General features: G+C 38.5%; 127 protein-coding genes, 1 other RNA gene and 2 riboswitches (1 of these 130 running past the window's edge). Of the genes, 85 read left to right on the top strand and 43 right to left on the bottom strand.

The annotated features are described in order from the left end of the window. The 4 genes from AC2YJL_RS21495 to ssrA all read left to right on the top strand — a co-directional run. Positions 1–449 carry the 3' portion of an alpha/beta hydrolase gene (locus tag AC2YJL_RS21495; protein WP_013059696.1) on the top strand. It extends 292 nt beyond the left edge of the window, so 449 of the gene's 741 nt are visible here — the last part of the coding sequence; the start codon falls outside the window, past its left edge; its stop codon occupies positions 447–449. Positions 450–487: 38 nt separating this feature from the next. Continuing rightward, positions 488–2,830 (top strand): ribonuclease R, encoded by a 2,343-nt coding sequence (rnr, locus tag AC2YJL_RS21490; RefSeq protein ID WP_013059695.1) that lies wholly within the window; start codon positions 488–490, stop codon positions 2,828–2,830. A gap of 151 nt (positions 2,831–2,981) precedes the next feature. Continuing rightward, positions 2,982–3,449, top strand: a complete 468-nt coding sequence (gene smpB / locus AC2YJL_RS21485) for an SsrA-binding protein SmpB (RefSeq protein ID WP_013059694.1) — start codon at positions 2,982–2,984, stop codon at positions 3,447–3,449. Positions 3,450–3,586: 137 nt separating this feature from the next. Continuing rightward, positions 3,587–3,948: a transfer-messenger RNA gene (ssrA, locus tag AC2YJL_RS21480) on the top strand. Positions 3,949–4,078: 130 nt separating this feature from the next. Here the strand turns inward: ssrA and modB are convergent. From modB to fdhF, 4 genes are all read right to left on the bottom strand, one after another. Further along, positions 4,079–4,735, bottom strand: a complete 657-nt coding sequence (gene modB, locus AC2YJL_RS21475) for a molybdate ABC transporter permease subunit (RefSeq protein ID WP_195695731.1) — start codon at positions 4,733–4,735, stop codon at positions 4,079–4,081. Positions 4,736–4,742: 7 nt separating this feature from the next. Beyond that, positions 4,743–5,540 (bottom strand): molybdate ABC transporter substrate-binding protein, encoded by a 798-nt coding sequence (gene modA / locus AC2YJL_RS21470; RefSeq protein ID WP_230933780.1) that lies wholly within the window; start codon positions 5,538–5,540, stop codon positions 4,743–4,745. A gap of 124 nt (positions 5,541–5,664) precedes the next feature. Then, positions 5,665–6,144: a helical membrane plugin domain-containing protein gene (locus tag AC2YJL_RS21465; protein WP_369361648.1), complete on the bottom strand. Its 480-nt coding sequence runs from the start codon at positions 6,142–6,144 to the stop codon at positions 5,665–5,667. Between the two features lie 11 nt (positions 6,145–6,155). Next, positions 6,156–9,095, bottom strand: a complete 2,940-nt coding sequence (gene fdhF / locus AC2YJL_RS21460; protein ID WP_230933778.1) for a formate dehydrogenase subunit alpha — start codon at positions 9,093–9,095, stop codon at positions 6,156–6,158. A 364-nt stretch (positions 9,096–9,459) separates the two neighbouring features. Here fdhF and AC2YJL_RS21455 point away from each other — a divergent pair, with 364 nt between their 5' ends. The 3 genes from AC2YJL_RS21455 to moaA all read left to right on the top strand — a co-directional run bounded on the left by AC2YJL_RS21455 (position 9,460) and on the right by moaA (position 11,680). Then, positions 9,460–9,804: a Na-translocating system protein MpsC family protein gene (locus tag AC2YJL_RS21455; protein ID WP_013085380.1), complete on the top strand. Its 345-nt coding sequence runs from the start codon at positions 9,460–9,462 to the stop codon at positions 9,802–9,804. 66 nt (positions 9,805–9,870) lie between these two features. Then, complete coding sequence (gene fdhD / locus AC2YJL_RS21450) at positions 9,871–10,617, top strand: formate dehydrogenase accessory sulfurtransferase FdhD (RefSeq protein ID WP_372586393.1); 747 nt, start codon at positions 9,871–9,873, stop codon at positions 10,615–10,617. 46 nt (positions 10,618–10,663) lie between these two features. Then, positions 10,664–11,680, top strand: a complete 1,017-nt coding sequence (moaA, locus tag AC2YJL_RS21445) for a GTP 3',8-cyclase MoaA (RefSeq protein WP_230933777.1) — start codon at positions 10,664–10,666, stop codon at positions 11,678–11,680. A 12-nt stretch (positions 11,681–11,692) separates the two neighbouring features. On the opposite strand, the gene mobA is transcribed toward moaA, so the two are convergent. Beyond that, a complete protein-coding gene (mobA, locus tag AC2YJL_RS21440) occupies positions 11,693–12,262 on the bottom strand; it encodes a molybdenum cofactor guanylyltransferase (RefSeq protein ID WP_230933776.1) in 570 nt (189 codons plus the stop codon). A gap of 161 nt (positions 12,263–12,423) precedes the next feature. Here mobA and AC2YJL_RS21435 point away from each other — a divergent pair, with 161 nt between their 5' ends. From AC2YJL_RS21435 to moaD, 5 genes are read left to right on the top strand one after another with little or no spacing between them, the layout of a single operon-like run. Further along, the gene (locus tag AC2YJL_RS21435; protein ID WP_195695736.1) at positions 12,424–13,440 is read left to right on the top strand and encodes a molybdopterin-synthase adenylyltransferase MoeB; all 1,017 of its coding nucleotides are present in this window, start codon (positions 12,424–12,426) and stop codon (positions 13,438–13,440) included. A 17-nt stretch (positions 13,441–13,457) separates the two neighbouring features. Next, positions 13,458–14,723 (top strand): molybdopterin molybdotransferase MoeA, encoded by a 1,266-nt coding sequence (locus AC2YJL_RS21430; protein ID WP_369361647.1) that lies wholly within the window; start codon positions 13,458–13,460, stop codon positions 14,721–14,723. Further along, positions 14,711–15,238, top strand: a complete 528-nt coding sequence (gene mobB, locus AC2YJL_RS21425) for a molybdopterin-guanine dinucleotide biosynthesis protein B (RefSeq protein ID WP_025752618.1) — start codon at positions 14,711–14,713, stop codon at positions 15,236–15,238. The genes AC2YJL_RS21430 and mobB overlap by 13 nt, the downstream gene beginning before the upstream one ends. Continuing rightward, a complete protein-coding gene (locus tag AC2YJL_RS21420) occupies positions 15,235–15,699 on the top strand; it encodes a molybdenum cofactor biosynthesis protein MoaE (protein WP_025752620.1) in 465 nt (154 codons plus the stop codon). The genes mobB and AC2YJL_RS21420 overlap by 4 nt, the downstream gene beginning before the upstream one ends. A gap of 2 nt (positions 15,700–15,701) precedes the next feature. Next, positions 15,702–15,935 (top strand): molybdopterin converting factor subunit 1, encoded by a 234-nt coding sequence (moaD, locus tag AC2YJL_RS21415; RefSeq protein WP_369361646.1) that lies wholly within the window; start codon positions 15,702–15,704, stop codon positions 15,933–15,935. A 33-nt stretch (positions 15,936–15,968) separates the two neighbouring features. Here moaD and AC2YJL_RS21410 read toward each other — a convergent pair whose 3' ends face one another. The 4 genes from AC2YJL_RS21410 to AC2YJL_RS21395 form a co-directional block, all read right to left on the bottom strand. After that, entirely contained in the window at positions 15,969–16,610 is a 642-nt protein-coding gene (locus AC2YJL_RS21410) for a nitroreductase family protein (RefSeq protein ID WP_251568966.1), read from the bottom strand. Positions 16,611–16,637: 27 nt separating this feature from the next. Beyond that, a complete protein-coding gene (locus tag AC2YJL_RS21405) occupies positions 16,638–17,075 on the bottom strand; it encodes a MarR family winged helix-turn-helix transcriptional regulator (RefSeq protein ID WP_013085370.1) in 438 nt (145 codons plus the stop codon). A 68-nt stretch (positions 17,076–17,143) separates the two neighbouring features. Continuing rightward, the gene (locus AC2YJL_RS21400) at positions 17,144–17,377 is read right to left on the bottom strand and encodes a hypothetical protein (RefSeq protein ID WP_195695740.1); all 234 of its coding nucleotides are present in this window, start codon (positions 17,375–17,377) and stop codon (positions 17,144–17,146) included. 100 nt (positions 17,378–17,477) lie between these two features. Continuing rightward, on the bottom strand, positions 17,478–18,128 hold the full coding sequence (locus AC2YJL_RS21395) for an undecaprenyl-diphosphatase (protein ID WP_230933772.1): 651 nt from the start codon (positions 18,126–18,128) through the stop codon (positions 17,478–17,480). A 162-nt stretch (positions 18,129–18,290) separates the two neighbouring features. Between AC2YJL_RS21395 and AC2YJL_RS21390 the strand changes: the two genes are divergently transcribed. The 6 genes from AC2YJL_RS21390 to AC2YJL_RS21365 all read left to right on the top strand — a co-directional run bounded on the left by AC2YJL_RS21390 (position 18,291) and on the right by AC2YJL_RS21365 (position 24,050). Beyond that, on the top strand, positions 18,291–19,418 hold the full coding sequence (locus AC2YJL_RS21390; RefSeq protein ID WP_230933771.1) for an MGDG synthase family glycosyltransferase: 1,128 nt from the start codon (positions 18,291–18,293) through the stop codon (positions 19,416–19,418). A gap of 158 nt (positions 19,419–19,576) precedes the next feature. Then, positions 19,577–20,302 (top strand): response regulator transcription factor, encoded by a 726-nt coding sequence (locus AC2YJL_RS21385; protein WP_369361645.1) that lies wholly within the window; start codon positions 19,577–19,579, stop codon positions 20,300–20,302. After that, positions 20,280–21,635, top strand: a complete 1,356-nt coding sequence (locus AC2YJL_RS21380; protein WP_369361644.1) for a sensor histidine kinase — start codon at positions 20,280–20,282, stop codon at positions 21,633–21,635. Before AC2YJL_RS21385 ends, AC2YJL_RS21380 begins: the two co-directional genes overlap by 23 nt. A gap of 169 nt (positions 21,636–21,804) precedes the next feature. Then, entirely contained in the window at positions 21,805–22,431 is a 627-nt protein-coding gene (locus AC2YJL_RS21375; protein ID WP_230933769.1) for an FMN-dependent NADH-azoreductase, read from the top strand. A 157-nt stretch (positions 22,432–22,588) separates the two neighbouring features. After that, positions 22,589–23,482 (top strand): LysR substrate-binding domain-containing protein, encoded by an 894-nt coding sequence (locus AC2YJL_RS21370; RefSeq protein WP_195695743.1) that lies wholly within the window; start codon positions 22,589–22,591, stop codon positions 23,480–23,482. 136 nt (positions 23,483–23,618) lie between these two features. Next, complete coding sequence (locus tag AC2YJL_RS21365) at positions 23,619–24,050, top strand: carboxymuconolactone decarboxylase family protein (protein ID WP_050688944.1); 432 nt, start codon at positions 23,619–23,621, stop codon at positions 24,048–24,050. A 37-nt stretch (positions 24,051–24,087) separates the two neighbouring features. On the opposite strand, the gene AC2YJL_RS21360 is transcribed toward AC2YJL_RS21365, so the two are convergent. Both AC2YJL_RS21360 and AC2YJL_RS21355 read right to left on the bottom strand, forming a co-directional pair. Then, positions 24,088–25,290: an MFS transporter gene (locus AC2YJL_RS21360; protein WP_230933768.1), complete on the bottom strand. Its 1,203-nt coding sequence runs from the start codon at positions 25,288–25,290 to the stop codon at positions 24,088–24,090. A gap of 129 nt (positions 25,291–25,419) precedes the next feature. Next, a complete protein-coding gene (locus AC2YJL_RS21355) occupies positions 25,420–26,214 on the bottom strand; it encodes an SDR family oxidoreductase (RefSeq protein ID WP_153253929.1) in 795 nt (264 codons plus the stop codon). A 170-nt stretch (positions 26,215–26,384) separates the two neighbouring features. Here AC2YJL_RS21355 and AC2YJL_RS21350 point away from each other — a divergent pair, with 170 nt between their 5' ends. Further along, entirely contained in the window at positions 26,385–26,969 is a 585-nt protein-coding gene (locus tag AC2YJL_RS21350; RefSeq protein WP_050688947.1) for a DUF502 domain-containing protein, read from the top strand. A gap of 24 nt (positions 26,970–26,993) precedes the next feature. On the opposite strand, the gene AC2YJL_RS21345 is transcribed toward AC2YJL_RS21350, so the two are convergent. Beyond that, positions 26,994–27,866: a TetR/AcrR family transcriptional regulator gene (locus tag AC2YJL_RS21345; protein WP_050688948.1), complete on the bottom strand. Its 873-nt coding sequence runs from the start codon at positions 27,864–27,866 to the stop codon at positions 26,994–26,996. Between the two features lie 268 nt (positions 27,867–28,134). On the opposite strand from AC2YJL_RS21345, the gene AC2YJL_RS21340 reads away from it, so the two are divergent. Together AC2YJL_RS21340 and AC2YJL_RS21335 are read left to right on the top strand one after the other, a co-directional pair. Next, complete coding sequence (locus AC2YJL_RS21340; RefSeq protein ID WP_230933767.1) at positions 28,135–31,245, top strand: efflux RND transporter permease subunit; 3,111 nt, start codon at positions 28,135–28,137, stop codon at positions 31,243–31,245. A 36-nt stretch (positions 31,246–31,281) separates the two neighbouring features. Continuing rightward, positions 31,282–31,419 (top strand): hypothetical protein, encoded by a 138-nt coding sequence (locus AC2YJL_RS21335; RefSeq protein ID WP_014457868.1) that lies wholly within the window; start codon positions 31,282–31,284, stop codon positions 31,417–31,419. Between the two features lie 33 nt (positions 31,420–31,452). Here the strand turns inward: AC2YJL_RS21335 and AC2YJL_RS21330 are convergent, their stop codons facing one another. Both AC2YJL_RS21330 and AC2YJL_RS21325 read right to left on the bottom strand, forming a co-directional pair. Beyond that, positions 31,453–31,626, bottom strand: a complete 174-nt coding sequence (locus AC2YJL_RS21330) for a YozQ family protein (protein WP_081085242.1) — start codon at positions 31,624–31,626, stop codon at positions 31,453–31,455. Between the two features lie 111 nt (positions 31,627–31,737). Further along, the gene (locus tag AC2YJL_RS21325) at positions 31,738–32,727 is read right to left on the bottom strand and encodes an ABC transporter substrate-binding protein (RefSeq protein WP_230933765.1); all 990 of its coding nucleotides are present in this window, start codon (positions 32,725–32,727) and stop codon (positions 31,738–31,740) included. Between the two features lie 179 nt (positions 32,728–32,906). Here AC2YJL_RS21325 and AC2YJL_RS21320 point away from each other — a divergent pair, with 179 nt between their 5' ends. The 6 genes from AC2YJL_RS21320 to AC2YJL_RS21295 all read left to right on the top strand — a co-directional run bounded on the left by AC2YJL_RS21320 (position 32,907) and on the right by AC2YJL_RS21295 (position 37,912). Then, complete coding sequence (locus AC2YJL_RS21320; RefSeq protein WP_028409617.1) at positions 32,907–33,911, top strand: FecCD family ABC transporter permease; 1,005 nt, start codon at positions 32,907–32,909, stop codon at positions 33,909–33,911. Then, positions 33,908–34,957: a FecCD family ABC transporter permease gene (locus AC2YJL_RS21315; protein ID WP_050688951.1), complete on the top strand. Its 1,050-nt coding sequence runs from the start codon at positions 33,908–33,910 to the stop codon at positions 34,955–34,957. Before AC2YJL_RS21320 ends, AC2YJL_RS21315 begins: the two co-directional genes overlap by 4 nt. Before the next feature lie 26 nt (positions 34,958–34,983). Further along, entirely contained in the window at positions 34,984–35,811 is an 828-nt protein-coding gene (locus AC2YJL_RS21310; RefSeq protein WP_013059664.1) for an ABC transporter ATP-binding protein, read from the top strand. A gap of 103 nt (positions 35,812–35,914) precedes the next feature. Continuing rightward, a complete protein-coding gene (locus AC2YJL_RS21305) occupies positions 35,915–36,571 on the top strand; it encodes an IucA/IucC family C-terminal-domain containing protein (RefSeq protein WP_230933846.1) in 657 nt (218 codons plus the stop codon). Beyond that, positions 36,564–36,821: a YusU family protein gene (locus tag AC2YJL_RS21300; RefSeq protein WP_028409614.1), complete on the top strand. Its 258-nt coding sequence runs from the start codon at positions 36,564–36,566 to the stop codon at positions 36,819–36,821. The genes AC2YJL_RS21305 and AC2YJL_RS21300 overlap by 8 nt, the downstream gene beginning before the upstream one ends. Positions 36,822–36,994: 173 nt before the next feature. Beyond that, complete coding sequence (locus AC2YJL_RS21295) at positions 36,995–37,912, top strand: proline dehydrogenase family protein (protein ID WP_230933764.1); 918 nt, start codon at positions 36,995–36,997, stop codon at positions 37,910–37,912. A 79-nt stretch (positions 37,913–37,991) separates the two neighbouring features. On the opposite strand, the gene AC2YJL_RS21290 is transcribed toward AC2YJL_RS21295, so the two are convergent. Continuing rightward, on the bottom strand, positions 37,992–38,141 hold the full coding sequence (locus AC2YJL_RS21290; protein ID WP_230933763.1) for a YuzL family protein: 150 nt from the start codon (positions 38,139–38,141) through the stop codon (positions 37,992–37,994). Positions 38,142–38,325: 184 nt separating this feature from the next. Between AC2YJL_RS21290 and AC2YJL_RS21285 the strand changes: the two genes are divergently transcribed. The 22 genes from AC2YJL_RS21285 (at position 38,326) to AC2YJL_RS21180 (ending at position 58,864) form a co-directional block, all read left to right on the top strand. Beyond that, a complete protein-coding gene (locus tag AC2YJL_RS21285) occupies positions 38,326–40,707 on the top strand; it encodes a 3-hydroxyacyl-CoA dehydrogenase/enoyl-CoA hydratase family protein (RefSeq protein ID WP_176524082.1) in 2,382 nt (793 codons plus the stop codon). 12 nt (positions 40,708–40,719) lie between these two features. After that, positions 40,720–41,898, top strand: a complete 1,179-nt coding sequence (locus AC2YJL_RS21280; protein ID WP_028409611.1) for an acetyl-CoA C-acetyltransferase — start codon at positions 40,720–40,722, stop codon at positions 41,896–41,898. A gap of 23 nt (positions 41,899–41,921) precedes the next feature. Further along, positions 41,922–43,706 (top strand): acyl-CoA dehydrogenase family protein, encoded by a 1,785-nt coding sequence (locus AC2YJL_RS21275; protein ID WP_060745815.1) that lies wholly within the window; start codon positions 41,922–41,924, stop codon positions 43,704–43,706. 116 nt (positions 43,707–43,822) lie between these two features. Then, a complete protein-coding gene (locus tag AC2YJL_RS21270; RefSeq protein ID WP_013059656.1) occupies positions 43,823–44,179 on the top strand; it encodes an arsenate reductase family protein in 357 nt (118 codons plus the stop codon). Positions 44,180–44,314: 135 nt separating this feature from the next. Beyond that, a complete protein-coding gene (gene gcvH, locus AC2YJL_RS21265; RefSeq protein WP_013059655.1) occupies positions 44,315–44,698 on the top strand; it encodes a glycine cleavage system protein GcvH in 384 nt (127 codons plus the stop codon). A 79-nt stretch (positions 44,699–44,777) separates the two neighbouring features. Beyond that, entirely contained in the window at positions 44,778–45,023 is a 246-nt protein-coding gene (locus AC2YJL_RS21260; protein WP_013059654.1) for a YusG family protein, read from the top strand. Between the two features lie 181 nt (positions 45,024–45,204). Beyond that, positions 45,205–45,555, top strand: a complete 351-nt coding sequence (locus AC2YJL_RS21255) for a toprim domain-containing protein (protein ID WP_013059653.1) — start codon at positions 45,205–45,207, stop codon at positions 45,553–45,555. A gap of 14 nt (positions 45,556–45,569) precedes the next feature. Continuing rightward, the gene (locus AC2YJL_RS21250; protein ID WP_013059652.1) at positions 45,570–45,869 is read left to right on the top strand and encodes a thioredoxin family protein; all 300 of its coding nucleotides are present in this window, start codon (positions 45,570–45,572) and stop codon (positions 45,867–45,869) included. A gap of 180 nt (positions 45,870–46,049) precedes the next feature. After that, a riboswitch (SAM riboswitch) is annotated at positions 46,050–46,157 on the top strand. Between the two features lie 131 nt (positions 46,158–46,288). Further along, entirely contained in the window at positions 46,289–47,314 is a 1,026-nt protein-coding gene (locus AC2YJL_RS21245) for a methionine ABC transporter ATP-binding protein (protein WP_013059651.1), read from the top strand. After that, on the top strand, positions 47,307–47,975 hold the full coding sequence (locus AC2YJL_RS21240) for a methionine ABC transporter permease (RefSeq protein ID WP_013085342.1): 669 nt from the start codon (positions 47,307–47,309) through the stop codon (positions 47,973–47,975). Before AC2YJL_RS21245 ends, AC2YJL_RS21240 begins: the two co-directional genes overlap by 8 nt. Positions 47,976–47,992: 17 nt before the next feature. Next, positions 47,993–48,829: a MetQ/NlpA family ABC transporter substrate-binding protein gene (locus AC2YJL_RS21235; protein WP_014457885.1), complete on the top strand. Its 837-nt coding sequence runs from the start codon at positions 47,993–47,995 to the stop codon at positions 48,827–48,829. Positions 48,830–48,951: 122 nt separating this feature from the next. Further along, entirely contained in the window at positions 48,952–49,317 is a 366-nt protein-coding gene (locus AC2YJL_RS21230; RefSeq protein ID WP_013059648.1) for a carboxymuconolactone decarboxylase family protein, read from the top strand. 238 nt (positions 49,318–49,555) lie between these two features. Continuing rightward, the gene (sufC, locus tag AC2YJL_RS21225; RefSeq protein ID WP_013059647.1) at positions 49,556–50,341 is read left to right on the top strand and encodes a Fe-S cluster assembly ATPase SufC; all 786 of its coding nucleotides are present in this window, start codon (positions 49,556–49,558) and stop codon (positions 50,339–50,341) included. 17 nt (positions 50,342–50,358) lie between these two features. Further along, on the top strand, positions 50,359–51,666 hold the full coding sequence (sufD, locus tag AC2YJL_RS21220) for a Fe-S cluster assembly protein SufD (protein ID WP_153253913.1): 1,308 nt from the start codon (positions 50,359–50,361) through the stop codon (positions 51,664–51,666). Then, positions 51,666–52,886: a cysteine desulfurase gene (locus tag AC2YJL_RS21215; protein ID WP_013059645.1), complete on the top strand. Its 1,221-nt coding sequence runs from the start codon at positions 51,666–51,668 to the stop codon at positions 52,884–52,886. Before sufD ends, AC2YJL_RS21215 begins: the two co-directional genes overlap by 1 nt. Beyond that, the gene (gene sufU, locus AC2YJL_RS21210; RefSeq protein WP_013085338.1) at positions 52,876–53,310 is read left to right on the top strand and encodes a Fe-S cluster assembly sulfur transfer protein SufU; all 435 of its coding nucleotides are present in this window, start codon (positions 52,876–52,878) and stop codon (positions 53,308–53,310) included. The genes AC2YJL_RS21215 and sufU overlap by 11 nt, the downstream gene beginning before the upstream one ends. 45 nt (positions 53,311–53,355) lie before the next feature. Next, complete coding sequence (gene sufB, locus AC2YJL_RS21205; protein WP_013059643.1) at positions 53,356–54,753, top strand: Fe-S cluster assembly protein SufB; 1,398 nt, start codon at positions 53,356–53,358, stop codon at positions 54,751–54,753. 101 nt (positions 54,754–54,854) lie between these two features. Further along, the gene (locus AC2YJL_RS21200; protein WP_014457889.1) at positions 54,855–55,709 is read left to right on the top strand and encodes a DUF72 domain-containing protein; all 855 of its coding nucleotides are present in this window, start codon (positions 54,855–54,857) and stop codon (positions 55,707–55,709) included. A 131-nt stretch (positions 55,710–55,840) separates the two neighbouring features. Further along, complete coding sequence (locus AC2YJL_RS21195) at positions 55,841–56,143, top strand: YunC family protein (RefSeq protein ID WP_013059641.1); 303 nt, start codon at positions 55,841–55,843, stop codon at positions 56,141–56,143. A gap of 89 nt (positions 56,144–56,232) precedes the next feature. Continuing rightward, positions 56,233–56,985, top strand: coding sequence for a sporulation protein YunB (gene yunB / locus AC2YJL_RS21190; protein ID WP_013059640.1), 753 nt, complete (start codon positions 56,233–56,235; stop codon positions 56,983–56,985). A 248-nt stretch (positions 56,986–57,233) separates the two neighbouring features. After that, complete coding sequence (locus AC2YJL_RS21185; protein ID WP_251568971.1) at positions 57,234–58,748, top strand: sodium-dependent transporter; 1,515 nt, start codon at positions 57,234–57,236, stop codon at positions 58,746–58,748. Further along, the gene (locus AC2YJL_RS21180) at positions 58,748–58,864 is read left to right on the top strand and encodes a methionine/alanine import family NSS transporter small subunit (protein WP_107918137.1); all 117 of its coding nucleotides are present in this window, start codon (positions 58,748–58,750) and stop codon (positions 58,862–58,864) included. Before AC2YJL_RS21185 ends, AC2YJL_RS21180 begins: the two co-directional genes overlap by 1 nt. A gap of 30 nt (positions 58,865–58,894) precedes the next feature. On the opposite strand, the gene AC2YJL_RS21175 is transcribed toward AC2YJL_RS21180, so the two are convergent. Next, a complete protein-coding gene (locus tag AC2YJL_RS21175; RefSeq protein ID WP_285852940.1) occupies positions 58,895–59,896 on the bottom strand; it encodes a M23 family metallopeptidase in 1,002 nt (333 codons plus the stop codon). A 316-nt stretch (positions 59,897–60,212) separates the two neighbouring features. Between AC2YJL_RS21175 and lipA the strand changes: the two genes are divergently transcribed. Continuing rightward, positions 60,213–61,112 carry a lipoyl synthase gene (gene lipA / locus AC2YJL_RS21170; RefSeq protein ID WP_050688959.1) on the top strand — a complete coding sequence of 300 codons (900 nt, stop codon included), beginning with the start codon at positions 60,213–60,215 and terminating at the stop codon, positions 61,110–61,112. Between the two features lie 38 nt (positions 61,113–61,150). Here the strand turns inward: lipA and AC2YJL_RS21165 are convergent, their stop codons facing one another. Beyond that, positions 61,151–61,792, bottom strand: coding sequence for a YhcN/YlaJ family sporulation lipoprotein (locus tag AC2YJL_RS21165; RefSeq protein WP_013059636.1), 642 nt, complete (start codon positions 61,790–61,792; stop codon positions 61,151–61,153). Between the two features lie 196 nt (positions 61,793–61,988). Between AC2YJL_RS21165 and AC2YJL_RS21160 the strand changes: the two genes are divergently transcribed. Next, a complete protein-coding gene (locus AC2YJL_RS21160; protein ID WP_028409603.1) occupies positions 61,989–62,264 on the top strand; it encodes a YutD family protein in 276 nt (91 codons plus the stop codon). Positions 62,265–62,313: 49 nt separating this feature from the next. Here AC2YJL_RS21160 and AC2YJL_RS21155 read toward each other — a convergent pair whose 3' ends face one another. Next, on the bottom strand, positions 62,314–62,580 hold the full coding sequence (locus AC2YJL_RS21155; protein WP_013059634.1) for a DUF3055 domain-containing protein: 267 nt from the start codon (positions 62,578–62,580) through the stop codon (positions 62,314–62,316). Between the two features lie 162 nt (positions 62,581–62,742). Here AC2YJL_RS21155 and AC2YJL_RS21150 point away from each other — a divergent pair, with 162 nt between their 5' ends. Beyond that, on the top strand, positions 62,743–63,180 hold the full coding sequence (locus AC2YJL_RS21150) for a DUF86 domain-containing protein (RefSeq protein WP_230933760.1): 438 nt from the start codon (positions 62,743–62,745) through the stop codon (positions 63,178–63,180). A gap of 74 nt (positions 63,181–63,254) precedes the next feature. After that, positions 63,255–64,025: a TIGR01457 family HAD-type hydrolase gene (locus AC2YJL_RS21145; RefSeq protein ID WP_013059632.1), complete on the top strand. Its 771-nt coding sequence runs from the start codon at positions 63,255–63,257 to the stop codon at positions 64,023–64,025. 37 nt (positions 64,026–64,062) lie between these two features. On the opposite strand, the gene AC2YJL_RS21140 is transcribed toward AC2YJL_RS21145, so the two are convergent. Next, positions 64,063–64,563: a phosphatidylglycerophosphatase A family protein gene (locus tag AC2YJL_RS21140; protein ID WP_013059631.1), complete on the bottom strand. Its 501-nt coding sequence runs from the start codon at positions 64,561–64,563 to the stop codon at positions 64,063–64,065. A gap of 176 nt (positions 64,564–64,739) precedes the next feature. Here AC2YJL_RS21140 and yutH point away from each other — a divergent pair, with 176 nt between their 5' ends. The 5 genes from yutH (at position 64,740) to thrB (ending at position 70,360) form a co-directional block, all read left to right on the top strand. Continuing rightward, complete coding sequence (yutH, locus tag AC2YJL_RS21135) at positions 64,740–65,741, top strand: spore coat putative kinase YutH (RefSeq protein ID WP_230933759.1); 1,002 nt, start codon at positions 64,740–64,742, stop codon at positions 65,739–65,741. A 117-nt stretch (positions 65,742–65,858) separates the two neighbouring features. Beyond that, positions 65,859–66,848, top strand: a complete 990-nt coding sequence (locus AC2YJL_RS21130; protein WP_230933758.1) for a 2-hydroxyacid dehydrogenase — start codon at positions 65,859–65,861, stop codon at positions 66,846–66,848. Between the two features lie 241 nt (positions 66,849–67,089). Continuing rightward, positions 67,090–68,391: a homoserine dehydrogenase gene (locus AC2YJL_RS21125; RefSeq protein ID WP_013059628.1), complete on the top strand. Its 1,302-nt coding sequence runs from the start codon at positions 67,090–67,092 to the stop codon at positions 68,389–68,391. Beyond that, positions 68,391–69,452, top strand: coding sequence for a threonine synthase (thrC, locus tag AC2YJL_RS21120; protein WP_025752680.1), 1,062 nt, complete (start codon positions 68,391–68,393; stop codon positions 69,450–69,452). Before AC2YJL_RS21125 ends, thrC begins: the two co-directional genes overlap by 1 nt. Continuing rightward, the gene (gene thrB / locus AC2YJL_RS21115) at positions 69,446–70,360 is read left to right on the top strand and encodes a homoserine kinase (protein WP_230933757.1); all 915 of its coding nucleotides are present in this window, start codon (positions 69,446–69,448) and stop codon (positions 70,358–70,360) included. Before thrC ends, thrB begins: the two co-directional genes overlap by 7 nt. 89 nt (positions 70,361–70,449) lie before the next feature. On the opposite strand, the gene AC2YJL_RS21110 is transcribed toward thrB, so the two are convergent. Continuing rightward, on the bottom strand, positions 70,450–70,680 hold the full coding sequence (locus tag AC2YJL_RS21110) for a NifU family protein (protein ID WP_013059625.1): 231 nt from the start codon (positions 70,678–70,680) through the stop codon (positions 70,450–70,452). A gap of 193 nt (positions 70,681–70,873) precedes the next feature. Between AC2YJL_RS21110 and AC2YJL_RS21105 the strand changes: the two genes are divergently transcribed. After that, positions 70,874–71,200, top strand: coding sequence for a YuzD family protein (locus AC2YJL_RS21105; protein ID WP_013059624.1), 327 nt, complete (start codon positions 70,874–70,876; stop codon positions 71,198–71,200). 43 nt (positions 71,201–71,243) lie between these two features. On the opposite strand, the gene AC2YJL_RS21100 is transcribed toward AC2YJL_RS21105, so the two are convergent. Beyond that, positions 71,244–72,308, bottom strand: coding sequence for an NAD(P)/FAD-dependent oxidoreductase (locus tag AC2YJL_RS21100; protein ID WP_028409598.1), 1,065 nt, complete (start codon positions 72,306–72,308; stop codon positions 71,244–71,246). A 381-nt stretch (positions 72,309–72,689) separates the two neighbouring features. Here AC2YJL_RS21100 and AC2YJL_RS21095 point away from each other — a divergent pair, with 381 nt between their 5' ends. The 4 genes from AC2YJL_RS21095 to AC2YJL_RS21080 all read left to right on the top strand — a co-directional run bounded on the left by AC2YJL_RS21095 (position 72,690) and on the right by AC2YJL_RS21080 (position 75,195). Continuing rightward, positions 72,690–72,929 carry a YuzB family protein gene (locus tag AC2YJL_RS21095; protein WP_013059622.1) on the top strand — a complete coding sequence of 80 codons (240 nt, stop codon included), beginning with the start codon at positions 72,690–72,692 and terminating at the stop codon, positions 72,927–72,929. Between the two features lie 302 nt (positions 72,930–73,231). Then, on the top strand, positions 73,232–74,086 hold the full coding sequence (gene dapF / locus AC2YJL_RS21090) for a diaminopimelate epimerase (protein WP_251568973.1): 855 nt from the start codon (positions 73,232–73,234) through the stop codon (positions 74,084–74,086). Between the two features lie 75 nt (positions 74,087–74,161). Continuing rightward, positions 74,162–74,527, top strand: coding sequence for a HesB/IscA family protein (locus AC2YJL_RS21085; RefSeq protein WP_216143400.1), 366 nt, complete (start codon positions 74,162–74,164; stop codon positions 74,525–74,527). A 149-nt stretch (positions 74,528–74,676) separates the two neighbouring features. Then, positions 74,677–75,195, top strand: a complete 519-nt coding sequence (locus tag AC2YJL_RS21080) for a hypothetical protein (protein WP_216143401.1) — start codon at positions 74,677–74,679, stop codon at positions 75,193–75,195. Positions 75,196–75,222: 27 nt separating this feature from the next. Here the strand turns inward: AC2YJL_RS21080 and AC2YJL_RS21075 are convergent, their stop codons facing one another. After that, on the bottom strand, positions 75,223–76,215 hold the full coding sequence (locus AC2YJL_RS21075; protein ID WP_013059618.1) for an NAD(P)/FAD-dependent oxidoreductase: 993 nt from the start codon (positions 76,213–76,215) through the stop codon (positions 75,223–75,225). A 493-nt stretch (positions 76,216–76,708) separates the two neighbouring features. Between AC2YJL_RS21075 and AC2YJL_RS21070 the strand changes: the two genes are divergently transcribed. From AC2YJL_RS21070 to AC2YJL_RS21060, 3 genes are all read left to right on the top strand, one after another. Then, positions 76,709–77,923 carry an NAD(P)/FAD-dependent oxidoreductase gene (locus tag AC2YJL_RS21070; protein ID WP_033580456.1) on the top strand — a complete coding sequence of 405 codons (1,215 nt, stop codon included), beginning with the start codon at positions 76,709–76,711 and terminating at the stop codon, positions 77,921–77,923. Positions 77,924–78,046: 123 nt separating this feature from the next. Beyond that, a complete protein-coding gene (locus tag AC2YJL_RS21065; protein WP_230933755.1) occupies positions 78,047–78,370 on the top strand; it encodes a YuiB family protein in 324 nt (107 codons plus the stop codon). An 81-nt stretch (positions 78,371–78,451) separates the two neighbouring features. Then, positions 78,452–79,099 carry a 3D domain-containing protein gene (locus AC2YJL_RS21060; RefSeq protein WP_013085320.1) on the top strand — a complete coding sequence of 216 codons (648 nt, stop codon included), beginning with the start codon at positions 78,452–78,454 and terminating at the stop codon, positions 79,097–79,099. A 42-nt stretch (positions 79,100–79,141) separates the two neighbouring features. On the opposite strand, the gene AC2YJL_RS21055 is transcribed toward AC2YJL_RS21060, so the two are convergent. Then, complete coding sequence (locus AC2YJL_RS21055; protein WP_013085319.1) at positions 79,142–79,618, bottom strand: divergent PAP2 family protein; 477 nt, start codon at positions 79,616–79,618, stop codon at positions 79,142–79,144. A 244-nt stretch (positions 79,619–79,862) separates the two neighbouring features. Between AC2YJL_RS21055 and AC2YJL_RS21050 the strand changes: the two genes are divergently transcribed. Both AC2YJL_RS21050 and AC2YJL_RS21045 read left to right on the top strand, forming a co-directional pair. Next, positions 79,863–81,356 (top strand): leucyl aminopeptidase, encoded by a 1,494-nt coding sequence (locus AC2YJL_RS21050; protein ID WP_230933754.1) that lies wholly within the window; start codon positions 79,863–79,865, stop codon positions 81,354–81,356. A 266-nt stretch (positions 81,357–81,622) separates the two neighbouring features. Further along, positions 81,623–82,942 carry a Na+/H+ antiporter family protein gene (locus AC2YJL_RS21045; RefSeq protein ID WP_251568974.1) on the top strand — a complete coding sequence of 440 codons (1,320 nt, stop codon included), beginning with the start codon at positions 81,623–81,625 and terminating at the stop codon, positions 82,940–82,942. Positions 82,943–82,998: 56 nt separating this feature from the next. On the opposite strand, the gene AC2YJL_RS21040 is transcribed toward AC2YJL_RS21045, so the two are convergent. From AC2YJL_RS21040 to AC2YJL_RS21030, 3 genes are all read right to left on the bottom strand, one after another. Then, positions 82,999–83,190 (bottom strand): hypothetical protein, encoded by a 192-nt coding sequence (locus tag AC2YJL_RS21040; protein ID WP_013059611.1) that lies wholly within the window; start codon positions 83,188–83,190, stop codon positions 82,999–83,001. A gap of 116 nt (positions 83,191–83,306) precedes the next feature. Continuing rightward, positions 83,307–83,843 (bottom strand): HD domain-containing protein, encoded by a 537-nt coding sequence (locus tag AC2YJL_RS21035; protein WP_028409590.1) that lies wholly within the window; start codon positions 83,841–83,843, stop codon positions 83,307–83,309. Between the two features lie 176 nt (positions 83,844–84,019). Continuing rightward, the gene (locus tag AC2YJL_RS21030; protein WP_028412615.1) at positions 84,020–84,388 is read right to left on the bottom strand and encodes a YuzC family spore coat inner layer protein; all 369 of its coding nucleotides are present in this window, start codon (positions 84,386–84,388) and stop codon (positions 84,020–84,022) included. A 106-nt stretch (positions 84,389–84,494) separates the two neighbouring features. On the opposite strand from AC2YJL_RS21030, the gene AC2YJL_RS21025 reads away from it, so the two are divergent. Further along, complete coding sequence (locus AC2YJL_RS21025; protein WP_013059608.1) at positions 84,495–84,878, top strand: hotdog fold thioesterase; 384 nt, start codon at positions 84,495–84,497, stop codon at positions 84,876–84,878. A 344-nt stretch (positions 84,879–85,222) separates the two neighbouring features. Continuing rightward, positions 85,223–85,837, top strand: coding sequence for a 3'-5' exonuclease KapD (gene kapD / locus AC2YJL_RS21020; RefSeq protein ID WP_013059607.1), 615 nt, complete (start codon positions 85,223–85,225; stop codon positions 85,835–85,837). Between the two features lie 36 nt (positions 85,838–85,873). Here the strand turns inward: kapD and kapB are convergent, their stop codons facing one another. Beyond that, entirely contained in the window at positions 85,874–86,254 is a 381-nt protein-coding gene (kapB, locus tag AC2YJL_RS21015; RefSeq protein ID WP_251568975.1) for a kinase-associated lipoprotein KapB, read from the bottom strand. An 85-nt stretch (positions 86,255–86,339) separates the two neighbouring features. On the opposite strand from kapB, the gene AC2YJL_RS21010 reads away from it, so the two are divergent. Together AC2YJL_RS21010 and AC2YJL_RS21005 are read left to right on the top strand one after the other, a co-directional pair. After that, the gene (locus tag AC2YJL_RS21010) at positions 86,340–86,537 is read left to right on the top strand and encodes a hypothetical protein (protein WP_230933842.1); all 198 of its coding nucleotides are present in this window, start codon (positions 86,340–86,342) and stop codon (positions 86,535–86,537) included. A 103-nt stretch (positions 86,538–86,640) separates the two neighbouring features. Then, a complete protein-coding gene (locus AC2YJL_RS21005) occupies positions 86,641–87,165 on the top strand; it encodes a superoxide dismutase family protein (RefSeq protein WP_013059604.1) in 525 nt (174 codons plus the stop codon). Positions 87,166–87,200: 35 nt separating this feature from the next. Here AC2YJL_RS21005 and AC2YJL_RS21000 read toward each other — a convergent pair whose 3' ends face one another. Together AC2YJL_RS21000 and AC2YJL_RS20995 are read right to left on the bottom strand one after the other, a co-directional pair. Beyond that, positions 87,201–88,373 (bottom strand): MalY/PatB family protein, encoded by a 1,173-nt coding sequence (locus AC2YJL_RS21000; protein ID WP_230933751.1) that lies wholly within the window; start codon positions 88,371–88,373, stop codon positions 87,201–87,203. A gap of 167 nt (positions 88,374–88,540) precedes the next feature. Beyond that, the gene (locus AC2YJL_RS20995) at positions 88,541–89,389 is read right to left on the bottom strand and encodes an alpha/beta fold hydrolase (protein ID WP_028412611.1); all 849 of its coding nucleotides are present in this window, start codon (positions 89,387–89,389) and stop codon (positions 88,541–88,543) included. A gap of 158 nt (positions 89,390–89,547) precedes the next feature. Here AC2YJL_RS20995 and AC2YJL_RS20990 point away from each other — a divergent pair, with 158 nt between their 5' ends. From AC2YJL_RS20990 to yugI, 3 genes are all read left to right on the top strand, one after another. Beyond that, positions 89,548–90,048, top strand: coding sequence for an Lrp/AsnC family transcriptional regulator (locus tag AC2YJL_RS20990; RefSeq protein ID WP_013059601.1), 501 nt, complete (start codon positions 89,548–89,550; stop codon positions 90,046–90,048). Further along, complete coding sequence (locus tag AC2YJL_RS20985) at positions 90,048–91,208, top strand: aminotransferase (RefSeq protein ID WP_013059600.1); 1,161 nt, start codon at positions 90,048–90,050, stop codon at positions 91,206–91,208. The genes AC2YJL_RS20990 and AC2YJL_RS20985 overlap by 1 nt, the downstream gene beginning before the upstream one ends. Positions 91,209–91,415: 207 nt before the next feature. Next, positions 91,416–91,817, top strand: a complete 402-nt coding sequence (gene yugI / locus AC2YJL_RS20980; protein WP_013059599.1) for a S1 domain-containing post-transcriptional regulator GSP13 — start codon at positions 91,416–91,418, stop codon at positions 91,815–91,817. A 37-nt stretch (positions 91,818–91,854) separates the two neighbouring features. Here the strand turns inward: yugI and AC2YJL_RS20975 are convergent, their stop codons facing one another. Further along, positions 91,855–92,085, bottom strand: coding sequence for a DUF378 domain-containing protein (locus AC2YJL_RS20975; protein WP_013059598.1), 231 nt, complete (start codon positions 92,083–92,085; stop codon positions 91,855–91,857). Between the two features lie 220 nt (positions 92,086–92,305). Here AC2YJL_RS20975 and AC2YJL_RS20970 point away from each other — a divergent pair, with 220 nt between their 5' ends. Continuing rightward, entirely contained in the window at positions 92,306–93,469 is a 1,164-nt protein-coding gene (locus AC2YJL_RS20970) for an iron-containing alcohol dehydrogenase (RefSeq protein WP_013085305.1), read from the top strand. A gap of 44 nt (positions 93,470–93,513) precedes the next feature. Here AC2YJL_RS20970 and mnhG read toward each other — a convergent pair whose 3' ends face one another. From mnhG to AC2YJL_RS20935, 7 genes are read right to left on the bottom strand one after another with little or no spacing between them, the layout of a single operon-like run. Beyond that, positions 93,514–93,876 (bottom strand): monovalent cation/H(+) antiporter subunit G, encoded by a 363-nt coding sequence (mnhG, locus tag AC2YJL_RS20965; RefSeq protein WP_013085304.1) that lies wholly within the window; start codon positions 93,874–93,876, stop codon positions 93,514–93,516. Beyond that, a complete protein-coding gene (locus tag AC2YJL_RS20960) occupies positions 93,860–94,144 on the bottom strand; it encodes a Na(+)/H(+) antiporter subunit F1 (protein WP_013059595.1) in 285 nt (94 codons plus the stop codon). The genes mnhG and AC2YJL_RS20960 overlap by 17 nt, the downstream gene beginning before the upstream one ends. Next, positions 94,145–94,621, bottom strand: a complete 477-nt coding sequence (locus AC2YJL_RS20955; RefSeq protein ID WP_251568976.1) for a Na+/H+ antiporter subunit E — start codon at positions 94,619–94,621, stop codon at positions 94,145–94,147. It lies immediately after the preceding gene. A 6-nt stretch (positions 94,622–94,627) separates the two neighbouring features. Beyond that, entirely contained in the window at positions 94,628–96,112 is a 1,485-nt protein-coding gene (locus AC2YJL_RS20950) for a Na+/H+ antiporter subunit D (RefSeq protein WP_230933747.1), read from the bottom strand. Beyond that, a complete protein-coding gene (locus tag AC2YJL_RS20945) occupies positions 96,102–96,443 on the bottom strand; it encodes a Na(+)/H(+) antiporter subunit C (RefSeq protein ID WP_013059592.1) in 342 nt (113 codons plus the stop codon). The genes AC2YJL_RS20950 and AC2YJL_RS20945 overlap by 11 nt, the downstream gene beginning before the upstream one ends. Beyond that, the gene (locus tag AC2YJL_RS20940; protein WP_013085301.1) at positions 96,443–96,865 is read right to left on the bottom strand and encodes a Na(+)/H(+) antiporter subunit B; all 423 of its coding nucleotides are present in this window, start codon (positions 96,863–96,865) and stop codon (positions 96,443–96,445) included. The genes AC2YJL_RS20945 and AC2YJL_RS20940 overlap by 1 nt, the downstream gene beginning before the upstream one ends. Further along, positions 96,862–99,267 (bottom strand): Na+/H+ antiporter subunit A, encoded by a 2,406-nt coding sequence (locus AC2YJL_RS20935; protein ID WP_098967070.1) that lies wholly within the window; start codon positions 99,265–99,267, stop codon positions 96,862–96,864. Before AC2YJL_RS20935 ends, AC2YJL_RS20940 begins: the two co-directional genes overlap by 4 nt. A gap of 709 nt (positions 99,268–99,976) precedes the next feature. Here AC2YJL_RS20935 and AC2YJL_RS20930 point away from each other — a divergent pair. Both AC2YJL_RS20930 and AC2YJL_RS20925 read left to right on the top strand, forming a co-directional pair. Further along, complete coding sequence (locus AC2YJL_RS20930) at positions 99,977–101,326, top strand: glucose-6-phosphate isomerase (RefSeq protein WP_230933746.1); 1,350 nt, start codon at positions 99,977–99,979, stop codon at positions 101,324–101,326. 100 nt (positions 101,327–101,426) lie between these two features. After that, positions 101,427–101,831, top strand: coding sequence for a YugN-like family protein (locus AC2YJL_RS20925; protein ID WP_016765797.1), 405 nt, complete (start codon positions 101,427–101,429; stop codon positions 101,829–101,831). 9 nt (positions 101,832–101,840) lie between these two features. Here AC2YJL_RS20925 and AC2YJL_RS20920 read toward each other — a convergent pair whose 3' ends face one another. The 3 genes from AC2YJL_RS20920 to cdaS all read right to left on the bottom strand — a co-directional run bounded on the left by AC2YJL_RS20920 (position 101,841) and on the right by cdaS (position 103,804). Then, positions 101,841–102,629, bottom strand: a complete 789-nt coding sequence (locus tag AC2YJL_RS20920) for a potassium channel family protein (protein WP_028409582.1) — start codon at positions 102,627–102,629, stop codon at positions 101,841–101,843. Positions 102,630–102,696: 67 nt separating this feature from the next. After that, positions 102,697–103,080, bottom strand: coding sequence for a VOC family protein (locus AC2YJL_RS20915; protein WP_013085297.1), 384 nt, complete (start codon positions 103,078–103,080; stop codon positions 102,697–102,699). 97 nt (positions 103,081–103,177) lie between these two features. Continuing rightward, positions 103,178–103,804, bottom strand: coding sequence for a sporulation-specific diadenylate cyclase CdaS (gene cdaS / locus AC2YJL_RS20910; RefSeq protein ID WP_050688980.1), 627 nt, complete (start codon positions 103,802–103,804; stop codon positions 103,178–103,180). 312 nt (positions 103,805–104,116) lie between these two features. Continuing rightward, positions 104,117–104,219, top strand: a riboswitch (SAM riboswitch). Positions 104,220–104,473: 254 nt separating this feature from the next. On the opposite strand from cdaS, the gene AC2YJL_RS20905 reads away from it, so the two are divergent. The 7 genes from AC2YJL_RS20905 (at position 104,474) to AC2YJL_RS20875 (ending at position 110,343) form a co-directional block, all read left to right on the top strand. Beyond that, on the top strand, positions 104,474–105,187 hold the full coding sequence (locus AC2YJL_RS20905; RefSeq protein WP_050688981.1) for a phosphoadenylyl-sulfate reductase: 714 nt from the start codon (positions 104,474–104,476) through the stop codon (positions 105,185–105,187). A gap of 19 nt (positions 105,188–105,206) precedes the next feature. Continuing rightward, positions 105,207–106,286, top strand: a complete 1,080-nt coding sequence (cysP, locus tag AC2YJL_RS20900; protein WP_028409579.1) for a sulfate permease — start codon at positions 105,207–105,209, stop codon at positions 106,284–106,286. 52 nt (positions 106,287–106,338) lie between these two features. Then, on the top strand, positions 106,339–107,490 hold the full coding sequence (gene sat, locus AC2YJL_RS20895; RefSeq protein WP_025752727.1) for a sulfate adenylyltransferase: 1,152 nt from the start codon (positions 106,339–106,341) through the stop codon (positions 107,488–107,490). Positions 107,491–107,502: 12 nt separating this feature from the next. Beyond that, complete coding sequence (gene cysC, locus AC2YJL_RS20890; RefSeq protein ID WP_014457932.1) at positions 107,503–108,102, top strand: adenylyl-sulfate kinase; 600 nt, start codon at positions 107,503–107,505, stop codon at positions 108,100–108,102. 91 nt (positions 108,103–108,193) lie between these two features. After that, on the top strand, positions 108,194–108,973 hold the full coding sequence (cobA, locus tag AC2YJL_RS20885) for a uroporphyrinogen-III C-methyltransferase (RefSeq protein WP_013059580.1): 780 nt from the start codon (positions 108,194–108,196) through the stop codon (positions 108,971–108,973). A gap of 13 nt (positions 108,974–108,986) precedes the next feature. Next, positions 108,987–109,754 (top strand): sirohydrochlorin chelatase, encoded by a 768-nt coding sequence (locus tag AC2YJL_RS20880; RefSeq protein ID WP_230933745.1) that lies wholly within the window; start codon positions 108,987–108,989, stop codon positions 109,752–109,754. Beyond that, positions 109,735–110,343 carry an NAD(P)-binding protein gene (locus AC2YJL_RS20875; protein WP_028409576.1) on the top strand — a complete coding sequence of 203 codons (609 nt, stop codon included), beginning with the start codon at positions 109,735–109,737 and terminating at the stop codon, positions 110,341–110,343. Before AC2YJL_RS20880 ends, AC2YJL_RS20875 begins: the two co-directional genes overlap by 20 nt. A gap of 26 nt (positions 110,344–110,369) precedes the next feature. Here the strand turns inward: AC2YJL_RS20875 and AC2YJL_RS20870 are convergent, their stop codons facing one another. The 3 genes from AC2YJL_RS20870 to AC2YJL_RS20860 all read right to left on the bottom strand — a co-directional run bounded on the left by AC2YJL_RS20870 (position 110,370) and on the right by AC2YJL_RS20860 (position 113,193). Continuing rightward, complete coding sequence (locus AC2YJL_RS20870; protein WP_013059577.1) at positions 110,370–111,047, bottom strand: MgtC/SapB family protein; 678 nt, start codon at positions 111,045–111,047, stop codon at positions 110,370–110,372. 119 nt (positions 111,048–111,166) lie between these two features. Next, positions 111,167–112,753: an AMP-binding protein gene (locus AC2YJL_RS20865; protein ID WP_230933744.1), complete on the bottom strand. Its 1,587-nt coding sequence runs from the start codon at positions 112,751–112,753 to the stop codon at positions 111,167–111,169. 245 nt (positions 112,754–112,998) lie between these two features. Beyond that, on the bottom strand, positions 112,999–113,193 hold the full coding sequence (locus tag AC2YJL_RS20860; protein ID WP_028412596.1) for a hypothetical protein: 195 nt from the start codon (positions 113,191–113,193) through the stop codon (positions 112,999–113,001). Positions 113,194–113,516 lie beyond the last annotated feature (323 nt).

Below are 113,516 nucleotides of genomic sequence, written 5' to 3'. Positions count from 1 at the left end.
TTTCACTGAAATTAGGTTACACTGTACCTATAAAGGGTATTGTGCCTATGTGCGCCCCTATGTATATAAAGAGTGAAGAAGTCATGTATGAAGGTGTTTTAGCGTATGCACGCGAATATAAAAAGCGTGAAGGTAAATCGTCTGAACAGATTGAACAAGAAATGGAAGAGTTCAAGCAAACACCAATGAACACATTAAAGTCTTTACAGGAATTAATCGCTGAAGTGCGAAATTCAGTTGATATGATTTATGCACCGACATTTGTTGTACAAGGTCGTCATGATCATATGATTAATACAGACAGCGCCAATATTATTTATAATAGCGTCGAGTCTCCTACAAAAGATATAAAATGGTACGAAGAATCTGGTCATACCATTACCTTTGATAAAGAGCGTGATCAGCTTCACGAGGATGTATATGCATTTTTGGAATCACTTGATTGGTGATAGAGATAATACGAATAAAGAAAAAGGAGGGACATGATGTGAAAGAAGAAAATCAGCCCTATATAAATGAAATATTGGATTTTATGAAAAGGGATAATTACAAACCTTTGACTGTCCAAGAGCTTGCAAAAGAATTTAATACTGAGGATGCAGAGTCATTCAAAGAGTTTGTGAAGGCACTTGTTATTATGGAAGAGAAGGGTTTAATTATCCGAGCAAGAAACGATCGCTACGGGCTGCCGGAACAAATGAATTTTGTCAAAGGGAAAGTAAGCGGACATGCAAAAGGGTTTGCGTTCGTAGTTCCTGAAGAAAAAGATGCGGGTGATGTATTTATTCCCCCTACTGAAACAAACAATGCTATGCACGGAGATATTGTGCTTGCAAGAGTGTCATCAGAATCATCAGGTGCTCGTCGTGAAGGAACCATTGTAAAAATCTTAGAACGAGGTACCCAGCAAATTGTAGGTACGTATACGCAAAGCAAAAATTTTGGCTTTGTGATTGCGGATGACAAAAAAATTGCAGGTGATATCTTTATTCCCAAAGCAGCAAGAAACGGTGCAGTTGAAGGCCATAAAGTAGTAGTAGAACTGACAACCTATCCGGAAGGCCGCATGAACGCAGAAGGAAAAGTGGTTCAAATTCTTGGACATAAAAACGATCCGGGTATTGATATCATTTCTGTTATCCATAAGCACGGTCTTCCTCAAGAATTTCCTGCTGATGCTTTAACACAAGCAATTGATACACCTGAAACGATTGACGAAAAAGATATCGGCAACCGCCGCGATCTTCGTGATCAAGTTATTGTAACCATTGACGGAGCAGATGCAAAAGATTTGGATGACGCCGTAACGGTTACAGAGCTTGAAAATGGAAACTACAAATTAGGCGTCCATATTGCAGATGTAAGTCACTACGTTAAAGAAGGTTCTCCGATTGATGTAGAAGCAGCAGAGCGCGGAACAAGCGTCTATTTAGTAGACCGAGTTATTCCGATGATTCCTCACCGTTTATCTAATGGAATTTGCTCATTAAATCCAAAAGTTAACCGTTTTACGCTTTCTTGTGAGATGGAAATCGATCCACAGGGTGAAGTAGTAAAACATGAGATTTTTGAAAGTGTCATCAAAACGACAGAACGAATGACGTATTCAGACGTTAACAAAATCTTAGTGGATAAAGACGAAGAAGTGTTAGAACGCTACGAGCCAATCGTTCCGATGTTTGAGCGTATGGAAAAGCTGGCAGCTATTCTTCGTAAAAAAAGAATGGATCGCGGTGCCATTGATTTTGATTTCAAAGAAGCAAAAGTATTAGTAGACGATGATGGCCATCCCCACGATGTTATTTTGCGTGAACGTTCGGTTGCTGAAAAGCTAATCGAAGAATTTATGCTAGCGGCGAATGAAACAGTAGCAGAACATTTTCACTGGATGAACGTACCGTTCATTTATCGTATTCATGAAGATCCAGATGCAGAGAAGCTTACTCGTTTCTTAGAGTTCATTACAAACTTTGGTTACACGGTGAAAGGAACAGGAAACGATATTCATCCGCGTGCGCTACAGGATATTTTAGAAGAAGTAAAAGGTACGCCTGAAGAGATGGTTATTTCAACTGTTATGCTTCGTTCGATGAAACAAGCGAAATATGAAGCAGAAAGTTTAGGCCACTTTGGTTTATCAGCTGAGTTCTATACGCATTTTACGTCTCCAATCCGTCGTTATCCGGATTTAATCGTTCATCGTCTCATTCGCACGTATTTAATTGAAGGAAAAACAGATCAGCAAACGCAAGAAAAATGGCGCGAGCTTCTGCCTGATGTTGCTGAGCATTCTTCTAATATGGAACGTCGTTCAGTTGACGCTGAGCGAGAAACGGACGATATGAAAAAAGCTGAGTTTATGGCTGATAAAGTTGGGGAAGTATTTAATGGTATTATTAGCTCTGTTACTAACTTCGGAATGTTCGTGGAGCTAGAAAATACGATTGAAGGTTTAGTTCACGTCAGTGACTTAACAGATGACTATTATCGTTACGACGAGCGTCACTATGCGATGATTGGAGAGAAAACGGGTAATGTCTTCCGAATTGGAGACGAAATTGAAGTGAAAGTTGCCGATGTGAATAAAGACGAGCGTTCAGTTGATTTTATTATTGTAGGAATGAAAGAAAGTCGCAAACGCTTATCTAAAGACCGTCCTAAAGTGATTAAAGCAAAACAAAAGTCACGCAAAGATGATAAAGGAAAAGGTCGCGAGGGCAGCCGAAGCAAAAATGAAGAGTGGTCTACTCAAAAGCCAAAGAAGAAAAAGAAAAAGAGATTCTTCGAGGGTGCCCCAAACGTTAAGCGCAAAAAGAAAAAGCGCAAATAATCGAAATCGACAGCAGTGAAGCAGAAGGGTATTCCTTCTGCTTCAAAACAGCTCCATTAAACGTTTTAGTTGTTGTTTAGATTTCCATACAGTAAAATGATACATAATATCATACATATACGTAAGTACGGCTGAAGGGAAGGAACGTTTTATGCCAAAAGGTGAAGGGAAATTAATTGCACAAAACAAAAAAGCCCGCCACGACTTTTTTATTGAAGAAACATATGAGACGGGTATTGTTCTACAAGGAACGGAAATAAAATCAATTCGTAATGGGCGTGTAAATTTAAAGGACTCTTTTGCTCGTGTGCAAAACGGAGAAGTATTTCTACACAATATGCACGTTAGTCCTTACGAACAAGGAAATCGATACAATCATGAGCCGTTGCGTACACGAAAGTTATTGCTGCATAAGCGTGAAATCAGCAAGCTAATTGGCTATTCAAAAGAAACGGGTTATTCATTAGTTCCTTTAAAAGTGTATTTAAAAAATGGATACGCAAAGGTTTTACTAGGGCTTGGTAAGGGTAAAAAGAAATATGACAAGCGTGAAGACTTGAAGCGAAAAGAAGCGAAGCGCGATATCGAACGAGCATTTCGTGATCGTCAAAAGATGTAACATTACAAAATCTTACAATTGCAAAATGCTCATTTTGTGATATAATAAGTATTGTTATCAGTTAGATTTCATTTTGCACACTGAAGTCGCTATCTGATGTAAGATTTTTTCTTACACATTCCGACTCCCTTTTATATGGGGACGTTACGGATTCGACAGGGGTAGTTCGAGCTTAGGTTGCGAGTCGAGGAGATGGCCTCGTTAAAACATCAACGCCAATAATAACTGGCAAATCTAACAATAACTTCGCTTTAGCTGCATAATAGTAGCTTAGCGGTTCCTCCCTCCATCGCCCATGTGGTAGGGTAAGGGACTCACTTTAAGTGGGCTACGCCGGAGTTCGCCGTCTGAGGACGAAGGAAGAGAATAATCAGACTAGCGACTGGGACGCCTGTTGGTAGGCAGAACAGCTCGCGAATGATTAATATGCCAACTACACTCGTAGACGCTTAAGTGGCGATATTTCTGGACGTGGGTTCGACTCCCACCGTCTCCACCAATACATATTGTATGGTGGTTTACCTTACTTATAACAGGAGTTAATCAAATGTATGTTCTGCATTTGATTAGCTCCTTTTTAATTTATGATGTATGTAAAAAGGATGTCTCTTACACAAAGAGACATCCTTTTACTTTTGTTTAAGCTGAACAAAAAGCAGCATAAGAAAGGAAAGAAAGACGATTGAAATAACCCATAGCCAAGCGAGATTCATGTTTCCAGAGTCAATCGCTACGTAGATAGCGGTAGGAACAGTTTGTGTTTCACCTGGAATATTACCAGCAAACATCAAAGTGGCTCCAAACTCTCCGAGTGCTCTTGCCAGACTTAGCACTCCTCCTGTTACGATGGCTTTAGAAGCTAAAGGGATGGAAATAAAGAAAAAGACTGTCCATTCGCTTGCACCATCTACTCGAGCTGCGTCTTCAATTTCGTAATCTACGCCTTGAAAGCCTGTTTTGGCAGATTGATACATAAGCGGAAACGCAACGACAACGGATGCAATAACAGCCGCCCACCATGTGAAAATAACAGGTTGTTGAAAGACCCATTCAATTGCCCGGCCGAGCAGGCTCTGTTTCCCGAATATGACAATCAATAAAAATCCAACAACGGACGGAGGGAGCACCAACGGGAGCATTAACGCCGTTTCAATCATCACTTTTCCCTTAAAGTGTTTCCTGGATAACAGTTTTCCTATAACAGTGCCTAAAATAATAACGACAAATCCTGCTACTAATGCAATTTTAAGCGATAGCTGAAGAGGAGATAAAAATTCTTGAATCATAGCGGCCTCAATTTGCAGTGAAACCGTATTTCTTTAAAGTGTCAAGAGCCGTCTTACTTTGTAAAAATTGATAAAAAGCTTTTGCTTCTTGTGGATGTTTCGAATCCTTAATAACGCCTAAAGGATATACAATTGGTTTGTGAGTGCTATTCTCTGCAGTAGCGACAATCTTCACCTTTTTTGAAATCAAGGCATCGGTTTTATAAACCACCCCAGCTTCAACGTTTCCTGTCTCCACATAGGAAAGTACCTGGCGTACGTCTTTCGCATAGACGGTTTTTGGCTCAATGTTTTTCCAGAGGTTCATGTGCTCAAAAGTCTCTTTCGCATACTGTCCGGCAGGAACGGATTCTGGTATTCCAAGTGCAATTTTTTGAACAGTCGGCTTTGATAGATCTTCAAAATTTGTGATAGCAGACGTATTATTCTTTGGCACGATAAGCACAAGGTCATTGCCAACCAAGTCAGTACCATTTTTCTTGGAGATAGCTCCTGCTTTTACTAGTGCATCAAACTTGTCTTCCGCGGCTGAAAAAAATAAATCAACAGGTGCGCCGTTTGTAATTTGCTGCTGCAGCGACCCTGAAGCTCCAAAATTAAATTTTAAGTCTATATTTGGATGCTTTTTTTCATATTGCTTTTGAATATCAGTGAGCGCATCTTTTAAGCTGGCCGCAGCGGATATCGTTAAGCTGATGTTTTTGTGCTGAGCTGCGGATTGATCTGTATTTGTTTCGTTCGAACAAGCAGCAGTAAACATAATTAAAAATAATAGTGCGAATAAAGGTTTAAAGTATTGTTGCATCGTGTCACCTCAATTAGTTGTAGTAAAGCAATTTAGTATAACTATATCACGTTCATTTAAAATTTGACTTCCTAAAAAGAAAACAGCGACTTGAAAGGGGAAAACTTTCAAGTCGCTGCTTCATTTATTCTTCCAACGCTTTGCCCATTCCTTTTAAAAAGTGAAGCCCAAATCCAATTGCACGATTGACATCTGGATCGTTTAGCGCTTTTATAAGAGCTAATGCACTTATTTTTTTTCCTGTTTTTACATATTCATTCGCTTCGTTCATACCAGCCGTTGCGCTATTTACAAGTTTAGCGGTTACCTCTGGATCTGCCTTCATCAAACCGCTGCTTGCACCCATAAGAGTATTAATTAAATTGGTTACCGGTTCTCTGGAAATTTGATCAAGCGCAATTTTTGAGATTTTTTCTTTTGCTTGAATCATTGAATCAGCAGCTTCAAGAACACCCATGTCGTTAAGTTCGCCAACAATACCGAGAATACGGTTCAACGCTTCTTCATTATCTGCCAGCAGAGAAGTTAAATCTTCTAATTTTTGTTGTTTTTCTTCTTCCTCGCTTAGAAGAGGTTTCTTAATTTCTGTAATAGGTTGTGCCATCTTTTCTCCTCCTATTTACTTGTTAAATGGACGTAGCCAGGACGGTTCCATTTACGCTGAACCTCGACCCCATTTTGAGGATGACGTTTTTTATTACGCGGATTTGTAGACGGTAAAGGCGTTTCGCCACCTTTACTTAATACTTCCATCCGTACTTTTGTTTGTTTGTAAGCCGGCGTATTTGTTCGTTGGTCGACTGCAGGTCCCGTCAAGAAGTTAATAGCCGAATCTTTATGAACAGAGTGCATTGGAAGATACAGTTCATTTGCTTTTACTCGCTCTGTAATTAATGCCTGTACTTTTACTGCTCCAAACGGTGAGATTAATCTGACAAGCGAACCTTCTTTAATTTCACGCTCCTTGGCAAGCTGAGGTGAAATTTCTACAAATACTTCTGGTACTTTTGATTGGATGCCGCTCGATTTATTAGTCATATTCCCTTCGTGAAAATGTTCTAACATTCTTCCATTATTAATGTGTAGATCATATTCTTCTGGGAATTCGGCAGGAAGTACCCAATGTGATAAAGCAAAGCGCGCTTTTTTATCTGGGAAATTAAATCCATCGACGTAAAGTAACGGCGTGCTTTTTCCCTCTAAGCTCCCCCATAAGAAGCTATTCCAGCCTTCAAGGTTTTCGTAGCTGGCTTGGCTGAATAGGGGTGATAGACTAGCCATTTCTGCAAAGATATCACCAGGATGTGTATACGTCCAGTTCGCGCCTAAGCGGTTGGCAATCTCTTGAACAATCCACCAATCAGGCTTTGAGTCACCGAGCGTTGGTAATGCTTGATACAATCTTTGGACACGTCGCTCCGTATTGGTAAACGTTCCGTCTTTTTCAAGAGAAGGAACAGCAGGGAGTACAACATCAGCATATTGAGCCGTTCTCGAAAGGAAAATGTCTTGGACGACAAAAAAATCTAAATTTGATAATATTTCGTGTACGTGGTTAGCATTTGAATCAACAAGAGCCATATCTTCTCCGACAAGGTACATGGCCTTCATTTTTCCTTCATCAATTGAATGCAGCATTTGAATATTATCAAGCCCTGGCTTGTCTTTAATTTTTACACCGTATGCTTTTTCAAATTTCGCTCGGGCGACTGAGTCTGTGACGTGCTGATAGCCTGGAAGCCAAGCAGGAAGAGTCCCCATATCACATGCTCCTTGGACGTTATTGTGGCCTCGGAGCGGATAAGCACCTGCTCCAGGGCGTCGATAGTTTCCAGTAGCAAGCAACAGGTTTGAGATAGCTGCTGATGTATCAGAGCCTCCCGTATTTTGCGTTACGCCCATGCCCCACAGCACACAGGTTCCATCGGCGTCTCGAATCATTTCAGCTATTTGAATGAGCGTTGCTGCTGGAATACCCGTGATTTGTTCAGCATATTCAAGCGTGTACTTTTCAAGCAAAGAGTTAAAGTCTTCAAAATAGTTGACGTTTTCTTGGATGAATTTTTCATTGTGCCATCCTTGGTCAATCATGTATTTTGTTACAGCCATTAGCCATACTTGGTCCGTACCTTGCTTTGGACTGATAAAAATGTCAGAGCGTTCAGCCATTTCGTTTTTGCGCAAATCCGCGACGATTAGTTTTTGGTCATGAAGTTTGTGCGCGCGTTTGATACGAGTTGCTAATACAGGGTGACCTTCAGCAGGGTTAGCTCCAACGATGATAACCAGTCCAGCTTTTGCGATGTCTTTTATCGTGCCGGCATCGCCTCCCATTCCCACTGTTCGGAATAATCCATCAGTTGCAGGAGACTGACAGTAGCGAGAGCAGTTGTCTACGTCATTTGTTTCAAACATTTGGCGAGCCAGCTTTTGAATAACATAGTTTTCTTCGTTTGTAATCTTGGAAGAAGAGATAAAACCAACTGATCCATGTCCATACTGCTGATTGATAGAGCTTAACCTGCTTGCTACTAAGTCGAGGGCTTCTTCCCATGACGACTCTACAAATGCGCCATTTTTTCGGATTAAAGGCTTAGTAATACGTTTTTCAGAGTTTACAAAATCCCAGCCGAATTTTCCTTTCACACAGGTTGAAATAGCATTTGCGGGAGCATCAGAGCTAGGCTGAACTTTAAGGATTTCACGACCTTTTGTCCAAACTTCAAATGAACATCCCACTCCACAAAATGTACAGACAGTTTTTGTTTTTTTTGTGCGTGTTTCGCGCATAGCTGCTTCTACTTCTGAAACAGCAAAAATTCCGCTGTATCCAGGTTCTACTTCTTTAACTAAATCAATCATTGGATTTAAAACGTCTTTTGGAAGTCCAGTCATAAATCCAGCTTCTCCAAGCATGGATTTTTCCATTAATGCATTACAAGGGCATACTGTTACACATTGACCGCAGCTCACACAAGAAGATTCATTGATTGCTACACCGTCATCCCAGAGAACGCGGGGGCGTTTCGCTTCCCAGTCGATAGAGAGTGTTTCATTAACTTGAAGATTTTGACAAACCTCTACGCATTGTCCACAAGCAATGCATTGATTAGGGTCATAACGGTAGAAGGGATGAGACATATCGACTTCATTCTCTGAGGCCTTTGGCGTATAGGGGTATTTTTGATGTTCAATCTCCATCATTTCGGCTGTGTTATGTAATTTACAGTTTCCATTGTTATTATCGCAAACGGTGCAGTATAGCAAATGATTCTCTAATAAACGATCCATTGCTTCCGTCTGTGCCGCTTTTGCGGGTGCTGATTGTAATTCAATCTTCATGCCGTTTTCAGCTTTGGTAGAACAAGAACGAACTAACTCGCCATTCATTTCAACAATACATGTGTCACAAGTTTGAATAGGATCCACTTCAGGCACATAGCAAATCTGAGGGTGCTCAATACTTTGCTGATTAATAATTTCGAGTATAGTAGAGCCTGAAGCTGCCTTGTATTCGTTGCCATTTATATGAACAGTGATGGTTTCACGACTCATTTGTTTTCCTCCTTTATATAAAAACAAAAAACCACCATGAATACACACGCCTAATCAAATAAGGGAAGTGCAATCATGGTGGAATAGTTTACTAGCAGGTCTTACTAATATGCCAATCCGGCCCATTTATATCGTTAAGAAAAAGTGATAGAGTAATAACAATTCATTATTATTATTCCATCTCGGTTATTTATAATTATATCGCTACGTTTTTAAATGCACAACTTTTTTAAATACCCAACTCTCTTCAAAAGTTTTGCTGCAAAGATTTTAGGCTTTTATTTTTTGAAGTGTTGATTTATGATAAAAAAACTGTAGGAATAAAATGCACAATTTAATTTTAATCGGTGGGAGAGCGTTGATTATGTCAAAAACTATTCATGAATTTAATGATATTATTCGGAAGCTTCGAAAAGATTTATTTGGAAAAGGACCGGAAAGAATACATACGGTTTTTGTTGAAAATATGGCTGTCTCAACACTGTATGGAAATTTAACTCCGACAGAAACATTTATTGCAAGCACTGCTGAAGGATGTGACATGGTTCATCTAGCTCGAACAAAAATGATCCAAGATGTATATGCATCGAATCCGCCGGAAGGGCTAGAAGAATTGGTAGGAGCAAAGTTGGTTAATTTATTTTCAGATATGAAAATAAAAGAAAATATAGCGGTTTCCGTATTCGTTTTTGATAAAAACATTATTTGAAAAAGGAGACATCACATGAACTCGACCGTTAAGAAGCGTACAGTTCTTAGATTTAAAAATGGTCAAATGGAAAGCGTAGAAGATAAAATCGTAACGGAGTTTCCTGTGACTGTGAAAATTAATGAGGAAGAGTTTGTCACGATGGTATGTAGCCCACAATACATTGAAGATATGGTCATTGGCTATTTAGCATCTGAAGGGGTTATTCGAGCATATAAAGACATTAAAAACATATGGGTTCAAGAAAAAGAAGGGTATGTTCATGTTACAATAGATAAATTAAACCCGTATTTTCAAAACCTTCAAAATAAACGATATATCACGTCTTGCTGCGGGGCGAGCAGACAAGGGTTTGTCTTTATAAATGATGCGCTGACTGCTAAAAAAATGAATGATATATCGGTAGAACTTTCAATTAAGGATTGTTTTCAATTGATGAATAAGCTGCAGCAATCTGCTGCTACGTTTCAAGAAACGGGTGGCGTTCATAACGCTGCTATTTGTGATAAAAATGGCTTTATGCTTAGCAGAATGGATATTGGCAGGCATAATGCTCTAGATAAACTATACGGGTATTGCTTAAAACACCATATTTCAATTAGAGATAAAGTAGTCGTTTTCAGCGGCCGTATTTCGTCAGAAATTTTGTTGAAAGTAGCGAAGATCGGGTGTGAAGTGGTTCTTTCAAAATCTGCTCCGACTGAACTTGCTTTAAATCTAGCAGAAGAATTGGGAATTACAACGGTAGGGTTTATTCGAAATGATTCGTTGAATATTTATACATGCCCGGAAAGAATTTTAAAAGAGAGTTAATCTGCTGTGGAGAAGCTGACAGCTAGAGAGAGGAGAGATGAGGCAGATGTCATACGCTATAGTTGATACTTTAAAGCGTCCTTTACGAGACTTGCGTTTGTCAGTAACAGATCGCTGTAACTTTCGCTGTCGATATTGTATGCCTGAAGAAATTTTTGGGGCAGACTATCCATTTTTACCTGCCGAAAACATTCTTTCGTTTGATGAATTAGAGAGACTCACTAGATTATTCGCATCGCTAGGAGTAAAAAAAGTGCGTATAACGGGAGGAGAGCCGCTGCTAAGAAAAGGCTTGCCAGATCTAATCAATCGTCTGAAGCAAATTGAGGGTATAGATGATATTGCGATAACAACAAACGGCTCACTGTTAAAGAAGCATGCAGAAGCCTTATCAAAAGCGGGATTATCAAGAGTGACCGTTAGCTTAGACTCACTTGATGAAGTGAGATTTCAAGAGCTGAATGGAAACCGAGGAAGCGTAAAACGAGTATTAGAAGGAATAGAAGCAGCAGCTCTTGTGGGGATTTCAGTCAAAATAAACATGGTTGTTCAAAAAGGTAAGAATGAGCAAGATATTCTTCCGATGGCCCAATATTTTAAAGACAAAAAACATACGCTGCGTTTTATTGAATATATGGATGTTGGAAATGCAAACGGATGGAAAATGGATGAGGTTATAACAAAGAAACAAATTCTGGATATAATTGGACAAGAAATGCCTCTTGAAGAAATTCCACCTCATTATACGGGGGAAGTAGCCACCAGGTATCGATACGTCGGGACAGAAGAGGAAATTGGTATCATTTCATCTGTCACAGATTCATTCTGTTCCACTTGTTCACGCGCAAGAGTATCGGCTGAAGGAAAGCTCTATACCTGTTTGTTCGCGTCAAAAGGATATGACCTCCGCAAACTGATACGATCAGAAGCATCTGATCATACTGTTTGTGACACGATTTCTGATATCTGGAATCATCGGAAAGATCGTTACTCAGCCGAACGAGCTAACGGAAGACAGGTCCAAGGCGCTGAAAAAGTGGAAATGTCCCATATTGGTGGATAATTCAAAAAAGCTTTATACGTGCCAATCACTGCGATGATTCACATTTATAAAAGTGGGATCTTCTGCTGAAAAAGGCACGCGAAGGACGTTTGTCTGATTCAATAATTGCGTAAGCCTTCTTTCACCTTGTGTAACGAGTTGTTCAATAAGAGGAAGCGTTCTACGGTGATAGATTGCTAGAAGCGGGTGAATGTGATCAGGCTGAACAGGAAGAACAATGTCAGGTGAGTCCGTTTGAGTCAGTGTGATCATGTGATGAACAAACTCAGCATTAATAAAAGGAATATCGCAAGAAAGAATAAAGAACCATTCAGCGCAGCAATCGATGGCAGTTAAAGCGTGATGAATTGCATATAAAGGTCCTTGATACGGGCATTTTTCAACTGCAAATGCCACATCCTTTCTTTGAAAATAAGGGAGTAAATCTTGGTTGGTAGACACCAGTATAGGTGTGACGTGATTGTCTTTTAATGCATCTATACTATATTCGTAAAATGATTTCTTGTTATAGGTTTCAAACATTTTTGGTTGACCGTAGCGAGAAGATTTTCCTCCTGCTAATACAATGCCGGCAATGGACATTTATTAAATACCTCCATCAAAATATATTTGTATATTTATGCAAAAAAGCCTCCGTGAAGCAGCGTAGCTTTATGTGTATAATAGCATGTTTTTAAAGAAATATCTTTGACGAAGGAATAGACAGTGAAGTCAGAGATTGAATGAGAAAGGGAGAGAAAAGAGTGACAGAACGTTATTCACGTCAGCAGCTTTTCCAGCCCGTTGGAAACAAAGGGCAGCAGCAAATTAGAAATAAGCATGTTTTAGTTGTAGGTGCAGGGGCTCTAGGCAGCGCTAGCGCCGAAGCCCTCGTGCGTGCTGGAATTGGAAAATTGACTCTTGTAGATCGTGATTATGTGGAATGGAGTAATCTACAGCGTCAGCAGCTTTATACAGAACAAGATGCGCAAAACAAACTACCTAAAGCTGTAGCAGCAAAAAATCGTTTGCGTCAAATAAACACGGAAGTAAAGATTGAAGCGCTGGTGATGGATGCTCAGCCTGCTAATTTAGAAAATATCGTCCAAACAGCTGATGTGATTATCGATGCGACAGACAACTTCGACATCCGTTTTATTTTAAATGATTTGTCACATAAGCATGAAGTTCCTTGGATATACGGCTCATGTGTAGGGAGTTATGGCGCCACTTATACCGTTATCCCCAATGTAACCCCTTGTCTGCACTGCATATTAAAAAAAGTGCCTGTCGGAGGAGCAACCTGTGAGACAGCAGGAATTATCAGTCCCGCTGTTCAAATCGTGGCAGCCTATCAAATAACCGAAGCATTAAAAATTTTAGTCGAAGATGTTGAAGCTTTGCGCCACACATTTCTAACCTTTGACGTCTGGAATAATCAGCATGCTGAATTTAAGACGGGCAAAATGAAAAGTGATAAATGTTCTTCTTGCGGATCGACTCGAACATATCCGTACCTAGCGTATGAAAATCAGCTTAAAACAGAAGTTCTGTGCGGCAGAGAGACGGTTCAAATCAGACCTTCGCAGCGTCATTTGTACAACTTCGATGAATTGGAAAACCGGTTAAAAAAACAGGGGAAAGTGGACCGCAATCCATACCTTCTCTCATGTCAGCTTCCAGAGCAGCGCTTTGTAATTTTTCAAGATGGCCGTGTATTTATTCATGGAACGAATGATATTCAATTTGCGAAAAGCTTATATTATCGTTTACTAGGATGAGTAAAGGAGTGAAAAGAATGAGAGAAAAGCGAACTCCTATCCCTGTCGGAGAATGCGTTGGACGAGTGATGCAGTATGCAAAAAACAGAAAGCAAGAAATCATTGCGCTTGAAGAAGCTCACGGCAGATTTTTAGCTGAAGATTTAATAGCAGATCATGATATTCCTGCTTTTGATCGTTCACCATATGATGGTTTTGCCGTTCGGTCGCAAGATACGAAAGAAGCATCATCACTTCATCCAGTAGAACTGGCTGTTCGAGGAGAAATAGGAGCGGGTTCTGTTTTTGAACATACAGTCAGGGCGATGCAGGCTGTGCGTATTATGACAGGAGCTCCTATTCCCAAAGGCTGCGATGCGGTTGCGATGCTTGAAGTAACAAAAGAATATACGAAAGACAATCAGCCGATCGTTCAAATCAAGCGTTCGTTTAACGGAGGAGATAACGTTTCTTTTCAAGGAGAAGAAACAACAAAAGGCACTGTGTTAGCTTCAAAAGGAACGTATATCACTCCGGGAGTAGCTGCTCTTTTAGCCACATTTGGCTATGATAACGTAGCTGTCTTCAAAAAGCCTGTAGTTGGATTACTTGCAACTGGAAGTGAACTAGTGGAAGTGAGTGATCCTGTTGAACGAGGCAAAATTCGTAATAGCAATGCTCATATGCTTCGTGCGCAAATTGAAAAAGCTGGAGGCGAAGTGAACTATTTTGGTATCATGCCCGATGATTTAAGTGAGTGCTACAATGCGGTAAAATCTGCACTATCAGAAGTGGACATGCTGATTACGACGGGCGGCGTTTCAGTAGGAGACTATGATTATCTACCAGATGTTTATAAGCAATTACAAGCCGAAGTTCTCTTTAATAAAATTGCGATGAGGCCAGGCAGTGTAACAACGGTTGCTCGTATGGGAGAAAAGCTTTTATTTGGCTTATCGGGAAATCCTACAGCGTGCTATGTCGGTTTTGAACTTCTGGCTCGTCCGGTAATCAGTACATATGCGGGTAAAAGCGCCCCTCATCTTCGGAAAGAAAAAGCTTTGTTAGGAAAGGACTTCTTAAAGCCAAATCCTTTTATGCGATTTGTATCTGGCAGGCTTTCATACAGGGGAGGACAGCTGATTGCTTCTCCATTAAGCTTTACAAAATCTAGTGCTGTTTCTTCTTTAGCTCATGCGGATACATTAATTATATTTCCTGGAGGGACGAGAGGATACAAAGAAGGAATGCTGGTTGACGTCTTATTGCTAGATGACGTGCGGGGAAGTGAATGGCCTTGGTAGCTTGTTGTACCGTTTTACAAGTAGTTGGATTTCAAAACAGCGGAAAAACTACTTTAGTGGAAAAGCTCATTAAAAGAGCGAAACAATTCAATCTATGTGTAGGTTCTATTAAGCACCATGGACACGGCGGACCTCCAGATAGCAGCAGTGAGCTAAAAGACAGTCATCGCCACCAGCAAGCAGGTGCCGATGTGGCAGGTGTAGAGGGAGGTGGAATCCTTCAGCTTACGGCAGATAGTAAAGACTGGAGCCTAAAAAAGCTGATTGATTTTTATCAATTTTTCTCGCCAGATGTCATTTTTATTGAAGGATATAAAAAAGAATCCTATCCAAAAGCAGTCTTGATTCGAAGTGAAGAAGATCTTGTTCTGCTTTCCTCTCTAACCAATATTATATGTGTGATTAGTCACGTTCCGCTAAAAAAAGAAGTGCAGCGAGCATATCCAATGTTTCATTTACAAGAAGACGAACTTTATCTTAATTTTTTATTGAAAGAAGTGGGGGAAAGAAGATGAACCAGCACTTATTTGAAGTAGTAAATCAGCCAATTGCTGTAGATGAAATAATTAAAAAAGTTTCTAGAAGAGACGCGGGAGCTATTACGACATTTATTGGAACGGTAAGAGAATTTACAAAAGGCAAGAAGACGCTCTCTCTTGAATATCAAGCCTATGTGCCAATGGCAGTGAAAATGCTTAGCCAAATTGGTGACGAAATTCAGGAAAAGTGGCCCGATGCGTTGACAGCTATTACTCACCGAATCGGGAAGCTTGATATAACAGAAGTCGCAGTAGTTATTGCGGTTTCTTCTCCGCATCGCAAAACAGCTTATGAAGCAAACGAGTATGCTATTGAACGTATTAAGCAAATTGTGCCAATTTGGAAAAAAGAATTTTGGGAAGACGGAACAAAATGGATTGGAGATCAGTTAGAAACGAAAGAATATCCTGAAGGAAAGCCATTGAAGGAGATGTGAAAATGATTAACGTCTTATTTTTTGCTGCTATACGTGAAGAGGCTGGAGTGGAACAAGTAACAGTTGATAAGCAAGATATAACAGTGAAGGAATTAAAGAAATATGTACAAAAAACGTATAAACTTTCCTCTCTGGAGCAAACGATGACAGCAGTCAACGAAGAGTTTGTAACAGATGAAGAAGCCATTGGAACGGGAGATACCGTCGCATTTATTCCACCCGTTAGTGGAGGATAAAAAAAGGTGCTGAATACACAGCACCTTTTTTTATTATCTAAATTGAGCTACTTTTTCGATTGGTAAACGTACAGACGGGTAACCGCTATTTGCTGCTTTGCCGATTGAAAGTAACATAACCGGTGCATAGCGCTCTTTGTCTAAACCGAATGCATCGGCAATTTGATCTTTTTCATAACCGCCAATAGCGTTTGTATCATAACCATGAGCACGTGCAGCAAGCATTAACTGCATGGATACTAAACCGCCGTCAATTAATACTGTTTCTTTATTTAATTCTTCAGAAGCAGCTGCGTAGTGCGCTTTGATTTTAGGGATTTGCATGTCTCTAATTTCTTGTGGCATATAGCCTAGTTCAACAGCTTTATCGTAAATTTCATCTAAATTTTCTTCACTTTTTAAATCGCCGAATATCGCAATAACAGCTGCTGATGTTTCTACTTGTGACTGATTAAATTTAGCAAGCGGAGCTAATGTTGCTTTTCCTTCAGGGCTATCAATTACTAGAAAGCGCCAAGGCTGTGCATTAACAGAAGATGGAGCTAGCGTCGCTTCTGTTAAAATTTCTTTCATTTCTTCGCGGCTGATTTTGACAGATGGATCGTAATAACGAATAGATCTGCGCCCTGTAATAATATCTTGGAAATCATTGTTTAGTGTTTTTGTTTGTGTCATGATGAACTCTCCTTTATGTTAAAAATGTTATGACCGTTCAATGGCCGAAATGTTTACTTTTAAACGCTCGAGCATTTTGGAAAGCAGCAGCTGTTCTTCTTCGCTGAAATCTTTAAATGCTTCATCAATAAAGCGAGCTTTTTCGTTTCGAAATGCACCGATTTTTTCATGTCCGCTTTTCGTAAGCTTTACAAATGTTACGCGGTTGTCATCAGGGTTTTTACGGCGTGATACAACATCTCTTTCTTCGAGCTGCTTTAAATGCCTTGTAATTGCAGCATTGTCAATGTTTACTTGCTGTTGAAGCGCCTTTTGACTCATTTCACCTGTTTCATAAAGCTGATGTAAAATATCAAGACGTGATTGGCTAACACCGGTACAATGCTCAAACTTTTGATTAATTTGTTTATTAACTTCTTGCAGAGCATACAGAACATTTGCTTTTTCAGAACATGAATGTGACAAGAAAGTCGCTCCCTTTTTCTATAATATTTATTGATGAATTAATATTTGATACATCAATGTTTGATACATCAACTAATATAAAATAAATAAAAGTGAAAGTCAAGAAAGTGAACGTTGTTTTTTAAAAATAATAAAGAAAGAGGCTGAGACGTAACGAAATGAATCCCATCCAAAGGCGAACAATCTGGATATATAATCTGGACTGCTTGCTCGGCCGCTGAGCCTCCTCGTTGCTTGCGCTCCTGCGGGGTCTCACCTGTTCCACTGTTCCCGCAGGAGTCTTCGCCTTGCCCTCCAATCAACTGCTGGAAGGAACGAAACAGATAAAATCTACGTTCACCATAACAAAAAAAACGAACCACTAATCAAACAGTTTGATTAGTGGTTCGTTTTTCATTTCAGCTAAACTATTTTTCTCTCAGCCTCTTTAAGCTGAATGATTTTTTTGCTAATTTGTTCATGCGTATAGGGAGATAGAAACGGAATACGCTTGATAATCAAATCGTGAATCCAGAATAATCGCTGAATAAGAGGAGCTGTTTTAGCTGAAACGTATATAATAAAGCATCCGATAGCTCCCGCAATCACCATGCCTCCAAGTACATCTGCTGGATAGTGAACGCCTACGTAAATACGTGAAAGGCCCGAAATGACAGCCCATATAAAAATGATGCTTCTCCATTTGTTTTTTCGTAACCACATGATCCAAGCAGCAGAAAAGACTAAAATCGAATGATCACTCACAAAAGATGAATTAGCCGGGTGCGGAATCAGCTTATGAACGTGATGAGTCACAAACGGACGCGGGTGGTAATACACCAGGTGAATGACCTCATTGATACATAGAGAAAGTACAATTGTAAACAACATGTATAAAGCCGTATAACGGTGATAAATTGTTCTTTCTGTTTTTCCGCTAAACCAAAGCAAAAGCAAACAAGCCATTATAAAATAAGGAACGCTATTCGTGATGATAATCATGACAGAATCCATTGCGCTGGATTCACCAGCAAACGAGTTAATCCATTGAAATACTTCGTAATTGAGGTTCATTTGTTTTCTCCTTATGCAGTACTTTTCACTCTTAGTTTAGATTGACACTCTAAAAAAACGATGAATTTCACATTAAAAATCAATTAAAATTCGAAATTTAAGGGCATTTAATGATATAAAAAGGAGAGGAAGAAACTGCTTTTAGAATAGGAGATGAAACAGTTGAAAAAGGTTTTATTTTTACCTCTTCTAAAAATGCCTTCTGGCCATCATCAAGTGGCAGAGGCGTTAATGGATATATTGGAAAGAAGAACAACAAATATTTGTTATAAAAAAATAGATTTATTAAGCTATACAAACGAACTATTAGAAAAAGTGGTCACAGGCACATATTTGAAATGGATTCGTTATGCTCCAGAAACGTACAATATGGCATACAAACATCTCTTTTATGAACCGCCTGTTCATTCATTCAAATGGTATCATCACGTATTCGCAAAAAAAATGGAGCACTTAGTTAAAGAAGAAAATCCGGATTTAATTATATGCACACATGGGTTTCCTTCTTATTTGCTCAGTCAATTAAAAGCAAAAGGCAAGTGTGATGTTCCTATTATAAATGTCTACACGGATTTCTTTATTAATAATTTATGGGGAAAAGAAGAGATTGACTTTCACTTTCTTCCTAGTGAAGAAGTAAGAAGAGGGCTTCGTGCTCAAAGTGAAATTCCACTTCAAAATATGATGGTCACAGGGATACCGGTACATGAAGAAATAACAAAAACACGAACTGTTAAGCATCATGGTAACCAAAATATTTTAATTGCCGGAGGCAGCAGCGGCTTAGGCAATATTATGGATTTCTACAATGATTTAAAAGATGCGCGCCATTTTCATTACTTTGTCTTATGCGGAAAAAATCAAAAGTTATATGAAGAAATCAAGGGATGGGAATTACAGCACGTTACACCAATTCCGTACATTTCATCACGCACAGAAATGAATGAACTGTATGAACAAGTAGATGCTATCGTAACAAAGCCAGGTGGTATCACGGTCAGTGAAGCTCTTCGCAAAAATTTACCGATTTTTGTTCATTCTGCTTTACCGGGTCAAGAAGAGGTGAATTTACGCTATTTGACAGAGCAAAACTTAGTTCAAGAACTAAAGACGGATCAATCGTTAGAAAGTCAACTGCAGGAAGTGCTGCAGGATGCTGATAAAATGAACACATTATATAACGCCATTGCTGCTTATCATAAAGAAATCGAAGCACAAACGCCTGAAGAACTTTTAGCAGTAGTCAATTGGATTTTAGGTGAAAAGCAAACGATTGGTCTTCATGCGTAAAACATTCATGTTTACAAACAATAAGGATAAGCTAAAAGACAAGTATGTTGAAAAAGTAGGGTTTAGATAAAAAAACAAACATCTTTTGAAAAAGGTGTTGTTTTTTTATCTAAAGAAGCTATTCTTTCACTTAAGACATGTGGTGAGAGGTGTATAACATGAAAGAGAAAATTTTAATTGTGGAAGATGAAGCGCAAATTGCGAAAGTGTTAAAGATTGAATTGGAATTTGAAGATTATGAAGTAGATGTTGAGTACGACGGGAAAGCTGGGTTAGAGACGGCAACATCCGCTCAATATGACCTCATTTTGCTAGACGTGATGCTTCCAAGTCTGAGCGGTATTGAGGTGTTAAGAAGACTTCGGAAAGCGGAAGTATTTACGCCAGTTATTTTATTAACTGCCAGAAATACGACGCTGGATAAGGTAATGGGCTTAGATCAAGGGGCTAATGATTATGTTACAAAACCGTTTGAAATTGAAGAGCTGTTAGCACGGGTTCGCTCTTGTATTCGCTATCGTTCGCTCGTAGAAGCATTAGGAACGAAAGAAGCTGAAGCGGAGCTCTTAACGATCAGTGATTTGACTATTAATCTTGAAACAAGGGAAGTCCTTAGAAACAACGAATCCATTACGCTGACACCGAAAGAGTATGATTTAGTTGTATATTTGCTTACGAATAAAAATAAAATTGTCACGAGAGAAGGAATTCTCACAAACGTTTGGGGCTATGAATATGAAGGAGAAACGAACGTAATTGATGTGTATATTCGCCACTTAAGAAAAAAAGTAGATGAAGGTTTTTCTACTTCTCTCATTCATACGGTGCGAGGCGTAGGATATATGATGAAAGAGGAGAAACATGAAGATCACGACGAAGATTAATTTACTGACAACAGCATGGCTAGTGGTTATTTTATTAATCATGAACATTGTTGTTTTTTTCTCCTTTACTAAATCTACGGTGAATATGGAACAGGACATTTTATTCGAAAAAGCACGCGAGATTATTCAAAAAGGTCAGCAAGATCATTCCGTGGAGCTCTCGCCGGAGTTACTAAAATTTTATTTAACCAACCATTCATTTATCCGAACAGTTTCAGAAAATTCTACGGTCATTAACCAAGTATCAAATGATCCTCATCTGGTGAAAATTAAGCCCCAATTTTCAAAGAAAAAAAAGGTGAAACTTCGCAAAATCAGAGAAAAGCAGGTATTGGTTATTCGCATGCCTGTCAAAGTCAATAATCAAGTCGTTGAAACGCTTGAGATTGGTGAGCTCCTGACTGGTTTTGAAACCCGTAAAGACATTTTGCTATCAATTTTGATTTTTTGTTCGCTTGTGTCCATTTTATTGTCTCTTTTAGGAGGAAGATGGTTATCACGCGTCATTATGCATCCTATTAAAAATATGGTCACAACGATGAAAGAGATCGAAGAGAGCGGTGTTCCTAAAAAGGTCCTCATTCAAACGGAAACGAGAGATGAACTGCAGGGAATGACCGTTACCTTTAATCATATGATTGACCGCTTGCGAGAAAATATTGAAAAGCAAAATCAGTTTGTTTCCGATGCTTCTCATGAATTAAAAACCCCTCTAACCGTTATTCGCAGTTATTCTAATTTATTAAGAAGAAGAGGGATTAAAAATGAAGAAATTACGCTGGATGCGATCGACACCATCTATGCGGAAGCAACCAAAATGCAAAAAATGATTGAAACGCTGCTTGATCTGGCAAGTGTGGAAAAAGAACAAACGCTTGATATGAAGCAAACAGATCTTGTTCTTATTTTTGAACAAATCGTTAAGCAGCTGCAGCAAGTATACAAAAGAGAATTAGTTCTTCATTATGATCAAACGCCCATTATGATTGAAGTGGATGAACTAAAAATGAAGCAAGTGTTGATTATTTTGCTTGATAATGCAATTAAATACAGTACGGATAAAATCGAAGTGACCGTTGAAAAAAAGCAGGAAGATGTCATTATCAAAGTAAAAGACTATGGAATTGGCATTCCAAAAGAAGATCTTGCCCATATTTTTGAACGTTTCTACCGAGTGGATAAAGCCAGAAGCAGAGCTACGGGAGGAACGGGGCTTGGACTATCGATTGCACAAACTATTGTCCGCCAGCATAAAGGCGAGATTTTTATTAAAAGTGAAGAAGAACAAGGAACGGAAGTTGTGATTCACCTTCCCGTTTCATCTGTGAAATGAGGAGATTAGAAAAAATTAGTTTAGTAGAAGGAAGGTCCGAACGATAAATCGTTTGGATCGTTTCATTTTTCTCAGACTAAAGTATGAAGGTATTTCATTATAAAGTCGTTCGAAACGCACGAAAAAAGCGAATAAAATAAGAGTATCAACAATCAGTGGAGGTTTTAGTATGAGTTATACTCTTTTTATAAAAGCAAATGACAGATCGGCAAGTGAAGCGGTTAGCGTGAAATTATATGATGCATTTTTAGAAAGCTATCAACAATCGCACCAAGGTGAAGAAATAATAGAGCTAAATTTGTTTCAAGAAGAACTTCCTTATTTAGGTGCCGACATGATAAACGGTCAGTTTAAATTAGCAAGAGGGCTAGAAGTGACGGCAGCGGAAAACAAAGCAGCAGAAACTGCTAATTACTACTTAGAACAATTTGTGAGAGCAGATAAAATTGTTATTGCCTTTCCGCTTTGGAATTTTACTGTGCCGGCCGTGCTTCATATGTACTTTGATTATTTAAATCAAGCAGGCAAAACGTTTAAGTATACGCCAGAAGGTCCGGTGGGATTACTAGGCGATAAAAAAGTGATGTTATTAAATGCACGAGGCGGAGTATATTCAGAAGGTCCAGCAGCTGAGGTCGAAATGGCCGTTAAATATGTCAGCAGCGTACTTCAATTTTTTGGAATCACGGACGTGAACTCTGTTATTATTGAAGGACATAATCAGTTTCCAGATCGTGCGCAAGAAATTATTGAAAGTGGCTTAGAGCAAGCAGCACAAGCAGCTAAAACATTTTAAATAATAGTAGTAAAAGAAGACGGGACAGAAGTATTTTAGGTGAAGGTATATCCGAACGATGAATCGTTCGGATTTTTTGCTGTATATCTTAAAAAATAATAGGTAAAATGAATAAATAATATAAAAGATATTTGCTTTATCTATAGGAGGAGCAGAGATGGATATTCGTCAGCTTAATTATTTTTTAGAAGTCGCTAAATTAAGGAGCTTTACTAAAGCATCTCAAAGTCTCCATATTTCACAGCCGACCTTGAGCAAAATGGTGAAAAACTTAGAAGAAGAATTGGAAGTAGAATTAATTGATCGGTCCGCACGACAGATTGATTTAACGGATGCCGGGGAAGTGGTGTATGCGCAAGGACAAAAAGTCATGGCATCCATTGATGAGCTATCGACTTATTTATATGATGTGATGAATCTGAAAAAAGGAGTGATTAAAATTGGAATTCCTCCATTGATTGGAGTTCTGTTCTTTCCAAAGATTATCAAAGGGTTTCAGCAGCTCTATCCAGATATTACGATTAAACTTATTGAATACGGAGCAAATCGTGTTCAAAAAGCAGTAGAAAAAGGAGAGTTAGACTTAGGTGTAGCCGTGCTTCCAGTAAATGAACATCTTTTTGATATTAATCCTTTTATCTCTGAAAAAATGCTTTTATATGTTCACCATTCCCATCCTTTAGCCTCTAAGACTCATGTGGAAATTAATGAATTAGCCCAAGAGAAATTTATTTTATTTAATGAAGACTTTACGCTTCACGACCGACTTATTCAGGCATGTCAAAAAGCGGGATTTGAACCTAACGTAGCTTATGAGAGCTCTCAATGGGATTTTATTGGTGAAATGATTGCAGAAAACTTAGGCGTATCTATCTTTCCACAGTCCATTGCGGCAAAAGTAGATTCCTCTATTGTAAAAGCCGTTCCTATTACTAACCCTTCAATTTCATGGGATTTAGGGTTGATTTTAAAAAAAGATAAATATATTTCATATGCCTCTAAGCAATTTCTTCACTATATGAATAAACAGCATTCTGCTTTATATAGATAAAATGCATATGTTGTATTGAATATATGTATTTTACGAAAGAGAGAATGTGCGTTAAAGTAGATAGTGTAGAAAACATACAAGAAAGCAAACATTGATTCCGCGCGGTGTCAGTAAAAAATACGGAGGTTGATTTTACATGGCACAAGATAGTTATCAAAAAGGTTTAGATAAATTAATGGAATATACATTAACGAGTAATGATGATATTTCAACTCATTTAAAAATTACAGAAGACTTAAAAGACCTAGCTCCTGACGTTGGGAAATATATTATTGAATTTGCCTATGGAGACATTTATTCACGACCCGGTTTAACGAATAAGCAGAGAGCGTTAGTTACCATTTCATCATTGGTCACTCAGGGTACAGAGCCTCAGCTTGAGCTGCATTTAAATACAGGTTTAACAGCTGGACTAGAGCCGAATGAAATTGTGGAGAGCATCATTCAATTAATCCCATACACAGGTTTCCCTCGCGTGTTAAATGCTTTAAATGTAGCTAAGAAAGTGTTCGCTCAGCGTGACGTGGAAGTAGAAACAGGTGAAAAAGAGCTGGTAGAAAATAAATAATAAGCAAAACAAAGACGCTCTAAAAGAGCGTCTTTGTTTATGCGAGCTGCTTTTGTTTGGTTTCTTTTCCTAGAAAAACAACCGAACCAACACCGATTAAAATAGCTCCACAAAAGATTGAGAACGTAACGGTTAAAGATGTACCTTGCGTTGACATATATCCAACTAACAGCGGTCCTAAAATTCCTCCAATTCGCCCAAAAGAAGCAGCCATTCCAGCTCCTGTGCCTCGGATAGATGTCGGATATTGCTCAGGTGTATACGCGTATAAAGCACCCCAAGCGCCTAAGTTGAAGAAAGACAACAGCATACCTGCTGTTAGCAGCAGCCAAAGTGACTCGGCATTTCCAAAGATATATGCGCTGGCAGCCGTACCTAACAAATAGGTGACCAATACGAATTTTCGGCCCATGCGTTCAATAAACCAAGCAGCCGTATAATAGCCGGGCAGTTGAGCTAATGTCATAATCAATACGTATTCAAAGCTTTTGATTAAGCTAAATCCTTTAATGACCATGACGCTAGGTAGCCACAAAAACATGCCGTAATATGAAAATACAACGCAAAACCACAGAACCCACAGCATAATGGTAGATTGACGATAAGGCTTAGACCACACGCTTCTTACATTGTCCGCAATCGACGGTTTCTTTTCTTTTGTCGTTTCCACAAAATGAGGAGAATCTGGCAGTTTGATGCGCAAATAAATGGCATAAAACGCTGGGATAGCCGTCAGGATAAGCGCTAGCTGCCACCCGTAGGCTGGGATTACAAAGTAAGAAATAAGCGCTGCCAGTAGCCAGCCGAACGCCCAAAAACTTTCTAATAAGACGACCACTTTACCGCGTTTTTCCGGTGCCACAGTCTCAGAAACAAGTGTAGAAGCAACAGGCAGCTCTCCTCCTAAACCCATTCCAATTAAAAATCGAAATACTAAAAAAGCAGCAAGGGTAGTAGTAAGAGCCGAAAGGCCACTTGCTACTGAAAAAAGAACAAGAGTTACAATAAAAACGGTTTTTCGTCCAATTCGATCAGCCAATAACCCAAACACTAAAGCTCCAACGGCCATTCCAATCGAGTTAACGCTGCCTATCCAGCTCATTTCAGTAGGGGAAAGTCCCCATTCAGCGTGAAGAGCTGCAATGATAAAAGACAAAATGCCAACATCCATTGCATCGAAGAGCCATCCGAGCCCTGCGATGCCAAGAAGCTGACGTTCTGATAATTGTTTTGTTTTCATGTCTTCCTCCTAGAAGCAAAGAATTTTGCTTTAAGTTTACACTTGTCTTGACATAATGTCACGTCTATTTTAAAGAAAAAATGCAAACGGAAAAGCTCTATACCTAATGGTATAGAGCTAATTTTATTCTCACATTTTATCGTAAAGCATTTTTCCAGGCCATGTATACGCCATATGACCGCCGTCTACAGTAATGCAATCACCTGTTACATAGGAGCTGTCATCAGATGCTAAAAATAATACAGCACCGGCTACTTCTTCCGGTTTGCCTAGACGGCCCATCGGATCGACCCATTCATATGCTTTTCTAAATTTTTTTCCTTCTTCAGCGCCTGATAAATCATCAAGAAGCGGTGTTTCGATTGTGCCCGGAGCAATTGAGTTAACGCGAATACCTTCACGAGCGTAGTCAATTGCCATGGTTCTTGTTAGGTTGGTAATAGCACCTTTCGCTGCGTTATAGCCAGAACGGTCTAAGTCTGCTGCTAGTCCGGATACGGATGAATTATTAATAATCGATCCGCCATTTTCTAACATCAGGGGAATAACGTATTTGCTTACAAGAAATGTTCCGCGCAAATCTACAGACATTAAGCGATCCCAAAGTTCTACTGGATATTCGTGAAGCTTGCCGCCTTCTGTGTCTGTACCGGCATTATTAAAAAGAATGTCCACTTTTCCAAATTTCTTTTCAATTTCCGCTGTGAACTCTTTTACTTTTTCTTCTTCAGCTACGTCGATATAGTAGGCATGGGCTTCACCGCCAGCATCTTTAATTTCTTGAGCTACTTTTTTCACACCGTCCAAATTAATATCAGCACAAATAACAACCGCGCCTTCTTTCGCAAAGCGTTCAGCAGTTGCTTTTCCTATGCCGGAGCTTGATCCTGTAATCACTGCGATTTTTGATTCTAAACGTCCCAATTGTATCCCTCCGCAAAAATAAATATATAAGTATGTATGTTCATGTACCCATCTATTATTTTGATAAAACGTCGTTAGTTTATACGTGTGCGAATAGAAATAAAGAGACGCAGCAAAACAAATCCATTGTATAATGAACAGCAGTATGTCAGAAAAAATGAGGTGTTTGTATGAAAGCAATCATAAAAAGTTTTATTAATGGACTCTTAACGATTGTCCCTATTATCCTTGTTATTTATATTTTAGTAAGAGTGTTTAATTTTTTAGACAGCATTTTAGGAAACGTATTGAAGCCCTATATGAAGCAGGATTATATACCGGGGATTGGCATCTTAGCGACGCTTGTTTTAATTACGTTCTTAGGATGGTTATCCACTCGTTTTTTTGCAGGGAAAATTATTAACTTAATTGATCGGTTGTTAGAAAGAATACCGCTTGTTAAAACGCTATATACCGTTATTAAAGATACGTTTCAATCTTTTCTTGGAGAGAAAAAGTCATTTTCAAAAGTCGCTTTAGTGACGATGCCCGGCACGTCAATGAAAGTCATAGGGTTTGTGACCTCTGAAGAAGTAGAAGAGGTGATTCATTCATTAAAAGACCACGTAGCCGTTTATGTTCCACAGACTTTTCAAGTAGCCGGTTTTACTTTTTTGATTCCAAAAGAAGAAATTGAATGGTTAGATATTAAGCCGGAAGAAGCCATGAAGTTCGTGTTATCTGGGGGAGTATCTAGTTCAAAAGCAGAAAAATAACAGAAGGCTTGTTGAAGCCTTCTGTTATTTTTGTTGAAGTAAGGCTGTTAAAAGATTAAGCGGTTCTTCCAACGGTTTAAGTTCCGTTAAATTTCCAACCATGCCTTTTACAATAGCAGCGGTAGGCTTATCTTTTTTTAGCTCCGTTTGTAAAATGTGAAAGCTGTCTGCGTGCTCATCAGAAATATGATCGCTGTTGTCTAGCAGATGTTTAATTTCCTCAAGAGCTTGTTTTACCTGCTCATTTTTACTGAGAAAAGTCGTTCGTTCCTTTCCGTATATATCTTCACCAAAAGAAGCAGGAATAAGGGGACGAGGTTTTCTAGCTAATAAATCTTCTACTAATACATCAACTCGGTCCATTATGTACTGCGCTACTTCTTTAAATGTAAGCTCGAATTGATTGAAGATAATAATTTCTAAAAAGGAATGATGAATACCTTCAATCATTTTCGTTAAATCCGAGATATAAGGAGTTACGTCTTCTCCGTATACGCTAACGAGGCTTTTGCGATGGAAGTAAAACGTTTCTCGCTGCATTTTATGAACAAAGGTCTCCACTTCTTTGTTAAAGGGAATAGATTTTTCACGGATTTGCATGATAATAAAATCTCTGTGCTCCGTAATAAATTCATAGAAATAGATGAGCTGATTCATATAGCGGCTGCGGGCATCGTTTACTTCCTCGTCGAGAGCATAAACAGAGCTAAAGAGCTTTTCATAGTAAAAGTTTAGAATTGATAATAAAAGTGCATCCTTAGATTTGAAGTGCAGGTAAAACGCACCTTTTGAAATGTTGCATTCATCTACAATTTCTTGCACAGAGGTAGCATTAAATCCTTTTTTTGCAAAAAGCTTAATCGAAGCTTCAATTATTCTTTTTTCTTTTTCCTTCATGTCTTCTACCTCCTTTATTGAACAATTTGGCCATTCATTTCGTTAGATAATAGTATCATACACTAAAAAAGATAAAGGTATATATCAAAGTTGAGAACGAGAGTCAGTTCCTTTAAAAAACGATTATTATAAATATGTCTTTATTATGAACAAGTCAGGAGAGAACCTGCTTAGGGTTGACACTGACTAGTTAGTCATTTATATTTTAAGTTGTTGTGACCGATCAGTCAATTTTATTAGTATACATATATTTGAAGGAGGATATGCATTGGGGAAGTTTATTAAATTTTCATTGAAAAATAAATTTGCAGTATGGCTGTTAACGCTCTTTGTCATTATTGCAGGGCTGTATTCAGGGTTTAATATGAAGCTAGAGACCATTCCTGATATTTCAACGCCTGTTGTAACAGTCAGTGCAACTTATCCGGGAGCCACTCCGGAACAAGTGGCAGATAAGGTGAGTAAGCCGATTGAACAAAAGCTCCAGGGACTGAGCGGCGTTGACACAGTTAGCTCATCTTCTTATGAAAATATGGCTACCATTCAAGTTGAATATAGTTTTAGTAAAGATATGGAAAAGGCAGAAGACGAAGTTAGGCGAGCTCTTTCAAACGTAGATCTGCCAGATGATGTCGAGGAACCAAATGTTTCAAGACAAAGCATTAGTGATTTTCCGATTATTTCATTAAGTGTTTCAGATGATAAAAAATCATTAGAAGACTTAACGAAGTATGTAAAAAATACCGTTGTTCCACAAGTTGAAAAAGTGCAGGGGATTTCTTCGGTCAGTGTGTCAGGAGAACAAGTTGAAGAAGCAGAACTTGTATTCAAACAAGACAAGCTCAAGCAGCTGGGACTTGATGAAGATACGGTGAAAAAGCTTATCCAAGCATCCGATGCAAAAGTGCCGGCTGGCACGTATACGATGGATGGATCTCAAAAATCTGTTGTGGTAGACGGAAAGATGACAACAGAAAAAGATTTAGAAAACTTAGAGATTCCAGCTGTGCCTAGTCAAGGAGCTGCTCAAGGTCAGCAACAAGGAATGAGCCAGCAGCAGACACAAGGCACCGTGCAGCAGGCGCCATCCGCAGCTTCTATTCCAACTGTGAAATTAAAAGAAATTGCGGATATTAAAGTGACGGGGAAAGCAGAATCTATTTCTCGCACGAACGGAAAACCTTCCATTGCTGTACAAGTTGTCAAAGCGAAGGATGCGAACACAGTAAATGTTGTAAATGATATTAAAGAAAAAATGAATAGCCTAGAAAAGAAAAACAAAGACCTTCACGTTGACAATATTTTTGATCAAGGTAAACCGATTGAAGATTCTGTTCATACGATGCTAAATAAAGCTATTATCGGTGCGGTCTTTGCGGTTATTATTATTCTTTTATTTTTACGTGATATTCGTTCAACGATTATTGCCGTTATTTCGATTCCGCTTTCGTTATTGATCGCCATTTTAGCGCTCAAATCAATGGATATCTCTTTAAATATTATGACGCTTGGAGCGATGACTGTAGCCATCGGAAGGGTTGTAGATGATTCCATTGTCGTTATTGAAAATATTTACCGCCGCATGGCTTATCAGGAAGAAAAGCTTAAAGGAAAAGATTTAATTGTCGCGGCGACGAAAGAAATGTTTGTTCCAATTTTCTCTTCTACAATCGTAACCGTGGCCGTATTCTTACCGTTAGGTCTAGTAGAAGGACCGGTAGGAGAGCTATTCTTACCGTTTGCATTAACCGTTGTTTTTGCACTGTTAGCATCACTGCTAGTAGCGGTAACACTCGTGCCAATGCTTGCTCATTCGTTATTTAAAACAAATGTAAAAGTAAAAGAAGAAAAACCAAGCAAACTAGCGCACGGATATAAGCGAATTTTGAACTGGACGCTAAACCATAAGCTTATTTCCTTTGGGTTAGCCGTACTACTGTTAGTAGGAAGTTTATTCTTAGTTCCTTCTATTGGCGTGAGCTTCTTATCATCTGATCAAGAAAAAACGCTGACGCTTACGTATACACCGAAAGCCGGACAGTCTCAAAGCGACGTAGAAAAAGCAGCAAATCGCGCAGAAGCGTACTTGATGAAGCGAGATGGTGTCAAAACGGTTCAGTATTCGTTCGGCGAAGGTAACTCTTTTAATCCGGGAAGCAAAAATAACGTTTTAACATTTGTGCAATATGACGAGGATACACAAAACTTTGATAAAGAGCAGGATAAAGTATTAAAAGCTCTTAATAAACAAGCGAATCAAGGTGAATGGGGCTCAATGAATACGGCGTCTAGCGGCAGCAATAATTCATTAAACGTCCTTATTTACGGAGATAGCTTAGATGAAATCAAACCTTATGCTGATAAAGTTGAGCATGTTTTAGAAAAGCATAAAGAACTGAAAAATGTCGATTCTACGCTTTCAGATACGTTTGATGAATATACGCTAGTACCGAATCAAAAGAAAGCCGCTGAACTCGGCTTGTCAGCCAGTCAAATTGGCATGCAAATTTCGAACCTTGGACAGCGTGAAGTATTAACAACTATCCAAAAAGACGGAAATGAAATTAACGTATACCTTCCAAAAGAAAAAGAGGATTTCTCTACTTTTGCTGAACTTTCAAGCACAAAAGTGACCTCTCAAACTGGACAGGAAGTTACATTAAATGAAGTTGTCGACATTAAAAAAGGTAAAACATCGAATACGGTAACTCGCCGTGATAATAAAATTTATGCAGAGGTAAGTGCCGATATTAAGAGTGACGATGTAGGCGGTGTTTCTTCTAACGTCCAAAAAGAAGTGAAGAAAATTGACTTGCCAAGTGATATGGATATTAACTTTGGCGGAGCATCAGAGCAAATCAATGACTCATTTAGTCAATTAGGAATTGCTATGCTCGCAGCCATCGGTATCGTGTACTTCGTACTAGTACTGACATTTGGTGGAGGGCTAGCACCATTTGCTATCTTATTCTCACTTCCATTTACACTCATTGGTGCACTAGTGGCGCTTTTAATCTCTGGAGAAACGATCAGCATTTCTTCGATGATTGGAGCTCTTATGCTGATTGGAATTGTGGTAACAAATGCAATTGTGCTGATTGACCGCGTGATTCATAAAGAGCAAGAGGGTCTGTCGACGCGTGAAGCGTTACTAGAAGCTGGAATGACACGTCTTCGCCCGATCTTAATGACAGCTATTGCAACAATTGGTGCACTGCTTCCATTGGCTTTTGGATTTGAAGGTGGAGGCCTTATTTCAAAAGGGCTAGGGGTTACGGTAATCGGAGGACTAACAAGTTCTACGCTGCTTACGCTCATTATCGTTCCAATTGTCTATGAGTTTTTTATGAAGTTTAAGCGCAAAAAAGTAAAAGAGTAGAAGCAAAACAAATTTCCGCTTTTGAGGTGAATAGCGATGAAGTCAATTGATAAACTAATGAAACAGCTGATTCAACAAGGAATTAAAGCAAAGAAAGTAACGATTGATAAATCAAAGCGCCAGCAGTGGATGTCCATGTCATTGCCTAAAACAGCATGGCAGCATTCAAAGTAAAAAAGAGCTGACTTAGAGTCAGCTCTTTTTTTATTAACGATCTGTATCTTCAAATGATCCTTCTTGATAGGCGTCGCTTACTTGCTCATGTGTTTCTGCTAGGCCTTGTGAGAGTGCATCTTGTCGGTTATAATCTTCTGTTTCGAACTGGCGGTCAGCCATTTCATTTGTATTAGGCTGCTTTTTAGGCTGTTTTTTTGAATTCATTTTCACCACTCCTATTTAATAAAGTGAGACCACGGTTAGTGTGCGATGAAAGGAAATACATTATACATGCAAAAAGAGCTTCGATTCGTCGAAGCTCTTTCTTTCATATTATTACTGTTGTTTTTTATTTAAGAAGATTTTTTCAATATCATCAAGTACGATATTAGCTGCTAATACACCGCCTGCTGTATTCCAAGTAGCATCATCTACTTTATGAACATGGTCTTCTTGAGCTACTTTTAACTTTTTGAAAAGCGGATCGTTTATCCATTCTTTTTCAAGCTTCGTTGCTTCGCCATCTCCCGTTTCATAAGAGAAGTAGAATAGCTGGTCGCCGTCCATTGCCGGAATGCGTTCTTTTGTTGCATTCATTTCAGCAAAATCATTTTTGTCTTGAGACTCAGGTCGAGCGAATCCAAGCTGGTCTAAAATAACGCCTGAGAATGAATCTTTATGATAAATACGAACGTCTCCAGCTGTAAAGCGTACAACTGAGATTTTTTGTTTTAACTGATCTCCAAGGCGTTTTTTTAAATCTGCTACGCGATTGTCATAGTCAGCTAATACTTCTTTACCTTTTTCTTCTTTATTTACAGCTTTTGCATATAGCTTAAAGTTTGATTTCCAGTCTCCGCGCAGTTCTTCAGAAAATACAGTGGGAGCAATTTGACTAAGCTGGTCGTATACTTTTTCTTGGCGCATTTTATTTCCGATAATCAAGTCAGGCTTTAAAGCAGCGATTGCTTCTAAGCTTGGCTCACTTTCTGTACCCACACTTTTAACACCTTTCATCTGACCTTTAATATGGTCGTACCACGGATTTCCTAACCATGATTGAACAGCACCAACAGGCTTTACACCCATTGCAAGAAGAGCCTCAGTACCTTCGTTTGTTAAAACGACAACTCGTTTAGGCGTTCCTTTAATCTCTGTTTTATCCATTGCGTGTTTTACTGTATAAGTTTCGCCAGAACCCTCAGTTTTTTCTTTTTTATCATCGTCAGCGCTGTTTGAATTACCGCAGGCTGCCAGCACAAGCAGTGTCATAATGGTAAGAATGGATAACAAATATGACAACTTGCCTTTAGAATATGTATTCACATCTTTTCCCCCTTATAAGTGATAATGATTTTCATTAACAATTAAGATAATATTCTAACTTTTAAGCGGTGTCAATTAAAAATTGAAAATGATTCTCAAAATCATTGACACTTTTTTCAATGTTTCCTAAACTAAAGGTTAGATATATATAGGAATCATCTTAGAGGAGAGCAATGAAAATGATGCTACGCAGTGTTCAAATGAAAGTAATGGGGCTCATCATTGGAATCATGCTGCTTTTAATCTGTATTGGATTAAGTATCGTACTCGGATACACAGATACAAGTATCAAGACAGCATTTGAAGCTTTTCAAGCGTTTAACGGTTCGAATGAGCACATAGTTATTCAAAATATTCGATTGCCGCGCGCTATAATCGGTGCTGTGGTAGGTATTTGTTTAGGAATTGCAGGAGCAATGATGCAGGCGTTAACGAAAAACCCACTTGCTTCACCGGATATTATTGGTGTGAACGCTGGGGCCAGCTTTTTTATTGTTGTTGCAGTGATGATTTTTTCGGTCAATTCACTTCAAGCTTTTACGTGGATTGCATTTGTAGGAGCGGCATTAACCGTAGTGGTTGTCTATTTTCTTGGATCCCTCGGAAAAGAAGGATTAACGCCTATTAAATTGACGCTCGCAGGAGCGGCTATTGCAGCCTTTTTCTCTTCTTTAACACAAGGACTGCTGGCTGTGGATGAATCTTCGCTTGATCAAGTTCTTTTTTGGCTGGCTGGATCTGTGCAAGGACGCAAGGTGGAAATGCTGTATGGCATACTGCCTTATATAGTACCAGCAATCATTGTCACGTTTTTTATCGCTTCAAAAATTAATATTTTAACGATTGGTGAAGATGTAGCTAAAGGATTAGGTCAAAGAACGATTCTTGTCAAAATTATAAGCGGCATCATTATTGCCATTTTAGCTGGTGGAGCCGTTGCAGTAGCCGGTCCGATTAGCTTTGTCGGAATTATTGTTCCTCATGTTGTAAGAGCAATTGTAGGACAAGATTATCGTTGGGTATTTCCCTATAGTGCGGTTGCCGGAGGCATCTTAATTTTATTAGCCGATGTTGCAGCCAGGTATGTCATTATGCCTCAAGAAATCCCTGTTGGAGTCATGACTGCTGTTATTGGTACGCCTTTCTTTATCTATATGGCAAGGAAAGGGGCAAAGGCGTCATGAAAACATACTTATCTCTTCGCTTAAAGAGAATTTCATTTTTGGTTAACATAAAAGCAGCTCTGATCATTATTGGATTTTCAGCTGCACTTGTTGCTCTCTTTTTATTGAGTGCAGGTACGGGTGACTTATTTATTAATCCACTTCGTGTGATTAACATTTTAGCGGGTCATGGATTGGAGTTTGAACGATTAGTTGTTACATCTTTTAGACTTCCACGCATTATTGTTGCCATTTGTGCCGGTATTTGCCTAGCTATTGCAGGCGCTATCTTGCAGGGGCTTGTGAGAAATCCGCTTGCTTCACCAGACTTAATTGGATTAACAGGAGGAGCGTCAGTCGGTGTAGTGTTATTTTTGACACTATTTAGTGATAAAAGCAACTCGTTAACCGTAAGTATTAATTGGATGCCTGTTAGCGCATTTTTAGGTGCAGTGGCAGTGGCGCTTTTACTTTATGTGTTTGCCTGGAAAAATGGCGTCTCTCCTATTACACTAGTATTAATAGGAATTGGATTAACAGCGTTAACGAAAGCCATGACCACGCTGTTTATGATTATGGGTCCTATCTATCGCGCCAGTCAGGCAAATATTTGGATCACAGGAACGGTGTATGGCTCAAATTGGGCCAGTGTTTCCGTACTAGTTCCTGTTACAATAGGGCTGGTTATAATTACGATTTTAATGATTCGCAATTTAAATGTTCAAGAATTAGGTGAAGAAATTGCGACTAACGTTGGAAGTCGCGTTCAAAAAAATCGATTGGCACTATTGCTGATGAGTACAGCTTTAACAGGAAGCGCCGTTGCATTTGCCGGCGGAATTAGCTTTGTAGGATTGCTTGCTCCACATATTGCCCGAAAGCTGGTAGGTTCTTCATTCGGCGCTTTAATACCGCTATCGGCATTAATCGGAGCGATTTTAATCACAGCAGCAGATTTAATTGGCCGAACATTTTTCTTGCCAATCGAAGTGCCAGCAGGTGTATTTACAGCTGCAATTGGCGCACCGTACTTCATTTATTTACTATACAAACAAAGAAACGTATAGCATTCTTTGTAGAAGGAGCGATTCGCATGCATTCGTTAGAAACAAAATCGCTAACATTATCATATGGAGAAGCGATGATTATAGATGAGCTTGACGTTACCATCCCAAAGGGTGAGATTACGGTCTTTATCGGCAGTAATGGATGCGGAAAATCTACGTTGCTGCGTTCACTAGCAAGGTTATTGAAACCACATGCCGGCTCTATTTTACTAGAAGGCTCTAAAATTTCCTCTCTTCCGACAAAGGAAATTGCAAAGCAGCTAGCAATTCTTCCACAAGGTCCTGTTGCACCTGAAGGGTTGACCGTGCTGCAGCTTGTTAAACAAGGGCGCTATCCGTATCAAAATTGGTTCCGTCAGTGGTCTCAAGAAGATGAAGAAAAAGTACAAAATGCACTCGAGGCAACAGGTTTAGCAGACTTGGCTGATCGTCAAGTTGATTCGCTTTCTGGAGGACAGCGCCAGCGCGCATGGATTGCCATGACATTAGCACAAGATACGGATATTATTTTACTTGATGAACCGACAACGTATTTAGATATGACACATCAAATTGAGATCTTGGACTTGTTATTTGAACTGAATGAAAAAGAAAATCGTACCATCGTAATGGTGCTGCACGATTTAAACTTAGCCTGCCGCTATGCTCATCATATTGTGGCGCTTCAAGATAAAAAAATCTATGCACAGGGAAGACCAGAAGAAGTCATTAACTGCGATTTAGTACAGCGAGTCTTTAATATGAACTGTGAAGTGACGGTGGATCCGTTATTTGGAACGCCTCTTTGTATTCCTCATGGGCGCGGACGATGTATTGTGAATAAGCTGCGCGTTGAAACGCAGCATGCTCAATAAGAAAGAGCAAAGCGAGTTAGCAGAAAAATTCCGCTGTACGTTTAAAGATAACTCGCTGTACAGGTTGTCTCCCTCCAGCTGCATGGATGAAAGCACGTTGAGGGTGCAGCTGCTATGGGTTCAACACACGATGAAGGCTGCTAACTTGAGAGCAGCTGCTTCCATGTTAGCGAAGCGGTATAGCTTTGTTGTGGTGGCGGCTTTGTATTCATTTATTGTGTTTCAAAAAAAGATAAACGCATCGACTAACAATGTTTCGTTGCATACAGAAGACGCTGAAACGATGTGGCTGCCAAAAGTGTTTATCTCAGAAATTGAGACGAAAGAAGTAACAGAGGACAATCAGAAGATTCTTCTTGATGAACTTCTTGATGAATTGTTTGCTCATCACATTGAGCCGATATGGTCATCGCTGCATAAAGTGACAAAAATCTCGAAGCTGACGCTGTGGGAAAACGTAGCTGTTTATATCCACTGGCTTTACGATTTGCTTTTAGCAAATGAAGAAATAGAAAATGTGCAAGTGCAAAAGAATTTACGATACGTGTTGGAAGAAGCTGAGGGTCATCACTTTGGTTCATACCATCATAATCCGCTTTCTCGGTACAGTTCACCTCCTCCATATGTAAAGAAGCAAAAGCAGGAGATAAGGGTTCGGCAAACGTGCTGTTTATCTTACCAAACAGGAGCTAAAGAGACTTATTGTCAAACGTGTCCGGTTATTTGTAAACCAAAGAAAGGAGTGATTGTGCATGAATAAAACCTTTCAAGAGCAATTCGACGGTTTGATTGAAAAGTATACAGAACTAATGGTCGGCGAAAGTGACGAGCAGCTACAAGAAAAAGTAAAAATGTGGGCACTTTACAACCATATCTCAAAATCCATGCCGCCTTTAACCAAGCATTGGAATCAATTATATCCAGAAGCAAAAGCGGAAATGGTCGAGATTGTAAAGGAAATCAAAGAGCTGAATGAAGCGCATCGAGCGTCACAGCGAAAACCAGAATAAAAACATTCATCACGAAGCTGATGGATGTTTTTTTATCCAAAAGCTCCCGGTCGCTTTTTGGTTTTGTGTGCATACGTTAATAAAGGGTGCCTATCTAGTTTGAAAAATGGTAAAATTAATGATAATTAAATAAATTTTGTGAGGCGTATGACAAGTGAAGGCGGGGGGTTGCTTTGGAACAAACGATAAGAAACTTTTTTTTATTGTTATCAAAAAGCAAAAAGTTAACAAAGCTGGCTAAGCGCTATGGCTTACGTTTTGGAGCAGCAAGATTTGTTGCAGGGGAAACCATCGATGAAGCTGTTAGTGTGATAAAAAAGCTAAATGAACAGGGATTAAAAGTAACGATTGATTATCTTGGCGAGTTTGTGGAAAGTGAAGCTGAAGTTGCCCATGCTGCAGCTCAATGCATAAAGGCCATTCACCTTATACACAAAGAAAGGTTAGATTCAGAAATTTCTTTAAAATTAACGTCTATGGGATTGGATATTTCAGAGGATTTGGCGCTTCATCATATGCGGCGTATTCTTCAAGAAGCGGAAAAATATAGCGTATTTGTGACGATTGATATGGAGGACTATAGGCGATGCAGCAAGACGATTAAGCTATTTAAACAATTAAAAAATGAGTATGAACACGTAGGGACGGTGCTTCAAGCATACTTATATCGAACAGAAAGTGACATCCGTGAATTAGATGCTTATGCTCCTAAATTAAGGTTAGTGAAAGGTGCGTACAAAGAAGCACCAGACGTCGCGTTTCCTGATAAAGAAGACGTAGATGAAAACTTTCAAAACATCATTGGACTTCACTTATTAAACGGTCACTATACAGCAGTTGCTACTCACGATGAACGAATCATTCAGTATACAAAAGAGTTTGTTAAAAAGCATGGAATTTCAATGAATCAGTTTGAGTTTCAGATGCTATACGGGATTCGATCAGAAAGGCAAGTTCAGCTCGTAGCAGAACAATATAAAATGAGAGTGTACGTTCCTTATGGAACGGACTGGTATGGGTACTTTATGAGGCGCCTTGCAGAAAGACCTGCAAATGTCGCATTTGTCTTAAAAGGAATCGTAAAAAAATAATAATGAAATGGTCGTGATGACAAAGTAAGAAATAATCAAAAATCGAACATGATTCGATTACTCATGTTCGATTTTGAGGTTAATGTTCTTGAGTGTTATGCTTTGTGTACTGCTGGTTTTGAGACGTCTTTTTGCCGCGTCCGTGCGGTTCATTGACCGGTCCAGCATTTCCTTTAACGCTTGCTGCGCTTACGCCTGCTGACGATGGATCCTTCTTTAATTTGCTCACAAAATCACCTCCTGTGTATTAAGATAACCAAACACATTAAAAATAGTTAGAGATAATATTGTGAATATATTGCGAAAATTTAAAAAATGTTTTATAGTAAAAACAGAGATTAACAGTGACTCTCTTTTTTTACGCATAAAATGAATGATCATTCATTCAATATATTAAAGGGGATGTGGGGATAATTATGAACATAAAAAAAGCCGCCGTTTTAGGTTCCGGAGTTATGGGCTCTGGAATTGCAGCTCATTTAGCAAATGTAGGAATTCCAACGCTTTTGCTAGACGTGGTTCCAACTTCATTAACAGCAGACGAGGAAAAAAAACAGCTAACGCTTGAAGATAGGCAAGTGAGAAATCGGTTGAGTACAACTGCTGTAGCTAAATTAACGAAGCAAAAACCGGCGCCTTTAACGTCTAAGTCATCACTATCGTTGATTACGCCAGGAAATCTTGAAGATCATTTACAGCAGTTAAGCGACTGTGATTGGATTATTGAAGTAGTAGTGGAACGTCTTGATATTAAACAGCAGTTGTTTGAAAAAATTGACAGTGTACGAAAAAAAGGAAGTATTGTAAGTTCAAACACTTCAGGAATATCGATCCACGAAATGGCTAAAGGACGCTCAGAAGATTTTAAAGCGCATTTTTTAGGAACGCACTTTTTTAATCCACCGCGTTATTTAAAGTTATTAGAAATCATTCCAACTCATGACACAAAATCAGAAATTGTTGAATATATGAAAACGTTTGGTGAAGATGTATTAGGTAAAGGAGTAGTTATTGCAAAAGATACGCCTAACTTTATCGCCAACCGTATCGGTACGTACGGTTTACTTGTGACCGTTCAAGAAATGTTAAAAGGTAATTACAGCGTGGGAGAAGTTGACTCTGTGACGGGCCCCTTAATTGGAAGACCAAAAAGCGCAACGTTTCGAACACTAGACGTAGTGGGACTAGACACATTTATTCATGTGGCCAACAATGTATTTGACAAAGTAGAAGGCAAAGAAAAAGAAGTGTTCGATGTCCCTTTATTTATGAAACAAATGCAGGAAAATGGCTGGCTGGGAAGCAAGTCGGGGCAAGGCTTCTTTTTAAAGAAAGGCAAGGAAATTTTAGAACTTGATCCTAGTACACTTCAATACGTTGAGAGAAAGAAGTTAAAAACAGCTTCTACCGAATTAAGCAAGCAGGCAAAAGGGCTGCAAAATAAAATGAAAGCGCTTATATATTCTGATGATCGTGCCGGACAGCTTCTTTGGAATGTGATCAGTCCCGTTCTTGTATATGCAGCACAGTTAAAAAATGAAATCGCCGACGATATCGTGGCCATTGATCAAGCTATGAAGTGGGGATTTGGCTGGAAAATGGGTCCTTTTGAGACGTGGGATGCAATTGGTTTAGAAAAGTCAATTGAGAAGATGGAGCAGTCTGGTTTAGCGGTTCCGCAGTGGGTAAAACAAATGCAGGAAAATGGATTTACAAGCTTCTATAAAGAAATGGAAGGTCAAACGCTTTACTACGAAGATGAAGAGTATAAAGCGGTAAAAGAAAATAAAAAGGTGATTCACCTGTCATCTTTACGTTCTCAAAATAATGTCATTTTAGAAAACAGCGGAGCGAGTTTAATTGATTTAGGAGATGATGTGGCGTGCCTGCAGTTCACCTCTCCTAACAATGCAATCGGGCTAGATATTATTAGCTTATTAAATCAGTCTCTTGAAGAAGTGAATAAGAACTATAAAGGACTGGTCATAGGAAATCAAGGGAAAAATTTCTGCGTTGGCGCTAACTTAGCTATGATTTTAATGGAAGCACAAGATGACAATTATTTTGAAATTGAATTTGTCATTAAACAATTTCAACAGGCAATGATGAAGGTGAAATATAACGAAAAGCCGGTTGTTGCAGCTCCATTTGCGATGACTCTTGGAGGCGGAGCAGAAATTTGCTTACCGTCAGCTAAAATCCAAGCTTCTGCTGAAACTTACATGGGCCTTGTAGAAGTAGGAGTCGGACTTATTCCTGGTGGAGGAGGTAATAAGGAGCTTTATATCAAACAGTTAAATGGTTTACCGAACGGTGTAACGCTCGATCTTCAGCAAATTGCCAATAAAACATTTGAAACAATTGCTACTGCAAAAGTATCTGCTTCTGCTGCAGAAGCTAGACAGCTAAACTTTTTAAACCGCCATGATGGCATCAGCGTAAACGGAGATCATTTGCTGAATGATGCGAAGAACTCAGTCCTTGCTTTACATGACACGGGCTATAAACCACCTGTAAGAACTAAAATTCCTGTGGTTGGAGAAACAGGATATGCAACGTTGCTGCTAGGAGCTCAATCCATGAAATATTCAGGATATATATCAGAACATGATTATAAAATTGCTAGTAAGTTAGCATTTGTGTTAGCCGGAGGACGTGTAGCGTTTGGTTCGGAAGTTGATGAAGAGTATTTGCTGGACTTAGAGAGAGAAGCATTTTTAAGCCTTGTTGGAGAAGCGAAGTCTCAAGAACGTATGCAGCACATGTTAGTTAAAGGAAAACCACTGCGTAATTAAGGGGGAGAAAAAATGAGAGAAGCAGTTATTGTAGCAGGTGCTAGGACACCGGTCGGAAAAGCAAAAAAAGGTTCACTGGCAAGTGTTAGGCCTGATGATTTGGGAGCCATTGCGGTTAAAGAAACTCTTCGCCGAGCAGGCGGATACGAAGGACCCATTGATGATTTAATTATTGGTTGTGCGATGCCTGAAGCAGAACAAGGTTTGAATATGGCTCGAAATATTGGCGCTCTTGCGGGTTTGCCTTATACGGTGCCAGCAATAACGATTAATCGTTATTGTTCGTCAGGTTTGCAAAGTATTGCCTACGGTGCAGAACGAATTATGCTAGGGCAAGCCAAAGCAGTGTTAGCTGGAGGAGCAGAATCAATGAGTTTTGTTCCGATGTTTGGAAACGTAGCGCGTCCGAATGTTCAGCTGGTTGAAAATGCGCCGGAATATTATATGGGCATGGGGCATACAGCAGAACAAGTGGCGATGAAATACGGCATTTCACGTGAAGACCAGGATGCGTTTGCTGTACGCAGCCATCAAAAAGCAGCAAAAGCACTTCAAGAAGGGAAGTTTAACGACGAAATTGTTCCGGTGGAAGTGACGCTTCGAAAAGTGGATGAAAACAATAAGCTCCGTGAACAAAAGCTGATGTTCTCTCAAGATGAAGGAGTTCGTCCCGGCACAACTGCGGACGTATTAGGAAAACTTCGTCCAGCTTTTTCGGTTAAAGGATCCGTAACAGCTGGAAACTCTTCGCAGACAAGTGACGGAGCTGCATCCGTTTTTCTAATGGATAAAGAACAAGCTGAAGCAGAAGGGTTAAAGCCTTTGCTTAAGTTTCGCTCATTTGCAGTTGGAGGAGTTCCGCCTGAAGTAATGGGGATTGGCCCGATAGCTGCCATTCCTAAAGCTCTTAAACTAGCAGGGCTGGAGCTTTCTGATATTGGATTGTTTGAATTAAATGAAGCATTTGCTTCTCAAGCACTTGGCGTTATTCGTGAATTAAATATTAATGAAGATAAAGTAAATGTAAACGGAGGCGCTATTGCCTTAGGTCATCCATTAGGCTGTACCGGAGCTAAGCTGACTCTTAGCTTAATGCACGAAATGCAGCGTCGAAATGAGCAGTTTGGAATTGTCACGATGTGTATTGGCGGAGGAATGGGAGCTGCTGGTGTATTTGAATTGTTAGCATAATCATTTCAAAGGGGGATATGAACATGTCAAATAAAACAAAACAAATGATTAAAGGTGGAAGCTTTTTAATTGAAGAAGGCGATGCAAGCCGCGTCTACACGCCGGAGGATTATACATCTGAACAAAAGATGATTGCCAAGACGACAGATGAATTTGTAGAAAATGAAGTCCTTCCACAAGTGGAATATTTAGAAAAGCATGAGTTTGACCGTTCTGTAAAGTTATTAAAACAAGCTGGTGAATTAGGCTTGCTTGGTGCAGATGTACCGGAAGAATACGGTGGACTCGGTTTAGATAAAATTACCTCGGCTTTAATTGCTGAAAAAATGTCTCGAGCAGGAGGATTTTCCATCACTCATGGTGCTCACGTAGGAATTGGGTCATTGCCAATCGTCTTATTTGGAACAGAAGAGCAAAAGCAAGCATATTTACCTGCTTTAGCAGTTGGGGAAAAAATAGCAGCATATGCGTTAACAGAACCTGGTTCTGGTTCCGATGCCCTCGGTGCTCGAACAACAGCTCGCCTTAACGCAGAAGGCACACACTATGTATTAAATGGAGAAAAGCAGTGGATTACGAATGCCGGATTTGCTGATGTGTTCGTGGTGTATGCGAAAATCGACGGCGATAAATTTTCTGCTTTTATCGTTGAACGCGAATTTCCAGGTGTTTCGGTTGGACCGGAAGAGAAGAAAATGGGAATCAAAAGCTCCTCAACCAGAACGTTGATTCTTGAAGATGCGCTTGTTCCAAAAGAAAACGTGTTAGGTGAAGTTGGCAAAGGGCATGTGATTGCCTTTAATATTTTAAATATTGGGCGCTACAAGCTTGGAGTTGGAGCAGTTGGAGCAGGGAAACGTGCGTTAGAAATCACGTCTCAATATGTTAACCAGCGTCAGCAGTTTAAAACGCCCATTGCTAAATTTTCATTAACCCAAGAAAAAATAGCAACAATGGCTTCTAAATTGTACGCAACTGAAAGCTCCGTCTATCGTACGGTAGGACTTTTTGAAGACCATATGGGCCAGCTTTCAGAAGAACAGCAAAAAGACGGAAAACAAATTGCCGCTTCCATTGCTGAATATGCTATTGAATGCTCATTAAACAAAGTGTTTGCAACGGAATCTCTTGACTACATCGTAGATGAAGGCGTCCAGCTTCACGGAGGCTATGGTTTTATGAGTGAGTATGAAATCGAGCGCCTGTATCGTGATTCCCGCATTAACCGTATTTTTGAAGGAACAAATGAAATTAATCGTCTCTTAGTACCAGGCACGTATTTACGCAAAGCGCTAAAAGGAGAGCTTCCGCTGCTTCAAAAAGCACAAACGCTTCAAGAAGAATTGATGATGCTTATGCCGCAGGAAGTAGGGAATGAGCCGTTAGATCAAGAAAAAATGCTTGTGCAAAATGGGAAGAAAATTGCGCTCTTGCTTTTAGGCCTAGCTGCACAGAAATACGGTAAAGAATTAGAGAAAGAACAAGAAATTCTCGTTAATATTTCTGATATGATTAGTAACGTATATGCAATGGAATCTACTGTTTTACGTACTGAAAAAGCCATTTCCAAAACAGGAGCAGATCAAAACAGCTTAAAAGTAAAATATACGCAAGTATTTTGCCAAGAAGCATTTAATCGAATTGAAGCAGATGCAAAAGAAACGTTAATTGGCGTTGAACAAGGTGATACGCTTAGAGTCATGCTTTCGTCTCTTCGCAAGTTAACGCGCTATACACCAATCAATGTGATTAGCGTAAAGCGCGAGATTGCAAAAACGCTTCTAGAAGTAGAGAAGTTCACAGTTTAAGGGAAAAAGGAGCTCGTTTTACGAGCTCCTTTTTGTTTAAGAAGCCTCTATCTAGGTAAATGATAAAGGATGTGTTAAAATACGAAAAAAGCTTAAAATAAAGGGTGGTTGACGAAATGTCATTATTTTTTTATTCATATCCAAAGTGTGGTACGTGCCGAAAAGCCAAGAAGTGGCTGGATGATAACGGAGTAGCGTATGAAGAAATTCATATTGTAGAAAACCCGCCAACAAAAGAGCAGCTGCAATCTTATTATCAGAACAGCGGCTTAGAATTAAAAAAATTCTTTAATACAAGCGGTAAAAAATATCGTGAATTAGGGCTTAAAGATAAAGTAAGCAGTGCGAGTGAAGACGAACTGCTGTCTATTCTTGCGTCAGATGGCATGTTAATTAAGCGTCCGCTGCTAACAGATGGACAAAAAGTAACGCTTGGCTTCAAAGAAGAGCAGTTTGAGGACGTGTGGAAGTAAGTTTTCAAATAGAAAATTTTTACCTTTTACGTTACACTGTTAATAGGAAGTTATTTTAGGTTGTAGAAAGTGTTCTCCACGTTGAAGGCGCTTTTTATATAAACAAATTACGATACATATTTTGGAGGGATTAAGATGAGTACACCAAAAGATTTGCGTTATTCTGAAGAGCATGAATGGGTAAAAACAGAAGGAGACGTTGTCCGCGTAGGTATTACGCATTTTGCTCAAGCTGAGCTTGGCGACATCGTATTCGTTGAACTGCCAGAAGTAGGAGCAACAGTAGAAGCTGACGAGCCGTTTGGCAGCGTTGAATCAGTAAAAACAGTTTCTGAGCTTTACGCACCAATTAGCGGTGAAGTTGTAGCAGTAAACGATAACTTAAGCGATAGCCCTGAACTTGTTAATGAATCTCCATACGAAGAAGCATGGATGATTACAATCAAACCGTCTGATGCTTCTCAAGTAGACAAGCTAATGACAGCAGAGCAATACGAAGAAATGACAAACGAAGGATAATATTCCTCCATAAATTGTCTTTATGAAAAGTTTTTGACTGGACACTCTATTAGTAAACAAGCTAAAGGAGTGTCTTTTTATGTTTGAAAAACAAAAAATGGACGTTACAGATCGCGTTACAGCTAAATTTCATGACGGCGGCATGAAATTATATGTTGATAAGCAGCCAATTGGTGAAGTTAGTTACGGAACAAGCGGCAATGAATACCGCTTTGAAGAAGGGTATTCGCAAGAAAATAATAAGTTCTACCAATATACAGATGTACAAAAGCAAGGTGAAACGCAAAAATATACAGACTGCGACGAAGAAGCAGGATGGTGCTAAACAGTGGCAACTGCCGCTGTTTTTCTTGTTTTATGGAAACAATATGGCCTAAGCTGCCTTTTAAAACAGTTCTTTCTTGCAAATTTCTTTTAAAAAACAGGTGAACTGTGATACATTAACGAATATTGTATAGCATAAAGAAATGATGTTACTATACAACTGACGATTATGGGTGATGAAAATGGGGCTAATTGAAATTGAAAAAGTAATTATTGTCGAAGGAAAATCAGATAAAAAACGTATCCAAGATATCATTCGAGAACCAATTGAAATTATCTGTACAAACGGTACGATTAGTTTATCAAAGCTGGATGAAATTATTGACTTTACGTTTAACAAAGAGGTATACATACTCGTTGACTCTGATGATTCAGGGAATAAGCTAAGAAAACAATTTAAACGAGAGCTTCCGGAAGCAGAGCATCTATATATTGATAAAATGTACCGAGAGGTTGCTGCCGCCCCTAGACATCACATAGCAACAGTATTACTGAGTGCCAATATCGATGTTAATGCAGAATTTTTAACATAAAAGGAATGAGCAACATGCAAGAATGGAGCGAAAAACAGCTTGACGATCAGTTAAAAGAAGGACAAAGAGCGTTTATCTTTTTCCATACACCTTTTTGCGGGACATGTCAGCTGGCAAAAAAAATGTTAACCGTAGCAGAAGCAATGCTGCCTGGTGTGACCATCGGAATGAGCAATTTAAATTATATGCCTTCAAAAGCAGAAGTATTTTCAATTGAAAGTGTACCTTGTTTGATTGAAGTGAAAAATGGCGAAATGGTAAAAAAACTCTATGCGTTTCATTCCATCGAGCACGTACTTGAAGAGCTTCGATAATCAAACGTTTGTTTAAAATGAAGAAATGGAACGAGAGCAAACCGTTGGGGCTGTTGAATTCTTGGGATATTATCCCAAGAACAAAATCTGTTGACAGCCTATCTGACACATGCTAAAATCACACTCATGAATGTTCATAAATGAATGAATATTTCCCAAAAACAAAATAATTGTTGCGAACTCTTATCAAGAGAGGTGGAGGGACTGAGCCCTGTGAAACCCGGCAACCGTCAGACTAACTGAAATGGTGCCAATTCCTGCAAAGCTATGCGCTTTGAAAGATGAGAGAAAGGATTAAATATCGAGCCTTTCTGTCATGCGCAGAGAGGCTTTTTTAATGGGGAAAATTGTTTTACGGCTTTTTCATCCTATAGGGCAACCTAACATAATTAAGTTTTTACTAAAGAAGGTGAAGAAATATGATTACATTAACAGACGTTACAAAAATTTATCAGGCTAAAAGCGGTCAAGTAACAGCTGTTGATAATGTGAATCTAACCGTTAACCAAGGTGAAATTTACGGAATTATTGGTTATAGCGGAGCGGGTAAAAGTTCTTTAATTCGCTTGCTAAACGGGTTAGAAACACCAACGACAGGAACGGTCGAAGTAGCAGGTAATGATATTGGAAAAATTAAAGGCGGAAAACTCAGAAAAGCTAGACAAGAAATTAGTATGGTATTTCAGCACTTTAATATCTTGTGGTCGCGTACGGTGCGAGAAAATATTGCCTTTCCGTTAGAAATAGCAGGGATCTCAAAAGAAAAAAGAATGAAACGAGTAGACGAGCTTATCAAGCTAGTCGGGCTTGAAGGGCGTGAAAATGCTTATCCATCACAGCTTAGCGGTGGGCAAAAGCAGCGTGTTGGTATTGCTAGAGCGCTAGCCAATAACCCAAAAGTATTGCTGTGTGATGAAGCAACATCAGCGCTTGATCCTCAAACGACAGATTCTATTTTAGATCTGTTAGTAGATATTAATGAGAAGCTAGGGTTAACCATTGTACTCATTACTCATGAAATGCACGTTATTCGTAAAATTTGTCATCGAGTAGCTGTTATGGAAAATGGGGCAGTGGTAGAAGAAGGGCAAGTGCTAGAAGTCTTCAGAAAACCTAAGCAGCCGATTACAAAGCGATTTGTTCAACAGATTTCTGAACCAGAAGAAACGTTTGAAACAATTGAACAAGTACAGGAGTTATATCCAAGCGGGCAAATTATTCAGCTGACGTTTGTTGGCGGAAAAGCAGAGCAACCGCTCATTACAACGATTTTAAAACAGTTTGATGTAACGATTAATATTTTGCAAGGAAAGATTTCTCATACACAAACAGGTTCATACGGAACGTTGTTCGTTCATTTAGACGGAGAATTAACAGAAGTTGAAAAAGTCATTGCATACATTCATGAGCAGCAGGTAGAAGTGGAGGTAATGACAAATGCTTGAGAAACTATTTCCAAACGTTATTTTAGATGATTTTATTCAAGCGACAAATGAAACACTATATATGACGGCTATTTCAGTTATAGCCACGTTTGTTCTAGGTATTTTATTGGGCTTGCTTTTATTTTTAACCTCCAAAGGACAGCTTTGGCAAAACAAACCTTTATATGCCATTGTGTCAGCAGTTGTAAATATCTTTCGTTCCATTCCATTCATTATTTTAATTGTTTTACTGATTCCATTTACCAAAGCATTGGTAGGAAGTATTTTAGGCGCTAATGCAGCGTTACCTGCTTTAATTGTTGGAGCAGCACCATTTTATGCGCGCCTTGTAGAAATTGGTCTGCGCGAAATTGATAAAGGTGTTATTGAAGCTGCTAAATCAATGGGAGCAACAACAAGCACTATTATCTTTAAAGTGCTGTTACCTGAATCGCTGCCAGCTTTAATTTCTGGTTTGACGGTAACTACGATTGCGTTAGTCGGCTATACGGCAATGGCGGGTGTGATTGGAGCTGGAGGTCTCGGGAATCTTGCATATTTAGAAGGATTCCAGCGCAGTCATAATGATGTAACGCTAGCTGCTACGATCTTAATTTTGATTATTGTATTTATTATCCAACTTATTGGAGATGCGATTACTGCAAAAATTGATAAAAGATAAAAGGAGGATTATTTATTATGAAAAAATGGCTTTCGGCTTTAGCATTAACATCTGCGCTAGTAGTAGGATTAGCTGCGTGTGGATCTAACAATGGATCAAAAGATGAAAAGAAAATTGTTGTGGGTGCCTCTAATACGCCCCATGCTGAAATTTTAGAACAAGCAAAACCGATTTTAGAAAAACAAGGAATTGACTTGGAAATTAAAAAATTCCAAGATTACATCTTACCGAACACAGCTCTTGCAAACAATGAAATTGATGCAAACTACTTCCAGCACGTTCCTTATATGAATTCAGTGCTAAAAGATCACAAGGGTGAAAAAGGGTATGATTTTGTAAGTGCCGGTGCCATTCACATTGAACCAATCGGTATCTACTCTAAAAAATATAAAAGCTTAAAAGATCTTCCGAAAAACGGGACAGTTATTATGCGTGATGCAGTAGCAGAGCAAGGACGTATTTTATCGATTTTTGAAAAAGCCGGCGTAATCAAATTAAAACCAGGCGTAAAGAAAACAGATGCACAAATTAAAGATATCGTAGAAAACCCGAAGAATTTGAAATTTAAAGCCGATGTTGAAGGCGGATTGTTACCTCAGATGTACAAAAACAATGAAGGTGACGCTGTTGTTATCAATGCTAACTATGCTATCGATGCTGGCTTAGATCCAGTAAAAGATCCAATCGCAGTGGAAAGCAAAGAAAATAACCCTTATGCAAACATCATTACGGTTCACAAAGGCGACGAAAATAAAGATACAGTGAAAGCTTTAGTGAAAGTTCTTCACTCTAAAGAAATTCAAGACTACATTAAAGAAAAATATAAAGGCGGAGTACTGCCGGTAAATAAATAATAGAAGAAAAGCACTTGCCCACGCTGGGCAAGTGCTTTTTTTGTATGCGGGAAAACGAATAACTCTTATTTTTCTCACGCATACTAACCGTGAAAACTTTACTGATGATGGGAGCTGACGTTATGCAGCAAGAAGCACGTCATTCAACTGAGCAAGCACTTCATGATTATAAAATGGGTGTTGGGAAATTTAGCGAAAAATTACCGGAAGTAACAAAAACGTTTAATGCGTTTACTGAAGCATGTTTTGGAGAAGGTTCTCTTTCTAAAAAAGAAAAGCAGTTAATCGCGTTAGGAATCAGCGTAGTAGCTCAAGACGAGTACTGTATGATTTATCATACAAAAGGCTGCATTGATCAAGGTGCAACTGAGCAAGAAATTTTAGAAGCATGCGGAGTGTCAGCAGCATTTGGAGGAGGCGCAGCGATGAGTCAGTCTGTTACGCTTGTCCAAGAGTGTATTTCAGAACTGACTAGCCACACGCACTAAGTAAATAAGCGGGTAAAAAAGCTTGTCTTAGAAGGCTCTATGGAGTCTTTTAAGGCAACTTTTTTATGAGTGGATTTAGTCTTGAAAAACGTACATAATGGTTTAAAACCTTTTGGGTCAAAAGGTTGCTATAAGTTTTCATTTGTTATAAGATTGTAATGAGAATAAAATGAGAATAATTAAAAAGATATAGGTATATCGTTTTTTACTATATACGTCTATAACTGGAGGTTTTAATATGGCAGGGTCAACTTTAACAATTAAAGATCTTCATGTTGCAATTGAAGGTAAAGAAATTTTAAAAGGTGTTAATTTAGAAGTTAAGGGCGGCGAAATCCATGCAATCATGGGACCAAACGGTACTGGTAAATCAACATTATCTTCAGCAATCATGGGACATCCTAAATACGAGGTTACACAAGGAAGCATCACGCTAGACGGCGAAGATGTACTTGAGATGGAAGTAGATGAGCGCGCTCGTGCAGGTCTATTCCTAGCTATGCAATATCCAAGTGAAATCAGCGGGGTAACAAATGCTGACTTCTTACGTTCAGCAATTAATGCTCGTCGTGAAGAAGGAGAAGAAATTTCACTAATGAAATTCATCCGTCAATTAGACAAAAACATGGATTTCTTAGAAATGGATCAAGATATGGCTCAGCGTTACCTAAACGAAGGTTTCTCTGGCGGTGAGAAGAAACGTAATGAAATTCTTCAATTAATGATGCTTCAACCAGGAATTGCAATTTTAGATGAAATCGATTCTGGTTTAGATATCGATGCGTTAAAAGTTGTATCAAAAGGTATTAATGAACTGCGCGGCAGCGAGTTTGGTTGCTTAATGATTACTCACTACCAACGTTTATTAAACTACATTACGCCAGATAAAGTTCACGTTATGATGCAAGGTCGCGTTGTAAAATCAGGCGGACCAGAATTGGCACAGCGTCTAGAGGCAGAAGGTTATGACTGGATCAAACAAGAATTAGGTATTGAAGACGAAACTGTAGAGCAAGAAGCTTAAGAGTTAGGAGGATCTCTATGACTATTGATACGAAATTACCATTTGATCAAGAGTACATCAGCAGCTTTTCAAAAGAAGCTAATGAACCAACTTGGCTGCTAGATCTTCGCTTACAAGCTCTTGCGAAAGCAGAAGATCTTGCACTTCCAAAGCCAGATAAAACAAACATTTCGAAATGGAACTTTACTGCATTTGACAAGCACACTTCACAGGCAAGCACAATCTCATCTGTAGACGAGCTTCCAGAAGTAGTTAAAGCATTGATTGATACAGAAGCTGTTAAAAACCTATATGTTCAGCGTGACCAAACAGCTGCATATTCGACATTAACAGAAGAGCTAAAGTCTCAAGGCGTTATCTTCACAGATATTCAAACAGCTGCTAAAGAGCATAGCGACCTTGTTGAGAAGTACTTCATGAAAGACGGAGTTAAAGTAGATGAGCACCGTTTAACTGCATTAAACGCAGCGTTATTAAACGGCGGTGTATTCGTGTACGTTCCTAAAAATGTAGAAGTACAAGAGCCGCTTCAAGCTGTATTTGTCCGTGAAGATGAAGAAGCTGCTTTATTCAACCATGTGATTGTTGTAGCTGAAGACAACAGCTCAGTAACATATGTAGAAAACTACATTGCTACTGCTGAAGAGTCAAAAGGTGTTGTTAATATCGTGACTGAAGTATTCGCTAACAGCAACGCAAAAGTAACATTTGGAGCTGTTGACTACTTAGCTAAAGGCACAACTACTTATGTGAACCGCCGCGGCGTAGCGGGCAAAGATGGTCGCATTGAGTGGGCTTTAGGCTTAATGAGTGAAGGAAATACAGTTTCAGAAAATACAACGTATCTAATGGGCGACGGTTCATATGGAGATACAAAAACGGTAACAGTTGGACGTGGAGAGCAGTCTCAAAACTTAACAACAAGTATCGTACATTTTGGAAAACATTCTGAAGGCTACATTTTAAAACACGGTGTTATGAAAGAAAGCGCGTCTTCAATCTTTAACGGTATCGGTAAAATTGAACACGGTGCGTCTAAATCAAACGCTGAGCAAGAATCTCGTGTGTTAATGTTAAGTGAAAAAGCACGTGGAGATGCAAACCCAATTCTTCTAATTGATGAAGACGATGTAACAGCAGGACACGCTGCATCTGTTGGACGCGTAGATCCAATTCAGCTTTACTACTTAATGAGCCGCGGTATTCCGCAAACAGAAGCAGAACGTCTAGTTATCCACGGATTCTTAGCACCAGTTGTAAACGAGTTGCCAATCGAAACGGTTAAAAAGCAATTAACAGATTTAATTGAAAGGAAAGTTCGGTAATGAATATCTCTGATATTCGTAAACAATTTCCTATTTTAGACCAAGAGGTAAATGGCAGCCCACTCGTTTATTTGGACAGTGCAGCAACTTCACAAAAGCCGCTTGCTGTAATTGAAGCAATTGAGAAGTATTATAAAGAATATAACTCAAACGTACACCGAGGCGTTCACACGCTTGGTACAAGAGCAACAGACGGATACGAAGGCGCTCGTGAAAAGGTTCGTAAGTTTATTAATGCAAAATCAACGGAAGAGATTATCTTTACACGCGGTACAACGACAGCTCTTAATACAGTAGCTGCAAGCTATGGCCGTGCTAATCTCAAACCTGGTGATGAAATTGTGATTACTTATATGGAGCATCACAGCAACATCATTCCTTGGCAGCAAGTTGCCAAGGAAACAGGTGCAACGTTAAAATATATTTCATTAACAGAAGATCATGCACTTTCACTAGAAGAGGTAAAAAGCACGATTACATCCAACACCAAAATTGTATCGATTATGCAAGTATCTAACGTATTGGGCACGATTAATCCAGTAAAAGAGATTGCAGAAATTGCACATGCTAACGGTGCCGTAATGGTTGTGGATGGTGCGCAAAGTACGCCTCATATGAAGGTGGATGTACAAGATTTAGACTGCGATTTCTTTGCTTTCTCTGGACATAAAATGGGCGGACCGACTGGAATCGGCGCTCTTTATGGAAAGAAAGAGCTTCTTGAAAAAATGGAACCAATCGAGTTTGGCGGCGAAATGATTGACTTCGTAAACCTATACGAATCAACGTGGAAAGAGCTTCCTTGGAAATTTGAAGGAGGTACGCCAATCATTGCAGGTGCAATTGGTTTAGGTGCAGCGATTGATTTCTTAGAAGAAGTTGGTTTAGATAATATTCAAGCACATGAGCACAAGTTAGCGCAGTATGCACTGGATCGCTTATCGCAAGTAGATGGAATTACGATTTACGGACCGAAAGAGCGAGCGGGTGTTGTGACGTTTAATATTGAAGATGTGCATCCGCACGACGTTGCAACAGTAGTAGACGCTGATGGAATTGCGATTCGTGCAGGTCATCACTGTGCGCAGCCGCTGATGAAATATTTAAACGTATCTTCTACTGCACGTGCAAGCTTCTATTTGTATAACACGGAAGAAGAAGTAGATAAATTGGTGTCATCATTAATAAAAACGAAGGAGTATTTTACAAATGGCTTTTAATAATTTAGATACTCTCTATCGTCAAGTAATTATGGACCATTATAAAAATCCGCGTAATCGTGGAACGTTGAATGAAGATACTGTGAACATTCATATGAATAACCCGACGTGTGGAGACCGCATTGAACTTTCTTTAAAAGTAGAGGACGGCAAAGTGGTGGATGCAAAGTTCGAAGGTGAAGGATGTTCAATTTCAATGTCATCAGCTTCAATGATGACACAAGCAATTAAAGGTCAAGAAGTAGACAAAGCGTTTAAAATGGCCCATATCTTCTCTGACATGATGCAAGGTAAAGAGTATGATGATAGTATAGATTTAGGAGATATTGAAGCACTTCAAGGTGTAGCAAAATTTCCTGCGCGTATTAAATGTGCAACACTAGCGTGGAAAGCGATGGAAAAAGGTCTTAACGAACAAAAATAAGACCTTCATTCATTCCCAATCCTATCAAGTAGGGGGTAATAAAAGATGGCTAAAAAAATGCCAGAAATCGGCGATTATAAATATGGATTTTCCGATAAAGACGTATCAATTTTCCGCTCTAAACGCGGTTTAACAAAAGAAATCGTAGAAGAAATTTCTCGTATGAAAGAGGAACCACAATGGATGCTTGACTTCCGTTTGAAATCTCTAGAGCACTTCTACAACATGCCAATGCCACAGTGGGGCGGAGACATGGCAAGCTTAGACTTTGATGAAATTACGTACTACGTAAAACCATCTGAGAAGTCTGAACGCTCTTGGGATGAAGTTCCTGAAGAAATTAAACAAACGTTTGATAAACTTGGTATTCCTGAAGCAGAGCAAAAGTATCTTGCGGGTGTATCAGCTCAGTACGAATCTGAAGTTGTTTATCACAATATGAAAGAAGATCTTGAAGCACAAGGTATCGTATTTAAAGATACGGATACGGCGCTAAAAGAAAACGAAGATATTTTCCGTGAGCATTTTGGAAAAGTTATCCCGCCAACGGATAACAAATTCTCTGCACTTAACTCGGCGGTTTGGTCTGGTGGATCATTCATTTACGTACCAAAAGGCGTAAAAGTAGATACACCATTACAAGCTTATTTCCGTATTAACTCTGAAAATATGGGACAGTTTGAGCGTACGTTAATTATTGCTGATGAAGGCTCACACGTCCACTATGTAGAGGGCTGTACAGCACCTGTTTATACAACAAACTCTCTTCACAGTGCCGTTGTAGAAATCATCATCAAAAAAGATGCGTATTGCCGCTATACAACCATTCAAAACTGGGCGAACAACGTATACAACCTTGTAACAAAACGCGCGGTTTGTGAAGCAAACGCAACAATGGAATGGATTGATGGAAATATTGGTTCTAAGTTAACAATGAAATATCCAGCTGTTATCTTAAAAGGTGAAGGCGCACGTGGTATGACATTATCTATTGCCCTTGCTGGTAAAGGACAGCACCAAGATGCTGGTGCAAAAATGATTCACTTAGCACCGAACACATCTTCAACGATCGTATCAAAATCAATTTCAAAACAAGGCGGTAAAGTAACATACCGCGGTATCGTACACTTCGGCCGTAAAGCAGAAGGTGCACGTGCGAACATTGAGTGTGATACGCTAATTATGGATAATCAATCAACTTCTGATACAATTCCGTACAATGAGATTTTAAACGATAACATCTCACTTGAGCATGAAGCGAAGGTATCGAAAGTATCTGAAGAACAATTATTCTATCTAATGAGCCGCGGTATTTCTGAAGAAGAAGCAACAGAAATGATTGTAATGGGCTTTATTGAGCCATTTACAAAAGAGCTTCCAATGGAATATGCAGTAGAAATGAACCGTCTAATCAAATTTGAAATGGAAGGTTCAATCGGTTAATACTAGAAAAAACTCGTTTGCTGTTTATGCAAACGAGTTTTTTTGTATCGTTTGTATTAAAATAAAGAAAAGCGAAGCTAAGAAAATAGAGGAGGAATGGCATGATTTATATTGGAGTCACAGGCTGGGGAGATCATGATTCATTATATGAAGCGGGTGTTTCTTCAAGAGATAAGCTTGCCGTATATGCAGGCCATTTTCCAATTGTTGAAGTCGATTCATCTTTTTATGCAATTCAACCTAAATCAAATGTAGAAAAGTGGGTGAATGATACACCCGAATCTTTTCGATTTGTGGTAAAAGCCTATCAAGGCATGACAGGCCATATGAGAGAAGGGAACCCGTTTGATAGCAAGGAAGAAATGTTTCATGCATTTTTAGAATCAGTAAAGCCATACGTAAGTTCAAATAAGCTGGCCATGATTTTATTCCAAATGCCGCCTTGGTTTGACTGTACCAAAGAAAATGTAGCCTATTTGAGATATAGCCGTGAGAAGTTTGGAGATTTGCCAGTAGCCCTTGAGTTTCGAAATCAGTCCTGGTTTAAGCCATTTTTCTATGATAAAACGTTAACGTTTATGGAACAAGAGAAGTGGATTCATGGTATTTGTGATGAACCGCAGGCAGGAGAAGGATCTATTCCAATTGTGATTCATGCTACAGATAAACAGAAAACACTTATCCGTTTTCACGGACGAAACGTACACGGTTGGAATAAGCCCGCAGAAGGCAATTGGCGAGCAGTAAGGTTTTTGTATCGTTACAATGAAAAAGAGCTCCTAGAGTGGAAAGAACGTCTTGAAAAGCTGCAAAAACAAACAAAGGACATTTACCTGTTATTTAATAATAACTCCGGCGGAGATGCTGTACATAATGCCAAACAGCTCATGAGTTTATTAAATATTGAATATGAAAATTTAGCTCCTAAACAATTAGATTTTTTTAATGAATTTTAGCACTGAGTCCTATAAAAGTTTATATAAATAAGGAAGAAGGAATATAAACGTCAAATAGGTAGAAAAGTACATGTAAAACCTCACTTTTTTCTTTCAAAATCATAAATTGATTAAGAAAGGAGTGAGTTATTATGATCACCTTAGCGCCTATCGTAATTGAAGGTCATACGTTTAATGCAGTTACCGTATTGCTGCCAAAAACAACTCTGTTAACAATTTCATCAGATAAAGGGTACATTATGTGCGGAGCACTAGACGTAGGTCTATTAAATGATAAATTAGCTGATCGTCAAATAATAGCTGGAAGAGCTGTAGGCGTACGTACAATTGAGCAGCTTCTTGAAGCGCCTCTTGAATCTGTAACGCTTGAAGCTGAAAAAAGAGGGATTTTTAAAGGGACAATTGGCAAAGATGCTTTATTGAAAATGCTTTAATATAGTGGAAAATTTAAGATAAAACTTTTTAAAAGAAGCGTGAACCTCCTTATACATGCATACATATAGCTTGTAAGGAGGGATTTTTTTTGGTTAAACTTCGTCGGAAATTAACAAGAAAAGGCCCGCTTCCTTTTCGCTACGTTCTGTTGCTCACCTTTCTTTTTTTTATGCTTTCTACAGGGGTAGGATTATGGCTAATTAATAGAGGGATTGAACCCACGTTAATGAAATATGCTGAAGCACAAACAAAAGAGATTGCAACTTTAGTTATTAATAAAGCGGTGAATAAACAGGTACTTGATCAGCTGGACGTAGATGTTATTAAAGTTGAATCTACACCTAACGGTCAAGTAGCTAAAATTGACACAGCGCTTGTAAATCGGGTTAGAGCTCAGACTACGTCATTTGTTCAAGCTAATTTAAAAGAGGCAGAAAAAGGGAATTTAGATGCACTTGAACTTCCAACAGATATTCGTATTGAAAAAAATGAAAAGCTTCGGAATCAAGGAATTGTATACCAAGTTCCTCTTGGGCAAGCAACTAATAATGCGCTGCTTGGAAATCTAGGTCCGCTGATTCCGGTTAAATTTCATGCTATTGGTGACGTTCAAACAGACGTAGTGCGAAAAATCGAGGAATATGGAATAAATAATGCGTTTCTTGAAGTATCCATCAAAGTAAAAGTAAACATGCAAATCATTATCCCGTTTGCAACGAGAAAAACAACCGTTACGGCTACAATTCCTGTAGGGGGGACTGTTATCCCTGGAAATGTTCCTGATTATTTTAACGGTGGAAATTCGTCTTCTCCGGCAATTGAACTTCCGAAGAAAAATTAACAATATTATATTAACGTGATAAAGTGTTATTTAAAAAGCAGGTGCGGAAGTTCAGAAATACTTTCATATCTGCTTTTATTCATTGGAATATTTATCTGAATTTTCTATGAAAAATATTTTGACATACTATCTTCTCCCTTCTATAATTTGAGATAGGAAGTTATAGAAAGAATAATCTAAAAATTATAAAAATTTTCGTTGATCTACGATAAAAAGAGAGTAGAGAGAGAATAAGAGGGGGAATTACAGTGGAAAATAGGCCGCAGTGGGGATCAAGAGCAGGTTTTATTTTAGCAGCAGCAGGGTCAGCAATTGGACTAGGGAATATATGGAGGTTTCCGGCTACTGCATATGAAAACGGAGGAGGAGCATTTTTTCTTCCCTATTTATTTGCTTTGTTGACGGCAGGAATTCCTATTTTAATCATGGAGTTTGCTATAGGTCATAAATATAAAGGTTCCTCTCCTTTATCGTTAGCGAGACTAAGTCCAAAGGCTGAGTGGCTGGGCTGGTGGCAAGTAGCTATTTCATTTTTTATTTCCGTTTACTACTCTGTCATTATTGCATGGGCGATGTCGTATTTTATCTTTTCATTTAAGTTAAGCTGGGGAAAGGATACGGAAGCGTTCTTATATGGAGATTACTTAAAATTAGCTGAAGCACCAGGACAAACAGGAAGCATCGTATTACATGTTTTAATTCCGCTTGTACTTGTATGGATTGTAACATTAGGTGTGTTATTAAAGGGAATCAAAAAAGGAATTGAAGCAGCAAACAAAATCTTTTTACCAACACTAATTGTTCTATTTTTAATCATTGTCATTCGAGCAGTAACATTGGACGGAGCAATGGAAGGTCTGCACGCTTTCTTTAAACCAAACTGGAGCGCAATTGGAGATGGAAAGGTTTGGATTGCAGCATATGGTCAAATTTTCTTTAGTTTATCTGTTGGTTTTGCTATTATGATCACTTATTCCAGTTACCTTCCAAAAAAATCTGATTTAACTAATAATGCGTTTATTACTGGATTCGGTAATTCTGCTTTTGAATTACTAGCAGGAATCGGTGTGTTTAGCGCACTTGGGTTTATGGCTACTCAGCAAGGTATCCCAATCGATAAGGTGGTTCAGGGAGGGGTAGGACTAGCCTTTGTTGTTTTCCCGCAAATTATTAATGAATTTCCGGCCTTTAAACAGCTGTTTGGAATGTTATTCTTTGCTTCCTTAACATTAGCAGGATTAACGTCGCTTATTTCAATTATTGAAACATTTGTAGCAGGCATTCAAGATAAATTTACTATCTCACGTACAAAATCTGTATTAATAGGCGGAGGAATCGCTTCAATTTGCTCGCTATTATTTGCAACACAAGGCGGACTTTATTTCTTAGATGTGGTCGATTATTTCATTAATAACTTCGGGGTTGCTTTAGCAGGCTTAGTAGAAGTTGTATTAGTTGCTTGGGTATTTAAAAAGCTGAGCAGCCTTCAGCAGCATGCAAACGAATTTTCTGATATCCGAATCGGTTCATGGTGGAAGATATGTTTAGGAGTAGTTACACCACTTGTACTTGGGTATATGATGTTTGATAACTTCCGAAAAAATATTTCGGAAAACTACGAACAGTATGCAACGGCTTTTGTAGGTCCTTTTGGTTGGGGCGTGGCAGCTCTGGCTGTTATTTTAGGCATTGCTTTTTCTTTTGCACGATGGAAAGATGGGACGATTCGTTTGTCAGTTAAAGAGAAGGGGGTTTCTAAATAATGGATGGAAGTTCAATGACAATGATGGTTGTAGGGATGGTCATCATATGGGGCGGCTTGGCCGCAAGTATTGCTCATGCTGTGAAAAAAGCAAAAGAAAGTAAAGCATCAGGATAAAAAAACAGGAAGCATCAGCTTCCTATTTTTTTATTTTTTCTTTAGTTCTAAACGATCATTTCGTTCCCACGTTCTTAACTGAGGATATGGATCAAACGACCACTCATTTTTGCCGTTATCTTTATACATTCCATAGTGCAAGTGAGGAGGGAATTTCCCAGAAGTTCCAGGAGGTCCATAACCGGAACTTCCTACTCCGCCAATGAGTGTTCCTGGTTCTACAATTTGTCCTACTTTTAAATTTTTTGCAAATCCGCTTAAATGAGCTAAATAGTGATAGTTGTTGTGAAGGTCACGAATACCAATTCGCCAGCCTCCATATTTATTCCATCCTTTAAGCTCAATAATGCCATAGCAAGGGGATTTTACTGGAACTCCGTAATCTGCAAAAATGTCTGTTCCTTCATGAATTCGTTTGCCACCCCAGCCGCGCGCATCTCCCCATGTACTGCGATAACTGTAGTTCGCACGGAGAGGCACTGGAAATGAAGAACCTTTTAAATCAATCCGACCGTAATGGCGAAAAATTTTGGCATTCCCTAAAATAATATCAACTGCTTTAGCCCGGTGATAATAGTTCCAAAGCGCAATTTTAATATAGTCTTCGGACACCCCGAACGTCCGAATATAATTTGCCATTGTAAAAAGCATATCTTCATCATTAAATTGGTCTGCTTTTTTGTCTCCGTTCCCATCTTTGCCCATTCCCCCGAGCAGAGAAATCGTAAGTGGGTTTGTATCTTCCAAATTCGGATTTAAAGAACCTGACCATTTTTCTGGAGGGTAATAAATGGCGATCGCGCCTTTCTCTCTTGGAATATCTTTATGAGAGCGTCGAATATTTCGTTCATACTGGTCAATCCCAGCAAAGTAATACCAAGGAATCGTAGTAGCGGCTTCCATTTGTTTATACAGCTCTAATCTCTTTTGAATAAGTATTTTTTCTTGATCTGCTGCTGATTCAGCTGTTACGTGGTGCCATCCTGTGAATATAGACATGAACATAAAAAGTAAGATAATCGTTTTGCGCATCGTGTTTCCCCCTTTCTAAAAATAGTGTGTAACACTAGTTTGCAGCGAGAAAAAAGATTTCATAAATATTAATTAATGGAAATCGCTTCAAAACTTTTTTAAAGAATTTTATTCAGAAGATAAATGGAAATTATACGGAGGATGAAAACGCACACATTTGAATGGAAAATAGAAGAAAACTGAGGAAAATAAAGAGCAGACAACTTGTCGAATCTCACTTTTTTATGATAAAGTGACATATAGTTATGTTTTTAATATGTAGTTAAAATTAAGCATATAGGTTATAGACATTTTCTAGATTGGTGGAGTTGATAATATGGCAACAAAAGAAGAGCATGTCCGCAAACCCGAGTGGCTGAAGATTAAGCTAAACACAAACGAAAATTACACAGGCTTAAAGAAAATGATGCGTGAGAAAAACCTTCATACAGTTTGTGAAGAAGCAAGATGTCCGAATATTCATGAGTGTTGGGCTGTTCGTCGTACGGCAACTTTTATGATTTTGGGAGAAGTATGTACACGTGCCTGTCGTTTTTGCGCGGTTAAGACAGGTTTACCAACAGAATTAGATTTAGAAGAGCCAGAACGCGTAGCGGATTCTGTGCAGCTAATGAACTTAAAACATGCGGTTATTACAGTAGTAGCTCGCGATGATTTAAAAGACGGAGGAGCAAGCGTATTAGCTGAAACAATTCGTGCGATTCGTCGTAAAAATCCATTCACAACAATTGAAGTATTGCCTTCTGATATGGGCGGTGTGGAAGAGAACTTACGTATTGTAATGGATGCACGTCCTGATATTTTAAATCATAATATTGAAACAGTACGCAGCCTTACTCCTCGTGTTCGTGCTCGTGCTAAATATGATCGTTCTCTTGAGTTCCTTCGCCGTGCAAAAGAAATGCAGCCGGATATTCCTACGAAATCAAGTATCATGCTTGGTCTAGGAGAAACAAAAGAAGAAATTATTGAAACGATGGATGATTTGCGTGCAAATAATGTAGATATTATGACGCTAGGCCAATATCTACAGCCAACTAAAAAGCACATAAAAGTTCAAAAATATTACCATCCAAATGAATTTGAAGAGCTAAAAGAAATTGCATTATCAAAAGGATTCAGCCATGTTGAAGCAGGTCCTCTTGTACGTTCTTCTTACCATGCAGATGAGCAAGTTAACGCTGCTGCAAAAAACAAAGCACAAGAAAGCAAATAAGGTAAAAAAGGTGATGATATGCTCATCACCTTTTTTGTTTATTCGACCATATCTTTGTCCGTCATCGGTTCATTCAATTCGTTTTTCTCTCTTCCATTTGCATCTTCTCCGCCGTTCATTTTACGCCCTTGGGGAGATTTCAGCATTTGTTGAATAACGGCATCGATTCGTTTTCTAGCATCATTCGTTTGCGTATTCATTTCACTGATATTTTCGATTTGGTCCATCTGTTTCGGATTATCTGAGACGTATACATGATAATAACGAGGAACTACAGACATAGCTGTACGTTTTACCTGATCGGCTGCGTTATTCCGGTTTTTAGCATCTGTTTTATAAGCAACAAGCACATCTTTATCGGTTACTAGCGTAGCGGCTTGCTTAATATTTGGTATAGCGGTGCTCAGTTTACTAATATTATCGGCTGCTTCTTCTCGATTAAATGTTCCTACTTGGTTCATATTGGAATTTTGCTCATTTGTGTTTTTAGTGTATCGGACATATCCATAATTTGTGCCGCTATTATTATTTGGATTATAATAATGATTAGGCTCGTTTACATTAATGGCATCTGGGTTGTTTGGTGATAAATTTTCATTTTCAGCTGTGTTTTTATTTTGACAGCCAATGGTTAAAATACTTGTTATCAAAGCGATTCCAAGAATAGATTTCTTCACCATTTCCACCTCCTGTAGTTAAATATCGTACGCCAGGTAAACCGGCGAACCTTCATGTGGAGCATAAAAGATCAGTAGGTATACCGATAAAACTCCTACAGGATTAGAGTGCTGCTTATACGTGAAAAATTTCATGTTAATTGATGGTTTCATCATCATAATTATGGTATGGTAAATTTTAAGAGAAGAGGTGTGAGCAATGGTCTGTATCAATAATATTTGTTATGAAGTATTAAGAGATGAGCGCGAGGCATTTAATGAAGAGGCGTTTAGAGGTCGCTTTATTGACGTGCTGAGCCGCTATGACTATATTGTGGGAGATTGGGGATACAATCAGCTTCGACTGCGAGGCTTTTTTGATGACCGAAATCAAAAGGCAACGTATGATACGAAGATTAGTACGCTTCAAGACTATTTACATGAATATTGTAATTTTGGCTGTGCGTATTTTGTTTTAAAAAAAGTCCATAAGTAAAAAAAGGCAAGCCGAAGACACTAATTGTCCTTCACGCTGCCTTTTTTTTTTAGATGATTTCATATAAAAATTCGCGAAGTTCCTGACCGTCTTCACTGTTTAATTTAAATACTTCTTCAAGATAGTTTGGTTCTTCAAGGTCATCTTGTCCAATGATGGCAAAGCGTCCTCCTTGAATATCAAGAACAACTTGTTTGCCATAATAACGGTCGGTTTGGATAATAGCTAAATCAAATCGTTGATTTTCGCCCATAAAGCTGACAAACCTGGTCTTTGTAGATACAACATCATCATATAGATAAAAGCGTTCGCTCATAGGTATACTCCTTTCATAGGTTGTATTTGTATCATATCAAATAAGGTCAAAAACAAAAATGAATTTATCAAATGGATAATGGGTCATGATAAAATAGAACAGGAACCCCGTTTGTTTATGAAAAAAGATTTATAGAGAGCTGACAACTAGGGAGGAAATAATATGTACTTTGTAGATCGTGAAAAAATAGAAGCCACGCTTGTTTTTTTTGATGAACATGTTCGTTTGTTTTCTGAGCATTCGAGCTGGAACACAGAAATAGAGAAAAAGGCATTAGAGAGAATTGTACATCTTTTAATTGAAAACGTTTTAGATGTAGGAAATGCAATGATTGATGGGTTTATTATGAGAGATCCAGGCAGTTACGACGATATCATTGACATTTTAGTTGATGAGAAAGTGGTTAAAAAAGAGGAAGAAACGCCATTAAAAGAGATTGTTCAATTGCGTAAAAGCCTTGTTCAAGAATATGTGGATGTTAATCATCAGGATATTTATCAAAAAGTGATGCAGCATAAAGACGTACTGGCAGCATTTTCAGAGCGCGTAAGGACATATCTAGAGACAGAGTTAGGACCTGTGTCTGCTTTTCGTAACTAAAGGCAAGCAAGTTGTAGTTGTATAAAAAATAAGCTATGATTTCAAGTATGAGACTTGAAAGGAGATCACACAACATGAAGGAATATAAAGGATATTTGATTGATTTAGACGGAACAATGTACAAAGGAACAGAGCTAATTGCCGAGGCGCGTGATTTTGTTATTAAATTAAAGGAAAAAGGAATTCCTTATTTATTTGTAACAAACAACTCCACAAAAACGCCCGATAAAGTAGCTGAAAAGCTAGAGGCATTTGGCATTCCTGCAACAGAAGAGCAAGTTTTTACAACGAGCCAGGCAACAGCTAATTATTTGCATGAACGCAAAGCAAACGCTTCAGCTTATGTAATTGGTGGAGAAGGAATCCGACATGCGCTGCTTGAAAAAGGATTTACCATTGAAGAGGAAGATACGGATTTCGTAGTTGTTGGTTTGGATCAGGAAATTACATATGAAAAATTAGCAAAAGCATGTTTAAACGTTCGAAACGGCGCCTTTTTTGTTTCAACTAACGGAGATATTGCGATTCCTACTGAAAGAGGCTTACTACCTGGTAATGGATCTATCACGTCCGTTATTACGGTTTCTACCCAAACAAATCCAGTATTTATTGGCAAACCAGAAAGTATTATTATGGAGCAAGCCCTTGAAGTCATCGGTACGCCAAAAGAAGAAACAATCATGATTGGTGATTACTATGATACAGATATTTTAGCAGGGATGAATGCAGGCTTAGATACATTACTAGTCCATACAGGGGTAACAACAAGAGAGTTACTAGAAGGATATGAGAAAAAGCCAACTTATACGGTAGATTCACTAAAAGAGTGGATGGAGCGAATTTAAAAAGCTGTCAATTGACAGCTTTTTTTGTTTTTTAAACCTATTCTTGACTGGCAGCCCGGTGCGCTAACCGGCTAGAAGCAGCGGCAGCAATTGCGCCTACTAAATCATCTAAGAAAGTGTGGCATTCTCCAGTCGATTTATCGTTTAATCGTTCTAGAATACCCGGCTTTTGTTTATCGATATACCCGTAATTGGTAAAGCCGATTGATCCGTACACATTTACAATCGACAATGCTAAAATCTCGTCGATACCGTATAAACCTTCGTCTTTCTCAAGAATATCCAACAGAGGCGGCTCAATCACTTTTTTTTCCGTGAGGACATCTAGTTGAATCCCCGTTAAAATAGCATTTTGAACTTCTCGTTTAGAAATGACGCGTTCAACGTTATATAAACAGTCTTCGATTGTTAAGTTTGGGTGATACTTTTTTTGCAAGTAATAGACCAGTTCAGCAATGTCTGTAAGAGCCACGCCGCGTTCTATTAACCATTCTCTTGCTTTTTTTTCTAACTCACTTTGTGTATGTTTTTTCTCCAAGTATCATCACCTGTTTTCTATATATTTTTAAGTCTAAAGTTGTTTCATACTACTAACCCGGAGTAAATAACTATAAATGGTGTATTTCTAATCTATTCATTCCTCCGTAAATATTATGACAAGTAATGTTGTTTTCCATCATATAATTTCTTGAATGAATGAAGAGAGGGATTAAAATGATACAAACCATTTATGAGCATTACGGATTACGTCCAAATGAATTTATGCCCGTTGGTAAATTTGAAGGTTTTCAGTATCGAGATATTTTATATACAATCATTAATGTAAAGCAAATGGAACAAGACGAGTTAAATGAACTATATCAAATGAGTCAATTTCTGATGGGTCAAGGTGATCGCCATGTGGCAACATTTATGCCTAATTTGAATGGTGAAATGATTACAGAAACTGAAACTGAAAAATTTATCATTTGCCGCTGTCTTGCGGAAGAGAAAAACCCCAATTTTTCACCTGGGCACGAGCTAGCTGTTTTTCATCAAAAAGGGAGGCTGTTTCCTTATGAAGTGGAAAAAGCAAACCGGCTAGGGCAATGGAAGTCCATGTGGGAGAAGCGTCTCGACCAGATGGAGCAATTTTGGTATGGAAGATTACGTGCTTTGCCTAATCAAGAGATGGAAAAACGTTTTTTAGAAACTTTTCCTTATTATCTAGGATTAACGGAAAATGCTATTCAATACCTAGTAGACACGGAAATTGACGATTTGCCTCGTTCAGTTGACGCTGCGACGATTTGTCACCATCGGTTCGGCCAAAAAACATGGGGGGAAGACTACGTTTACAAGCTCCCAGCAGATTGGGTCTTCGATCACCCGAGCAGAGATATAGCTGAATATATAAGGGAACAATATTTATTAACATACGCTGTTGATGAAGGGCACATGCATCAGTTTTTAAGTGAATACGAAAAGGTAAATCCACTTTCTTCTTTTTCTTGGAGACTGTTATATGCTAGACTTCTTTTTCCCGTTCATTATTTTGAGGTCATTGAAGGGTATTACAGTGTACAAGATGAGAAGCAAAAACAAAAGTATTATGAGAAGCTGGAAGGAGTATTAGCTCATTCTTCTCACTACGAAGCTTTTCTGAAGCGCTTTTACCAGTCGGTGGGTATTTCAACGTCTCGTTATCACATTCCTGAATTAACATGGATTCATTAAAAAGCGATTACTATAGAATATGATAAAATAGAAAAATAGGTGTTGGATAATCCAAACCTGTTTTTCTATTTTGTTTTTGTGCATGCAGTTTAAAAAGGATAAAGAGGTGGCGTACATATGGACAAGCCGTTTGTATTTATTACGAGAAAAATACCGAATGAATTAATCGAACCTTTAAAGGCAGTAGCGAATGTGGAAATGTGGGATAAAGAAGATGAGGCAGTCCCTCATGAGCTGCTTTGTGAAAAAGCTAAGCACGCACATGCTCTATTAACAATGCTTTCAGATCGTATTGACAGTGAATTGCTTACGCAAGCTCCTCATTTAAAGATTGTAGCTAACTTGGCGGTCGGATTCGATAATATTGACGTAGAAGCGGCAACTGAACGAGGAGTTATCGTTTCTAATACGCCCGATGTTTTATCTGATACAACAGCAGATTTAACGTTTGGTTTATTAATGAGTGTAGCTAGACGTTTAGTAGAAGCTGCTGAATATGTGAAAGAAAATCAGTGGAAAAGCTGGAGTCCATTTTTGTTAGCAGGCAGAGATGTTCATCATAAAACATTAGGTATTGTTGGAATGGGGAAAATTGGAGAGACGCTTGCGAAACGTGCTACAGGTTTTGATATGGAAATTCTGTACCACAATCGAAGCCGCAACCTTCAAGCGGAAAAAAAGCTCGATGCAGTTTACTGTGAGTTAAATGAGCTGCTTGAACGATCTGATTTTGTTGTTTGTTTGACACCATTAACGGACGAAACCAAACATTTATTTAATGCATCAGCATTTGAACAGATGAAAAAAACTGCGATTTTTATTAATGCTTCAAGAGGAGCGGTGGTTGATGAGCAAGCATTGTTACATGCGATTCAATCTGGTGAAATTGCTGGAGCTGGCTTGGATGTATTCGATCAAGAGCCTATTTCTGCTTCTCACCCTCTTCTTCAGTTGCCTAACGTTATCGGGCTTCCTCATATCGGCAGTGCGAGTATCGAAACGCGCACGGAAATGATTTCTTTATGTGTTAAAAACATTAAAGCAGTACTTACAAACGAGTCTCCTATTACAATTGTAAATAAAGAAGCGTTTGCGAAAAAATCATAACAGAAAAAGACAATTTCATTTCGGTGAAATTGTCTTTTTTTTATTAAAAAACAGTGGGAGCCATGTTATGATAATAAAATGAAATATTTTAAAAATTTACATTTATCTTTATATACCAATTTTTTTAACGAGTTTACGAGAAAAGATGGCAAGTAAACCTTGTAAAAAAGAAAAATAAGGTCTATAATGTCCTCTATAAGAGAACAAATGTATACGTAGAAAGAACACAGAGGTGAGGAATATGACAAAAAGTATTTCAGTAGGATTATTAGGGTTAGGAACGGTAGGAAGCGGAGTAGTCAAAATTATTGAAAATCATCAGGATAAATTAAGTCATCAAGTCGGGTGTCCTGTAGAAGTTAAAAAAGTAGTAGTTAAAGATATTGATAAGAAACGTGACGTAGAAATCAGTGAAGATAAATTAACAACGAATGTTGAAGACGTTTTACATAACGCGGAGATTGACGTTGTCATTGAAGTAATGGGTGGCGTTGAAGAAACAAGGGATTATATCTTAACAGCCCTTCGTAATAAAAAGCATGTTGTAACGGCAAACAAAGATTTGATGGCGGTTTACGGCTCAGAATTGTTAACAGTAGCTTCTGAAAATAACTGTGATTTATTTTATGAAGCAAGTGTAGCTGGCGGTATTCCAATCCTTCGTGGATTAGCAGATGGGTTAGCATCTGATCGTATTACGAAGATGATGGGAATTGTAAATGGGACAACAAACTTCATTTTAACGAAAATGACAAAAGAAGGAAGCGCTTATGATGAAGTGTTAAAAGAAGCGCAGGATTTAGGATATGCTGAAGCGGATCCAACTTCTGACGTAGGTGGTTTAGATGCTGCTCGCAAAATGGCAATCTTGGCTACACTAGGATTTTCAATGAAAATTGACTTGGACGATGTTCGTGTTCAAGGTATTACAGAAGTAACGGAAGAAGACTTGCAATATAGTAAACAATTAGGCTATACGATGAAACTGATTGGATATGCACATCGTGACGGCGACAATGTAGAAGTTAGTGTTCAGCCAACTCTTTTAGCAGACACACATCCTCTTGCTTCAGTAAGCGATGAGTACAATGCTGTATATGTATACGGAGAAGCTGTCGGAGAAACGATGTTTTATGGACCGGGGGCAGGAAGCCTGCCAACTGCTACTGCTGTCGTATCAGATTTAGTAGGTGTTATGAAAAACATGCGTTTAGGTGTGAATGGTAAAAGTGCGGTAACGCCTCAGTATCCAAAACAGTTAAAAGCAGAAGATGAAATGTTCTCGAAGCATTTCTTACGTATTCATGTTAAAGATCAAGTTGGAGCATTTGCAAAATTAACAACACTATTTTCAGAGCGTGGCGTGAGCTTCGAAAAAATTATCCAACTTCCTGTGAAAGGAAGCGAATTAGCTGAGATTGTTGTTGTTACACACAAAACATCTCAAAAAGATTATGAGGAAATCCTTCAGCAGCTTCGGGATTTACCAATTGTAGAAAATGTAAAAAGCAGTTACCGCGTAGAGGGAGTTGGCACAGTATGATGTGGAAAGGTCTATTAGCTGAATATAAAGAATTTTTACCTGTAACAGAGAAAACACCTATGCTTACACTACATGAAGGAAATACGCCTTTAATTCATCTTGCTCATTTATCAAAAGAGCTAGGCATTGACTTACATGTAAAAGTAGAAGGGCTAAATCCAACGGGGTCATTTAAAGACCGCGGAATGGTAATGGCTGTAGCAAAAGCGAAAGAAGAAGGAAGCAATACGGTTATTTGTGCATCCACAGGTAACACATCTGCAGCTGCAGCAGCTTATGCATCACGCGCTGGCATGCGCTGTATCGTTGTTATTCCAAATGGAAAAATTGCGATGGGGAAATTAGCTCAAGCTGTTATGTATGGTGCAGAAATTGTAGCAATTGAAGGAAACTTTGACCAAGCGCTTTCTATGGTTCGTAAGCTAAGTGAAACATCACCTGTTGCACTTGTAAACTCTGTAAACCCATACCGTATTGAAGGGCAAAAAACAGCTTCTTTCGAAATTTGTGAACAGCTTGGAAAAGCGCCTGATGTTTTAGCTATTCCGGTAGGGAACGCAGGGAACATTACAGCTTACTGGAAAGGATTCAAAGAGTACAGTGAGCGTCATCAAACGTCTCTTCCTCACATGCACGGGTTTGAAGCAGAAGGTGCAGCGGCGATCGTACGTAACCAAGTTATCGAAAACCCAGAAACAATTGCAACGGCTATTCGAATCGGAAATCCAGCAAGCTGGGATTATGCTGTAAACGCAGCAAAAGAATCAAACGGAAAAATTGATGAAGTAACAGATGAACAAATCTTAGAAGCATATCGTACAATTGCACGCAAAGAAGGCGTATTTGCAGAGCCAGGTTCTTGCGCTTCAATTGCTGGTGTATTCAAAGATGTAGCTTCTGGTAAAATTGCAAAAGGTTCAACGGTAGTAGCTGTACTAACAGGTAACGGATTAAAAGATCCAAACGTAGCAATCGATGCTCATAATGTAAAGCCAGTGGTTTTACCAAATGATGAAGAAAAGGTATTTGAGTATATCCAAGGTGTCGTTGCTTCATGCTAGAAAATGAGCGTTTTGTCATTACGGTCCCAGCTAGCTCTGCTAATTTAGGGCCAGGATTTGATTCAATTGGAGTGGCTTTATCTCGCTACTTAAGATTAACAGTAGAGCGTCATGACGAATGGATTTTTATCCCTGAAACGAAAGAAGTACAAAGTATTCCTACAGGTACAGATAACTTAATGTATGAAGTGGCACAAGACGTGGCTCGTCAATTTAACATTGCTCTTCCAAGTGCGAAGGTCTCTGTTTGGAGCAACATTCCATTAGCAAGGGGACTTGGAAGCAGCGCATCAGCTATCGTAGCTGGAATCGAACTGGCTAATGTACTGTGTGACTTGCGTTTATCAAAAAGAGAAAAGCTTCGCATCAGCAGCTTAATGGAAGGACATCCCGATAACGTCAGCCCGTCTATTTATGGCGGCATCGTTGTTGGTTACCATCATGAAAATGAAACATATATTGCTCAAATACCTGAATTTGATGTCGATATCGTGATGGCTATTCCAGAATATGAATTAAAAACAACCGATGCTCGTGATGTGCTGCCTTCGGATATTAATTATCGCCATGCAGTAGAAGCTGGGGCAATCGGGAACATGCTAGTAGCGGCCCTGTTAAATAAAGATTTACCTCTGGTAGGCGAATTTATGGAGAAAGATTTATATCACGAACCTTATCGTATGAGACTCGTGCCAGAGCTTTCTCTTGTGCGAAAAGAAGCAAAAGCTCTCGGCGCATACGGTGTGTCACTAAGCGGAGCCGGTCCGAGTGTATTATGTTTAGCACCAAAAGGAAAAGGAAAAACGATTGCTGAACATATGCATGCTTTACTGCCGAACTGCGAAATAGATGTTTTACAAATTGATCGCAAAGGTGTATTTGTAGAAGCTGAAGTCACAACGAGTTAATAAAAAAATCCTCATTCATTTGAATGAGGATTTTTCATTCGCAAGCCCCAATAAAATGGGAGGTTGCTTTTATAATAAAATCAAAGAGATTAGAATACTTGTTCTACTTCAACTACACCAGGTACTTCTTCTAAAAGGGCACGTTCGATACCAGCTTTTAGCGTGATTGTTGAACTTGGGCAGCTTCCGCAAGCGCCTAAAAGACGTAACTTTACAATACCATCCTCTACGTCTACTAGCTCACAGTCTCCACCGTCGCGAAGTAAAAACGGACGAAGTTTTTCTAATACTTCTTGAACTTGCTCGTGCATTTCTGACATAACTATCGACTCCTTTCTTCTACTCTTATTATAAACGGTCTTTCATGAAAAATCTATCGGAGTATACACCGTAATGTTACCTTAAAAGAAAAAGATGTGCAATGAATCAGTTTTGTGTAAAATAGTATTCATAATGAAGTAAAAGTGTGAATAATCGTACAGTTTGTATGTAAAGATTCAAGGGGGATGTGCTATGCAATCAACTGAGGTAGAAGTGTGTATTTATGGAGCGGAAATTGTTTGTGCAAGCTGTGTTAATCTGCCGTCTTCAAAAGACACCTATGATTGGCTAGAGGCAGCGATTTCTCGCAAATATCCGAACCAGCCGTTTGCTATCACATATGTAGATATAAACGAGCCGCATACGGATCCGGAAAAAGCAGCCTTTGCCAAGCGTGTGATTGAGGAAGATTTATTCTATCCTGTAGTGGTTATTAATGGAGAAATTGTTGGGGAAGGCAATCCGAAATTAAAGCGCGTATTTGAGGAAATGGAGAAGTATGGTTTCTGCGCTTCATGATGAAAAAAGCCGTTAGATTGTCAGTCATCTAACGGCTTTTATTTTATCCACTATGGTGTTTATACATCCAAAGAATACCTGATTTTAATAATCGAGCTACGCGTCCTGTAATTGGACGTTCGGCAACTAAGCCAAATCCATGCTTTTTGCCTAATGAACCAAGTATGCCTTTTAATTTAATAGTTGGCAATTCATCTGGAAGCGCTTCGCCTTTCCAGCGATGAAGAAGTACTTGCACAATTTGTTCAGCCTGACCTTCTGCCAGCTGAGCGCTTGGTGCATGAGGTAGGCTTGCACAATCACCTAAAATGTAGACATTTTCATCGTCAGGCAAGTTATGGTATTTCGTTAATACGACGCGTCCTTGAGGATCTTTGTCTACGTCTAGATCGCGTACCACTTTATTTGGCTGGATACCTGCTGTCCAAACGATTGCATCGCTTTGAATGGGCTCATCATGATTGTAAAGAATGTTCGGTTCTACTTTTGTAATATTAGCACTATTTACGATTTCAACACCGTTTGAAGTAAACCAAGTTTGAACGTAATTACTTAAACGTTCTGGGAAAGCAGATAAAATTAATTTACCGCGGTCAAATAAGATGATTTTTAAATCCGGGCGGCTTTCTCTTAGCTCGCTTGCTAGTTCTACTCCGCTTAATCCAGCTCCTACAATTGAAACAGTAGCGTGGGCTGGCAAGTTGTTTAATGTCTGATAAGTTGCTCGTGAAGCATCAATGGATTGAATGCTGTATGTATGCTCAAGAGCTCCGGGAACTCCATGATATTTATCTTCGCATCCGAGTCCTACAATCAGGTCATCATAAGCGATCATTTGATCATCCACATAGACGCATTTCTCTTTCAGGTCTATGCGTTTTACACAGCCGTAGCGAATTTTTAAGCGAGGGTGTTCAGGAAAAGCAACACGAACATGCTGATCAGAGATTGTTCCAGCTGCAAGTGCATAGAATTCAGTTTTTAGTGAGTGATAAGGTGCTTTGTCAATAAGCGTTACTTCTACATCGTTAGGCAATTGATTCGGAAAAAGGCGCTGCAAAACGCGCATACCACCGTATCCGCCGCCCAGTATGACAAGGTTCTTCATGTGAATTTCCCCTTTAGCTTCATGCATTTTTGTTTTCTCTCTATTATTCTTGCTTTTAAGAATAAGAGAGTACAAATTACCGTTAATAAGGATGGTTGCCAAAAAGATATGAAAGGCTATATAAGATAACATATTTTACTTAAATAATAATTTAATATAACCTCGTTTGGTTTTCTATACATAAAAGTATAACTAAATTAATAAAAAACCACAATATGTTTCAACATAATTTCAAGCTATCCCTGTAATAAAGCTTTATTTATACTTTTTTTGAAAAAGTTTGTGAAGCTAAAAAGCGTGCGCAAAATGAACGTGAATTTCCAAAGTTGACGTTGAAAATGAAAGGAGATAGGATAAACTAATAGTAGAGAGGTGAAAAACGTGATACAGCCAATTATTGAATTTTGCGTTAGCAATTTAGCCAGTGGTTCTCAAACAGCTTTAGAAAAGCTTGAAAAAGATCCAAATCTAGATATTATTGAATACGGATGTTTAGGTTATTGCGGGAAATGTTCACAATCTTTATTTGCCTTGGTAAACGGAGAGATTGTTACAGCGGAAACACCTGAACAGTTAGTGGATAATATTTACATTCATTTAGAAGAAAATCCAATGTTTTAAACTATCCCCGCTGTCGTATCTCTTTTTATCAGGAGAGGGACATGAGGCTAATAGAATAGATGATGTAAGCACGGCTAGTCTTGCCGTGCTTTTTTATGCGCTTTTGCGCAAATATCTGTGCTTCAACCATCCTCTTTGCAATCATAATGCTTCTTTTGTTTTTTAATACTCCAAAGGAGGACAAAATAAAAAACCCCTTAATCTTTATGATTAAGGAGCTAAAAAAACGGGGGATGATATTATTGTGTACAAAAGAGAATCACTTTATACTAGAGCTACATAAAAAAATAATGGGTGATAATATGAAAGAATTTCAGTTTACAAAAATGCATGCACTTGGCAACAACTATATCTACGTAAATATGTTTGAAGAACATATAGAAGAGCAAGAGTTAGCACCGCTTGCTGTAAAAGTCTCAAATGTTTATACGGGAATTGGATCGGATGGAATGATTCTTATTTGTCCATCTGAACGTGCAGATGTGAAAATGCGCGTATTTAATAATGACGGCTCGGAAGCAAAAAACTGCGGAAACGGTTTAAGATGTGTAGCTAAATATGCATATGAACATAATTTAGTAACAAGCGAAAGATTTTTTATCGAAACGCTTTCTGGAGTTGTAGAAGCAACGGTGCATCCGCAGGGAAATGAAGTTCCAGAAGTGACAATCGATATGGGAGCGCCTATTTTAGCTAGAGAACAAATTCCAATGACGGGAGCAAGACAAGACCAGGTCGTTAATGAAGAGATGGAATTTGGAAAAGAACGGTTAAAAGGGACGGCTGTATCAATGGGAAATCCTCACGTCGTCTTTTACGTAAATGATATTGAACAAGCGCCTCTTACTACATTAGGACCCGTGGTGGAAAAAGATTCGCGTTTTCCAGAAGGAGTGAACGTTGAATTTGTCGAGGTAGTGAACGAAAGAGAGCTGAACTTTCGTGTATGGGAAAGAGGTTCGGGTATCACTCAAGCATGTGGAACAGGAGCATGCGCTGCCGTTGTTTCATCTGTGTTAAATGAGAAGACGAAAAAAGATGTCCCTACCGTGGTACACCTCGCTGGAGGAGATTTAACGATTGTTTGGCAAAATAAAGGCAATGTATTAATGACAGGTCCAGCCAATGTGATTTGTGACGGCACGTATTATTATTAAAAAATGAAGAAGCAGACGATTTGTCGTCACAGCCATTTCGTCGTATACTAAACAAAAAAGGAGGTCTGTTTAAAAATGAGTCAAGATATCCTAACAATTACAGAAGCTGCAAGCTTTCAAATAAAAGATATGATGAAAGAACATGAAGAAGAAAATGCTTATTTACGTGTTAATGTAAATGGAGGAGGCTGTTCAGGTCTTTCTTACGGCATGGGTTTTGCTCACGAAGTAAATAAAAACGATACGCTGTTTGAACAACATGGCATCAAGATTCTTGTAGATAGCGAAAGTGCTCCAATTTTAAAAGATGTAAAAATTGATTACAAGCAATCTATGCTAGGCGGAGGGTTTACAATTGATAACCCGAACGCCATTGCAGCATGCGGCTGCGGCTCTTCTTTCCGTACAGCAAGCAACGCAGGTGCTCCTGAAGAGTGCTAAATATATTTTTATCAAGAAGCTTTCTTCACCTCATCCGGTGAAGAAAGCTTTTTTAGTGAGAAATTTTTGTATGTTACATCATCTGTCAAACCTGTTGACTGAATAATCAGTCTTTTTTATACTCAATAAAAAAGAGGAGATGAACGGATTTGATAGATGCGACTCGTTACGACGCGGAACAAGTAGGGGGTTACGGAAGTTTTCGCAAAAAAAACACCCTGCCTATTCTATGGAAGGGGTTTATAAACTGGTTAAAACTTGAAAGTAGCAAAATGGAGTCTAAGAATGCAAAAAGTATTCACTTCAGTGAATCGCATTTATTCGTTCAGCATTTGCCTTTTTCCTCAGGTGAAGCCTGTCATCAAAACTCGTCCTCTGCGCCTCTTAACCATTCTGAACCATACATTCGCTATTATGAAAATGCTAATGCATCTCTGGCTGAAAGCTACGGAGCAGTTGAAGGAGAGCATATTCTGCTGATTGAACGTATTGCCGGTCAATCAGAGGTAGTAAAATATTTAAGCAAGCTCGAAGGTTTGAAGGCCTACAGAATGAGCGTAACTAGTCAAGAAGGAAACCATTCCTTTTATGAAATCTGTTTAATAAGCAGTGATGCGGAAATGATGAGTGAAATCATTCATCGAATGGTTACACCAATCCAGCAATGAAAAAAAGCAGGCGAGAGCCTGCTTTTTTTATGAGAACATTGACGTACTGTGCATAGGCTGTAAGCGAGCCTTTGGATCAATGTATGCCTTAGCGTTATTAACGGCAGTCGGACCTTCGCCAAATCCTGCCACGATGAGTTTTACTTTTCCATCATATGTGCAGACATCACCTGCTGCATAGATGCCAGGAATGTTTGTTTCTTGCTTTGAGTTAACAACAATTGCATTTTTCTCTAAATCTAAGTCCCATTCTTTAATCGGACCTAGAGAAGAAACAAATCCAAAGTTTACAATAACATCATCTACGTCTACTACTGTCTTTTCTTCACCTTTTGTATTTTCTAACACAACTTGTGTAATACGGTCATCCCCAATAAATTCAACCGGTACATATGGTGTTTTAATATCAACTGATGAATTATGCAAGTTTTCTACGCTATGTTCATGAGCGCGGAACTTGTCTCGGCGATGCGTTAACGTTACTTTTTCTGCGATCGGCTCTAACATAAGAGACCAGTCGACAGCAGAATCCCCGCCCCCGCATACTAATACTTTGCGGCCTTTGAATTTATTCATATCATCCACAAAATAATGAAGGTTCGTTTGCTCGAACTGTTCTGCGTTTTCTAGCTCGATTTTACGGGGCTTAAATGCACCGTTTCCAGCCGTAATAATAATTGTTTTTGAATAGTGGACTTCAGAATTAGTAGTTAAACGAAACACGCCGTCCGCTTGTTTTTCTACCTTTTCTACTGCTTGCTCTAGCGCAACTGCAGGTTTAAATTGATCCATTTGCTCTTTTAGGTTATTGACTAATTCTTGAGCGCGTACTTTTGGAAAACCAGCTACGTCATAAATATATTTTTCAGGATATAAAGCAGAAAGCTGTCCACCAAGCTGTGGTAAGCTTTCAATAATTTTTACGCTCGCCTGACGCATACCGCCATAAAATGCTGTAAATAAGCCTGTAGGGCCGCCTCCGATGATGGTAATATCATATACTTGTTTATCTTCTTTCATTTATAATCACCTCTAGATTGTTCTGTGCCAATGCATATTCTACTTTATGATAGCATAGTAAATTATAAAATATCATTAAAACACGCTGGAATGTTTGAGAAACTTTCTCAACTTAAAGATCAGTATTTGCAATCATTAACATAACCGCACGTTTTGGTCAAATATAAAACTGGGTATACAGGAAAGTAATTGAAAATTTAAAAGCTTGTAAATACAAAGTGAAGGGTTGAAAAACCGATGAAAAAAGCATAAGATGTTTGTGTAAATCAAGCTAGGACTTATGCTTACATTTTTTTAAAAAAGAAAAAATGTATTTTTTTAAAAAAGAACGTGAAGTGATTCACATTATTTTTCTTATATGAATAATAAATGGATAGCGATGATCGTTCTTGCTCAAACTAACACAAAAAAGCAAACCAAATAAAATTGCTCTTATCATTATATTTGTAAGACATACTTGTGACTATAACTAAAAAAGGTGGATGACATTCCTATGAAAAAGCCTAAAATCGTCATTTTGGGTGCCGGGTATGGCGGCATTATGACAATTGTTAATTTACAAAAGAAACTGGGTGCTAGCGATGCAGAAATTGTTTTGGTAAATAAAAACGATTACCATTACGAAACGACATGGCTTCATGAAGTATCAGCAGGTACAATTCATCAAGATCGCTCTCGTGTTCCTGTTAAAAATTTAATTAACACAAATAAGGTTACATTTATCAAAGACACGGTCGTAGATATTAAGTTAGATGAAAAGCGTGTTCTTCTTGAAAACAGTGAGCTAACGTACGATTATTTAGTTGTTGCTTTAGGGTATGAAGCAGAAACTTTCGGAATTAAGGGTTTAAAAGAACATGCATTTACCATTACGAGCATTAATGCAGCACGTCAAATTCGTGAGCATATTGATTATGTGTTTGCGACGTACAACAATGAAGTGGAAAAAAGAGACGAACTTCTGACAATTATTGTTGGGGGTGCTGGCTTTACCGGCATTGAATTTGTGGGAGAATTAGCAAATCGAGTCCCTCAGCTTTGCAAAGAGTTTGATATTCCGCGTGAAAAAGTACGCGTTATTTGTGTAGAAGCAGCGCCTACGGCTTTACCAGGTTTTGATCCAGAACTTGTAGAATATGCGGTAACACAACTAGAACGAAAAGGAATCGAGTTCAAGATCGGAACAGCGATTAAAGAGTGTACAGAAGAAGGAATTATTGTATCAAAAGATGACCAAGTAGAAGAAATCAAATCAGCAACAGTTGTATGGGCTGCAGGTGTTCGAGGCAGTCATCTGATTGAGAAAGCTGGATTTGAGAACATGCGCGGACGTGTAAAAGTAAGTAATAGCTTGCTGGCACCAGGGCACGAAGATGTGTTCGTTATTGGAGATTGTTCACTAATGATTAACCCTGAAACAGAACGTCCTTATCCACCAACAGCTCAAATCGCTATGCAGCAAGGCGGTACCTGCGCTGAAAATATTAGCCGTTTGATGAAAGGGCAAAAAGAATTAAGCGAGTTTAAACCAGATATTAAAGGAACGGTATGTTCGTTAGGGCATGATGACGCAATTGGCGTTGTATATGGTCGAAAACTATTTGGTTCAAGCGCATCTTTTATGAAAAAAGTTGTTGATAATCGCTCGCTTTTCCTTCAAGGCGGAGCAGGTCTTGTATTGAAAAAAGGAAAATTTAATTTCTTTTAAAACAAAAAGCAAAAGGTCTTTAAGCCTTTTGCTTTTTTTGGTATTAACTTACTTTTCTGTGATTGACGCCTTCATTACTCTTAAGTAAACTGAGAGTATAAAGAGTAACGGAGGCGAAAAGCAATGGAAATGAGTGTGCCTGTACTAATTATCTCCATCTTGTTGTTTTTTGTTTTGTTTTTTGGAATCGGTTTCTTGTTAAATATGCTGCTTCGTATGTCTTGGATTATGGCCATTATTTATCCCGTAATTTTTATTTTTATTATTGATGATGTAAGAGCTGTTGATTACATTCAACATCCCGCTCACTCCTTTCAGCAGCTAGGGATAAAAGTGCTATCTTTAGCCACAGCTGACATTACAATTTTAATGGCTGGTTTTATAGGTGCACTAGCTTCAGGCATTACCATCAAATCTTTACGAACAAGAGGGTACCAAATGTTTTAAATGTAAATTCTTCTCCCAAACGAATAATTTGTTTTTATGTTGGAAACAAATAGATTCGTGAGAGGAGTTGTGGAAATCACAATGATTGGAAAAATAGCAAAGCGATTCATTATGTGCCTACTACTGGTCGGAGCGCTGTTTACAACATATGAAGCAATTACCGGCGTCCCAATAACCACAGTCATCAAATATATGCCTTTTATAAACAGTACAGGGCATCCTCTAATGAATGAAAGGCTCTTGCCATCATTTCTAAAACCACTAAGAGCTGAAGCGGCTAGCAATGACAAAGAGCGTCTGACGATTGAAGAAGCATTTGATTGGTCGCGTTATCCAACTAAGAATGTATTAGCTACGGGTTACACAGCTGGTTACGAATCAACGGGGAAAAATCCCAATCATCCAGGGTATGGTATTACATATTCGGGCGTTAAAGTAAAACGTGACTTGTATTCAACCATCGCTGCTGATTTAACCATATTTCCAATCGGCACGATCTTGTTTATTCCGGGCTATGGCTATGGAGTGGTAGCAGATAAAGGTGGGGCTATTAAAGGCAATCATCTTGATTTATATTTTGAGACTGTTTCCGATGTGTACAACATATGGGGTAAAAAAGAATTAAACGTCTATGTAGTAAAATCAGGGGACGGCCGCTTAACTGAAGAAGAGTTAACAATGCTGAATGAAAAGAAGTCGATGCAAGTTTTTCGCCAGCAGGTAAAATAAACGAGAAACACATGAAGAACTCTTCATGTGTTTTCTTATGTTTTATGGCCATACATAATATGTTACAAAAGCAACTGCTATCCCTGTTAAGGCTCCAAAGAAAACTTCAATAGGCTTATGTCCAAGCAGCTCTTTTAGCTTCACTTGTTTTTCGTCTTCTTCATTGGTCGTCCACAGCTTTGCCTCTTTTACCGCGCGCTGAAAGTCTTCAACCAAACGATTTAAAACCGTTGCTTGCTCTCCTGCGTGTCTTCTTACCCCTTTAGCATCGAACATAACAATAATGGCAAAAATAGCGGAGAGAGCAAAAATAGGGGATTTAAGACCTTCTGCTAGCCCAATGGCAGTTGCTAAGGAAGTTACTGCTGCGGAGTGAGAGCTTGGCATGCCTCCCGTACTAAAAAATAAGCTGCCGTCTATTTTCTTAGTAGCTACAAAAGAAAGGGGAATCTTAATAAATTGAGCAAAGAAAATAGCGATTAATGAACTCCAAAGTGGAAAATTTGAGAATAACTCCATTGAGACGTCCTCCCTCAACTTAAAATGTCTGAAAAGCTAAACCCGTATGATGAAAAAAGCGGTAGATGAAAGTATATGTGTGAAACTAAGGTTTTTGAACTGTGATTAAAAATTGTATTTCTGCTATCATATGTATATAGATGAAAACAGTGGTGAATATGATATATATTCCACTTGCTGAATAGATTAAACAAAGCAGATGATAAATAAAAATAAAATCTCTATACGTAAAAGGAGGAATTTTATGTTTTCGCATGTAGAAACATTTGGTGTTGATCATCAAACAGAAGCGCTCGTAATCGGGTTATTTAATCAAAACCAACAGTTTGAAGGCCTTCTAAAAGAAATTGATGAAGCTTTAGGTGGACAGCTCATTCATTTGATTAAAGAAGGGGATATACGTGTACAAGAAAAACGTATTTCAACGATTCATACACTAGGAAAATTAGGAGCAAAACGTCTTTATTTTGTAGGACTCGGACGAAAGCAAGCGCTAACTAAAAATGGGCTCAAAGAGAGCTTTGGGCTGTTATTTAAAAAGTTAAAAGAAGCGAAGATTTCAAACGCATCGGTCGCCCTTTCTACATTTAATACAGGAGCGTGGTCAGAGCAAGAAACTGCAGCTTTATTAGGAGAAGCTCAACAGCTTGCTATGTACGAGTTTGAAAACTACAAAAAGAAATCAAACGAACCTAACAAACAGCTTGAGAAAATTGAACTGTTTTCTTTTTATAAAGACGTTGTACAATCTGCTTTGGTTGGATATACGTATGGAAAAGCAACAAACTCAGCGCGCACCCTTGTTAACTTACCAAGCAATATGCTAACGGCTACAGATTTAGCTAATTATGCAGTAGAAATGGCACATACATATGGTTTTGAATATGAAATTTTAGAAAAAGAAGAGATGGAAACATTGGGAATGGGCGCACTGTTAGCAGTCAATCAAGGTTCCGCAGAGCCTCCTAAAATGATTGTCCTAAAATATCAAGGAAAAGAAAAATGGGAAGACGTTATTGGGTTGGTAGGAAAAGGGATTACTTTTGACACAGGTGGTTACTCTATTAAATCTAAAGACGGGATTGTAGGTATGAAAACAGATATGGGCGGAGCTGCATCTGTTCTTGGTGCAATGGAAGCGATTGGAGAATTAAAACCTCATCAAAACGTAGTAGCTGTCATTCCCTCAACTGACAACGTTATTAGCGCGCGTGCTTTTAAGCCAGATGACGTAATTACAGCAATGAATGGAAAGACAATAGAAGTACTGAATACAGATGCTGAAGGGCGTTTAGCGTTAGCTGATGGTATCTCCTATGCCAAACACCACGGAGCAAATTATTTAGTAGACGTGGCGACATTAACGGGTGGTGTAATTGTAGCTCTTGGTACACATACAACTGGGGCAATGACGAATGATTCCGCTTTATTGCAGCAAATAGCGAAAGCGAGCATTGAGACAGGCGAACCGATTTGGGAACTGCCTATTACAGAACGAGACAAAAAGCGTGTTCGGGGAAGTAAGGTAGCAGATTTAAATAACTCTCCTGGACGGGAGGGGCACGCAATTATGGCAGGAACCTTTATTGGTGAGTTTGCAGAGCAAACACCATGGGTTCACTTGGATATTGCTGGAACTGCAACATCCGCTGCTTCTCATGAGTTAGGACCTTCAGGTGCAACAGGCGTGATGGTGCGAACACTAGCTGCAATGGTTTGTTCATTTGAAGCCAATTAATGAAAAAATATAGCAGTGATAGAAAGAAACGTAAAAAGAAGCATCGATGATGCTTCTTTTTTAATATGTTTACATAATGTTTTTTCTTTTTAGTAAGAAAAGATTATTTAGAAAAATCCTTATATTGTTAAGGGTGTAGAGAAGTTAAACAAACGTTTATTTAATAAGATGATTGACTTTTTTTCTATACCTAATATAATGAACATGTTGTTTATCTCTCTAATGTTTTAATGAGATAAAGTAAAAAGAAAAATGGAGGTTTCAAAATGAATGCAGTATTAATAGCTGTGCTCGTGATGCTGATTTTGAGCTTATTGCGTATCAACGTTGTCTTTTCTTTAGCAGTCGGAGCGCTAATTGGAGGACTTGTTGGCGGTATCAGCCTCACAGATACAGTAAGTATATACACAGATGGTCTTGGAAACAGTGCTTCTGTTGCATTAAGCTATGCTTTGCTTGGAGGATTTGCGATGGCTGTTTCGCGGACAGGGCTGCCTGATGCCGTTGTTCAGCTAGCGTTAAAAATAGTAGGGAAAGAAGGAGAAATGAAAAAGAAGTCACTGTCAAAAGTACTGATTTTATTGATCATCCTTATTATTTCATGTTTTTCCCAAAACGTTATTCCGGTTCACATTGCGTTTATTCCGCTATTAATTCCACCTCTATTAAAAGTATTTAATCAGTTGGAAATCGATCGCCGATTAGTCGCAACAGTGATTACATTTGGATTGGTTACACCTTATATGTATTTGCCGGCAGGATTCGGTAAGATTTATCACGACATTTTATTTACTAACATCAAAGAAAGTGGATTAACAATTGATAAAGGAGATATTACTACGGCGATGGCTCTTCCAGCTTTAGGAATGGTAGCGGGCTTATTGTTTGCTGTGTTTATTTCGTACCGCAAGCCGCGCAGTTATGAAGACATTGATATTGATCAAGGCACAGAGCAGCGTACAGGTTACACAACAAGAGGAATTATAGTAGCTTTACTTGCGATTGTAGCGGCTTTAACTGTGCAGCTCTTAGTAGATTCTATGATTTTCGGAGCGCTTGCAGGGATTGTTGTCGTTTACTTCAGCGGGGCTTTGAAGTGGAATGAAGCAGATCCAGTATTAACGAACGGAATGAGAATGATGGCTTTCATCGGATTTGTTATGCTGTCTGCCTCTGGTTTTGCAAAAGTTCTTCAAGAAACTGGAGATGTAGAAGCGCTTGTAAAAGGCTCTGTTGCTCTTATTGGCGGCAACCAAATGCTAGGTGCATTTCTTATGCTTGTCATCGGGCTTTTAGTGACAATGGGCATTGGTTCTTCTTTCTCTACTATTCCAATTATCGCGACGATTTTTGTTCCTCTTTGCTTAGAACTTGGTATGAGTCCAATGGCAACGATTTGTATTGTTGGTACAGCGGGAGCGCTTGGAGACGCTGGTTCACCAGCTTCAGACAGTACGCTTGGACCCACATCTGGATTAGCAGTCGATCGTCAGCATGATCATATTTGGGATACGTGTGTACCAACTTTTCTTCACTATAACATTCCACTTATTATTTTTGGGTGGATAGCCTCAGTTATCTTGTAAATAGAGGCCATATAATGAAATGACAAAAAGCAGCCGATCAAAACCGGCTGCTTTTTTCATGCTTGAGAAAGAGTAGAAGCAGTGCTGTCACAAGCTCCTAATGCTTGCTCTACAGCCTGAAGAGATTGTTCAATACGTTCACGATTTGAATCTTTCTCTACCGTTTGAAGAGCTTGTTCAAGGCTTGCTTTTGCCTGATTTAATGATGTGCAAGAATCTTGCACGTAACCTCTAGCGTTTTTAGACATTCTTCTTCCTCCTAACTAACCAAAAATGAGAATCAATAAGTAGTATGAGTAATTTGCAGGGAATTATGAGGAGAAATAATAAAAAGGATTAACTCTTATGAAAGGAGTTAATCCTGTCAGCCTAACTGTTTAAATTGGTTGGAATGTAGAAGTTCAAGCACTTTCTTATCAAGCTCCTTAATTTTCTTTACAGCCAGATTATATTCCAATTCACGGTAATGGTGTTTGCCGCCTGGCTCTTCATCAGCTTCATCAGCTAGTTTGACTACTTTTTGAAGAGGGCGTTGTTGAATTGTTCCTTCAGGCAAATATGAGTCTGTGTGTAGTAAAATAGCTAAAGCAATTTCTTTTGCCGCCTGAGGTTCCTCACCTAAACGAATGAGTAATTTATGTGCACGTTCAGCCCCTTTAATAGCGTGAATATCATTTTGACGATACTTCTCATAATCCCACTGACCATTTGTGTACCATTCGTAGTGGCCAATATCATGAAGCAGCGCTGCTTTTGTAGCTAAATCCGGGTTTACATTATGCTGTACGGATAGACGAAACGCATGATAGGCGACGGATACAGCATGCGCAACGCCAGATCGAGTTAAATATTTTTGAGCGATAGGATGCGTGAAAATTTCTACTAGCGTAACATGTCTCATCATGTCATCCCTCCTAAAGAAAAAATATATTTCCAAATACAATATCATATTTGTATCCTAAATACAATTATCGTGTAATTTGTTTTTACATACAAAAATGGCATATATTATAATATTCGTAACGAAACAACATGTACATCTTTTTTTGAAGAAAATAAGACTTTTTTCCTTGTATTTTACCATCTAATATTTAACGATACGTGACAGCAGTCAAATTGGGTATCGGGATGAATAAACGTAATTTTAATATAGTCTGGAGTATAAAAAACATCGATTTTTGTCTTAACACCAGTGGAAAGAATGAGTTTTTTTACTTCACTCATTTTGGATTCTTGAGCAGCAGCTTTTATTTTTTTTATTAAATTTGGCGAAGTATTAGCTCTTTGAATAAAGATAGTAGCGCTTTGCATGGTAGAGGGAATAACTTTAAGAGATTGCTGAAATGTCGCGATGTTCGCCTCAGGTAAGTTAGGTACCCTGTATGTATAAGGGTGAGGCATGTAGTACGATGGCCAATAGTAAGACAAGGGAGCAAATGATTTCATATAAGAATCCTCCTAGAAAAGGGATTTTTATTATGTATATGTAGAGGGTTCGTATATGTTGTAGCAAAACCCTTATTGTATACTAGATACAAAGGGAGGTATGGATATGAAAACAAAAGATACGCTGTTAGAAGCATTAGGAATTGAGATTATTAGTGCGAGTGAACAAAGAGTGGAAGCGACGATGCCTGTTGATGAGCGAACGCGTCAGCCATTCGGGCTTTTACACGGAGGAGCATCGGTGGCGTTAGCTGAAACTGTGGCTAGTCTAGGTGCCATTAAAAGTGTAGATCTCGAAAAAGAAATTTGCGTAGGTTTAGAAATTAATGCCAATCATATCAAAGGGAAAAAAGACGGAATCGTTACAGCTATAGGCGTTCCTTTACATAAAGGAAAAAAAACAGCGGTTTGGGAAGTGAAAATTCAAGATGAAGAAGAGAATTTAATCTGTATATCCAGATGTACGCTTGCTATTCTGCCTAAAGCTTAAACATAAGAATGCTTAGTCTAGAAGGTGTGAGGTATGCTTTTGGAGCCAGAAGGAGCCACCTCACACACTCGTGTTAGAGTTTAAAGAGAATTTGGAAGAGCGGATACATAAAAAAGTGAAAAAATAGGTAAAAAAATAAGCGAAATTATGTCTATTCGTGACAGTTACCCTGCGCATAGAGACATGCTCTAGAATATAGTAGTAGTAAAGTATTCTTTTTATTCAGCAACTAGAATATTCATAATATTAAAAATAAGAACAGAAAATAGACCTTCCGATTGTTCAATCGTGCTATAATAGCATTAATATAGTAGGGCGGTTTATTTTACAAAGGGGTGATAATATTGGATAAGAACTCTCAGTATTTATTCATTGATTTTGAATTTACAATGCCAGAGTATAAGGGTTTTCCAAAAGGCTTTTTTCCGGAAATCATTGAAGTTGGTTTGGTGTTTGTTAAAAATCAAGAAATCATTGATCGTTTCTCCTCTTACGTACAGCCTACACACTTTACAAAATTAACTGAGCGCTGTAAATCATTTCTCCACATCGAACAAAATCAAGTAAATGAAGGCATTACGCTAGAGCAGCTTGTACAGCGACTGGGCATGTATAAACACAGCACGATCATTACATGGGGGAACATGGATATGAAAGTATTAAGGCAGTGCTGTCAAAAAAATAAGGTGCCATTTCCTTTTGCAGGTAAAGAAATTGATCTTTCAATGGAGTATAAGCGCTTTTTTGGAGATCAAAATCAAACTGGCCTTTGGAAAGCTGTGCAGGAGTATGGTAAAGAAGGAACTGGAAAGCACCACTGCGCGCTTGATGATGCGATGACGACACTCAACATCTTTAAGCTTGTAGAAAAAGATAAGCGGTACCTTCAAAAACCAGAGCCAACGACCATAGGAGATCGAATCGATTTTTCAAAAGTATTAAATAAATTTGCATTATAAAAGCCAAATCACTTCTACGTGAATTTGGCTTTTTACTTAATGAATACCGTACTCTTTTTTTAACTCTTCTAAACAGGCAATACTTGCTTGAGCAAAAGGGCTATCTTTGGCTTGTTGCTCAGCTATCTTTAATTCAAGTGCTTTTTTTAGTGAATCTTTATAATCGGGAACGCTGTCTTCATAGAGATGAACCATTTTTTGAGGAATATTTGCCTGCTCTCGAAATGAAAGTGCTTTTCGCTCGTGAAAAAAAGGTACGTCTACTTGTCCCGGATTATGTAAGTCACCTTGTTCTGGATGCTTTAACACAGCTTGAATTTGCACAACATAATGCAGATCTCGAACTTGTGTAATTTCACCGATATATTTCCCAGTTTTATAAAGTGCCGTAACCATTTGACCAATTGTAAATGTCATATTGCCAGATCTCCTTTAAGTAAAATGTTTGTTATCACCAGTATAAATCAAACCCCCCTACCGTTTCTATGAAAGGATGTTGTACATGATGTATTTAATGTTTTTGCTTTATTTTCCGGAAGATAAAAGAGAATATATTCCTGCTTTTGCTACTATGGCGATTTTTGTGCTAGCAGCAGTTGCAGTATGGCGTTTAATCATTAAGATTTCTAAAAAAGAAGAAGAAAAAACGAAGGAGTTAGAAGCAAAGCTAAAAGAACAGGAAAATCAGAAATCACTTTAATGAAATGCAAATAAAATGTAAGCGTTTAAAATGATATGTTGCTGGACAATCTATGGAAAGACATCTAAAACTTTCGCTAGTGCATATGCGATTGGAGGGCAACATGAAAAAACTACTACTCATTGGAACCGTGCCTTTTTTCTTGTTAACGGGGTGTATGGAAAAAGAAATATCTAATAAAGAAGTCAAAGTTTATAACGCAGATGGAGATAGCATCGGTACAGTCAAGTTGAAAGAGCAGGCTGATGGAATTGAGTTTACGTACAACTTAAGCGGACTTCCACCTGGCGAACACGGCGTACATATTCATGAAATGGGAATTTGCAAAGCTCCTAACTTTAAAAGTGCGGGCAATCACCTTGATCCTGATAAAAAGAAACACGGATTGTTAAATCCAAAAGGACCGCATCTAGGCGATATGAAAAATATTGTGGTAGAAGACGATCAGACGTATACAGGAACAGATATGGTTCCTCAAGTCACGTTAAAAGAAGGAAAGACATCTCTCGTTAAGCGTATGGATGGTTCGTCCCTTGTTATTACCGAACAAGGTGATGACGGAATGACCGAGCCATCAGGTAATTCTGGCAAGCGAATCGCCTGCGGAGTTATTTCAAAAAAACATTAAAAACAGCGTTCTTTCTCACGAAAGAACGCTGTTTTTTACGTTAAAGCTATTTTTAAGCGATTTAATCCTTCTTGAAGCTGTTCATGTGAACAGCCAATGTTCAAGCGGATAAAACCTTTTCCATATGTGGAACTGTATTTTTCGCCTTTTTCTACGGCAATTTTCCCTTTTTCTAATAAGCGTTCATGTAATTCTTCTTCTGATAAATGCAGCTTGGTGCAGTCAATCCATAGTAAATAAGTTCCTTCTGGCTGAACCACTCGCAGTTCAGGCAAGTTCTCACTTATAAAACGCGTCACGAGATCTACATTTTTCTTCAGATACACAAGCAGTGCTTCTAACCACTCTTCACCTTCACTATAAGCTGCCTCTAACCCAATTATTCCGAATGTGTTTAAGTTAGAAAACCCTTGTTTTTGCTGCTGCTGAACATACTGTGTGCGCAGTTTCTCATTTGGAATAATAACAGCTGAAGCCTGAAGTCCCGGTATATTAAATGTTTTGCTAGGGGCCATACACGTAATGGTTCGATTGGCTGCATCTTCACTCACCATGCTGATGGGAATGTGTTTATAAGGCTGGTAAATTAGATCAGAATGGATTTCATCTGAAACAATTAATACATTGTATTTTTCACAAAGGTCGGCAAGCTTCTTCAGTTCTTCTTTTGTCCACACGCGTCCTACTGGATTATGAGGGCTGCAAAGAATCATTAATTTTACGCCTTCTGCAAATTTTTTCTCTAAATCTGAAAAATCAATTTCGTATTTATCGCCTGCAAGTTTTAACGGATTTTCAACAACTTCTCGATCATTTACCTTTATCATGTTAAAAAATGGAGTATAGACTGGAGGCTGAATTAAAATTGAATCTCCGGGTTCCGTAAATGCTTGAATAGCCATACTCAGGGCAAACACAACTCCTGGACTGTATGTAATCCATTCATGATCAATGGTCCACTGATGCTTTTTTTCTACCCAAGATGATAAAGCATTCGCCGTAGATTCAGTAGGGGAAGTGTAGCCGAAAATACCATGTTTGACACGCTCATTAATGGTTTGAAGAACATTAGGCGGCGCTTGGAAATCCATATCAGCTACCCAAAAAGGCAGAACATCTTTTGCTCCAAAAACAAGATCAGTTTTGTCCCACTTTACGGACTGCGTACCTGTACGGTTAATTAATTGATCAAAAGAATAAGTAGACAATAAAAGTACCCCCTTTTTTAATATAATAGTTTGCTTATTTTTAATACGTTTGTCAACGAAGTTAACTTGTGAAGTCAATAAAGAAAGTGAAAAAATTGCTGAAGCACGACTAATAAATTTTTATTAAAGTTAGCGCCTCGTGTGAAATATACGAACCCGCCCCGTCATTATTGAGACAGGGCTTTTTCACCGTACAAGAAATCGACCATATGAGATTGCACAATGTCGGGACACTCTTCTGGTAAAAGGTGTCCAATTTCCTTTAAAGAGATAAAGGTAGAGTCTGTTAAATCATCTTTTAACTTACGTCCGAGATGCAAAGGAACAACCCGGTCTTCTTCTCCCCAAATGAGTAAACTTGGTTTTTTTATGTGCTGCAAATCCTTTGAGGATAGGTCTCCTTCTCGATCACGAATCATTCTGGTTAAAGCCATAAACGTACGGTCATCCAAAAATGGTTCAGTATAGCCATCAATCATTTCTTCGTCGATTAACTTATGGTCAAATACGACATTTTGCAAGTTGCCTAATACACCTTTGCGAGACAGCCACGTTTTTACCCACAGATAAAAGAAGGGAACATAAGAAGACATGACCAATCCATAATGTGAGGGGCCTAAATAAGCTGAGCTGCAAAGAAGAACTAGTTTCGATACGCAAGAAGGCTTTAACTTTGCTACGTTTAAACAAACTTGTCCTCCCATTGAGTGTCCCGATAGTACAACATCTTTCAACTTTAAATATTCAATCAATTCGATGACAATTCTGGCTAAATTTTTATACGAGTATTGAAAGGTTAACGATTTTTCACTTCGCCCAAATGGCGGAAGGTCCAGCGTAATGATAGAAAACGTATCTTCAAATAAAGGAATTAAACGTCGAAAGCTAAAACTCGATGATAAAAAGCCGTGAATAAATATAATGGCTGGTTTATCAGGATGATAGTTATGGCATTCGTAGTAAACATTGACTCCATTAAAAGTACGCTGGTGGCAAGTAATTTTAGATTCAGTCAATTTGGTTCACTCCATCTTTTTCTTTCTAGTCTGTCCTAGTTTCCAGCAATCTATAAAATGAAACTCACTTACCGGTATAGATTTCACATTAAAGATGTGTTTAAATTTGATATAATGGAAAAAGTGAAAAAATTTAATCGTTGTAGGAGGGGAACGCTGTGTTCTTAGAAGAAAAAGAGTTAGAAATTTTAGAAATTCTAGAAAAAAATAGCCGTATTTCGATAGATAGTATTTCAAAAATGGTGGATTTAACGTTTGAAGAAACCTCTAATATTGTTAAAAAGCTAGAGAGAGAAAAAGTAATTGTGCAATATTCAGCTGATATTAACTGGAGACGAGTAGATGGACATGAGGGTGTCACGGCTATGATAGATGTAAAAGTTGCACCAAAGCGAGGAGTAGGCTTTGACGAGATTGCGGAGCGCATCTATCGTTTTCAAGAAGTGAAATCCGTGTACCTAATGTCAGGAGCATATGATTTGTCTGTTATTATTGAAGAAAAATCAATGTCTGAAGTAGCGTTTTTTGTTTCCGAAAAGCTTTCTACGCTAGACTCTGTTTTATCTACAACGACTCACTTTATCATGAAAAAGTACAAGCACGATGGTACCATCTATGACCAAGGCGATGAAGATCGCAGAATCGTGGTGTCTCCGTAATGAAAGAGCGCTTGTCAACAACTGTACAACAGCTGAAACCTTCAGGTATTCGCCGCTTTTTTGATTTAGCAGCAAGTATGGATAACGTCATCTCTCTTGGAGTAGGTGAACCTGATTTTGTCACATCTTGGGCTGTTCGAGAAGCGAGTATTTTATCGTTGGAAAGGGGATATACCTCTTATACAGCAAATGCGGGACTTTTAGAGCTCCGCTTTGAAATTATGAAGTATATGAAAAGAAATTTTAACGTCTCGTATGATTATAAAGATGATATTATTGTGACCGTTGGAGGAAGTCAGGCTCTAGATATTACAATGCGAGCTTTGATTAACCCTGAAGATGAAATTATTGTCGTGGAGCCAAATTTTGTGTCTTACAGCCCGTTAATTTCGCTAGCAGGAGGAGTTCCTGTGGCAATTGAAACAACGGCAGAAACAGAGTTTAAACTGCAGCCTAGACAGATTGAAGAAGTCATTACAAGCAACACGAAAGCCCTTCTTTTATGCTCTCCTAATAATCCAACAGGAAGCTCACTATCTAAAGAAGAGCTGCAGGCTATTGCTGATATTGTCATAAAGCATGACTTGCTTGTTATCACGGATGAAATATATGCAGAATTAACATATGATGAAGAATTTACATCTATTGCTTCTTTAGAAGGAATGAAAGAACGAACCATTATTATTTCTGGCTTTTCTAAAGGGTTTGCCATGACTGGATGGCGTCTTGGGTACATATGTGCACCAACTGAGATTGCTAAAGCAATGCTGAAAATTCATCAGTATACAATGATGTGTGCGCCTACCATGGCACAATATGGAGCAATTGAAGCACTACAAAATGGGCAGCATGACGTAGAAGAGATGAGAAAAAGCTATCGCAGAAGACGGAACTATATGGTGAAGTCATTAAATCAAATTGGTCTGGAATGCCATTCTCCTGGAGGAGCGTTTTATGTGTTCCCGTCTATCAAGAAAACTGGATTGTCATCGGAAGAATTCGCTGAGCAGCTTTTGCTTGAAGAGCGAGTAGCCGTGGTGCCAGGCAATGTATTTGGAAAAGGCGGAGAGGGACATATTCGCTGTTCATACGCCTCTTCAATGGAATCATTAGAAGAATCCATAAAACGGATTAGCCGTTTTGTTGAAAATAAGTTATAATAAAAATAAGATATTATGTCATATCGTATAGACGGTTTGATATAATATCTTTTTTGCTATGATGAAATGTAGTGTTAGTTTATATTTGTGACAAAATTGGTAAATAATAAATATAGTATAACTACTTTTTGATTCAATCTATGAACTGTGCTATAATTTTAAATTGGCTATAATGGTGAAAATAATAAGGTATCTAGGAGTGTTTATATGTCAAAATTTGAAATCGGTACTGTTACAAAAGGTAAAGTAACAGGAATTCAACCATACGGTGCATTCGTTGCATTAAATGAAGAAACTCAAGGATTAGTTCATATCTCAGAAGTAAAACATGGCTTCGTTAAAGATATTAACGAACATTTATCAGTAGGAGACGAAGTAAACGTTAAAGTTTTATCTGTTGATGAGTCAACTGGTAAAATTGGTTTATCTATTCGTGCAACTGAGCCAGCTCCAGAAAAAACTGAAGCTTCTGCACCTAAAAAACCTGCTAAAAAGCGTCAAGGTCAAGCAACAGTTCACACTGAATCTACTCAAGGATTCAACACTTTAAAAGAAAAATTAGAAGAGTGGATTGAGCAATCAAACCGCGAAGATCTAATTAAGAAATAAGAAAAAAAAGAAGGATAGCTTAGCTATCCTTCTTTTTTTAATGTTCCGTTCTAGGTTCTGTACGCTCTACTTCAGCAGAAGGTTTAAATAATAGACCTAGGTTAATCAGTCCTGCGATTCCAACCAATCCATAGATAATGCGGGAGAAAGCAGATGTTTGACCGCCGAAGATTGCTGCTACTAAATCAAATTGAAAAAAGCCAATAAGTCCCCAGTTAATTGCTCCAATAATCGTTAATACGAGCGCAATACGTTGAATACCACTCATGATGAACCCTCCTTGTTTTGTAGTTCACTTATTAGCCTGCTTTTTTTAGAGGGAAATATGCATATTTACTTTTGGAAGATACAGACAAATAAACGTTCATTTGGATGGGGTGAGCATCTAGCCAACAGGGAATAATCTTTAGGAAGTCAATTTTCTTTACAATCAAAAAGTTGTTCTTCATAATGATGCATGTAATCAAGCTCGTAAGGAGGAGTTTATAGTGAACAATTTTACATTTTATAACCCTACAAAATTAATTTTTGGTAAAGGTCAATTAGAGCAATTAAAAACAGAAGCAAGTCGCTTTGGTAAAAAGATATTATTAGTATACGGCGGAGGAAGCGTAAAACGCAGCGGTTTATATGATCAAGTAATGGATGTACTGAATGACATGAATGCAGAAGTACATGAGTTAGCGGGAGTAGAGCCGAATCCTCGTCTGACAACTGTTCGCAAAGGAATCGATATTTGTAAAGAAAACGGTATTGAATTTTTACTTGCAGTTGGTGGAGGAAGCGTAATCGATTGTACAAAAGCAATCGCAGCAGGCGCAAAATATGATGGAGACGTATGGGACATCATTAACCGCGACGTATTCGCAGCTGAAGCTCTTCCATTTGGAACCGTGCTAACATTAGCAGCAACAGGTTCAGAAATGAATGCTGGTTCTGTTATTACAAATTGGGAAACACAAGAAAAATACGGCTGGGGCAGTCCGGCAACATTCCCTCAATTTTCTATTTTAGATCCCGTTAATACATTTACTGTACCAAAAAATCAAACAGTTTATGGCATGGTTGACATGATGAGCCACGTATTTGAACAATATTTCCATGCTGCAACAAATACGCCGCTTCAAGATCGCATGTGTGAAGGAGTACTGCAAACGGTTATTGAAACGGGACCAAAATTATTAAACGACTTAGAGAACTACGAGTTACGTGAAACGATTTTATACAATGGGACAATCGCATTAAACGGTATGTTACAAATGGGACACCAAGGCGATTGGGCTACTCACAATATTGAGCATGCGGTATCAGCTGTATATGACATTCCACATGCAGGTGGACTGGCAATTTTATTCCCGAACTGGATGAAGCACGTAATGGATGAGAACGTAGATCGCTTCAAGCAAGTAGCTGTACGCGTATTTAACGTAGATACAGAAGGCAAGACGGATAAAGAAGTAGCACTTGAAGGTGTTGATAAGCTTCGTGAATTCTGGTCAAGCCTAGGTGCACCAACTCGCTTAGCTGATTATGATATTGGTGAAGACAAATTAGATCTTATGGCTGATCGTGCAATGGCTAAAGGTGAATTTGGTAAATTTAAAAAATTAAACAAAGAAGATGTACTAGCAATCCTACGCGCTTCTTTATAAGATTCTCGATAAAAAACGCCGTGCAAACCGCACGGCGTTTTTTTCTATTCATGATGGGTAAGCTTTTTCTGCTGTTTGGTTTTTAAATCATCCCGAACGGTTTTATCAGAAAGAGGAACTCCGCTGTAATAAGCCGCTCTCCCTAATAAATGCCCAGCAATAGGAGAGGTGATAAACACAAAGACAATGGCTAAAATTAACCGTGCACTAATATGGCCGGTGTCGATCCAAAAGTAGAGTAAGCAGCCCACTAATATAAACAGAACGCCCAAGGTAGCACTTTTAGATGCAGCGTGACTTCTTGTGTACGTATCAGGCAAGCGAATAAGCCCAATCATGGTCACAACTGTCAGAAGAGACCCTATTAGTACCAAAGCTCCTACAATGATTTCACTGATCACGTTCATATTCAATCACTTCTCCTTTCTCTAAAAACTTAGAAAAAGCAACGGTACCTACAAAGGCTATGATGCCTAGCAGTAAAATGACTTCGAAAAAAGCCTGAGTTCGAAAAATAATTGAGATGATGGCCGTGATGGCAATGATGTTAATTCCAATAGCATCAAGGGCCATTGCTCGATCAGCAGTGGACGGACCTTTTACCACTCGATAAACAAACCCAATAGTTGAAGCAGAAATGAGAATGAGCGAAACGTTTAAAAAAATATCGAGCATTTAACGACTCACCTCCATAATAGCTTTTTCGAATGTTTGCTGAATATCTGTAATAATGTCATCAATATCGTCTGTATTGATTGCATGAATATAGATAGTAGAATTATCATCGGACACATCCATCACCAGTGTGCCTGGCGTTAGCGTAATTAAAAGAGAAAGAATGGTAATTTCCCATTCACTCTCCAGACGGGTTGGCATTGCAAAGATGGCTGGCTGAATATTTAATTTAGGGCGCAATACGTCCTTAGTCACTGCAATATTGGCTTTGAATAATTCTCGTATGAAAATAAACAGCAGTTTAATGATCGCATACACTTTATGCAAGTAAAAACGTCTGTGAAAAAAACGGCGGAAAATAAACAGCAGTACTGCTCCCCAGAAAAAACCTATAATAAAGGAAGGGAGTGTCCAAATTCCCCTCAAAAACATCCATGTGAATGCAATGATTACGTTTAATAATAGTTGAAATGACATGCAGATCTACTCCTTTAACACCGATTGGATATAAATTGAAGGATCCATAAGCGTTTGAGCGGCTGTTGACACATAAGGAATAACAGCTTCTGCACCTAGTCCCAAAAAGACAGAAACAGCAAGTAAGATAGCAGATGGGTATAGAATGCCTTTAAGGGATACTTTTTCATGCTCAGAAGAAAGCTTAGGTTCACCCCAGAAGCAGCTCATGAAAATCTTAATGGCAGAATATAAAACAAGCAGGCTTGAAACTAGTAAAACTCCTACAAACGTGTAGCTCTCTGATTCTAAGCCGCCCTGAACTAAAAGGAATTTTCCAATAAAGCCGCTTAGGGGAGGAATTCCTGCCAACGAAATAGTAGCGATAAAAAACATCCAGCCAAGCAGCGGATAGTCTTTAATTAACCCACCCATTTTCTTTAATTTTGTTGTTCCAGTTATTCGAACGATACTTCCAGCAAGAAGGAATAGAGCTGCTTTAATAATCATGTCGTGAATTAAATAATAAATAGCTCCTTCAAAACCTGCGTTTGTTGTCAAGGTCACCCCGTAGACAATGACTCCGACAGCAATAATAATGTTATAAATTAAGATTTTATTTACATCCGAATAAGCAATGGCGCCTACTGCACCAACAACGATAGTCAAAAGCGCAACGTAGCCGATAATTTGATGAGTAAATTCAGGATGATGGTAAAACAGTAAAGTGAAAGTCCTGAAAATCGAATAAACGCCTACTTTTGTGAGCAAAGCACCAAACAACCCGATAATAACCGGTGGAGGCGCACTATATGAACCTGGAAGCCAGAAATACATTGGAAATAAAGCTGCTTTTAAGGCAAAGACGATAAATAAAAGCATGCCAATAGTTGTTAAAATTCCCGGCTGGTTCGCCTCAGCAATTCGCTGTGAAAGGTCCGCCATGTTGAGAGTTCCTGTTACGGCATATAAATAAGCAACGGCAATGACAAACAAAGCGGATGAAATGACATTGACTAAAATATACTTAAGTGACTCTCGAAGCTGTGCTTTTGTACCGCCAATTACAATAAGAGCGTACGAAGACATAAGCATGACTTCAAAAAAGACAAATAAGTTAAAGATATCACCTGTTAAAAAGGCACCGAATACGCCCACTAATAAAAATTGTACAAATGAATAAAAGTAAAAGCGTTCACGCTTTTCCCCAATTGTTTGAAAGGCAAAAAGAACGCAGCATAGTGTTACCACACTAGCAGTAAGTACGAGAAGGGACGCGAACATGTCCGCTACTAGAATAATTCCAAAAGGAGGCTTCCAGTTCCCAAGCTCGTGAGTTAAAATACCTTTTGACTGAACCAGTTGTACTAAATAGGCAGCAAAAGCAGTGGTGGTGATTAATGATAAAACACTGATTATCCTTTGAAGTTTAATATTGTCTTTGAAAAAAATGAGCACAACACCTACAACAAACGGGATAAGCAGTGGGATGATTACAAAATTACTCGTCATGTTCATTTCCCCTTAACTTGTCCATATCGTCTGTTCCGAGTTCTTGATAAGCCCTGTACGCTAGTACAAGGAAAAAAGAAGTGACGCCAAAGCTTATGACAATGGCAGTTAAAATGAGGGCTTGAGGTAAAGGATCTGTATAAGAAGAAGCCTTTTCTCCCAGAAGGGGAACACTCCCCCCTTTTAATCCGCCCATCGTTAAAATTAACAGGTGAACACCGTGGCTTAATAAGCCTGTTCCAATAATAATTCGCAGTAAACTGCGCGATAACATGAGATATACAGCGGCAGTGAATAGAATCCCTGCCACTATGGACATTAATATTTCCACTATTCACTCTCTCCAATCGTTTGAATAATGGTCATCGTCACACCAACAACTACTAGATATACACCTAAATCAAACAGTACAACGGTAGCTAAAGATGTTTTCCCGAGAAGGGGAAGGTTAAAGTAGCTATATGTGTGAGTTAGAAATGGGACTTTGAAAATAAATGACCCAAGCCCCGTTAAAATAGCTAGCAGCAGTCCGGAAGCCGCGACCTTCTTATAATCAAATGGAATGACTTTTGATACGGTTTTTATATCGAAAGCCAGCAGTAGTAATACAAGGGCTGCTGAGGTAGTAAGTCCCCCAACAAACCCTCCTCCCGGTGTATAATGACCTGCAAAGAAAAGATGAATGGCAAAAATGATAATAATGAACGTGACTACTTTCGTTGTGGTTTGTAGTATCAAATCATTTTTTTTCACTCTTCTTCCTCCTTTGTTAACCGAAGACGAATCATGCCATAGATAGCAAGAGCTGCTATACAAAGTACGGTAATTTCAAATAGTGTATCAAATCCGCGAAAGTCCACAAGGATTACGTTCACCATGTTTTCGCCGCCTGCTTTTTCGTAGCTGTTTTCAATAAAGTAATGTGAAATCGATTCAAATAATTTCGTACTGTTTGCTGATATGCCAAGCAGTGTAACAGTCGTTCCTACAAGAAGAGCAACCAGTAAGTTTGGCAGCTGAAACTTCACCCTTACTTTTCGTTTCCGAAACTCCGGCAAGTAGTAGAAACATAGTAAAAACAGGGATACCGATACAGTTTCAATAACTAATTGAGTCAAAGCTAAGTCAGGAGCTCGGAATAGTACGAAAAATAAAGAGAGCGTATACCCGACAACTCCGAGCGAAATAATGGCTGTGAGGCGTGATTTTGCTAATAAAGTTGTAATAGTAGCTGCAACCATTACGACTGCTAATATGGCCTCATAAACGCCTATAGAAGCAGTATCTTTTAAATCAATCGCAAAGGCATTCTGAGAAAAGAGCGTCACGAGAAGTAAAATGCCTATGAAAGTAAAAATGATTAAAAGATAGTCTCTAATAAATCCTGTCATTAATGTTTTCATGATACGTGTTGACCCTTTTTCCATCCCTTTAATTCCATAATTATAGCCGTTATTAAGCGTTAAAGAAGAAGGGAATCGTGTATAAATTTTTGACCACTTTTGAATCGTCATAAATAATAAAATACCAAATATGATGACCCCTAGCGTCATAAATAATTCTGGCGTAAAGCCATGCCAAAATTTAATATGCACTTGATATTCTTTACCTTCAGCTAGCAGGCTAGGTGCGATAGAGGCCATTGTTGGCTCAATAAGGGTTGATTCTAATAAATTAGGAGCAAAGCCGAAAATAACAACCAGTGATGCTAAAATAACAGGTGAAATAAGCATGCCTACTGGTGCTTCATGCGGCTTCTTCTCTAGTTTTTCGGGCTGGTATTTGCCTGTAAAGGTTTTAAAGACAAGAATCATACTATAGACGAAAGTGAAAATACTTCCTAACCAAGCGATGATAGGCAACAAAATTCCCCACGTCTGCATGCTATACATATCCATTTTTGTCACGTTTACCATGCCTGTAAAAAACATCTCTTTACTTAAGAATCCATTAAAGGGAGGAAGACCCGCCATTGAAAATCCCCCGATGATAGCAATGGTAAATGTCACAGGCATGAAGCTCATTAACCCGCCTAACTTTCTAATGTCACGCGTGCCTGTTTCATGATCGACAATCCCTACTACCATAAACAAGCTGCCTTTGAAGGTAGCGTGGTTAATCAAATGGAAGACCGCTGCAGTAAGAGCTACTAAGTAGATATTATCGTCTAAAAAATCATAGTGAATAGCTGCGCTACCTACTCCTATAAGTGACATAATCATCCCGAGCTGACTAATGGTTGAAAAAGCTAAAATCCCTTTCAGGTCTTGTTGCTTTACTGCTGAAAATGAGCCCCAAAACAGTGTAATTAGTCCTATGATTGAAATAGCAAAAAACCAAGTGGCGCTTATAGCAAAAACAGGGCTAAGTCTTGCTAAAAGATAAATTCCCGCTTTTACCATTGTGGCTGAATGAAGGTATGCACTCACTGGGGTTGGAGCTTCCATTGCATCTGGCAGCCAAATATGAAAAGGAAACTGAGCAGATTTTGTAAAGGCCCCTAATAAAATGAGGACTAGAGCTGGAATGAATAGATGGCTTGATGTGACTACATCTACGTTTGAGATAATTTCGCGTATGCTGAAAGTACCTGTCATGACGTATAAAAGCACAATTCCTGCTAATAAGGAAAGTCCTCCGAATACGGTAATGAGCATAGATTTTAAGGCTCCGTATTGAGATTTCTCTCGTTTATACCAATAACCAATCAATAAAAAAGATGAAAGGCTTGTTAATTCCCAAAAGCTGTAAAGGCTCATTAGGTTGTCTGATAATACAACTCCTAGCATCGACCCCATAAAAAGAAGCAAATAGACATAAAACGAATGCAGTGCTTCTTTTGTCTTAGAAAGATAATAAATGGAGTAAAGAATAACAAGTGTCCCAATTCCGGTGATTAATAGAGAAAACAGAAGACCAAGTCCATCCACATAGGCATCAAAGTTAATGCCCAGACTAGGTATCCATTTCATTGAATGTAGATATGTTTCCCCCTTAGAAACACCACTGATATATTGTGTGAAATAAATGAACAACACAAGTGGAAGAGGTAAAACGAACCACCCTGTATGAATACGTTGGAATTTCCTATACAGAAGGGGGACAAAAAAGGCTAATAAAAAAGGCGATAAAATCACCAAGTGCAACCACGACAAAAGACAAACCTCCTTGTGATATTCAATTCTGTAACCGATTATATAATAATTTAATTATGCATGCATCCATGCTATTTCTTAGTATCAGCGGATTTTTCAAACCTTATTAAATAAATAGAAACTCGTCACAAAATCCATAAAAAAAACATAAAAAAATTTTTTGAACGTATAAAAATCACTCGAAATTGTCATTCTAAGAGTGAGGTGATGGAAATGTATAGGAAACAAATAGCCATCAGTTTTCTCATTTTTACCGCATTATGTATGAGCGGATTTGTGCTGAATAACCACTTGGAAATGAAAGAAGAAAACAGGATGCTACTCACTTCTAAAAACCAAGCTGAAAATTCCATATCAATAGACTCTTCCCTTTTAAAAGCCTCTTATAAACCGAGACAATATGTGAAAATAGGTGAAATGAACTATATTACACCCCACCCGATAAGCAAATAAAAAACGATTGAAGATCACTCTTTAGTCGTTTTTTATTTGCTTATTATTTGCGTAATCGTGCATGAATTACATCCTGTAATCAAAGAACATTAGTTGACTTCACAACTGAATTTATCGTTAAATAAAAGGGTACATACAATGATTGCAGTTTCAACAAACTATAATGATTGTGTCAAATTGTAAGTGGATTCACTTGAATTCAGCTAGCAGTTTCGATAAAGTGAAAAATAAAGATATTTTAATGGAGGAACAGACTATGACACATGTTCGTTTTGATTATTCAAACGCGTTATCATTTTTTGGTGAACATGAACTTACATACTTACGTGATGCCGTGAAAGTAGCTCACCATTCAATTCATGAGAAAACAGGTGCTGGAAATGACTTTTTAGGATGGGTCGACCTTCCTACGGAGTATGACAAAGAAGAATTTGCACGCATTCAAAAAAGTGCAGAAAAAATTAAATCTGATTCAGACATATTAATTGTTATCGGTATTGGAGGATCTTACTTAGGTGCTCGTGCTGCTATTGAAATGCTTCAGCATTCATTCTATAACACATTATCAAAAGAACAGCGTAAAACTCCGCAAGTTATTTTTGCTGGTAACAACATCAGCTCAACATACATGAAAGACTTAATGGATGTTTTAAAAGATAAAGATTTCTCTATTAATGTTATTTCAAAATCTGGTACAACAACAGAACCGGCGATTGCTTTCCGTATCTTCCGTAAATTATTAGAAGAGAAATATGGCAAAGAAGAAGCACGCAAGCGTATTTATGCAACAACAGATAAAGCGCGCGGCGCATTAAAAACATTAGCGGACGAAGAAGGCTATGAAACATTTGTTATTCCAGATGATGTAGGCGGCCGTTATTCAGTATTAACTGCGGTTGGCTTATTACCAATTGCCGCTGCGGGTCTTGATATCGAACAAATGATGAAAGGGGCAGCTGATGCTCAAGAAGCATTCTCATCATCAGAGCTAGAAGAGAACCCAGCTTATCAATATGCTGTAGCTCGTAATGTGCTTTATAATAAAGGAAAAACAATTGAAATGTTGATTAACTATGAGCCAGCTCTTCAATACTTTGCTGAGTGGTGGAAACAGTTATTTGGCGAAAGTGAAGGAAAAGACCAAAAAGGTATCTACCCTTCATCTGCTAACTTCTCAACGGATCTTCATTCTTTAGGTCAATATGTACAAGAAGGTCGTCGTGATATTTTTGAAACAATTGTACAAGTTCAAGATTCTCGTCATGAGCTCACAATTGAAGAAGATGCAGCGGACTTAGATGGATTAAATTACTTAGCTGGTGAAACAGTTGACTTTGTAAATAAAAAAGCGTTCCAAGGTACAATGCTTGCTCACACAGATGGAGGCGTTCCAAACTTAGTTGTGAACATTCCTGCGCTAGATGAGTATACGTTCGGATATGTTGTATATTTCTTCGAAAAAGCATGTGCAATCAGCGGCTATTTATTAGGCGTAAACCCATTCGATCAGCCGGGAGTAGAAGCATACAAAGTAAATATGTTTGCTCTTCTTGGAAAACCTGGTTTTGAAGAGAAAAAAGCAGAATTAGAAAAGCGTTTGAAATAAATAAAAAGTTCACCTTCTTGTTAGAAGGTGAACTTTTTTGCTTTTGAGATAAAGGATAAAACGCTGGAAAAAGGACATGTTAAAACAGAGGAGGGATAACATGATTGAATTATCTTCAAGATTAGAGGGAACATTATTCAAGCTTTACGAATTAGAAAAAACGCTTAAGCCGCTTGGGTATAACATTGGAGGGAATTGGGATTATGACCATGGTTCATTCGACTATAAGATGAATGATGAAGTCGGCTATCAGTTTTTACGTATCCCGTTTACAGCTACGAACGGAGAACTGGATTCTAAAGGAACAACCGTACAGATTGGCACGCCATTTTTACTTTCACATAAATATCAAATTGGTCTAGATGACGATGTTCACAATGGAAATGTGAGTGCTTCATTTAATCAGTTTGCAGAACCCCAAGACGCAGACGCTTCATTTCCAGAAAAGTATATCAGCTTAGGAGAAGAGCTAATTAGAGAGGCAGAAGATGCGCTGCTTCAGTAATTGAAGGAACTATTCTTTTTTTAAACTCTCTAATTTTTTCACAAAAATATGTTCGTACATGACTTGACTAATCAACTCATTTGTTTTAATCATTTCATTCACACCCAAATTTTGTGCATTTTGAATATGCTTTTTTGTTAACAGTTCAACGATGCTGTAAATAGAAGGATTCAATCCTTGCAGAGCGACTAACGTAACAATCGTATTCATGTCTGCATATTCTTCTGTCTTATGCTGATCGGCAGTAATCAGCACTTTTTTTGCGTACCGAGCGTTGGCAAGTTCTAATACTTCATAATGAGAAGGACTTCCTTTAATAAAATGAACGCGATCACAAATCATGGGATTTTTAGTCAGAGAGTCGTCGATAAGAACAATGTCTTCTTTATGAAATGCGTCGCGATAAGACTCTAACACGAGTTTGGCGCGCTCATTCCACCCAACAACGATGAAGTGATCTTTTCCATAAAATTTTAAATTCCCTTCCAAATAAGCGCTCTCAGCGGAAACAGCAATTTTAGAAAGCGTAACAAAATAAGTGGTAATAAATCCTGTTCCGATCAGGACTAAAATAATTGCAGCTAACCTTCCAATCGTAGTGGTCGGAGCAAAATCACCGTACCCTATAGTAGAGATTGTAATAATAACCCACCAAATTCCTTCAAATACATTCCCAAACGTTTGCGGCTCTAGGAAATGTATAAGCATGCCAAAAAGTAGAACAAGGCAGCCGATAATAAAAAGAAGCCGCACTAAAATAGAACGACGGAAAAGTCGAAATAATAGCCATTCCATCATAAAAAAACCTCCAGTAATTAGTCATAGCCACAGTATGACCATTTTTCACTGAAGGTATAAGATATCTTTATCTTTTTACTTCGTAATATTCAATCCATTCTTTGTCTGGACCGTAGAAAAATAAGTATCTTGCTCCATTTGGCAAAGTTACAATGTTTTCTTCCACAAATGAAACGCCTGCTGATTTTAAACGCTCAAACTCCTCTTCAATTCCGTCTACCGCCAGCGCAAAATGATGAACTTTACCTTCGTTAGGTAAGCTTGAGTTATACCCTTGAATTAACTCTACGATTACATTGCCTTCTAAACCTAGAAAAGCTAGCTTCAAAGACGGATCGGTATGTGGTAGTGTTTCGATGAGCTCTAATCCCACTTTTTGCGTATAGAACTCAATAGATTCTTCTATATCCTTTACTTGAACGCCTACATGTTCAAATTTTAAAATTGTCATATGCATCACCCGTATCTATAGTATGTAAAAACTATGAAATATATTAAAGAGAAAGGATATAGAAGTCAAGATAGGGCTGCTTATCAGGAAAGGGCTCTTAAATCATATTTTTGCTGGAGTGAATAGGGTAGAGGCTTCCATCAAGAGCAAACGAAATTTTGCCTGTTTCTTCAGATACAACTAAAATTAGTGCATCCGATTTTTCCGACATTCCAATGGCTGCACGGTGACGTGTTCCCAATTTTTTGGTCGTTGAAATAATAGACGAGAGAGGTAAAACATTAGCAGCTGAGATAAGCTGATTATTTCTAATTAGGACGGCTCCGTCATGTAAGGGGGTCCCTGGGTAGAACAGTGTCTCAACTAGCGTAGCGCTGACAGGAGCTTGAATAGGCATTCCCTTTTGAATAAGAGGGTCTACATTTTGTTCCCGTTCAATGACAATTAAAGCGCCGTGACGTTTCTCAGAAAGGTTATGAATAGCTAAGGACAGAGCAGCATATTCAAATGTATAAGGCGATAGATAATGACGCAAGTAATAAGAGGCGGCCGTAGCTTGAACATCTTGAAATAACCTCCTCATCTCCTCAAAATCACATAGGATACAATGATCACTCGTATCTAAATGTTTGATTAAATTAGAGGCTTCAGTTGAAATTTGCTGTAAATATGTTCGTACATTATTTTTAATTGTATCGTCTAATTGAAAGGATTGTCTCTCCATCTTATATAGCTCCTATCTGTCAGTCAGTGTTATCTGTAATGTGTGCTAATGTGGGTGAATTATCCGTAAAGCTTATAAATCCCTTATTAATTTTATAGAGAGGTGTTGTGTTTTATTTAGGAAGAGAATATAAAAAGTTGAGGGAAAAGAAAGCGTTTTATAAACTGATATGTTCACATTTGGTTTAAATTTACATATGTTGTTTTAAATAAAAGTATAGATATTTCTGTGAATTTAAAGTATAGTTTTCTTATCGGATATATGATTTTTAATGTTGACAAATATTCTAAATATGCTAAAATTTTTAAAAAATGCTTATCAAGAGTGGTGGAGGGATCTGGCCCGCTGAACCCCGGCAACCTGCTTAGCAAGGTGCTAATTCCAGCAAAGTGTGTATCATTTTGAAAGATAAGGTGAAAATTTATTGCCTACCCAGTCTTTCAATATGGAAGACTTTTTATTTTGATATAGCGCAAGCGATAATTTAAGGAGGGACATCAATGACTGTAACCCCCGACTTAAAACAAATCTTTGAGCACGTCGAAGCAAAGTAAGAATTAAATAGTTTCGCTGACTAGACACACTAGAGGCGGTTTTATCCAATTCTAGTGGGTAAAACCGTCTTTTTTTATTGGATAACGCGGATAACTGAGAATTGGAGTGAAGAAAATGGCAGACTTATATACGTACGAAAACTGGAGTGATACATTTCCAGAGTTCGACAGTGAAGATGAAACAAAAGGAGCCCTTTCAGCATTGCAGTGGGCGTATGATACCTACGGAGATTCAATTATTTACGCATCAAGCTTTGGTATTGAAGGGATCGTGTTAATTGATTTAATTTCAAAAGTGAAAAAAGATGCTGAAATTGTCTTTTTAGATACGGGCGTTCATTTTAAAGAAACATATGAAGTGATTGATGCAATTAAAGAACGCTTTCCTGATTTGCGTATTCATATAAAAAAACCGGATTTAACTCTTGCAGAACAAGCTGAGAAACATGGAGATGAGCTTTGGAAGAGTCAGCCTAACCTATGCTGTCAAATTCGAAAAATCATCCCGTTAAGGGAATCACTTGCTCCTTATGATGCGTGGATTTCTGGTTTGAGACGCGAGCAGTCTGAATCTCGTGCCAACACGAATTATTTTAATAAAGATGAGAAATTCAAGAAAGTTAAAGTCTGCCCGTTAATTCATTGGTCTTGGAAAGAAGTTTGGCGCTATGTGTATAAGCATGAGTTACCATATAACAAACTTCATGATCAAGGCTACCCAAGCATCGGCTGTGAGCCTTGTACCGCACCTGCCTACAACGTAGACGATTTACGTTCAGGAAGATGGGCAGGTACACAAAAAGTTGAATGCGGATTACACGAATCTTAAATACGAAAGAGCTGAATAAATGATGCTTTTATATGTTGCCTTTATCATTGCGCTTTTTTTTGCAATGAATATTGGGGCAAGCGGTGCAGCAGCAGCTATGGGCGTTTCATACGGCTCCGGTGCGATTAAAAAGCGAAGAGTAGCCTTGTTCATCTGTGCTGTAGGTATTGTGCTCGGAGCCATTATCGGAGGCGGCGAGGTGGTAAAAACCATCAGTTCAGGTATCATACCTGAAAAATTGCTGTCAGTAGAATTAGTTATTATCATTCTGGCTGCTGCAACGCTGTCACTCTTTTTCGCGAATTTAATTGGTATCCCTCTATCAACAAGTGAAGTAACGGTTGGTTCAGTTGTTGGAGTAGGAGTAGCTTATCAATCTCTGTATGTGGAAAAACTTTTAGTTGTCATGTCTTTTTGGATTATTGTTCCGCTGGTTTCATTTGTCATTGCTTTTTTGATTGGAAAAGTGATAAAACGCAGAGCGCATAAAAAAGAAGCAGAGGGAAAGTGGAAAAGAGTTTTAACGATTTTAGTTATAGCCACGGGATTCTTTGAAGCCTTCTCAGCTGGAATGAATAACGTGGCAAATGCTGTCGGTCCTCTAGTAGGAGCTGGATTAATGGATGCCACAACGGGTGTCATAGCAGGAGGATTGGCTGTGGCGCTCGGAGCTCTTTTACTAGGAGGCCGAGTTATTGAAACAAACGGGAAAAAAATTACTCGCTATTCTGTAGGAGAAGGGTGCATTATCTCGGGTACTGGTGCTTCTCTTGTTACAGCAGCTTCACTTTTTGGTTTGCCAGTACCGCTTACACAGGTCACTACGTCTTCTATTATTGGAATAGGAGCAGCGAAAACGGGATTCACGAAAGAACAGCGTGAAGTGGTCATTCAAATGTTAAAGGTTTGGGTGGTATCCCCCGTATTTTCACTCGTAATCTCATATGTTCTTGTGAAATTAGTACTTGAAAGCGACTTATATTCATTTGTGGTGTTAGCTAGCGGCTGCATTGCCACAGCAGGTGTTCTAAGCTTAGCTAGAGCGACTAGAAGAAAAAGAGCAAACTTGCAGTCGGAAAAAGAAAAAATGACTGCGTGATTCAAGTGCTTTTTATTATATTGTGTTAATTATTTAAGGAGGATTTTACAAAATGACAACAATTCAAGCACACGGTGGAGAATTAATTAATTTATATCAACCAACATATGACTACACGTCACTAACAAAAGAAATCGAAGTAGATAACATGGCTCTAAGTGATTTAGAACTAATTGGAATTGGTGCTTACAGCCCAATTACAGGGTTTTTAGGAGAAAAAGATTATCAATCAGTTGTTGAAAATATGCGTTTAGCAGATGGAACAGTATGGAGTATTCCTATCACTCTTCCTGTAACAGAAGAGCAAGCTAAAGAATTAAACATTGGCGACAAAGTAAAGCTTGTTCAAAACGGCGTAACGTATGGTGTTTTAGAAGTTTCTGAAGTATATACGCCTAATAAAGAAAAAGAAGCGGAAAATGTGTACCGCACAGCAGAACTTGCTCATCCTGGCGTGAAAAAAATGATGGAACGCCCAAATGTATACGTAGCAGGTCCAATCGTACTTGTAGAACGTACACCTAAAACGCGTTTTGAAAAGTATTACCTAGATCCAACTGAAACAAGAGCAGCATTTGAAGAACGCGGTTGGAAAACGGTTGTTGGATTCCAAACTCGTAACCCTGTTCACCGTGCGCACGAATATATTCAAAAAACGGCATTAGAAATTGTAGACGGCCTGTTCTTAAATCCTCTTGTAGGAGAAACAAAGTCAGATGATATCCCAGCAGATATCCGTATGGAAAGTTATGAAGTACTTTTAGAGAACTATTATCCTAGCGATCGTGTAGCTTTAGCAGTTTTCCCTGCTGCGATGCGTTATGCTGGACCTAGAGAAGCGATTTTTCATGCAATGGTTCGAAAAAACTTTGGATGCACGCATTTCATTGTAGGCCGTGATCACGCTGGTGTTGGTGACTACTACGGAACATATGATGCACAGAAAATCTTCAGTAACTTTACAGCAGATGAATTAGGAATTACACCTTTATTCTTTGAACACAGCTTCTACTGCAAGAAGTGTGAATCGATGGCATCAACGAAAACATGCCCTCACAGCAAGGAAGATCATATGATTTTATCTGGAACAAAGGTACGTGAAATGCTTCGTAACGGAGAAGTGCCACCAAGCACATTCAGCCGTAAAGAAGTAATTGAAGTGTTAATTAAAGGATTAGCAAAACAAAAAGTATCTTCAAAATAAGGAGCGGTTGAAGTGAGCAAATCAACAAACATTACGTGGCATGATGCTGGAATTACAAAAGAGGAAAGACGCGAGCAAAATAATCATCACAGTTTTGTATTATGGTTTACAGGTCTTTCGGGTTCAGGTAAATCTACCGTAGCAAACGCAGTGGCAAAGGCGCTTTTTGATAAAAATATTCGCAACTATGTATTAGATGGTGACAATGTTCGTTTCGGCTTAAATAAGAATCTAGGGTTTTCTGCTGAAGATCGTACAGAAAATATTCGCCGTATCGGTGAGGTTTCTAAGCTATTTGTAGACAGCGGTCAAGTGGTACTAACAGCATTTATCTCTCCATTCCAAGAGGACCGCGCTCAAGTGCGTGAGATCTTAGAGGGGAATGAATTTTTGGAAGTATACGTGGAGTGTCCGTTAGAAGAATGTGAAAAAAGAGATCCAAAAGGGCTTTACAAAAAAGCAAGAAGCGGAGAAATCCGTGATTTTACAGGAATTGATTCTCCGTATGAGTCGCCGGCTAACCCTGAATTAACAATTAATACAAGCACACAGTCTGTAGAAGAATGTGTACAAACTGTTATTGAATATTTAGCTAACCGAAAATTTATCTAAATGACAGCGGACTTTGTCCGCTGTTCTAATTCAAATTAAAATGTGGGAGCGCTGCGGAGACGTGGAAATGATGGAAGGGTGAAAGGCATTCATGGGGAAAGTATATCTAGTCGGTGCAGGACCGGGGGATCCAGATTTAATTACATTAAAAGGGCTGAAAGCAATTCAGCAAGCAGATGTTATCTTATATGATCGTTTAGTGAATAAGGACCTGCTGGAGTATGCTAAAAGTGATGCAGATATCATTTACTGTGGAAAGCTTCCGAACTATCATACCCTCAAGCAAGAAACAATTAACAACTTTTTAGTGAAATTCGCTAAAAAAGGAAAAATTGTAACGCGCTTAAAAGGCGGAGATCCATTTGTTTTCGGACGCGGAGGGGAAGAAGCAGAAGCTCTCGTGCAGCAGGGCATTTCATTTGAAATTGTTCCAGGAATTACATCAGGCATCGCAGCTGCTGCTTATGCAGGAATCCCTGTCACTCACCGGGAATACAGCGCAAGCTTTGCTTTTGTAGCAGGCCATCGTAAAGATAGCGAGCATGATGCAATCAAATGGGATAGCCTAGCCAAAGGTGTAGATACTCTTGCAATTTACATGGGGGTGCGGAACTTACCGTACATTTGCCAACAGTTAATGAAACACGGAAAAACTTCAGCTACGCCAATTGCATTGATTCACTGGGGAACATGTGCGGACCAGCGCACTGTAACTGGAACTCTTGGTACAATTGTTGATATTGTTAAAGAAGAACAAATTGAAAATCCAAGTATGATTATCGTTGGTGAAGTTGTGAATTTTCATGACCGATTAAATTGGTTTGAGAAGACTGGACAGCATTACTATTCGTTTGCACAAGAAGCTTACTAAAGAGGTTGATTATATGGATGCAGTTTTATATGTTTGCCATGGCAGCCGCGTAAAAGAAGGCGCTGATCAGGCAGTTGCTTTTATTGAAAGATGTAAAAAAAATCTAGATGTACCGATTCAAGAAGTTTGTTTCCTAGAACTAGCTTCCCCCACTATTGAACAAGGATTTGAAGCGTGTATTGAACAAGGTGCTACCCGTATTGCAATTGTGCCCCTTCTGTTATTAACAGCTGCGCATGCAAAGCATGATATACCTGAAGAAATACACAAAGTATATGAACGTTATCCCCAGGTAGAAGTGCTGTACGGAGAACCGTTCGGCGTGGACGAACGAATTGTTGATATCTTGCTAGAGAGAATCAATGAAACCAATGTGGATAAGCATGAAGATTCGATGGTATTGTTGGTCGGCAGAGGAAGCAGTGATCCTGCTGTAAAAAAAGATTTTAACGAAATAGCTCAACTGCTAAAAGGCAAAGGTGCTTTTAAAGAAGTGAGCACATGCTATTTAGCTGCAGCTTCTCCTAATTTAAAAGAAGGCCTGCACCTTGCTAAACGAACTTCGTATAAGCAAGTATTCGTTCTTCCGTACCTTTTGTTTACCGGTATTTTAATGAACGAAATTAAGGAAGAATTGGAGCAGCTATCAACAGATGCCCAGCAGTTTATCTTAGCCAACTACCTAGGTTATCATGATGGACTTGCACACATTTTAAATCACCAAGTAAAAACGTTATTATCGAGCAAAGGAAATCAATACGATGTATACCGTTATGCTTGATTTAAAGGGTCGTTCGGTCTTAGTAGTTGGGGGCGGAACAATCGCAACTCGTAGAATTAAAGGTTTTTTACAAGAAGGAGCAGCCATTACAGTGGTTGCTCCAACTGTTTCAGCTGAAATAAATGAATGGGAAGCTAAAGATCAGCTGCGTGTAAAAAGAAAAAAAGTGGGAGAAGAAGACTTACTTAATGTCTTTTTAATTGTTGTGGCTACAAATGATCAAGCTGTGAATAAGTTTGTTAAGCAGCATATTAAAAATGATCAGTTGGTTAATATGGCCAGCAGTTTTTCCGATGGAAATATTCAAATTCCTGCACAGTTTTCTAGAGGGAGATTATCGCTAGCAATATCCACAGATGGCGCTAGTCCTTTGTTGACAAAACGAATCAAAGAAGACTTATCCTCAAGTTATGATGAGAGTTACACACAGTATACACAGTTTTTGTATGAATGCAGAGTTCTTATCCACAGATTGAATGTGTCAAAGAGCCGTAAACATGAGTTATTAACAGAAATTATCGATGATCAATACCGGCTGTCTCTAGTAAAACAGCGGGAATTTTTACAACAGATTAAAAAATACAAATAAAAAACGGCCAGTTGGCCGTTTTTTATTTATACATTTTCAACTTCAATGCTTCGAATACCGCTGATTTTTTGAATTTCGTAATACACTTCTGTAGTAGGGCGCTGGTTATTAACTGACACTTTCATTCGTATATACAATTCATTGGTGTCTAAATCTTTGATTCGAATATTTTTAATTGTAATATTCTTTTCTCTAATGCTATTAGTTGTATCAAAGATATTGTGCTTATCCGCCAGCTTGAGTTGAAGAATAAGCTCTTTCTCGCGCAGTTGCCTAGGCCCCAAAATAGTAATAAGGAAGGGAAGAAGTTCAACGCTGATAATGAGCAGTACAACTCCGGTAATAGCTTCAGGATAAAACCCTGCACCTACAGCAATGCCTATACCTGCTGCTCCCCAGATAATAGCCGCTGTTGTAAGCCCTGAGATGCTGTCATTTTCTTTTCGTAAAATGACGCCCGCCCCTAAAAAACCAATTCCAGAAACAATTTGCGCTGCCAGACGAAGCGGGTCCATTGTGATATGATCACCTTTATTAAAAATTTGAGAAGACTCAATCGAAACAATCGTGAGTAAACAGCTAATAATGGAAATTACGAGAGATGTTTTTAAACCAACAGGCTTTCGTTTTAGTTCCCTTTCAATTCCAATAATAAGACCAAGTACAGCGGAAATACCTAATTTGAGCAACATTTCATTTTCCATTATTTTCACCTATTTCAATAAACATTGTTGTTTATATCTGTATGAAAGAAGAAAAACAGATATGTATCAGTATAGTAAACTTTTCTTCATAATGACAGGTTAAATTCAAAAAAATCTGATTATTTATAAAGAGCTACGATCTTTTCTTTTAATTTATACTTTTGAATCTTGCCGGATGCCGTCATGGGAAAGTCGTCTATAAAATAAATATGTTCCGGAATTTTGAAATGAGCAAGCTTACCTTTGCAAAAGTCTTGGATTTCTTGAGCGGTAAGCAAAGAATGTTGCTTGAGTTTAATGCATGCAGCAACTCGTTCTCCATACTTTGGATCAGGAACACCGATAATTTGCACATCTTCTACCTCGGGTATTTTATATAAAAACTCTTCAATTTCTCTTGGGTAAATATTTTCTCCGCCTCTAATAATCATATCTTTTAGACGTCCTGTAATTTTTACATAGCCATCTTTATCAATGGTAGCTAAATCTCCTGTATGTAGCCAACCTTCTACAATTGTTTTTTCTGTTTCTTCCGGCATTTTGTAATATCCTTTCATTGTTAAATATCCTTTTGCACAAAGTTCTCCTTGTTCTCCGAAAGAAGCTGGTTTACCTGTAACTGGATTAATAATTTGAATCTGTACATGATTATGAACCTTGCCAACCGTTTGTACTCGCCGCTCGATAGAATCAGTTGGGGTTGTTTGGGTGATTACAGGAGATGTTTCGGTTTGACCATAGGCGATGGTAATTTCGTTGATGCCCATGTCATGTATGACTCGCTTCATTACTTCTGCTGGACAATTAGAACCAGCCATGATTCCTGTGCGAAGAGTAGATAAATCATATTGATCAAACTCAAGTGCATTTAATTCCGCAATAAACATAGTGGGTACACCGTGAAGAGCTGTACATTTTTCTTTCTCTACGGTGCGTAAAACAGAGGCAGGTTGAAATTCAATAATCGGTAGCATAGTAGCACCTACAGATACGCATGCTAGAACGCCCAGCACACATCCAAAGCAATGAAAGAAAGGAACTGGGATGCATAAGCGGTCTTCGTTAGTCAGTTTCATAGACTGAGCAACTAAAAAGCCGTTGTTTACTATATTATGGTGACTTAGCATAACTCCTTTTGGAAAGCCTGTTGTTCCGGAAGTATATTGCATATTGATAACATCATGGATATGTAGGGATTGTTCATGCTTATCGAGAACCTCATCCGATACCATTAAGCTACTCATTAAAAACCCGTTCCAAGATGTATGTTCGCTTGATCCACTTAAGTTTATAAGATGTTTTAGTTTGGGAAGATTATGTTCAATACCGGTGATGATAGATGTATAAGAAGTGCTTTTAAATTCATCAATGAAAAATAGCGCTGTTGTATCAGAATGACTCAATACATACTCTAATTCAGAGGATTGATAACTTGTATTAAGGGTAACCAAAACAGCGCCTATTCTAGCTGCTGCGAATTGAAGAAGTAACCATTCCGGCACGTTGGTAGCCCAGATAGCGATATGGTCGCCTTTTTTGAGACCGGTGGCTAGAAGTGCCTTTGCAACTCGAGAGGTTTCTTGATAAAATTCCGCGTACGTATAGCGAATATTTTGTTCAGAGTAAATAACCGCTTCTTGATGCCCAAACTTTTTTGTACTTTCTTTTAAAAGTTCTCCAACCGTTAATTCAAGCAATGGTTTCATTTGGTTTCCTCCTTGAATAATGTTAAAGTTTATATGAAAGCGTTTTCTAAAAGTAGTTTATCAAATTTAAAGAAAGTGTTCCAAAAAATCATTCGACAAATTCCTTCATTGTCCACTGTACGTATGAAGAAGGGGAGTAACTGAATTTATCGTATTGATTTCAATAAGTAAGTATACCGAATGCGAATATTGTAATAAAATAAAGAAATGTCTCCTTTTTATTAAGAAGACAACGTAACATCATATTAATAAAGAATGGTATAAAAATATGAAGTAAACAAACAAAAAATCATGCTGAATGTTGAAAGTGAAATAAATGAAAGGCCGTTGACTCTTCCTTCTTTATTAGAGATTTGAATTGATTCCCAATAAGCAAGTGAAATTAAGAGAATAGACATACAAAAGGACAAATAGAGTGCAGCTGCAATTAAGGTATCCAAGTGAACGCCTCCTTGGCGGATAATGATTTAATAGACATTATGCTAGTGTGGCTCTAGATATGCTAGTATCTATTAATTGACTAACGTTTCACGTACAAGAAAATAGTTTTTAAAAATATATCGAAAAACTATTGCACAATAAAAGAAGGCGTGGTATATTATTAAATGTCGCTAAGATGAACTGCTAAAGCAAACATCGAAGTGATAAACAAATAAAAAAACTTGTTGACAACTAGCTTGCAACTTGTTATGATGGTAAAGTCGCTTAAGAGCGGCGGTTGAACTTTGAAAACTGAACAAAGCGACAAACGTCAACGTTAATT

The sequence above is a fragment of the Priestia sp. SRI_019 genome, assembly GCF_057586255.1.
This window is presented reverse-complemented; position numbering and strand designations above follow the sequence as displayed.

Bases quoted from the DNA above. Each gene is read 5' to 3' on its own strand.
- AC2YJL_RS21175 (WP_285852940.1), bottom strand. From the start codon at position 59,896: ATGCGCAAAACGATTATCTTACTTTTTATGTTCATGTCTATATTCACA.
- AC2YJL_RS21430 (WP_369361647.1), top strand. From the start codon at position 13,458: ATGAGAGAAAAGCGAACTCCTATCCCTGTCGGAGAATGCGTTGGACGA.
- AC2YJL_RS21350 (WP_050688947.1), top strand. From the start codon at position 26,385: ATGAAAGCAATCATAAAAAGTTTTATTAATGGACTCTTAACGATTGTC.
- sufB (WP_013059643.1), top strand. From the start codon at position 53,356: ATGGCTAAAAAAATGCCAGAAATCGGCGATTATAAATATGGATTTTCC.
- sufD (WP_153253913.1), top strand. From the start codon at position 50,359: ATGACTATTGATACGAAATTACCATTTGATCAAGAGTACATCAGCAGC.
- AC2YJL_RS21200 (WP_014457889.1), top strand. From the start codon at position 54,855: ATGATTTATATTGGAGTCACAGGCTGGGGAGATCATGATTCATTATAT.
- sat (WP_025752727.1), top strand. From the start codon at position 106,339: ATGACAACAATTCAAGCACACGGTGGAGAATTAATTAATTTATATCAA.
- AC2YJL_RS21010 (WP_230933842.1), top strand. From the start codon at position 86,340: ATGATGTATTTAATGTTTTTGCTTTATTTTCCGGAAGATAAAAGAGAA.
- AC2YJL_RS21040 (WP_013059611.1), bottom strand. From the start codon at position 83,190: ATGTCTAAAAACGCTAGAGGTTACGTGCAAGATTCTTGCACATCATTA.
- AC2YJL_RS21045 (WP_251568974.1), top strand. From the start codon at position 81,623: ATGAATGCAGTATTAATAGCTGTGCTCGTGATGCTGATTTTGAGCTTA.
- AC2YJL_RS21240 (WP_013085342.1), top strand. From the start codon at position 47,307: ATGCTTGAGAAACTATTTCCAAACGTTATTTTAGATGATTTTATTCAA.
- AC2YJL_RS21275 (WP_060745815.1), top strand. From the start codon at position 41,922: ATGTCAAATAAAACAAAACAAATGATTAAAGGTGGAAGCTTTTTAATT.
- AC2YJL_RS21075 (WP_013059618.1), bottom strand. From the start codon at position 76,215: ATGAAAGAAGATAAACAAGTATATGATATTACCATCATCGGAGGCGGC.
- AC2YJL_RS21125 (WP_013059628.1), top strand. From the start codon at position 67,090: ATGACAAAAAGTATTTCAGTAGGATTATTAGGGTTAGGAACGGTAGGA.
- AC2YJL_RS21280 (WP_028409611.1), top strand. From the start codon at position 40,720: ATGAGAGAAGCAGTTATTGTAGCAGGTGCTAGGACACCGGTCGGAAAA.
- yutH (WP_230933759.1), top strand. From the start codon at position 64,740: ATGATACAAACCATTTATGAGCATTACGGATTACGTCCAAATGAATTT.
- AC2YJL_RS21105 (WP_013059624.1), top strand. From the start codon at position 70,874: ATGCAATCAACTGAGGTAGAAGTGTGTATTTATGGAGCGGAAATTGTT.
- AC2YJL_RS21395 (WP_230933772.1), bottom strand. From the start codon at position 18,128: ATGAACCTCAATTACGAAGTATTTCAATGGATTAACTCGTTTGCTGGT.
- AC2YJL_RS21165 (WP_013059636.1), bottom strand. From the start codon at position 61,792: ATGGTGAAGAAATCTATTCTTGGAATCGCTTTGATAACAAGTATTTTA.
- cdaS (WP_050688980.1), bottom strand. From the start codon at position 103,804: ATGGAGAGACAATCCTTTCAATTAGACGATACAATTAAAAATAATGTA.
- moaA (WP_230933777.1), top strand. From the start codon at position 10,664: ATGTCATACGCTATAGTTGATACTTTAAAGCGTCCTTTACGAGACTTG.
- AC2YJL_RS21455 (WP_013085380.1), top strand. From the start codon at position 9,460: ATGTCAAAAACTATTCATGAATTTAATGATATTATTCGGAAGCTTCGA.
- AC2YJL_RS20920 (WP_028409582.1), bottom strand. From the start codon at position 102,629: ATGATGGAATGGCTATTATTTCGACTTTTCCGTCGTTCTATTTTAGTG.
- AC2YJL_RS21330 (WP_081085242.1), bottom strand. From the start codon at position 31,626: ATGAATTCAAAAAAACAGCCTAAAAAGCAGCCTAATACAAATGAAATG.
- AC2YJL_RS20955 (WP_251568976.1), bottom strand. From the start codon at position 94,621: ATGTCATTTCAACTATTATTAAACGTAATCATTGCATTCACATGGATG.
- AC2YJL_RS20905 (WP_050688981.1), top strand. From the start codon at position 104,474: ATGGCAGACTTATATACGTACGAAAACTGGAGTGATACATTTCCAGAG.
- moaD (WP_369361646.1), top strand. From the start codon at position 15,702: ATGATTAACGTCTTATTTTTTGCTGCTATACGTGAAGAGGCTGGAGTG.
- AC2YJL_RS21245 (WP_013059651.1), top strand. From the start codon at position 46,289: ATGATTACATTAACAGACGTTACAAAAATTTATCAGGCTAAAAGCGGT.
- AC2YJL_RS21260 (WP_013059654.1), top strand. From the start codon at position 44,778: ATGTTTGAAAAACAAAAAATGGACGTTACAGATCGCGTTACAGCTAAA.
- AC2YJL_RS21035 (WP_028409590.1), bottom strand. From the start codon at position 83,843: ATGAGACATGTTACGCTAGTAGAAATTTTCACGCATCCTATCGCTCAA.
- cobA (WP_013059580.1), top strand. From the start codon at position 108,194: ATGGGGAAAGTATATCTAGTCGGTGCAGGACCGGGGGATCCAGATTTA.
- AC2YJL_RS21145 (WP_013059632.1), top strand. From the start codon at position 63,255: ATGAAGGAATATAAAGGATATTTGATTGATTTAGACGGAACAATGTAC.
- AC2YJL_RS21235 (WP_014457885.1), top strand. From the start codon at position 47,993: ATGAAAAAATGGCTTTCGGCTTTAGCATTAACATCTGCGCTAGTAGTA.
- AC2YJL_RS21025 (WP_013059608.1), top strand. From the start codon at position 84,495: ATGAAAACAAAAGATACGCTGTTAGAAGCATTAGGAATTGAGATTATT.
- AC2YJL_RS21230 (WP_013059648.1), top strand. From the start codon at position 48,952: ATGCAGCAAGAAGCACGTCATTCAACTGAGCAAGCACTTCATGATTAT.
- AC2YJL_RS21315 (WP_050688951.1), top strand. From the start codon at position 33,908: ATGAAAACATACTTATCTCTTCGCTTAAAGAGAATTTCATTTTTGGTT.
- AC2YJL_RS21050 (WP_230933754.1), top strand. From the start codon at position 79,863: ATGTTTTCGCATGTAGAAACATTTGGTGTTGATCATCAAACAGAAGCG.
- AC2YJL_RS20950 (WP_230933747.1), bottom strand. From the start codon at position 96,112: ATGACGAGTAATTTTGTAATCATCCCACTGCTTATCCCGTTTGTTGTA.
- fdhD (WP_372586393.1), top strand. From the start codon at position 9,871: ATGGAAAGCGTAGAAGATAAAATCGTAACGGAGTTTCCTGTGACTGTG.
- AC2YJL_RS20975 (WP_013059598.1), bottom strand. From the start codon at position 92,085: ATGAGTGGTATTCAACGTATTGCGCTCGTATTAACGATTATTGGAGCA.
- AC2YJL_RS20960 (WP_013059595.1), bottom strand. From the start codon at position 94,144: ATGCTCGATATTTTTTTAAACGTTTCGCTCATTCTCATTTCTGCTTCA.
- AC2YJL_RS21410 (WP_251568966.1), bottom strand. From the start codon at position 16,610: ATGACACAAACAAAAACACTAAACAATGATTTCCAAGATATTATTACA.
- gcvH (WP_013059655.1), top strand. From the start codon at position 44,315: ATGAGTACACCAAAAGATTTGCGTTATTCTGAAGAGCATGAATGGGTA.
- AC2YJL_RS20930 (WP_230933746.1), top strand. From the start codon at position 99,977: ATGACACATGTTCGTTTTGATTATTCAAACGCGTTATCATTTTTTGGT.
- AC2YJL_RS20925 (WP_016765797.1), top strand. From the start codon at position 101,427: ATGATTGAATTATCTTCAAGATTAGAGGGAACATTATTCAAGCTTTAC.
- AC2YJL_RS21385 (WP_369361645.1), top strand. From the start codon at position 19,577: ATGAAAGAGAAAATTTTAATTGTGGAAGATGAAGCGCAAATTGCGAAA.
- AC2YJL_RS21055 (WP_013085319.1), bottom strand. From the start codon at position 79,618: ATGGAGTTATTCTCAAATTTTCCACTTTGGAGTTCATTAATCGCTATT.
- AC2YJL_RS21085 (WP_216143400.1), top strand. From the start codon at position 74,162: ATGAGTCAAGATATCCTAACAATTACAGAAGCTGCAAGCTTTCAAATA.
- yugI (WP_013059599.1), top strand. From the start codon at position 91,416: ATGTCAAAATTTGAAATCGGTACTGTTACAAAAGGTAAAGTAACAGGA.
- AC2YJL_RS21270 (WP_013059656.1), top strand. From the start codon at position 43,823: ATGTCATTATTTTTTTATTCATATCCAAAGTGTGGTACGTGCCGAAAA.
- AC2YJL_RS21255 (WP_013059653.1), top strand. From the start codon at position 45,205: ATGGGGCTAATTGAAATTGAAAAAGTAATTATTGTCGAAGGAAAATCA.
- AC2YJL_RS20865 (WP_230933744.1), bottom strand. From the start codon at position 112,753: ATGAAACCATTGCTTGAATTAACGGTTGGAGAACTTTTAAAAGAAAGT.
- AC2YJL_RS20880 (WP_230933745.1), top strand. From the start codon at position 108,987: ATGGATGCAGTTTTATATGTTTGCCATGGCAGCCGCGTAAAAGAAGGC.
- sufC (WP_013059647.1), top strand. From the start codon at position 49,556: ATGGCAGGGTCAACTTTAACAATTAAAGATCTTCATGTTGCAATTGAA.
- AC2YJL_RS20915 (WP_013085297.1), bottom strand. From the start codon at position 103,080: ATGACAATTTTAAAATTTGAACATGTAGGCGTTCAAGTAAAGGATATA.
- smpB (WP_013059694.1), top strand. From the start codon at position 2,982: ATGCCAAAAGGTGAAGGGAAATTAATTGCACAAAACAAAAAAGCCCGC.
- kapB (WP_251568975.1), bottom strand. From the start codon at position 86,254: ATGACATTTACAATTGGTCAAATGGTTACGGCACTTTATAAAACTGGG.
- AC2YJL_RS21070 (WP_033580456.1), top strand. From the start codon at position 76,709: ATGAAAAAGCCTAAAATCGTCATTTTGGGTGCCGGGTATGGCGGCATT.
- AC2YJL_RS21130 (WP_230933758.1), top strand. From the start codon at position 65,859: ATGGACAAGCCGTTTGTATTTATTACGAGAAAAATACCGAATGAATTA.
- fdhF (WP_230933778.1), bottom strand. From the start codon at position 9,095: ATGAGTCGTGAAACCATCACTGTTCATATAAATGGCAACGAATACAAG.
- AC2YJL_RS21110 (WP_013059625.1), bottom strand. From the start codon at position 70,680: ATGTCAGAAATGCACGAGCAAGTTCAAGAAGTATTAGAAAAACTTCGT.
- AC2YJL_RS21365 (WP_050688944.1), top strand. From the start codon at position 23,619: ATGGCACAAGATAGTTATCAAAAAGGTTTAGATAAATTAATGGAATAT.
- mobA (WP_230933776.1), bottom strand. From the start codon at position 12,262: ATGTCCATTGCCGGCATTGTATTAGCAGGAGGAAAATCTTCTCGCTAC.
- AC2YJL_RS21150 (WP_230933760.1), top strand. From the start codon at position 62,743: ATGTACTTTGTAGATCGTGAAAAAATAGAAGCCACGCTTGTTTTTTTT.
- AC2YJL_RS20870 (WP_013059577.1), bottom strand. From the start codon at position 111,047: ATGGAAAATGAAATGTTGCTCAAATTAGGTATTTCCGCTGTACTTGGT.
- AC2YJL_RS21215 (WP_013059645.1), top strand. From the start codon at position 51,666: ATGAATATCTCTGATATTCGTAAACAATTTCCTATTTTAGACCAAGAG.
- AC2YJL_RS21310 (WP_013059664.1), top strand. From the start codon at position 34,984: ATGCATTCGTTAGAAACAAAATCGCTAACATTATCATATGGAGAAGCG.
- AC2YJL_RS21375 (WP_230933769.1), top strand. From the start codon at position 21,805: ATGAGTTATACTCTTTTTATAAAAGCAAATGACAGATCGGCAAGTGAA.
- modA (WP_230933780.1), bottom strand. From the start codon at position 5,540: ATGCAACAATACTTTAAACCTTTATTCGCACTATTATTTTTAATTATG.
- modB (WP_195695731.1), bottom strand. From the start codon at position 4,735: ATGATTCAAGAATTTTTATCTCCTCTTCAGCTATCGCTTAAAATTGCA.
- cysP (WP_028409579.1), top strand. From the start codon at position 105,207: ATGATGCTTTTATATGTTGCCTTTATCATTGCGCTTTTTTTTGCAATG.
- AC2YJL_RS21360 (WP_230933768.1), bottom strand. From the start codon at position 25,290: ATGAAAACAAAACAATTATCAGAACGTCAGCTTCTTGGCATCGCAGGG.
- mnhG (WP_013085304.1), bottom strand. From the start codon at position 93,876: ATGAACGTGATCAGTGAAATCATTGTAGGAGCTTTGGTACTAATAGGG.
- dapF (WP_251568973.1), top strand. From the start codon at position 73,232: ATGAAAGAATTTCAGTTTACAAAAATGCATGCACTTGGCAACAACTAT.
- AC2YJL_RS21320 (WP_028409617.1), top strand. From the start codon at position 32,907: ATGATGCTACGCAGTGTTCAAATGAAAGTAATGGGGCTCATCATTGGA.
- AC2YJL_RS21030 (WP_028412615.1), bottom strand. From the start codon at position 84,388: ATGAAATCATTTGCTCCCTTGTCTTACTATTGGCCATCGTACTACATG.
- lipA (WP_050688959.1), top strand. From the start codon at position 60,213: ATGGCAACAAAAGAAGAGCATGTCCGCAAACCCGAGTGGCTGAAGATT.
- AC2YJL_RS21465 (WP_369361648.1), bottom strand. From the start codon at position 6,144: ATGGCACAACCTATTACAGAAATTAAGAAACCTCTTCTAAGCGAGGAA.
- AC2YJL_RS21065 (WP_230933755.1), top strand. From the start codon at position 78,047: ATGGAAATGAGTGTGCCTGTACTAATTATCTCCATCTTGTTGTTTTTT.
- thrB (WP_230933757.1), top strand. From the start codon at position 69,446: ATGCTAGAAAATGAGCGTTTTGTCATTACGGTCCCAGCTAGCTCTGCT.
- AC2YJL_RS21420 (WP_025752620.1), top strand. From the start codon at position 15,235: ATGAACCAGCACTTATTTGAAGTAGTAAATCAGCCAATTGCTGTAGAT.
- AC2YJL_RS21060 (WP_013085320.1), top strand. From the start codon at position 78,452: ATGATTGGAAAAATAGCAAAGCGATTCATTATGTGCCTACTACTGGTC.
- AC2YJL_RS21155 (WP_013059634.1), bottom strand. From the start codon at position 62,580: ATGAGCGAACGCTTTTATCTATATGATGATGTTGTATCTACAAAGACC.
- sufU (WP_013085338.1), top strand. From the start codon at position 52,876: ATGGCTTTTAATAATTTAGATACTCTCTATCGTCAAGTAATTATGGAC.
- AC2YJL_RS21100 (WP_028409598.1), bottom strand. From the start codon at position 72,308: ATGAAGAACCTTGTCATACTGGGCGGCGGATACGGTGGTATGCGCGTT.
- AC2YJL_RS20875 (WP_028409576.1), top strand. From the start codon at position 109,735: ATGTATACCGTTATGCTTGATTTAAAGGGTCGTTCGGTCTTAGTAGTT.
- AC2YJL_RS21195 (WP_013059641.1), top strand. From the start codon at position 55,841: ATGATCACCTTAGCGCCTATCGTAATTGAAGGTCATACGTTTAATGCA.
- AC2YJL_RS21335 (WP_014457868.1), top strand. From the start codon at position 31,282: ATGAAGTCAATTGATAAACTAATGAAACAGCTGATTCAACAAGGAATT.
- AC2YJL_RS21380 (WP_369361644.1), top strand. From the start codon at position 20,280: ATGAAGATCACGACGAAGATTAATTTACTGACAACAGCATGGCTAGTG.
- AC2YJL_RS20985 (WP_013059600.1), top strand. From the start codon at position 90,048: ATGAAAGAGCGCTTGTCAACAACTGTACAACAGCTGAAACCTTCAGGT.
- AC2YJL_RS21300 (WP_028409614.1), top strand. From the start codon at position 36,564: ATGAATAAAACCTTTCAAGAGCAATTCGACGGTTTGATTGAAAAGTAT.
- AC2YJL_RS21250 (WP_013059652.1), top strand. From the start codon at position 45,570: ATGCAAGAATGGAGCGAAAAACAGCTTGACGATCAGTTAAAAGAAGGA.
- thrC (WP_025752680.1), top strand. From the start codon at position 68,391: ATGTGGAAAGGTCTATTAGCTGAATATAAAGAATTTTTACCTGTAACA.
- AC2YJL_RS21160 (WP_028409603.1), top strand. From the start codon at position 61,989: ATGGTCTGTATCAATAATATTTGTTATGAAGTATTAAGAGATGAGCGC.
- AC2YJL_RS21180 (WP_107918137.1), top strand. From the start codon at position 58,748: ATGGATGGAAGTTCAATGACAATGATGGTTGTAGGGATGGTCATCATA.
- AC2YJL_RS21005 (WP_013059604.1), top strand. From the start codon at position 86,641: ATGAAAAAACTACTACTCATTGGAACCGTGCCTTTTTTCTTGTTAACG.
- AC2YJL_RS21370 (WP_195695743.1), top strand. From the start codon at position 22,589: ATGGATATTCGTCAGCTTAATTATTTTTTAGAAGTCGCTAAATTAAGG.
- AC2YJL_RS21345 (WP_050688948.1), bottom strand. From the start codon at position 27,866: ATGAAGGAAAAAGAAAAAAGAATAATTGAAGCTTCGATTAAGCTTTTT.
- mobB (WP_025752618.1), top strand. From the start codon at position 14,711: ATGGCCTTGGTAGCTTGTTGTACCGTTTTACAAGTAGTTGGATTTCAA.